Source organism: Kitasatospora sp. NPDC006697, from assembly GCF_042869935.1.
Classification (GTDB): Bacteria; Actinomycetota; Actinomycetes; order Streptomycetales; family Streptomycetaceae; genus Kitasatospora.
Map to the genome: position 1 here is coordinate 110,719 of NZ_JBIAGU010000012.1, position 109,428 is coordinate 220,146.

At 73.8% G+C, this 109,428-nt stretch carries 112 protein-coding genes and 1 tRNA gene (2 of these 113 cut by a window edge); 62 read left to right on the plus strand and 51 right to left on the minus strand.

The window, feature by feature from the left end; translation table 11 throughout:
* On the plus strand, positions 1-346 hold the 3' end of the coding sequence (locus tag ACFYNO_RS18695) for a diiron oxygenase (RefSeq protein WP_388012897.1). 587 nt of this gene lie to the left of the window's left edge; the window shows 346 of its 933 coding nt (coding positions 588-933); its start codon lies off the left edge, out of view; it ends in the stop codon at positions 344-346.
* Between the two features lie 18 nt (positions 347-364).
* Here ACFYNO_RS18695 and ACFYNO_RS18700 read toward each other — a convergent pair whose 3' ends face one another.
* Positions 365-2,212, minus strand: coding sequence for an NAD-binding protein (locus ACFYNO_RS18700; RefSeq protein WP_388012900.1), 1,848 nt, complete (start codon positions 2,210-2,212; stop codon positions 365-367).
* A 202-nt stretch (positions 2,213-2,414) separates the two neighbouring features.
* Here ACFYNO_RS18700 and ACFYNO_RS18705 point away from each other — a divergent pair, with 202 nt between their 5' ends.
* From ACFYNO_RS18705 to ACFYNO_RS18730, 6 genes are all read left to right on the plus strand, one after another.
* Positions 2,415-3,704: an ATP-binding protein gene (locus ACFYNO_RS18705; RefSeq protein WP_388012903.1), complete on the plus strand. Its 1,290-nt coding sequence runs from the start codon at positions 2,415-2,417 to the stop codon at positions 3,702-3,704.
* A gap of 64 nt (positions 3,705-3,768) precedes the next feature.
* Positions 3,769-4,197: a roadblock/LC7 domain-containing protein gene (locus ACFYNO_RS18710; RefSeq protein WP_388012906.1), complete on the plus strand. Its 429-nt coding sequence runs from the start codon at positions 3,769-3,771 to the stop codon at positions 4,195-4,197.
* Positions 4,194-4,550: a DUF742 domain-containing protein gene (locus ACFYNO_RS18715; RefSeq protein ID WP_388012908.1), complete on the plus strand. Its 357-nt coding sequence runs from the start codon at positions 4,194-4,196 to the stop codon at positions 4,548-4,550. The genes ACFYNO_RS18710 and ACFYNO_RS18715 overlap by 4 nt, the downstream gene beginning before the upstream one ends.
* Complete coding sequence (locus ACFYNO_RS18720; protein WP_388012910.1) at positions 4,528-5,130, plus strand: ATP/GTP-binding protein; 603 nt, start codon at positions 4,528-4,530, stop codon at positions 5,128-5,130. The genes ACFYNO_RS18715 and ACFYNO_RS18720 overlap by 23 nt, the downstream gene beginning before the upstream one ends.
* Entirely contained in the window at positions 5,127-6,575 is a 1,449-nt protein-coding gene (locus ACFYNO_RS18725) for a cytochrome P450 (protein ID WP_388012913.1), read from the plus strand. The genes ACFYNO_RS18720 and ACFYNO_RS18725 overlap by 4 nt, the downstream gene beginning before the upstream one ends.
* Positions 6,530-7,684 (plus strand): cytochrome P450, encoded by a 1,155-nt coding sequence (locus ACFYNO_RS18730; RefSeq protein WP_388012916.1) that lies wholly within the window; start codon positions 6,530-6,532, stop codon positions 7,682-7,684. The genes ACFYNO_RS18725 and ACFYNO_RS18730 overlap by 46 nt, the downstream gene beginning before the upstream one ends.
* A gap of 45 nt (positions 7,685-7,729) precedes the next feature.
* On the opposite strand, the gene ACFYNO_RS18735 is transcribed toward ACFYNO_RS18730, so the two are convergent.
* Together ACFYNO_RS18735 and ACFYNO_RS18740 are read right to left on the minus strand one after the other, a co-directional pair.
* On the minus strand, positions 7,730-8,446 hold the full coding sequence (locus ACFYNO_RS18735; RefSeq protein ID WP_388012919.1) for a polysaccharide deacetylase family protein: 717 nt from the start codon (positions 8,444-8,446) through the stop codon (positions 7,730-7,732).
* Positions 8,443-9,558, minus strand: coding sequence for a glycosyltransferase (locus ACFYNO_RS18740; RefSeq protein WP_388012922.1), 1,116 nt, complete (start codon positions 9,556-9,558; stop codon positions 8,443-8,445). Before ACFYNO_RS18740 ends, ACFYNO_RS18735 begins: the two co-directional genes overlap by 4 nt.
* A gap of 446 nt (positions 9,559-10,004) precedes the next feature.
* On the opposite strand from ACFYNO_RS18740, the gene ACFYNO_RS18745 reads away from it, so the two are divergent.
* From ACFYNO_RS18745 to ACFYNO_RS18755, 3 genes are all read left to right on the plus strand, one after another.
* Positions 10,005-10,682 (plus strand): response regulator transcription factor, encoded by a 678-nt coding sequence (locus ACFYNO_RS18745; RefSeq protein WP_388012925.1) that lies wholly within the window; start codon positions 10,005-10,007, stop codon positions 10,680-10,682.
* A gap of 58 nt (positions 10,683-10,740) precedes the next feature.
* Positions 10,741-12,099, plus strand: coding sequence for a sensor histidine kinase (locus tag ACFYNO_RS18750; RefSeq protein WP_388013331.1), 1,359 nt, complete (start codon positions 10,741-10,743; stop codon positions 12,097-12,099).
* Positions 12,100-12,244: 145 nt separating this feature from the next.
* A complete protein-coding gene (locus tag ACFYNO_RS18755; RefSeq protein ID WP_388012928.1) occupies positions 12,245-13,771 on the plus strand; it encodes a sigma-70 family RNA polymerase sigma factor in 1,527 nt (508 codons plus the stop codon).
* Positions 13,772-13,824: 53 nt separating this feature from the next.
* Here the strand turns inward: ACFYNO_RS18755 and ACFYNO_RS18760 are convergent, their stop codons facing one another.
* The gene (locus tag ACFYNO_RS18760) at positions 13,825-14,142 is read right to left on the minus strand and encodes a hypothetical protein (RefSeq protein ID WP_388012931.1); all 318 of its coding nucleotides are present in this window, start codon (positions 14,140-14,142) and stop codon (positions 13,825-13,827) included.
* A gap of 248 nt (positions 14,143-14,390) precedes the next feature.
* Between ACFYNO_RS18760 and ACFYNO_RS18765 the strand changes: the two genes are divergently transcribed.
* Positions 14,391-16,481 (plus strand): prolyl oligopeptidase family serine peptidase, encoded by a 2,091-nt coding sequence (locus ACFYNO_RS18765; RefSeq protein ID WP_388012934.1) that lies wholly within the window; start codon positions 14,391-14,393, stop codon positions 16,479-16,481.
* A 31-nt stretch (positions 16,482-16,512) separates the two neighbouring features.
* Here the strand turns inward: ACFYNO_RS18765 and ACFYNO_RS18770 are convergent, their stop codons facing one another.
* Complete coding sequence (locus tag ACFYNO_RS18770) at positions 16,513-16,863, minus strand: hypothetical protein (protein ID WP_388012937.1); 351 nt, start codon at positions 16,861-16,863, stop codon at positions 16,513-16,515.
* Positions 16,864-17,024: 161 nt separating this feature from the next.
* On the opposite strand from ACFYNO_RS18770, the gene ACFYNO_RS18775 reads away from it, so the two are divergent.
* Positions 17,025-17,213 carry a hypothetical protein gene (locus ACFYNO_RS18775; protein ID WP_388012940.1) on the plus strand — a complete coding sequence of 63 codons (189 nt, stop codon included), beginning with the start codon at positions 17,025-17,027 and terminating at the stop codon, positions 17,211-17,213.
* A 37-nt stretch (positions 17,214-17,250) separates the two neighbouring features.
* Here ACFYNO_RS18775 and ACFYNO_RS18780 read toward each other — a convergent pair whose 3' ends face one another.
* A complete protein-coding gene (locus ACFYNO_RS18780) occupies positions 17,251-17,883 on the minus strand; it encodes a DedA family protein (protein ID WP_388012943.1) in 633 nt (210 codons plus the stop codon).
* A gap of 108 nt (positions 17,884-17,991) precedes the next feature.
* Between ACFYNO_RS18780 and ACFYNO_RS18785 the strand changes: the two genes are divergently transcribed.
* Together ACFYNO_RS18785 and ACFYNO_RS18790 are read left to right on the plus strand one after the other, a co-directional pair.
* Positions 17,992-20,043: a transglycosylase domain-containing protein gene (locus ACFYNO_RS18785; protein WP_388012946.1), complete on the plus strand. Its 2,052-nt coding sequence runs from the start codon at positions 17,992-17,994 to the stop codon at positions 20,041-20,043.
* A 151-nt stretch (positions 20,044-20,194) separates the two neighbouring features.
* A complete protein-coding gene (locus ACFYNO_RS18790; RefSeq protein ID WP_388012949.1) occupies positions 20,195-20,587 on the plus strand; it encodes an SCO5389 family protein in 393 nt (130 codons plus the stop codon).
* Between the two features lie 106 nt (positions 20,588-20,693).
* Here the strand turns inward: ACFYNO_RS18790 and ACFYNO_RS18795 are convergent, their stop codons facing one another.
* Positions 20,694-22,460: a hypothetical protein gene (locus tag ACFYNO_RS18795; RefSeq protein WP_388012952.1), complete on the minus strand. Its 1,767-nt coding sequence runs from the start codon at positions 22,458-22,460 to the stop codon at positions 20,694-20,696.
* A gap of 402 nt (positions 22,461-22,862) precedes the next feature.
* Positions 22,863-23,540, minus strand: a complete 678-nt coding sequence (locus tag ACFYNO_RS18800; RefSeq protein ID WP_388012955.1) for a TetR/AcrR family transcriptional regulator — start codon at positions 23,538-23,540, stop codon at positions 22,863-22,865.
* Between the two features lie 248 nt (positions 23,541-23,788).
* Between ACFYNO_RS18800 and ACFYNO_RS18805 the strand changes: the two genes are divergently transcribed.
* Complete coding sequence (locus tag ACFYNO_RS18805) at positions 23,789-25,543, plus strand: S8 family serine peptidase (RefSeq protein WP_388012958.1); 1,755 nt, start codon at positions 23,789-23,791, stop codon at positions 25,541-25,543.
* 21 nt (positions 25,544-25,564) lie between these two features.
* Here the strand turns inward: ACFYNO_RS18805 and ACFYNO_RS18810 are convergent, their stop codons facing one another.
* A complete protein-coding gene (locus ACFYNO_RS18810; protein ID WP_388012961.1) occupies positions 25,565-26,347 on the minus strand; it encodes an SDR family NAD(P)-dependent oxidoreductase in 783 nt (260 codons plus the stop codon).
* Positions 26,348-26,467: 120 nt separating this feature from the next.
* Between ACFYNO_RS18810 and ACFYNO_RS18815 the strand changes: the two genes are divergently transcribed.
* Entirely contained in the window at positions 26,468-27,049 is a 582-nt protein-coding gene (locus ACFYNO_RS18815; RefSeq protein ID WP_388012964.1) for a TetR/AcrR family transcriptional regulator, read from the plus strand.
* 21 nt (positions 27,050-27,070) lie between these two features.
* Here the strand turns inward: ACFYNO_RS18815 and ACFYNO_RS18820 are convergent, their stop codons facing one another.
* Positions 27,071-27,337: a GlsB/YeaQ/YmgE family stress response membrane protein gene (locus ACFYNO_RS18820; RefSeq protein ID WP_388012967.1), complete on the minus strand. Its 267-nt coding sequence runs from the start codon at positions 27,335-27,337 to the stop codon at positions 27,071-27,073.
* A 165-nt stretch (positions 27,338-27,502) separates the two neighbouring features.
* On the opposite strand from ACFYNO_RS18820, the gene ACFYNO_RS18825 reads away from it, so the two are divergent.
* Positions 27,503-28,237, plus strand: a complete 735-nt coding sequence (locus ACFYNO_RS18825) for a VOC family protein (RefSeq protein ID WP_388012970.1) — start codon at positions 27,503-27,505, stop codon at positions 28,235-28,237.
* Between the two features lie 72 nt (positions 28,238-28,309).
* Positions 28,310-28,651: a hypothetical protein gene (locus ACFYNO_RS18830; RefSeq protein ID WP_388012973.1), complete on the plus strand. Its 342-nt coding sequence runs from the start codon at positions 28,310-28,312 to the stop codon at positions 28,649-28,651.
* On the opposite strand, the gene ACFYNO_RS18835 is transcribed toward ACFYNO_RS18830, so the two are convergent.
* Positions 28,645-29,568 carry a LysR family transcriptional regulator gene (locus ACFYNO_RS18835; RefSeq protein WP_388012976.1) on the minus strand — a complete coding sequence of 308 codons (924 nt, stop codon included), beginning with the start codon at positions 29,566-29,568 and terminating at the stop codon, positions 28,645-28,647. The two genes, ACFYNO_RS18830 and ACFYNO_RS18835, sit on opposite strands and share 7 nt — an antisense overlap.
* 97 nt (positions 29,569-29,665) lie before the next feature.
* On the opposite strand from ACFYNO_RS18835, the gene ACFYNO_RS18840 reads away from it, so the two are divergent.
* Genes ACFYNO_RS18840 through ACFYNO_RS18850 form a run of 3 tightly spaced genes read left to right on the plus strand, consistent with a single transcriptional unit; the run spans position 29,666 to position 33,077 of the window.
* A complete protein-coding gene (locus ACFYNO_RS18840) occupies positions 29,666-30,406 on the plus strand; it encodes a succinate dehydrogenase cytochrome b subunit (protein WP_388012979.1) in 741 nt (246 codons plus the stop codon).
* Positions 30,403-32,346 carry a fumarate reductase/succinate dehydrogenase flavoprotein subunit gene (locus ACFYNO_RS18845; protein WP_388012982.1) on the plus strand — a complete coding sequence of 648 codons (1,944 nt, stop codon included), beginning with the start codon at positions 30,403-30,405 and terminating at the stop codon, positions 32,344-32,346. The genes ACFYNO_RS18840 and ACFYNO_RS18845 overlap by 4 nt, the downstream gene beginning before the upstream one ends.
* Positions 32,343-33,077: a succinate dehydrogenase/fumarate reductase iron-sulfur subunit gene (locus ACFYNO_RS18850; RefSeq protein ID WP_388012985.1), complete on the plus strand. Its 735-nt coding sequence runs from the start codon at positions 32,343-32,345 to the stop codon at positions 33,075-33,077. Before ACFYNO_RS18845 ends, ACFYNO_RS18850 begins: the two co-directional genes overlap by 4 nt.
* A 28-nt stretch (positions 33,078-33,105) precedes the next feature.
* Here the strand turns inward: ACFYNO_RS18850 and lepB are convergent, their stop codons facing one another.
* The gene (lepB, locus tag ACFYNO_RS18855; RefSeq protein ID WP_388012988.1) at positions 33,106-33,933 is read right to left on the minus strand and encodes a signal peptidase I; all 828 of its coding nucleotides are present in this window, start codon (positions 33,931-33,933) and stop codon (positions 33,106-33,108) included.
* A 219-nt stretch (positions 33,934-34,152) separates the two neighbouring features.
* On the opposite strand from lepB, the gene ACFYNO_RS18860 reads away from it, so the two are divergent.
* Genes ACFYNO_RS18860 through ACFYNO_RS18880 form a run of 5 tightly spaced genes read left to right on the plus strand, consistent with a single transcriptional unit; the run spans position 34,153 to position 38,600 of the window.
* The gene (locus tag ACFYNO_RS18860; protein ID WP_388012991.1) at positions 34,153-35,088 is read left to right on the plus strand and encodes a DUF4129 domain-containing protein; all 936 of its coding nucleotides are present in this window, start codon (positions 34,153-34,155) and stop codon (positions 35,086-35,088) included.
* Positions 35,088-35,633 carry a hypothetical protein gene (locus ACFYNO_RS18865; protein ID WP_388012994.1) on the plus strand — a complete coding sequence of 182 codons (546 nt, stop codon included), beginning with the start codon at positions 35,088-35,090 and terminating at the stop codon, positions 35,631-35,633. The genes ACFYNO_RS18860 and ACFYNO_RS18865 overlap by 1 nt, the downstream gene beginning before the upstream one ends.
* 38 nt (positions 35,634-35,671) lie before the next feature.
* Positions 35,672-36,667, plus strand: a complete 996-nt coding sequence (locus ACFYNO_RS18870; RefSeq protein WP_388012997.1) for an AAA family ATPase — start codon at positions 35,672-35,674, stop codon at positions 36,665-36,667.
* A complete protein-coding gene (locus ACFYNO_RS18875) occupies positions 36,667-37,971 on the plus strand; it encodes a DUF58 domain-containing protein (RefSeq protein ID WP_388013000.1) in 1,305 nt (434 codons plus the stop codon). The genes ACFYNO_RS18870 and ACFYNO_RS18875 overlap by 1 nt, the downstream gene beginning before the upstream one ends.
* A 50-nt stretch (positions 37,972-38,021) precedes the next feature.
* On the plus strand, positions 38,022-38,600 hold the full coding sequence (locus ACFYNO_RS18880; protein ID WP_388013003.1) for a hypothetical protein: 579 nt from the start codon (positions 38,022-38,024) through the stop codon (positions 38,598-38,600).
* A gap of 25 nt (positions 38,601-38,625) precedes the next feature.
* On the opposite strand, the gene ACFYNO_RS18885 is transcribed toward ACFYNO_RS18880, so the two are convergent.
* The 5 genes from ACFYNO_RS18885 to ACFYNO_RS18905 form a co-directional block, all read right to left on the minus strand.
* Positions 38,626-39,507 carry an ABC transporter permease gene (locus ACFYNO_RS18885; RefSeq protein WP_388013006.1) on the minus strand — a complete coding sequence of 294 codons (882 nt, stop codon included), beginning with the start codon at positions 39,505-39,507 and terminating at the stop codon, positions 38,626-38,628.
* The gene (locus ACFYNO_RS18890) at positions 39,467-40,333 is read right to left on the minus strand and encodes an ATP-binding cassette domain-containing protein (protein WP_388013009.1); all 867 of its coding nucleotides are present in this window, start codon (positions 40,331-40,333) and stop codon (positions 39,467-39,469) included. Before ACFYNO_RS18890 ends, ACFYNO_RS18885 begins: the two co-directional genes overlap by 41 nt.
* Complete coding sequence (locus ACFYNO_RS18895) at positions 40,330-40,836, minus strand: MarR family winged helix-turn-helix transcriptional regulator (protein ID WP_388013012.1); 507 nt, start codon at positions 40,834-40,836, stop codon at positions 40,330-40,332. Before ACFYNO_RS18895 ends, ACFYNO_RS18890 begins: the two co-directional genes overlap by 4 nt.
* Positions 40,837-40,943: 107 nt before the next feature.
* A complete protein-coding gene (locus ACFYNO_RS18900) occupies positions 40,944-41,612 on the minus strand; it encodes a hypothetical protein (protein WP_388013015.1) in 669 nt (222 codons plus the stop codon).
* Positions 41,613-41,629: 17 nt separating this feature from the next.
* On the minus strand, positions 41,630-42,151 hold the full coding sequence (locus ACFYNO_RS18905; RefSeq protein ID WP_388013018.1) for a GNAT family N-acetyltransferase: 522 nt from the start codon (positions 42,149-42,151) through the stop codon (positions 41,630-41,632).
* Between the two features lie 231 nt (positions 42,152-42,382).
* Here ACFYNO_RS18905 and ACFYNO_RS18910 point away from each other — a divergent pair, with 231 nt between their 5' ends.
* Positions 42,383-43,372: a zinc-binding alcohol dehydrogenase family protein gene (locus ACFYNO_RS18910; protein ID WP_388013021.1), complete on the plus strand. Its 990-nt coding sequence runs from the start codon at positions 42,383-42,385 to the stop codon at positions 43,370-43,372.
* 4 nt (positions 43,373-43,376) lie between these two features.
* Here the strand turns inward: ACFYNO_RS18910 and ACFYNO_RS18915 are convergent, their stop codons facing one another.
* Positions 43,377-43,541: a hypothetical protein gene (locus tag ACFYNO_RS18915; RefSeq protein WP_388013024.1), complete on the minus strand. Its 165-nt coding sequence runs from the start codon at positions 43,539-43,541 to the stop codon at positions 43,377-43,379.
* 58 nt (positions 43,542-43,599) lie between these two features.
* Between ACFYNO_RS18915 and ACFYNO_RS18920 the strand changes: the two genes are divergently transcribed.
* Positions 43,600-46,374, plus strand: a complete 2,775-nt coding sequence (locus ACFYNO_RS18920) for an NACHT domain-containing protein (RefSeq protein ID WP_388013027.1) — start codon at positions 43,600-43,602, stop codon at positions 46,372-46,374.
* Here ACFYNO_RS18920 and ACFYNO_RS18925 read toward each other — a convergent pair.
* The 9 genes from ACFYNO_RS18925 to ACFYNO_RS18965 all read right to left on the minus strand — a co-directional run bounded on the left by ACFYNO_RS18925 (position 46,352) and on the right by ACFYNO_RS18965 (position 55,868).
* Entirely contained in the window at positions 46,352-47,383 is a 1,032-nt protein-coding gene (locus ACFYNO_RS18925) for a DUF4190 domain-containing protein (protein WP_388013030.1), read from the minus strand. The genes ACFYNO_RS18920 and ACFYNO_RS18925 overlap by 23 nt on opposite strands.
* 29 nt (positions 47,384-47,412) lie before the next feature.
* Entirely contained in the window at positions 47,413-48,642 is a 1,230-nt protein-coding gene (locus ACFYNO_RS18930; protein WP_388013033.1) for a styrene monooxygenase/indole monooxygenase family protein, read from the minus strand.
* 107 nt (positions 48,643-48,749) lie between these two features.
* Positions 48,750-49,322 carry an ATP/GTP-binding protein gene (locus ACFYNO_RS18935; protein WP_388013334.1) on the minus strand — a complete coding sequence of 191 codons (573 nt, stop codon included), beginning with the start codon at positions 49,320-49,322 and terminating at the stop codon, positions 48,750-48,752.
* Positions 49,323-49,350: 28 nt separating this feature from the next.
* The gene (locus ACFYNO_RS18940) at positions 49,351-49,809 is read right to left on the minus strand and encodes a DUF742 domain-containing protein (RefSeq protein WP_388013036.1); all 459 of its coding nucleotides are present in this window, start codon (positions 49,807-49,809) and stop codon (positions 49,351-49,353) included.
* A gap of 68 nt (positions 49,810-49,877) precedes the next feature.
* Positions 49,878-50,339 carry a roadblock/LC7 domain-containing protein gene (locus ACFYNO_RS18945; protein WP_388013039.1) on the minus strand — a complete coding sequence of 154 codons (462 nt, stop codon included), beginning with the start codon at positions 50,337-50,339 and terminating at the stop codon, positions 49,878-49,880.
* Entirely contained in the window at positions 50,336-52,303 is a 1,968-nt protein-coding gene (locus tag ACFYNO_RS18950; RefSeq protein WP_388013042.1) for an ATP-binding protein, read from the minus strand. Before ACFYNO_RS18950 ends, ACFYNO_RS18945 begins: the two co-directional genes overlap by 4 nt.
* A 431-nt stretch (positions 52,304-52,734) precedes the next feature.
* Positions 52,735-54,477, minus strand: a complete 1,743-nt coding sequence (locus ACFYNO_RS18955; RefSeq protein ID WP_388013045.1) for a peptide-N4-asparagine amidase — start codon at positions 54,475-54,477, stop codon at positions 52,735-52,737.
* A gap of 123 nt (positions 54,478-54,600) precedes the next feature.
* On the minus strand, positions 54,601-54,837 hold the full coding sequence (locus ACFYNO_RS18960) for a hypothetical protein (protein ID WP_388013048.1): 237 nt from the start codon (positions 54,835-54,837) through the stop codon (positions 54,601-54,603).
* Positions 54,838-54,920: 83 nt separating this feature from the next.
* Positions 54,921-55,868 (minus strand): EamA family transporter, encoded by a 948-nt coding sequence (locus ACFYNO_RS18965; RefSeq protein ID WP_388013051.1) that lies wholly within the window; start codon positions 55,866-55,868, stop codon positions 54,921-54,923.
* Positions 55,869-55,981: 113 nt separating this feature from the next.
* Between ACFYNO_RS18965 and ACFYNO_RS18970 the strand changes: the two genes are divergently transcribed.
* Positions 55,982-56,410 carry a gamma-glutamylcyclotransferase family protein gene (locus tag ACFYNO_RS18970; protein WP_388013054.1) on the plus strand — a complete coding sequence of 143 codons (429 nt, stop codon included), beginning with the start codon at positions 55,982-55,984 and terminating at the stop codon, positions 56,408-56,410.
* On the opposite strand, the gene ACFYNO_RS18975 is transcribed toward ACFYNO_RS18970, so the two are convergent.
* Positions 56,397-57,662 (minus strand): PQQ-binding-like beta-propeller repeat protein, encoded by a 1,266-nt coding sequence (locus ACFYNO_RS18975; protein WP_388013057.1) that lies wholly within the window; start codon positions 57,660-57,662, stop codon positions 56,397-56,399. The two genes, ACFYNO_RS18970 and ACFYNO_RS18975, sit on opposite strands and share 14 nt — an antisense overlap.
* A 169-nt stretch (positions 57,663-57,831) precedes the next feature.
* Between ACFYNO_RS18975 and ACFYNO_RS18980 the strand changes: the two genes are divergently transcribed.
* From ACFYNO_RS18980 to ACFYNO_RS18990, 3 genes are all read left to right on the plus strand, one after another.
* Complete coding sequence (locus ACFYNO_RS18980) at positions 57,832-58,884, plus strand: PP2C family protein-serine/threonine phosphatase (protein ID WP_388013060.1); 1,053 nt, start codon at positions 57,832-57,834, stop codon at positions 58,882-58,884.
* Positions 58,885-59,069: 185 nt separating this feature from the next.
* Positions 59,070-60,212, plus strand: a complete 1,143-nt coding sequence (locus tag ACFYNO_RS18985) for a M48 family metalloprotease (RefSeq protein ID WP_388013063.1) — start codon at positions 59,070-59,072, stop codon at positions 60,210-60,212.
* Between the two features lie 68 nt (positions 60,213-60,280).
* Entirely contained in the window at positions 60,281-61,090 is an 810-nt protein-coding gene (locus tag ACFYNO_RS18990; RefSeq protein ID WP_388013066.1) for a nucleotidyltransferase domain-containing protein, read from the plus strand.
* A 48-nt stretch (positions 61,091-61,138) separates the two neighbouring features.
* Here the strand turns inward: ACFYNO_RS18990 and ACFYNO_RS18995 are convergent, their stop codons facing one another.
* Both ACFYNO_RS18995 and ACFYNO_RS19000 read right to left on the minus strand, forming a co-directional pair.
* A complete protein-coding gene (locus tag ACFYNO_RS18995) occupies positions 61,139-62,866 on the minus strand; it encodes a chitinase (RefSeq protein WP_388013069.1) in 1,728 nt (575 codons plus the stop codon).
* A 173-nt stretch (positions 62,867-63,039) separates the two neighbouring features.
* Positions 63,040-63,603 carry a CGNR zinc finger domain-containing protein gene (locus ACFYNO_RS19000; RefSeq protein WP_388013072.1) on the minus strand — a complete coding sequence of 188 codons (564 nt, stop codon included), beginning with the start codon at positions 63,601-63,603 and terminating at the stop codon, positions 63,040-63,042.
* Between the two features lie 140 nt (positions 63,604-63,743).
* Between ACFYNO_RS19000 and ACFYNO_RS19005 the strand changes: the two genes are divergently transcribed.
* The 5 genes from ACFYNO_RS19005 (at position 63,744) to ACFYNO_RS19025 (ending at position 68,549) form a co-directional block, all read left to right on the plus strand.
* Complete coding sequence (locus ACFYNO_RS19005; RefSeq protein WP_388013075.1) at positions 63,744-64,199, plus strand: VOC family protein; 456 nt, start codon at positions 63,744-63,746, stop codon at positions 64,197-64,199.
* Positions 64,200-64,218: 19 nt separating this feature from the next.
* Positions 64,219-65,148, plus strand: a complete 930-nt coding sequence (locus tag ACFYNO_RS19010; protein WP_388013078.1) for a pyridoxamine 5'-phosphate oxidase family protein — start codon at positions 64,219-64,221, stop codon at positions 65,146-65,148.
* 212 nt (positions 65,149-65,360) lie between these two features.
* The gene (locus tag ACFYNO_RS19015; protein ID WP_388013081.1) at positions 65,361-66,455 is read left to right on the plus strand and encodes a methionine--tRNA ligase; all 1,095 of its coding nucleotides are present in this window, start codon (positions 65,361-65,363) and stop codon (positions 66,453-66,455) included.
* Positions 66,452-66,964, plus strand: a complete 513-nt coding sequence (locus ACFYNO_RS19020) for a GNAT family N-acetyltransferase (protein ID WP_388013084.1) — start codon at positions 66,452-66,454, stop codon at positions 66,962-66,964. Before ACFYNO_RS19015 ends, ACFYNO_RS19020 begins: the two co-directional genes overlap by 4 nt.
* Positions 66,965-67,049: 85 nt before the next feature.
* Entirely contained in the window at positions 67,050-68,549 is a 1,500-nt protein-coding gene (locus ACFYNO_RS19025) for a carboxyl transferase domain-containing protein (protein WP_388013087.1), read from the plus strand.
* Positions 68,550-68,630: 81 nt separating this feature from the next.
* Here the strand turns inward: ACFYNO_RS19025 and ACFYNO_RS19030 are convergent, their stop codons facing one another.
* Positions 68,631-70,577 carry an FUSC family protein gene (locus ACFYNO_RS19030; protein WP_388013090.1) on the minus strand — a complete coding sequence of 649 codons (1,947 nt, stop codon included), beginning with the start codon at positions 70,575-70,577 and terminating at the stop codon, positions 68,631-68,633.
* A gap of 110 nt (positions 70,578-70,687) precedes the next feature.
* Between ACFYNO_RS19030 and ACFYNO_RS19035 the strand changes: the two genes are divergently transcribed.
* The 3 genes from ACFYNO_RS19035 (at position 70,688) to ACFYNO_RS19045 (ending at position 72,739) form a co-directional block, all read left to right on the plus strand.
* Positions 70,688-71,122, plus strand: a complete 435-nt coding sequence (locus ACFYNO_RS19035) for a DNA-binding protein (protein WP_388013093.1) — start codon at positions 70,688-70,690, stop codon at positions 71,120-71,122.
* A 285-nt stretch (positions 71,123-71,407) separates the two neighbouring features.
* Positions 71,408-72,349 carry a hypothetical protein gene (locus tag ACFYNO_RS19040; protein ID WP_388013096.1) on the plus strand — a complete coding sequence of 314 codons (942 nt, stop codon included), beginning with the start codon at positions 71,408-71,410 and terminating at the stop codon, positions 72,347-72,349.
* A 75-nt stretch (positions 72,350-72,424) separates the two neighbouring features.
* A complete protein-coding gene (locus ACFYNO_RS19045) occupies positions 72,425-72,739 on the plus strand; it encodes a hypothetical protein (RefSeq protein ID WP_388013099.1) in 315 nt (104 codons plus the stop codon).
* An 88-nt stretch (positions 72,740-72,827) separates the two neighbouring features.
* On the opposite strand, the gene ACFYNO_RS19050 is transcribed toward ACFYNO_RS19045, so the two are convergent.
* The 4 genes from ACFYNO_RS19050 to ACFYNO_RS19065 all read right to left on the minus strand — a co-directional run bounded on the left by ACFYNO_RS19050 (position 72,828) and on the right by ACFYNO_RS19065 (position 74,195).
* The gene (locus ACFYNO_RS19050; protein WP_388013102.1) at positions 72,828-73,118 is read right to left on the minus strand and encodes a hypothetical protein; all 291 of its coding nucleotides are present in this window, start codon (positions 73,116-73,118) and stop codon (positions 72,828-72,830) included.
* Positions 73,119-73,266: 148 nt separating this feature from the next.
* On the minus strand, positions 73,267-73,764 hold the full coding sequence (locus ACFYNO_RS19055; RefSeq protein WP_388013105.1) for an NUDIX domain-containing protein: 498 nt from the start codon (positions 73,762-73,764) through the stop codon (positions 73,267-73,269).
* Between the two features lie 5 nt (positions 73,765-73,769).
* Positions 73,770-73,982 (minus strand): hypothetical protein, encoded by a 213-nt coding sequence (locus ACFYNO_RS19060; protein ID WP_388013108.1) that lies wholly within the window; start codon positions 73,980-73,982, stop codon positions 73,770-73,772.
* A gap of 24 nt (positions 73,983-74,006) precedes the next feature.
* Positions 74,007-74,195, minus strand: coding sequence for a hypothetical protein (locus ACFYNO_RS19065; RefSeq protein ID WP_388013110.1), 189 nt, complete (start codon positions 74,193-74,195; stop codon positions 74,007-74,009).
* A 275-nt stretch (positions 74,196-74,470) separates the two neighbouring features.
* On the opposite strand from ACFYNO_RS19065, the gene ACFYNO_RS19070 reads away from it, so the two are divergent.
* The 3 genes from ACFYNO_RS19070 (at position 74,471) to ACFYNO_RS19080 (ending at position 75,778) form a co-directional block, all read left to right on the plus strand.
* Positions 74,471-75,301, plus strand: a complete 831-nt coding sequence (locus tag ACFYNO_RS19070; protein ID WP_388013113.1) for a Scr1 family TA system antitoxin-like transcriptional regulator — start codon at positions 74,471-74,473, stop codon at positions 75,299-75,301.
* Positions 75,298-75,501 carry a DUF397 domain-containing protein gene (locus ACFYNO_RS19075; RefSeq protein WP_388013116.1) on the plus strand — a complete coding sequence of 68 codons (204 nt, stop codon included), beginning with the start codon at positions 75,298-75,300 and terminating at the stop codon, positions 75,499-75,501. Before ACFYNO_RS19070 ends, ACFYNO_RS19075 begins: the two co-directional genes overlap by 4 nt.
* Before the next feature lie 73 nt (positions 75,502-75,574).
* The gene (locus tag ACFYNO_RS19080) at positions 75,575-75,778 is read left to right on the plus strand and encodes a DUF397 domain-containing protein (protein ID WP_388013119.1); all 204 of its coding nucleotides are present in this window, start codon (positions 75,575-75,577) and stop codon (positions 75,776-75,778) included.
* A gap of 77 nt (positions 75,779-75,855) precedes the next feature.
* On the opposite strand, the gene ACFYNO_RS19085 is transcribed toward ACFYNO_RS19080, so the two are convergent.
* On the minus strand, positions 75,856-76,923 hold the full coding sequence (locus tag ACFYNO_RS19085) for a protein kinase family protein (RefSeq protein ID WP_388013122.1): 1,068 nt from the start codon (positions 76,921-76,923) through the stop codon (positions 75,856-75,858).
* Positions 76,924-77,041: 118 nt separating this feature from the next.
* Here ACFYNO_RS19085 and ACFYNO_RS19090 point away from each other — a divergent pair, with 118 nt between their 5' ends.
* Positions 77,042-77,635: a phosphohydrolase gene (locus tag ACFYNO_RS19090; protein ID WP_388013125.1), complete on the plus strand. Its 594-nt coding sequence runs from the start codon at positions 77,042-77,044 to the stop codon at positions 77,633-77,635.
* A gap of 162 nt (positions 77,636-77,797) precedes the next feature.
* Here ACFYNO_RS19090 and ACFYNO_RS19095 read toward each other — a convergent pair whose 3' ends face one another.
* Positions 77,798-79,228: an MFS transporter gene (locus tag ACFYNO_RS19095; protein WP_388013128.1), complete on the minus strand. Its 1,431-nt coding sequence runs from the start codon at positions 79,226-79,228 to the stop codon at positions 77,798-77,800.
* Between the two features lie 213 nt (positions 79,229-79,441).
* Here ACFYNO_RS19095 and ACFYNO_RS19100 point away from each other — a divergent pair, with 213 nt between their 5' ends.
* Positions 79,442-79,993 carry a winged helix-turn-helix transcriptional regulator gene (locus tag ACFYNO_RS19100; RefSeq protein ID WP_388013131.1) on the plus strand — a complete coding sequence of 184 codons (552 nt, stop codon included), beginning with the start codon at positions 79,442-79,444 and terminating at the stop codon, positions 79,991-79,993.
* A 228-nt stretch (positions 79,994-80,221) separates the two neighbouring features.
* Here the strand turns inward: ACFYNO_RS19100 and ACFYNO_RS19105 are convergent, their stop codons facing one another.
* Positions 80,222-80,668: an ATP-binding protein gene (locus ACFYNO_RS19105; protein ID WP_388013134.1), complete on the minus strand. Its 447-nt coding sequence runs from the start codon at positions 80,666-80,668 to the stop codon at positions 80,222-80,224.
* Between the two features lie 215 nt (positions 80,669-80,883).
* On the opposite strand from ACFYNO_RS19105, the gene ACFYNO_RS19110 reads away from it, so the two are divergent.
* The 6 genes from ACFYNO_RS19110 (at position 80,884) to ACFYNO_RS19135 (ending at position 87,801) form a co-directional block, all read left to right on the plus strand.
* On the plus strand, positions 80,884-82,275 hold the full coding sequence (locus tag ACFYNO_RS19110) for a hypothetical protein (protein ID WP_388013137.1): 1,392 nt from the start codon (positions 80,884-80,886) through the stop codon (positions 82,273-82,275).
* A 181-nt stretch (positions 82,276-82,456) separates the two neighbouring features.
* On the plus strand, positions 82,457-83,215 hold the full coding sequence (locus ACFYNO_RS19115; protein WP_388013139.1) for a hypothetical protein: 759 nt from the start codon (positions 82,457-82,459) through the stop codon (positions 83,213-83,215).
* A 91-nt stretch (positions 83,216-83,306) separates the two neighbouring features.
* Positions 83,307-83,744 carry a hypothetical protein gene (locus ACFYNO_RS19120; protein ID WP_388013142.1) on the plus strand — a complete coding sequence of 146 codons (438 nt, stop codon included), beginning with the start codon at positions 83,307-83,309 and terminating at the stop codon, positions 83,742-83,744.
* A gap of 109 nt (positions 83,745-83,853) precedes the next feature.
* Positions 83,854-84,786 (plus strand): hypothetical protein, encoded by a 933-nt coding sequence (locus ACFYNO_RS19125; RefSeq protein ID WP_388013145.1) that lies wholly within the window; start codon positions 83,854-83,856, stop codon positions 84,784-84,786.
* 75 nt (positions 84,787-84,861) lie between these two features.
* Complete coding sequence (locus ACFYNO_RS19130; RefSeq protein ID WP_388013148.1) at positions 84,862-86,049, plus strand: winged helix DNA-binding domain-containing protein; 1,188 nt, start codon at positions 84,862-84,864, stop codon at positions 86,047-86,049.
* A gap of 144 nt (positions 86,050-86,193) precedes the next feature.
* Complete coding sequence (locus ACFYNO_RS19135; protein WP_388013151.1) at positions 86,194-87,801, plus strand: glycoside hydrolase family 27 protein; 1,608 nt, start codon at positions 86,194-86,196, stop codon at positions 87,799-87,801.
* A gap of 78 nt (positions 87,802-87,879) precedes the next feature.
* Here the strand turns inward: ACFYNO_RS19135 and ACFYNO_RS19140 are convergent.
* A tRNA-Cys gene (locus ACFYNO_RS19140) sits at positions 87,880-87,950 on the minus strand.
* A gap of 103 nt (positions 87,951-88,053) precedes the next feature.
* Positions 88,054-88,971 carry a LysR family transcriptional regulator gene (locus ACFYNO_RS19145; RefSeq protein ID WP_388013154.1) on the minus strand — a complete coding sequence of 306 codons (918 nt, stop codon included), beginning with the start codon at positions 88,969-88,971 and terminating at the stop codon, positions 88,054-88,056.
* A 138-nt stretch (positions 88,972-89,109) separates the two neighbouring features.
* Between ACFYNO_RS19145 and ACFYNO_RS19150 the strand changes: the two genes are divergently transcribed.
* Together ACFYNO_RS19150 and ACFYNO_RS19155 are read left to right on the plus strand one after the other, a co-directional pair.
* Positions 89,110-89,964, plus strand: coding sequence for an oxidoreductase (locus ACFYNO_RS19150; protein ID WP_388013157.1), 855 nt, complete (start codon positions 89,110-89,112; stop codon positions 89,962-89,964).
* Positions 89,965-90,053: 89 nt separating this feature from the next.
* The gene (locus ACFYNO_RS19155) at positions 90,054-90,782 is read left to right on the plus strand and encodes an RraA family protein (RefSeq protein WP_388013160.1); all 729 of its coding nucleotides are present in this window, start codon (positions 90,054-90,056) and stop codon (positions 90,780-90,782) included.
* A gap of 26 nt (positions 90,783-90,808) precedes the next feature.
* Here ACFYNO_RS19155 and ACFYNO_RS19160 read toward each other — a convergent pair whose 3' ends face one another.
* The gene (locus ACFYNO_RS19160) at positions 90,809-91,714 is read right to left on the minus strand and encodes a LysR family transcriptional regulator (RefSeq protein WP_388013163.1); all 906 of its coding nucleotides are present in this window, start codon (positions 91,712-91,714) and stop codon (positions 90,809-90,811) included.
* A gap of 195 nt (positions 91,715-91,909) precedes the next feature.
* Between ACFYNO_RS19160 and ACFYNO_RS19165 the strand changes: the two genes are divergently transcribed.
* A complete protein-coding gene (locus ACFYNO_RS19165; RefSeq protein WP_388013166.1) occupies positions 91,910-92,470 on the plus strand; it encodes a DUF6817 domain-containing protein in 561 nt (186 codons plus the stop codon).
* Between the two features lie 11 nt (positions 92,471-92,481).
* Here ACFYNO_RS19165 and ACFYNO_RS19170 read toward each other — a convergent pair whose 3' ends face one another.
* The 3 genes from ACFYNO_RS19170 to ACFYNO_RS19180 all read right to left on the minus strand — a co-directional run bounded on the left by ACFYNO_RS19170 (position 92,482) and on the right by ACFYNO_RS19180 (position 94,798).
* Positions 92,482-93,057: a DinB family protein gene (locus ACFYNO_RS19170; protein WP_388013169.1), complete on the minus strand. Its 576-nt coding sequence runs from the start codon at positions 93,055-93,057 to the stop codon at positions 92,482-92,484.
* A gap of 294 nt (positions 93,058-93,351) precedes the next feature.
* Positions 93,352-93,990 carry a hypothetical protein gene (locus ACFYNO_RS19175; RefSeq protein WP_388013172.1) on the minus strand — a complete coding sequence of 213 codons (639 nt, stop codon included), beginning with the start codon at positions 93,988-93,990 and terminating at the stop codon, positions 93,352-93,354.
* Positions 93,991-94,042: 52 nt separating this feature from the next.
* A complete protein-coding gene (locus tag ACFYNO_RS19180; protein ID WP_388013175.1) occupies positions 94,043-94,798 on the minus strand; it encodes an SDR family oxidoreductase in 756 nt (251 codons plus the stop codon).
* A 374-nt stretch (positions 94,799-95,172) separates the two neighbouring features.
* On the opposite strand from ACFYNO_RS19180, the gene ACFYNO_RS19185 reads away from it, so the two are divergent.
* Positions 95,173-96,354, plus strand: coding sequence for an alpha/beta hydrolase family protein (locus ACFYNO_RS19185; RefSeq protein WP_388013178.1), 1,182 nt, complete (start codon positions 95,173-95,175; stop codon positions 96,352-96,354).
* An 18-nt stretch (positions 96,355-96,372) separates the two neighbouring features.
* Here the strand turns inward: ACFYNO_RS19185 and ACFYNO_RS19190 are convergent, their stop codons facing one another.
* Entirely contained in the window at positions 96,373-96,675 is a 303-nt protein-coding gene (locus ACFYNO_RS19190; protein WP_388013181.1) for an ArsR/SmtB family transcription factor, read from the minus strand.
* Between the two features lie 75 nt (positions 96,676-96,750).
* On the opposite strand from ACFYNO_RS19190, the gene ACFYNO_RS19195 reads away from it, so the two are divergent.
* Positions 96,751-97,110 carry a hypothetical protein gene (locus tag ACFYNO_RS19195; RefSeq protein ID WP_388013184.1) on the plus strand — a complete coding sequence of 120 codons (360 nt, stop codon included), beginning with the start codon at positions 96,751-96,753 and terminating at the stop codon, positions 97,108-97,110.
* Positions 97,111-97,114: 4 nt separating this feature from the next.
* Here ACFYNO_RS19195 and ACFYNO_RS19200 read toward each other — a convergent pair whose 3' ends face one another.
* Positions 97,115-97,867, minus strand: a complete 753-nt coding sequence (locus ACFYNO_RS19200; protein WP_388013187.1) for a ferritin-like domain-containing protein — start codon at positions 97,865-97,867, stop codon at positions 97,115-97,117.
* 168 nt (positions 97,868-98,035) lie between these two features.
* Complete coding sequence (locus ACFYNO_RS19205; protein ID WP_388013190.1) at positions 98,036-98,932, minus strand: MerR family transcriptional regulator; 897 nt, start codon at positions 98,930-98,932, stop codon at positions 98,036-98,038.
* A 110-nt stretch (positions 98,933-99,042) separates the two neighbouring features.
* Between ACFYNO_RS19205 and ACFYNO_RS19210 the strand changes: the two genes are divergently transcribed.
* Positions 99,043-99,801 (plus strand): N-acetyltransferase, encoded by a 759-nt coding sequence (locus ACFYNO_RS19210; protein WP_388013193.1) that lies wholly within the window; start codon positions 99,043-99,045, stop codon positions 99,799-99,801.
* 46 nt (positions 99,802-99,847) lie between these two features.
* On the opposite strand, the gene ACFYNO_RS19215 is transcribed toward ACFYNO_RS19210, so the two are convergent.
* The 4 genes from ACFYNO_RS19215 to ACFYNO_RS19230 all read right to left on the minus strand — a co-directional run bounded on the left by ACFYNO_RS19215 (position 99,848) and on the right by ACFYNO_RS19230 (position 103,378).
* Complete coding sequence (locus tag ACFYNO_RS19215) at positions 99,848-100,435, minus strand: AAA family ATPase (protein ID WP_388013196.1); 588 nt, start codon at positions 100,433-100,435, stop codon at positions 99,848-99,850.
* Positions 100,432-100,611, minus strand: coding sequence for a hypothetical protein (locus tag ACFYNO_RS19220; protein ID WP_388013199.1), 180 nt, complete (start codon positions 100,609-100,611; stop codon positions 100,432-100,434). Before ACFYNO_RS19220 ends, ACFYNO_RS19215 begins: the two co-directional genes overlap by 4 nt.
* A gap of 148 nt (positions 100,612-100,759) precedes the next feature.
* The gene (locus ACFYNO_RS19225; RefSeq protein WP_388013202.1) at positions 100,760-101,794 is read right to left on the minus strand and encodes a GNAT family N-acetyltransferase; all 1,035 of its coding nucleotides are present in this window, start codon (positions 101,792-101,794) and stop codon (positions 100,760-100,762) included.
* 327 nt (positions 101,795-102,121) lie between these two features.
* Entirely contained in the window at positions 102,122-103,378 is a 1,257-nt protein-coding gene (locus tag ACFYNO_RS19230; protein WP_388013205.1) for a peptidase S8, read from the minus strand.
* A 421-nt stretch (positions 103,379-103,799) separates the two neighbouring features.
* Here ACFYNO_RS19230 and ACFYNO_RS19235 point away from each other — a divergent pair, with 421 nt between their 5' ends.
* From ACFYNO_RS19235 to ACFYNO_RS19255, 5 genes are all read left to right on the plus strand, one after another.
* Entirely contained in the window at positions 103,800-105,173 is a 1,374-nt protein-coding gene (locus ACFYNO_RS19235) for a hypothetical protein (RefSeq protein ID WP_388013208.1), read from the plus strand.
* A 192-nt stretch (positions 105,174-105,365) separates the two neighbouring features.
* Complete coding sequence (locus tag ACFYNO_RS19240) at positions 105,366-106,718, plus strand: CHAP domain-containing protein (RefSeq protein ID WP_388013211.1); 1,353 nt, start codon at positions 105,366-105,368, stop codon at positions 106,716-106,718.
* Between the two features lie 163 nt (positions 106,719-106,881).
* On the plus strand, positions 106,882-108,693 hold the full coding sequence (locus ACFYNO_RS19245; RefSeq protein WP_388013214.1) for a BTAD domain-containing putative transcriptional regulator: 1,812 nt from the start codon (positions 106,882-106,884) through the stop codon (positions 108,691-108,693).
* Between the two features lie 10 nt (positions 108,694-108,703).
* The gene (locus ACFYNO_RS19250; protein WP_388013217.1) at positions 108,704-109,093 is read left to right on the plus strand and encodes an RNA-binding S4 domain-containing protein; all 390 of its coding nucleotides are present in this window, start codon (positions 108,704-108,706) and stop codon (positions 109,091-109,093) included.
* 86 nt (positions 109,094-109,179) lie between these two features.
* Positions 109,180-109,428 carry the beginning of a DUF2252 domain-containing protein gene (locus ACFYNO_RS19255; protein WP_388013220.1) on the plus strand. 1,086 nt of this gene lie beyond the right edge of the window, so 249 of the gene's 1,335 nt are visible here — the first part of the coding sequence; its start codon is at positions 109,180-109,182; its stop codon lies off the right edge, out of view.

The following is a 109,428-nucleotide window of genomic DNA, read 5'->3' on the forward strand; positions in this document are numbered from 1 at the left end:
CCGCTCGGTGGCCCGCATCCACGTGATCGAGGAGGCCCGGCACATCGGCTACGCCAAGCCCGAACTGGCCCGCCGCTGGGCCCGGATGAGCGCCCCGCGCAAGGCGCTGTTCCGCCGGGTGCTGGCGGTGCTGGCCGCCGAGGCGGTGCGCGAGTGCGTCAACCCGCGGGTGTACGGCCTGGTCGGGCTGGACCCGCAGCAGGCGCACCGGGCGGCCCAGGCCAATCCGCACTGGCAGGCGGCCAAGGCGGACTGGTCCCGCAAGGCGGTCGAGTTCTTCACCGAGCTCGGCATCATCGACCGCTCCACCGCCCCGCTCTGGCGCCGGGCCCACCTGATGCGCTGACCAGGGAGTAGGTGCTCCCTAAGGAGCCGGCTCCAGCGCCGGCGGCTCGGGGGCCGCGGTGTTCAGCCGGGCCAGGCCGGAGCGGGTGGCGACCACCACCACCCGGTCGCCCGGCACGAACCGGCGGCTGCGGTCGGCGAAGCCCCACTGGTAGGTGGTCGAGGACCGGCCCAGCCGGACCGCGATCACCCGCACCCCGCCGCCGGACTCGATGTCGTTGCGATTGGTCCCGACCAGCGGGCTGCCCTCCTCGGCCGTCAGCTCGGCGACCATCAGCACGTGCCGGAAGACCGAGAGGGTGCCCAGCACCTCACGGCCCATCAGCGCGGCCGCGAAGGCGGGCGCGGAGAGATAGGAGACCGAGCGGGAGGCCACGTTGCCGAGCGTGGCGTAGACGTGGTGGGCGAAGTCGTCGTCGAAGAGCCGTATCACGCTGCGGACGTCGGCCTGCTGCACCCGGGCCTCCAGCACCGCCTCCAGGTTGACCGCGTCGTCGTTGGTCACCGCGACCACCGCGCGGGCGTACTTGGCCCGGGCCGAGCGCAGCTGGTCGGCCAGCAGGCCCTCGCCGACCACCACCGGCACGCCCAGCGGCCGCATCGCCGCCACCCCTCGGGCCAGCGGGTCGCGCTCGATACCGGCCACCGGCACGCCCAGCTCCAGCAGCTGCTGGACCACCCGGGTGCCGATGTTGCCCAGGCCGACCACGATCACGTGCCCGCGCAGCCCGGCGCTCGGGCCGCGCGGCAGGCCGCGCCGCCCGGAGGCGAGCACGTCCACCACGATCGCGGTGAGCACCGGCAGCAGGGCGATCCCGCTGAAGGTGATCACCACCTGGGCGACCCGCTGCCAGAGCCCGCCGGTGCCCTGGTCCTTCGGCGTGTCCGGCTGCGCGGAGCCGGCCGCGTCCAGCGCCGCCGTGTAGGCGGTCCAGCCGACGCTGTGGTTGAAGTGCCAGAGCACCACGGCCGAGCCGAAGATCGCGCAGAAGGCGGTGATCAGCACCAGCCGGATCCGGGCGCTGGTGAAGAACCGCAGGGTGTCCAGGAACCGGTAGCGCAGCCGGGAGAGCAGCGGGACCTTGACCGGCGGCTCGGAGGGCAGGGTCTGCAGCACCGCGACGCCCTCGGGCTCCTCGGCCGGCGCCTCCTGCGCGGACGGCCCGCCCTGCCGCGGCACCACCAGTGGGCCGCCGTCGCCGAACTGGTAGGCCAGGTCGATGAACGGGCGGGCGGGCGACGGGGTGTCGGGCAGCAGCCGGATCCGGTCCAGGGCCAGCCGGTCGATCCGGTCGGCGGCCACCCCGAGGTTCCCGGCGTGCTGGTCGGGGTCGAGCGCCACGTAGATGTAGCGGTCGCCGACCCGCACCGAGTTGGGGCGGCTGAGCGCGCTGTTGGCGAAGGCCGGGGCGGCGGTGGCGGAGCCGGAGAGCGCCGCGCAGTTGCGCAGCAGTGACTGGATCTGGTCGCCGAGCCGCTGGTTGAACATCCGCAGCACGATCCGGATCTCGGGGTTCATCCCCTGCGCGGCCAGCGCGGCGTGGATGTTGGACTGGTCGTCGCCCTCGACCAGGGCGATGCCCCGGGCGGTCGCGGTGCCGGCCGCGGCCAGCGCCTCCTGGGTGACGCCCGGGAACTCCAGCACCGCGGCGACCTGCGCCAACTGCTCGATCCGCGGCGCGTGGTCCTTGGTCCGGTCCGGCACCAGGGCGACCACCGGCACGTCGTAGTGCTCGGTGAGCTCCAGGATCAGCCGGTGGGCCAGGGAGTTGGCACCGCAGACCACGTAGTGGTCGGCGAAGGCCGGCTCCCCGGGTCCGTCCTCCCCGGAGCCGGCGCGGGCGGGTCCCTGGGCGGCCTCTGTCATGGTCGGGATGGTAATGCCTTGGGCAAGCCCACGCCGAGCGCAAGGTTTCGGCCAGGCAAATGATGAACGGATCATCAGATCACAGAGTGAGATGGTTCTCTGACAACCCGTCGTCAATGTGGTTGGATGAGCGCGCCTGAAGCTCCTCGTGCCGGACCGGTTTCCACCGGTCGGCGAACCGAACGTCCGTGCAAGGAACTTGATGTCACAGATACCCCAGGCCGTGACCTGGTGCCTGGGCGGCGTGCTGCTGGTGGCCCTGGTGCTGCTGGCCCGGCAGTGGCGGACCACCCGGTCCCAGGCCGCCTCGCTGACCAGGTTGCGGGCCGCCGTCCGCGCCCGGGACGAAGAGGCGCACCGGCTGGCCGCGATCCGGCTGCCCTCGCTGAGCCCCGGCGCCGTCCGGGCCCAGCAGATCGGCGTGGACCCGCTGCTGGCCGGCAGCGACTACGCGCGCAGCCTGCAGTCGGTGGCCGAGCAGTTCGGCAGCGCGGTCGAGCAGGCCGAGGCGCGGGCCGACCAGAACGCCAAGGCCGCCCTGAAGAGCACCATGCGGGCGCTCCAGGGCCTGGCCAACGAACAGCAGGCCGCCATCTCGCAGATGCAGGAGCGGCACGACCAGCCGGCCGTGCTGCGCGACCTGCTGGAGATCGACCACACCAACTCGCAGTTCAACCGCCGGGCGCAGGCGATCGCCGTGCTCTGCGGCTCCTGGCCGGGCCGGCAGCGCTCGGCCTCCTCGCTGAGCGACGTGGTGCGCGGCGCCAAGGGCCGGATCCGCGACTACCGCCGCGTGGAGATCCGCACCCAGCTCGAGCTGGCGGTGATCAGCCGGGCGGTGGAGCCCGTGGTGCTCGCGGTCGCCGAGCTGATGGACAACGCGGCCCGGCACTCGCAGCCCAACACCACGGTCGAGGTGAACCTGCAGCCGGCCCACCACGGCGCCTGCGTGGTGATCGACGACGCCGGGGTCGGCATGGACCCGCGCGAGGTCGAGCTGGCCGGGCAACTGCTCACCGGGCAGCGCTCGGTGGACGTCACCCGGCTCGGCGACCCGCCGCAGTTCGGCTTCGCGGTGATCGGCGTGCTGGCCGCCCGCTACGGGTTCAGCGTCTCGGTGGACACCCGCTCGCCGTACGGCGGGGTGCGGGCCGTGGTCTTCCTGCCGACCGGCCTGCTCACCCAGGTGGCCGAGCCGGCGCCGCTGCCGGCCCAGCAGCCCGCTCCGGAGCCGGCCCAGCGCTCCGCCCCGGCCCCTGCGCCCGCCCCCGTCCACTCCCCCGAACCGCCCGCACCCGCCGCCCGCACCGCCGGCGGCCTGCCCAAGCGCCGCCGCCGCGAGCCCGCCGGCGAGCCGGCCGCCCACGCCGCCAGCGCCCCGGAGGAGTGGGCCAGGGACGCCGAGGCGACCGCCCGCCGGCTGGGCGCCTTCGCCCGCGGCACCCGGGCCGGCCGCGCCGCCGACCCCGACACCGACCACCACCAGGGCTGAGCCGCCCGCGCCCCGCCCTGATCCGACGGACCGTCAGCACGTCCCGCCGCTAGGAGAGAGCACCATGAACGGCCACCCGAACACCGACCTCGGCTGGATGCTCGATGACGTGCTGCTGGTGCCCGAGGCCCGGCACGCCATCCTGCTCTCCGCCGACGGACTGCTGCGCGCCCACTCGGCCGGGATCAGCCGGGACGAGGCCGACCGGCAGGCCGCCGCGCTGGCCGGGGTGCAGTCGATCAGCCGCAGCACCTCCGGCTTCCTCGGCGCCGAGCCCGGCCCGTGGCGGCAGACCCTGATCGAGTTCGCCGGCGGCTACGTCTTCCTGGTCGCCGCCGGGCCGGGCGCCTACCTGGCGGTCTCGGCCGGCGAGTCGGTGGACATGGAGGCGGTCAGCTACCGGATGCAGAAGCTGGTGGACCGGCTGGGCCGGGAGCTGAGCACACCGCGCCGGCAGACGCCGAGCGACCACGACGCGGGGGCCGTGCGGTGAGCCCGCGGCGCCCGGCGCAGGGGCTGGTCCGGCCGTACGTGGTGACCAACGGCCGCTCCGAACCCTCCCGCAACACCTTCGACCTGGTGACCCTGGTGATCGGTGTTCCGGACCGGCCGCTGCAGTGCCTGGGCCCGGAACACCGGCGGCTGGTGCTGCTGGTCCGCGCCGGCGCCCTCTCGGTGGCCGAGATCGCCGCCCACCTGCACCTGCCGGTGAGCATCTGCAAGGTGCTGCTCGGCGACCTGGTCGACAGCGGCCACCTGCTCACCCGGGCACCCGTGCCGCGTGCCCAACTCCCCACGTCCCAGCTGCTCCAGGAGGTACTGGATGGTCTCCGGGCCCGGCTCTGAGGTCAGTTACCTCGGCGCGGAGGTGCAGACCGCGGTCAAGCTGCTGGTCACCGGCCACTTCGCGGTCGGCAAGACCACCTTCGTCGGCACCCTCTCGGAGATCGAGCCGCTGCGCACCGAGGAGCCGATGACCGAGGCCGGCGCCCTGGTGGACGACCTGACCGGGGTGCCGGAGAAGCGGACCACCACGGTGGCCATGGACTTCGGCCGGCTCACCCTCAACCCCTCGCTGGTGCTCTACCTGTTCGGCGCGCCCGGCCAGCAGCGCTTCACCCCGCTCTGGCGGGACATGGCGCTCGGGGCACTCGGCGCCCTGGTGCTCGCCGACACCCGGCGCCTGGAGCACTCCTTCCCGGTGATGGACCTGCTGGAGGAGCACGGCCTCCCGTACGCGGTGGCCGTCAACCGGTTCGACGGCGCACCGGAGTTCGCCGAGGCGGAGCTGCGCGAGGCGCTGGACCTGCTGCCCACCACCCCGCTGGTCAGCTGCGACGCCCGCGATCCGGAGTCGGCCACCCGGGCGCTGATCTCGCTCGTCCAGTACCTGATCGGCCAAGAAGCCCCACTGGAGCACGTGTGAACCAGCCCGCCCCACCGCCCGGCTGCCCCGCCCACCACCGCGGATTCCCGCTGCACGGACCGGAGTTCGCCGCGGACCCGGCCGCGGTCTACGCCCGACTGCGGGCCGCCGAGGGGCCGGTGGCCCGGGTCGAGCTCTACCCGGGCGTGCCCGCCGCGCTGGTGATCGGCTACCACGCGGCCCTGGAGGTCCTGCGCTCCCCGGAGACCTTCGCCAAGGACCCGCGGCGCTGGCGGAGCCTGGCCGACGGCCGGGTGGCGGCGGACAACCCGGCCGCGCCGATGATGGGCTACCGCCCCAACTGCCTGCACACCGACGGCGAGCAGCACACCCGGCTGCGCGGCGCGGTGGCCGACTCGCTGGACCGGGTCGACCTCAACGCGCTGCGGGTGCACGTGGAGCGGACCTGCGACGGGCTGATCGACTCCTTCGCCGGGCTCGGCCAGGCCGACCTGGTCGGCGACTACGCCCGGCCGCTGCCGCTCCTGGTCTTCAACGAACTCTTCGGCTCCCCGGCCAGGTTCGGCGACCGGCTGGTGCGCGGCATGTCCGGCATCTTCGACGGCGTGGACGCCCAGCGGTCCAACCAGGAGCTGACCGACACGGTGCTGGAGCTGGTGGCGCTCAAGCGGGCCGAGCCGGCCGAGGACGTCACCAGCTGGCTGATGGGCCATCAGTCAGCTCTGACCGACGAGGAGATGCTGCACCAGGTGATCCTGCTGATGGGCGGCGGCACCGAGCCGCAGCACAACCTGATCAGCAACACCCTGCGGCTGCTGCTCTCCGACGACCGGTTCGCGGGCAGCCTGTCGGGCGGCAGCCTGCCGGTGGAGGACGCGCTGGACGAGGTGCTCTGGACCGATCCGCCGATGGCCAACTTCGCCGTCCACTTCCCGGTCCGCGACGTGGAGCTGGCCGGCGTGCGGCTGCCCGAGGGCGAGCCGGTGGTGGTCAGCTTCGCCGCCGCCAACACCGATCCGGCGCTGTCCGGCGCGCCGCGCACCCGCAACCGGGCCCACCTGGCCTGGAGCGCCGGACCGCACGCCTGCCCGGCCCAGGGGCCCGCCCGGCTGATCGCCTCGGTCGCCGTCGAGCGGCTGCTGGACCGCCTGCCGGAGGTCGAACTCGCCGTCGATCCGGCCCGGTTGTCCTGGCGGCCCGGCCCGTTCCACCGCTCGCTGGCGGCCCTGCCGGTGCGCTTCCCGCCGGCCACCGTGACCACCCCGATCGCCGTACTGCCGGCGGCCCGACCGGCCGGCTCCGGCCCGGGGCACCGTCCGGCCGCTACCGACCTACTCCCAGGAGGCCCCGCATGGAACCGGACCGCTGCCCCTACCGCCTCGACCCCAGTGGCACCGACATCCACGGTGAGGCCCGACGGGTCCACCAGGACGGGCCGGTGGCCAAGGTGGAGCTCCCCGGCGGCGTGGTTGCGTGGTCGGTAGGCAGCCAGCAGCTGGTCAAGCAGCTGCTCGCCGATCCCCATGTCTCCAAGAGCGCAAGGCAGCACTGGCCGGCCTTCTCCAACGGCGAGCTCCCCGCCGACTGGCCGCTGGCCATCTGGGTCAACGTGACCAGCATGTTCACCGCCTACGGCGCCGACCACCGCCGGCTGCGCCGCCTGGTCGCCGGGGCCTTCACCGCCCGCCGCACCGAGCTGCTGCGCCCGCGGGTCGAGGCGATCGTCGCCGGGCTGCTGGACGCGCTGGCCGCCGCCCCCGCCGGGCAGCCGGTGGACCTGCGGGAGGCCTACGCCTACCCGGTGCCGATCCAGGTGATCAGCGAGCTGTTCGGGGTGCCGGAGCACCTGGGCCAGGGCCTGCGCGAGTGCGTGGACGCGATCTTCGACACCAGCATCACCCCCGAGCAGGCGGTGGCCTCCGGCGAGCGGACCTACGCCATCCTCAGCGAGCTGGTGGCGATCAAGCGGGAGACCCCGGGCGACGACCTGGCCAGCCTGCTGATCGCGGCCCGGGACGAGTCGGAGGACGGCGACGGCAGCGCGCTGACCGAGGCGGAACTGGTCGACACCCTGCTGCTGGTGCTCGGCGCGGGCCACGAGACCACCGTCAACCTGCTGGACAACGCAATCCACCTGCTGCTCACCCACCCCGAGCAGCTGGCCCTGGTCCGCGAGGGCAAGGCGGGCTGGAACGACGTGATCGAGGAGGCGCTGCGGGTCGAGGCCCCGGTGGCCAACCTGCCGCTGCGCTACGCCGTGCAGGACGTGCAGGCGGGCGACGTGCTGATCCGCAAGGGCGAGCCGATCCTCGCCGCCTTCGCCGCGGCCGGCCGCGACCCGCAGGTGCACGGCGAGGACGCCGCCGCGTTCGACCTGCTGCGCGCCGACAAGGACCACCTGTCCTTCGGCCACGGCGCGCACTTCTGCCTGGGCGCCCCGCTGGCCCGGCTGGAGGCGCAGATCGCGCTGCCCGCGCTGTTCGAGCGGTTCCCGGACCTGTCGCTGGTCGAGGGCGCCGACCTGACGCCGGTGGAGTCCTTCATCTCCAACGGCCACCGGCAGCTGCCGGTCCTGCTCGGCCCGGCCGGCTGACGACCCGTCGCCGCCGAGGGGGCCGGGCCCCCTCGGCGGCGGGGTTCAGCGCAGCCCGTGCTCGCGCAGCGGACCGACCGTCAGCCCCTGCTCCGCGCAGCGCTCCAGCACCCGGGGCAGCGCGCCCAGGGTGGACTTCCAGGCCAGCGGCGCCGAGGTGCAGTCCGAGTCGTGCAGCAGCAGGGTGGCGCCGGCCAGCGAGCCCTTGGTGACGGTGCGCAGCACCGACTCGGGCGTGGCCTTGGCGGTCCAGTCCTGGCCCCAGTGGGTCCAGAGCACCGGGCGCAGGCCGTTGCGCCGGGCCGCGTAGAGCGCGGAGGCGTTCAGCACGCCGTACGGCGGGCGGTAGTAGCGCGGCTCCTGGCCGGTGACCGAGCCGATCAGGTCGGTGGCCCGGGTCACGTCCTCGATGGTGGCGCGCGGCCGGCGGATCAGCAGCGGGCGGTGGTGCCAGCCGTGCACGGCGACCTCGTGGCCGGCGTCCACCAGTTCGCGGCCCAGCCAGGGGGCCTTCTGCAGCATCCGGCCGAGCAGGAAGAAGGTGGCCTTGGTGCCGGTCTTCGCCAGCTCCTCGATGAAGAGCGGGGTGGAGGCCGGGTCCGGGCCGTCGTCGAAGGTCAGCGCCACGTGGCCGGGGTCGCCGGGGCCGCTCAGCCGGGGGGCCAGCAGCGGGCGGACGGGGGCCAGCGAGGTGAGCGCGGGGGCGCCGTAGCCGACGGCGAGGGCGCCGGCGGTCAGGGCCAGGGCACGGGTCGGCTTCACGAGGCCACCTCCAGGACGGGAGCGGCGAGCGCGTCGGCGCCGGCCAGCTCGGCTATCACCCGGTCGGCACCGGGCGCGGTGCGCCGCCAGCTGCGGGCCGGCTCGCTCATCGCCTCGGTGAGCTGGGCACCGAGCTTCTTCTCGTCGCGTATCCAGACCGCGAGCCCGGCCTCGTCCAGCGCAGCCGCGTTGGTCACGCCGTGGCCGGGCAGGCAGCGGTAGCTGACCACCGGCACGCCGCTGGCCATCGCCTCCAGCGAGGTGAGCCCGCCGGCGTTCTGCACCACCACGTCGCTGGCCCGGATCAGGGCCGGCATGTCCTCCACCCAGCCGAGCGCCACGCCGGTGCCGGCCGCGGTCAGCCGCTCCCGCAGCACCGCGTTGTGCCCGCAGACGGTGACCGGCACGGCCACGCCGGCGGCGGCTATCTCACGGGCCGTCTGCTCGACCTCGCCGACGCCCCAGGAGCCGGCGGTGATCAGCGCCACCGGCCGGTCGGCGGGCAGGCCGAAGCGCTCGCGCTCACGGGTCACCTCGGCGGCCGAGCGGGCCGGGCGGAAGGCCGGGCCGACCAGCGGCTGGCAGATCTCGATGTCCTTGGCGCCGTGCCGGGCCGCCTGGGCGGCGGCCACCGGGTCGAGCGCCAGGTGCAGGTCGACGCCCTCGGCGACCCAGAGCGGGTGCACCGACATGTCGGTGAGGAAGGTGCTGACCGGCACGTCCAGCTCGCCGCGGCGGCGCAGCCGGCCGAGCACCTGGCTGGCCAGCGGGTAGGTGGAGACCACCGCGTCCGTGCCGCTGCCGACCAGCTTGCGGGTGCGGCGGGCGGCGGCCTTCGCGAAGAGCGAGCCGACCATCCCGGAGGAGGACCGGTTCTTCTCCAGCCCGCCGAGCAGCCAGCCCCAGGCCCAGGGCGCGACCTTGAGCTCCAGCGCGTAGCTGGCGCGCAGCAGCCGGCCGCAGCCGGGCGGCAGCAGATCGAGGAAGTCGTGGGATTCGGCCTCGAAGCCGGCCGCCTTCAGGCGGCGCACCAGCTCCCGGGCGGCACCGTCGTGCCCCGCCCCCACGCTCGCGGACACGACGGTGATCCGGCGCGGCTGACTCGACCGCATCAGGCTCCTTCCAAGGCGGTCACGGCCATCCGCCGGCAGGCGGAGCCGCACCCGCGACTCGCTGCGTCGTACGGATGTACAGGGACCCCCTGGCCGGGCTTCCTGGCCGGACCGTCAGCCGAACAGGCCGGCCCCGAGATCCCTGTCGGGGCCGGCCCGGGTCGTCCGGGCCGGTCAGGCACGTGACGGTAGGGCGCCCAACGGGAGTCCGCGTGGATGGCAGCCGGACACCAGGTGTCCGCCCCCCGACAGCTCAGCCAACAAACGCGCGAAACGTCCCCGTTGCCCCACCTGCCGGTGCCGCTCCGAGCCCTCCGCCGGCGCTCGGACCAACCCCCTCCATCGAACTGTTGGGCCCAGCATGCTGGGCCCAAGCTGAAGCGGAGCTGAAGACAGCTGAAGGGGTCTTCAGCATTCCGGCGGGGGCGCCTGGAATCCTGGTTCGCATGCGGGTACTGGTGGTGGAGGACGAGCGGCGGCTGGCGGCGGCGCTGCAGCGCGGGCTGCAGGCCGAGGGAATGACGGTGGACCTGGCGCACGACGGTCCGCAGGGGCTGTGGCTGGCGGGCGAGCACGACTACGACGTGATCGTGCTGGACATCATGCTGCCCGGGGTCAACGGGTACCGGGTCTGCGCCCGGCTGCGGGCGGCCGGAAACGAGGCCGGCATCCTGATGCTCACCGCCAAGGACGGCGAGTACGACGAGGCCGAGGCACTGGACACCGGGGCCGACGACTTCCTCTCCAAGCCGTTCTCCTTCGTCGTGCTGGTCGCCCGGCTGCGCGCGCTGGCCCGCCGCACCGGCCGCCGCCGCCCGCAGAACCTGCAGTTCGGCGACCTGCTGCTGGACCCGGCCCGGCACACCTGCACCCGCGGCGGCACCCCGATCCGGCTGACCGCCCGGGAGTTCGCGGTGCTGGAGTACCTGGCCCGGCGGGCCGGCGAGGTGGTGCCCAAGCGGGAGATCCTGGAGCAGGTGTGGGACAGCGCCTTCGAGGGCGACCCCAATGTGGTGGAGGTGCACATCAGCGCCGTCCGCCGCAAGATCGACGCGCCGTTCGGGCGCAGCGCGCTGGAGACGGTGCGCGGGGCCGGCTACCGGCTGGCGGCCGACGGTGGCTGACCGGCCGCCGCGCGAGCTGGCGGGCGACGGCCGCTCGGCCCGGCGCGGCCTGGCCCGGCTGCGCCCGCTCACCGTGCGGGCCAGGGCCACCCTGGGCGCCAGCGCCGTGGTGGCGATCGCGCTGGCCGTCGCCTCGCTCTCGCTGCTCGGCCTGCTGGACGCCAACCTGCTGCACAACGCCGAGGCGGACGCCGACGCGCAGGCCGCCGCGGTGGCCCAGGCCGCGGTGGCGGGCAAGCTGGACCCGCTGCTGCCGCCGACCCACGGCGCCGACTTCATCCAGGTGGTGAGCGCCGGCGGCAAGGTGCTGACCTCCAGCCAGAACCTGACCGGCCGTCCGCCGATCGTCGCGCAGCGGCCCTCGGTACCCGGCACCATCCGCTCCACCTGGGACGTCGGGCCGCTCGGCGACGAGCACCGCCAGCGGGTCGTCCAGGTCACCACCGAGACCGAGAACGGCCTGGTCACGGTGTACGCGGGCACCTCGCTGCGGGACGCGGACGCGGCCGACAACACCACCTCGGCCGCGCTGCTGGTCGGCGTGCCGCTGCTGCTGCTGACCGTGGCCGGCGTCACCTGGTGGGTCACCGGGCGGGCGCTGCGGCCGGTGGAGGCGATCCGGGCCGAGGTGGCCGAGATCAGCGACCGGGACCTGCACCGCCGGGTGCCGGTGCCGGCCACCCATGACGAGATCGCCCGGCTCGCCGTCACCATGAACGCCACCCTGGACCGGCTGGAGTCCTCCGGCCGGCGCCAGCGGCAGTTCATCGCGGACGCCTCGCACGAGCTGCGCAGCCCGATCACCGTGCTGCGCACCCAGCTGGAGGTGGCCCTGGCGGTGCCCGACCCGACCGGGTGGCCGGAGCTGATCAGCGGCGCCCTGGAGGACACCGACCGGCTCCAGCAGCTGGCCGCCGACCTGCTGCTGCTGGCCCGGATCGACGCCGCCGAGCCGGTCTCCACCGAGCCGCTGGACCTGACCGAGCTGGTCCGCGAGGCGGTCGGCAAGCGGCGCGGCGACCGGGTGCCGGTCCGCGCCGAGCTGGCCCCCGGGGTCCGGGTCAGCGGCAGCAGCCTCTGGCTCACCCGGGTGGTGACCAACCTGCTGGACAACGCCCAGCGGTTCGCCGAGCACTCGGTGGCGGTCCGGCTGGCCGGTGCGGACGGCCAGGCGGTGCTGGCGGTGACGGACGACGGCCCGGGCATCCCGCCGGCCGACCGGGAACGGATCTTCGAGCGCTTCACCCGGCTGGATGACGCCCGCAGCCGCGACCACGGCGGCGCCGGCCTGGGCCTGGCCATCGCCCGCGATCTGGCCCTGCACCACCACGGCACGCTGACCGCCGAGGACTCCCCGCGCGGCGCCCGCCTGGTCCTGCGCCTGCCGCTCAGCCCGCCGCCGGAGGAGGAGGACTGAACAGCCGAACCGGTCCTGGCCGCTCGGCTAGGGTCGGGCGGGCGGTTGCGCCCGTCGGGTTCGGTTGTCCGGTTTCCGTTATCCGGAGGTCCGCCGCGGGTCTCCTGTGACGGACAGGGCGACCGGCTGGAGAAGGTGGGCACGGGTGGAGACGGACAGGTACCGCGAGCTGGCGGACCGGGCGCGGGCGGGCGACCCGACGGCCCGCCAGGAACTGCTGGGCGACCACCTGCCGCTGGTCTACAACATCGTCGGCCGCGCGCTGGACGGCCACCACGACACCGACGACGTGGTGCAGGAGACCATGCTGCGCGCGGTGGACGGCCTGCCGGCGCTGCGCGAGCCGGGCTCCTTCCGCAGCTGGCTGGTGGCGATCGCGATGAACCAGGTGCGCCGCCGCCACCAGCACCGCCAGGCCGGCCAGCCGGACGCCCTGGACGAGCTGGACCAGGTCGCCGACCCGGCGGGTGACTTCGCCGAGCTGACCATCGTCCGGCTCGGCCTCTCCGGCCAGCGCCGCGAGGTGGCCGAGGCCACCCGCTGGCTGGACGGTCCCGACCGGGAGGTGCTGGCGCTCTGGTGGCAGGAGGCCGCCGGCCGGCTGACCCGGGCCGAGCTGGCCGCCGCCCTGGAGCTGACGCCGCAGCATGCGGCCGTCCGGGTGCAGCGCGCCAAGGAGCGGCTGGAGGCGGCCCGCGCCGTGCACCGCGCGCTGGCCGCCCGGCCCGGCTGCCCGGAGCTGGCCGGGCTGACGGCCGGTTGGGACGGCGTGCCCGCCGCGCTCTGGCGCAAGCGGATCAGCCGGCACCTGCGGGACTGCGCCCGCTGCCAGGAGCCGGCCCGCGGGCTGGTGCCCGCCGAGGGGCTGCTGGCCGGGCTGGCGCTGCTGCCGCTGCCCCGCCACCTGGCGCTGCCGAACCTGCCCGGGATGCAGCCGGCCGCTGCCACCGTGGTCAGCCCCGCCCGGCACCGGGCCGGCGGCCACCGGGGCCGGCCCAAGATCCGCCCGCGGCGCTGGGCGGTGGCGGCCGTGGGCGTGCTGGTGGTGGCCACGGGCGCCGCACTGCTCCAGGAGGGGCACGGCCCGGGCCACCCGGCCGGGCTGGCCGACCCGCCGGCCGCCGACTCCCCGTCAGCCGCCGCCTCCTCGGCCGCGCCGTCCACCCCGCCGACCACCCAGGTCGACGCGGCCTCGCAGACCCCGCCCTCCCCCACCGCCGCCCCGTCGGCGGGTGCCTCGGCCACCGAGGCGTCGGCCTCCCGGCGCAGCGACGTCTCCGGCGCCCAGGCCGACTACGTGCGCCAGGTGCTCGAGCTGGTCAACGTCCAGCGCTCGCAGCACGGCTGCGGCCCGCTCACCGCCAACAGCAAGCTCCAGCTGGCCGCCCAGCGGCAGTCCGACGACATGGCCGCCCGCCAGTTCTTCGACCACACCAACCCGGACGGCCTCGGCCCGCGGCAGCGGATCGAGGCGGCCGGCTACCGCTGGAGCACCTGGGGCGAGAACATCGCCCGGGGCCAGGCCGACCCGGCCTCGGTGATGGACGGCTGGATGAACAGCCCTGGGCACCGGGCGAACATCCTCGACTGCGACTTCCGCGAGATGGGCGTGGGGGTGCACTTCGGCACCGGCGGCCCCTGGTGGACCGAGGACTTCGCCGCCCCGGCCTGACCGCACACCGCGGCCCCGCCCGCGCTGTCGCGGGGGCGGGGCCGTGACCGGGCTCAGTGCGCCGGCAGCTCGTCCGGCCGGGCGGCCGCCGGGTCCGCGTGCCGCTCCTCGTACTGCGCGGCCTCCGCACGGCCCAGCGCCAGGTGCGCCGCGCAGGCGACGACCACCCAGGCGAGGCCGCCGCTGTGGGTGTAGGCGTGGCCGGCGGTGTGCAGCTGCTGCTGGTCGGTGCCGCAGTAGAGGCAGGCGTTGGCGTGCAGCTGCTCGCCGCTGACCATGAGCTGGCGGGCGGGCCCCTCGATCGGGTGGTAGTCGATCGGGATCGGTGGCCGGCCGGCGGTGAGCTGGTGGGAAGTCAGGTCCGAGGTCATCGGGTCCTCTCCGGGGTGAGAACTCCAGGGTCTGGACGGACCCAAGCTCTGGTCACCCTGTGTGGCCGCTCGACTCCGCCCATGTGCCCAGGGTGGCCCCACCGGGCCGCGTGCGCACCCCGGAGGACCGGATTGGCCGTCGATTTTCGGCTGAATGCCCGTCACCTCCCCGTCACCCGCCCGCCGCCGACCGGGCCGGTGATCGCCCCGCCGCCGACCGGGAAGGCCCCGGATGGCATGGTGTCGGCATGCCGACGACCCTCACCCTTCCCGAGCAGTTGGTCCGCACCCGCCGCTTCACGGCGGGCCTGCCCGGTCGGTTCACCATCGCCCCCGACGGCGGCACCGTCCTCTACCTGCGCACCCGCACCGGCGCCGACCCGGTCGGCTGCCTCTGGGCGCTGGACGCCGGCACGGGCGCCGAGCGGCTGCTCTGCGACCCGGCGGAGCTGCTGGCCGGTCCCGAGCAGCTGTCCGAGGCGGAGCGGGTGCGCCGGGAGCGGGCCCGGCAGGGCGGCGCCGGCATCGTCTCCTACGCCACCGACCACGCCGCGGCGCTGGCCGCCTTCACCCTCTCCGGTGAGCTGTGGACGGTGGACACCGCGGGCGGCGCCGCCCGCCGGCTGCCCGCCGAGGCGCCGGTGGTGGACCCGCGGCCGGATCCGACCGGCCGCCGGATCGCCTACCTCAGCGGCGGCGCCCTGCGGGTGATCGAGGCCGACGGCACCGGCGACCGCCCGCTGGCCCTGCCGGACGGGCCCGAGGTCTCGTTCGGCCGCGCGGAGCACGTGGCGGCCGAGTCCACCCACCGCCAGCGCGGTTACTGGTGGGCGCCGGACGGCGAGCGGCTGCTGGTCGCCCGGGTCGACGAGTCCCGGGTGCAGCTCTGGTACCTGGCCGACCCGGCCGAGCCCGCCACTCCCCCGCGCGCGCTGCGCTACCCCTCGGTCGGCACCGCCAATGCCGAGGTCTCGCTCTGGCTCACCGCGCTGGACGGCACCCGCACCGAGCTGCGCTGGGACCGCACCGCCTTCGAGTACCTGATCGCGGCCGGCTGGGACGGGCACGGCCCGTTCGCCGAGGTGCAGAGCCGCGACCAGCGCACCGCCCGACTGCTGGCGGCCGACCCGGCCACCGGTGCGACCGAGCTGCTGCACGAGCGGACCGACCCGCACTGGGTGCAGCTGGTCCGCGGCCTGCCCGCCCGCACCGCCGGCGGCCTGCTGCTCGGCTCCGCCGACCTCGGCGACACCCGGCACCTGACCGTGGCGGGCGAGCCGGTCACCGCCGCGGGCGTGCAGCTGCGCGAGGTGCTCTCGGTGGACGGCGAGACGGTGCTCTTCGCCGCCTCCGAGGAGCCCACCGAGATCCAGCTGTGGAGCTGGGACCCGGAGCACGGCGCCCGCCGGCTCACCGAGGAGCCGGGCGTGCACCACGGCACCCGTCGCGGCGGCACCCTGGTCACCAGCTCCGGGGCGCTGCGGCGGGCGGGCCGCGGCTCGCTGGTCCGGCGGGCCGGCGCGGCGCCGGTGGAGATCGCCTCGGTGGCCGAGCCGGCCGTGCTGGAGCCGCGCGCCGAACTGCTCGCGGTCGGCCCGCGCGGGCTGCGCACCCTGCTGGTGCTGCCGTCCTGGCACCGCGCGGGCGACCCGCCGCTGCCGGTGCTGCTGGACCCGTACGCGGGCCCGGCGATGCAGAAGGTCGTCAATGACCGGAACTGGGCGGTGCTGGTCTCCCAGTGGTTCGCCGAGCAGGGCTTCGCGGTGCTGGTCGCCGACGGCGCCGGGGTGCCGGGCCGTGGCCCGCGCTGGGAGCGCGAGGTGTACGGCGACACCGTCGGCCCCGCCCTGGACGACCAGGTGGCCGCCCTGCACGGGACCGCCGAGCGCCGGCCCGGACTGCTGGACCTGGACCGGGTCGGCATCCGCGGCTGGTCGTTCAGCGGCACCCTGGCCGCCGCCGCGGTGCTGCGCCGCCCCGACGTCTTCCACGCCGCGGTGGCCGGCGCCGCGGTCACCGACCAGCGGCTCTACGACACCCACTGGCGCGAGCGCTTCCTCGGCCACCCGGACGAGCACCCCGAGCGCTACGAGGCCTCCTCACTGCTGCGGGACGCCCCGGCGCTGAGCCGGCCGCTGCTGCTGGTGCACGGGCTGGCGGACGACAACGTCTGGGCGGCCAACACGCTGCGGCTCTCCGCCGCGCTGCTGGCCGCCGGGCGGCCGCACGAGGTGCTGCCGCTCAGCGGCGTCACGCACGCGGCGGTCAGCGCGCCGCTGCTCGACCACCAGGCGGGGTTCCTCCGCCGCCACCTGGGCGTGGTGGAGCGTCCGCTCTAGGGGCGGTCCGACGACTCGCGTCGGACCGCCCCTATGGCTGGACGTCGCTGCGGGCGCAGACCCAGGCGAGCGCGTCGTGCACGCCGCGGGCGTACTCCCGCTGGTCCGGATCGACCCGCAGGTCGAGGTGGCGGACCTGGGCGGCCTGCTGCTCGGCGGCGAGCTGGGCCGGACAGGGGCCCTCGGGTCCGCTGGCCACGCTCGCCGTCACCGGGGCGAGCCGGCCGCGGCCGAGCGCCCAGCGGTAACCGTCGAGCGAGCCGTGGCGGGCGGGTGAGGGTTCGAAGGGGGTTTCGCCGATGTACTCCAGGCGCGCGAGCGCGCTCTCAACCTGCTCCCGGGATCGCGCCCCTACCCGGGACGTCACTTCGTGGCTGGTCATGACCGCAGACTAAGCAGCCGCGCCGGACGGGGCGCACCGGAGACCGCCAAGGGGGCGAACCACCCAGCGTGCCCGCTCCGGGGTGCGCGCGGCGGGCGTCCTGGCCCACACTCGTGAGTGCAAGGACCAACAGGCCGCGCCCCGACCCACGGAGGCTTCCCATGTCCGAGCCGATCGACGACGAGTCCCCCACCCCCGACCACCTGCTGCACACCGGAGCCGAGAATCCGGTCGACCCGGAGGACCTGGTGATGGCCACCGGGCGGGACGTCACCCCGGCGCTCATCGAGCGGGCCAGGCGGGACCTGGCGGAGCACGGAGCGGCCGCGGTGGAGCGGGTGCTTCCCTGACCGCTGCCGTTCGACGCGGCGCCGCAGCCGACCCCGGTCAGCTGCGGCGCCGTCGCCGTACCCAGGAGCGCAGCAGCAGCGCCAGCACGGCGGCGACCGCCACCAGCAGCAGCAGCAGTTGGTAGCGCAGCGCCTGGCGGTAGACCGTGCCGATGTTGCTGCCCGCCAGATAGCCGGCCGCGCTCCAGGCGCCGACCCAGAGCACGGCGCCCAGGACGTTCCAGAGCAGGAACCGGCGCCAGGCCATCTCGGTGGTGCCGGCGATGATGCCGAAGGTCTGGCGCAGCCCGTCGATGAACCGGGCGACCAGCACCACCCGGCCGCCGTTGCGGGTGAAGAAGTCCTCGGCCTTGTGCTGCCGGGCGGCGGTCAGGCCGAGGTAGCGGCCGTAGCGGTGCACCAGGGCGCGACCGCCGGAGCGGCCGAGCAGGTAGCCGAGGCAGCCGCCGATGACCGCGCCGGCCAGCGCGACCGCCACCACCCCGGGCAGCGAGAGCCGGTCCGCGCCCGCGTAGACCGCGGCCAGGATCAGCAGGGTCTGGCCGGGCACCGGCACCGCGCAGTTGTCCAGCAGCACCAGCAGCCCGACCGCCAGGTAGCCGTAGTGCTCCAGGAACGGGGCCAGTGCGGCCAGCGGTCCCGGCAGCTCGGGCGTGGCGGGGGCGGTCATCAGGGGACCTCCTCCGACTGTCCGTAGGCGCACATTGTCGCAGGCCTGTGACAGAGAACGCGTATGCATTGGTCCGTTTCCTCATCTTTTCTGCATAGAGTGCGAACCATGTCTTCGTCGAAAATGGGCTCGTTCGTCCGGAATGGCCGCCTGGCCGCCAAGTTCCTCGGGGCCAGCGCCGTGGCCGGTGTGCTGACGGCCGGGGTCGCGGTGCCGGCGGTCGGCGCCATCGGCCTGACCGCGAAGAGCGCCACCGACGACTTCCAGAACCTGCCGGACGACTTCACCACGCCGCCGCTCACCCAGTCCTCGACGATCTACGACGCCGCGGGCAACGTGATGGCCACCGTCTGGGACCGGGACCGCACCGTGGTGCCGAGCGACCAGATATCCCCGCTGGTGAAGTCCGCGCTGGTGGACATCGAGGACAACCGGTTCTACGAGCACGGGGCGGTCGACCCCAAGGGCGTGCTCCGGGCGATCGGCAACAACGCGGGCGGCGGCGGCACCCAGGGCGCCTCCACGCTGACCCAGCAGTACGTGAAGAACGTCTTCGTGGAGGAGGCGGGCGACGACCAGCAGGCGGTGCTGGCGGCGCAGGCGCAGACGGTGGGGCGCAAGCTCAAGGAGATGAAGTACGCGATCAAGGTCGAGGAGACCCTGAGCAAGGACCAGATCCTCACCAACTACCTGAACATCACCTTCTTCGGCGAGCAGGCCTACGGCGTGGAGGCGGCCGCCGAGCGCTACTTCAGCGTGCACGCCAAGGACCTAACGCTGCCGCAGGCCGCGCTGCTGGCCGGCCTGGTGCAGTCGCCCAGCGGCTACGACCCGGTGGCCAACCCCAAGGCGGCCAAGGAGCGCCGGGACACCGTGCTGAAGAAGATGGCCCAGTACGGCACGATCAGCCAGGCCGACGCGGACGCCGCGCTCAACACCCCGGTCCAGCTGAACGTCACCGCGCCGCAGCAGGGCTGCATCACCGCCCAGCAGGGCGAGGGCTTCTTCTGCGACTACGTGAAGGACCAGGTGCTCAACGACCCGGCCTTCGGCTCCAGCTCCGCCGCCCGGCAGGCGCTCTGGAAGCGCGGCGGGCTGCAGATCCACACCACCCTGGACCCGAAGGCGCAGGCCGCGCTGCAGTCCTCGGTGACCAGCCACGTCTACGCCACCGACCAGGCGGCCACCGCGATGAGCGTGGTGCAGCCCGGCACCGGCAAGATCGTGGCGATGGGCCAGAGCCGGCCGTACGGCGTGCACGCCAACCAGACCCAGATCAACTACAACGTCGAGAAGGCGATGGGCGGCGGCCAGGGCTTCTCCACCGGTTCGACCTTCAAGCCGATCGTCGCGGCGGCGGCGCTGGAGGCCGGCATCTCGCCGTCCCAGTCCTACGACTCGCCGTACAGCATGACCTGGCCGGACATGACGGACTGCACCGGCGGCAAGTGGCCGGGCAAGAAGACCGGGACGGTGCACAACGACGCCACCTCGCTGGTCGGCCCGTTCACCATGGGCCCGGCGATGGCGGCCTCGGTGAACACCTACTTCGCCTCGCTGGAGGGTGACGTGGGCCTGTGCTCGGTGGCCCAGATGGCCAACAAGCTGGGCATCACCCAGCAGGCCGGCGGCAACCCGCTGGCCGTCACCCCCGCGATGGCGCTCGGCTCCAACGCGCTGACGCCGCTGGAGATGGCCAACGTCTACGCGACCTTCGCGGCGCACGGCACCTACTGCAAGCCGACCGCGATCGACAGCGTGACCGGTCCGGACGGCAAGCCGATCGCGGTGCCGCAGAACCAGTGCGCCGCCGCGATGTCCACGCAGACGGCGGACCAGATCACCACCATGCTCAAGGGCGTGGTGCAGGACGGCACCGGCGCCCCCGCCGGCCTGACCGACCGGGACAGCGCGGGCAAGACCGGTACCACCAACGAGAGCAAGCAGGTCTGGTTCGTCGGCTACACCCCCGAGCTGGCGGGCGCGACCGTGGTGACCGACACCGACAGCCCGAAGCAGCTGGACGGGCAGAGCATCGGCGGCAAGGTGATCGGCCAGGCCTTCGGCGGCACGCTGGCCGGCCCGATCTGGCGGGACGCGATGTCGGGCGCGCTGAAGGGGACCGACCCGACGCCGCTGACCACGGTGCCGCTGCAGTAGCGCGGGCTCCGCTCCGCTTGGAGGCGCCTTCCGGGTTTCCCGGGGGGCGCCTCTTCGCCGTTGCGCGCGGGTCGCGTTGACAGCGGCGGGGCGGGTGACCCAGGATCACTTATTGGAAACGGCTTTCATTTCCAAAGAGAGGATCCAGCCCATGTCCCTGAGCGTCTCCCCCGACCTGCTCGCCCAGGCCGAGGCCGGCGAGGTCGCCGAGGCCGACTTCATCGCCACGGTGCGCGACTCGCTCCCCTACGCGTACTCGATGGTCGCCGGCCTCACCGGCCAACTCGCCGACAGTACCGCTCCGTTCGCCGACAACCAGGTCGAGCCCCCGTCCGACGCCGAACGCGGCCAGCTCCTGCGCGCCATGGCCAGCGACGCCATCCGCGGCAGCCTGGAACGCCACTTCGACGTCCGCCTGGCCTTCATGAACTGCCACCGCGTCGCGGTCTTCCCCGTCGGCGCCGAGCAGGGAGCGGCCTACCGCGAGTTCACCTCGATGCGGGCGCAGCTGCTCAACCAGACGCCCGAGCTGCGGAGTTGCTGACGGGGATGTGAGGGGCAGAGCCCGCCCCCTACGCCAACGCCGCGGGGCCTGGGTTCCGAGCTCAAAGCTCGGAACCCAGGCCCCGCGGCGTTGTACCGACGCTTGGTCAGCTCTCCTTGCCCCGCGCGGAGGCGACGGCCGCGGCCAGCGCCTCCTTGATGCGCGGGCCGAGGCGGGCGAAGCCCAGCTCCTTCATCGCAGCGCGCAGCAGTTCGTCGTCGCTGCGCGTGGTGTAGTCGCTGTCGATCCAGCGGACCAGGGAGAGCAGTTCCTCGGCGCTGTACGCGGTGATCGGGCGGCCGGGCGTCAGCTCGGGCCGCTTCGGGCGCCGGACACGACGGGCAGCAGGGGTCGCCTCGGGCTCCTCGGCAACGGCCTCCGCCTCGACCACGGGCTCGGCCTCGACCACGGGCTCCTCGACCACGGCCTCCTCGACCACGGCCTCGGCCCCGACGACCGCAGGGGCCTCGGGGGCCTCCTCTACGACGGTCTCCTCGGCGACCGGCTCCTCCACCACAGCCACCGGCTCAGACTCAGGCTCAGCTTCGGCCTCGGGCTCCGTCTCGGTCTCGGTCTCCGCAGCGACCTCCACTTCGGCAACCTCTACGACCGCCTCAACCTCGGCCTCGACCACGGCCTCGGCCACCACCTCAACGGCGACCTCAACCTCCGCCGCCGCCTCAATCTCCGGCTCCACCTCGGCCTCGACCTCGACCTCGACCTCGGCCTCCGGCTCCGGCTCGACCTCCACCGGCGTGATCATCTCCAGCGCCGGCTCCGGCGAGGGCGACGGGATCACGATCAGATCCACGTCCACCGCAACCTCGGTCCCGGCCTTCGCCGCAGCCTCCGCAGCCCCGTCCGCCATCACCCCGGCGTCCGGGTCCCCGGCCACCTCGAAGTCGGCGACCCGCTCCGACTCCAGCTCCCCGAACTCCTCCAGCTCCTCCTCCAGCGCCGGCGCATCCCCCTCGCCCCGGTGCGCCGCCCAGGCCGCCTTCGCCGCCGCGCGGTCCGCGCGCTGCTCGGTCAGCGACGCCAGCAGCTCGTCGATCCCGGCCGCGTCCAGGGCGGCGCGCAGGGTGCGCAGTTCGGGGAGGCGGTAGAGGGTGCCCTCGTCCGCGGCCAGGTCCTCGACCAGGGCCGCGAGCTCGTCGAACCCGAGTGCGGTCAGCTCACGCCCCGCCAGCAGGCGTGCCAGCTCGCGCAGTCCGCCCTCCAGGCTGTCCGCGCACTGGCTGGTGAGCTCGAGCAGTTCGGCGTCGACCGGGCGGGCGACGGCGCCGGCGGCCGGGGCGAGCGCCTGCCACTCCTCGCGCTCGCCGGCCGCGGCGACCAGGGCGGCGTGCAGGGCGTCGCGGCGCGGGCGGTCGGCGACCGCGAGGCGGCGGGCCTCGGCGCGCAGCTTGCGGCGGCGGCCCCAGGAGATCTTCACGCCGCGCTCCTTGCGCCATCCGCTGGTGGCGGTGGCGGCGGCGAGCGCGTCCAGGTCGGCCTGGTAGGCGTCCGCACAGAGCGTGCCGGCGGTCGCGCCGACCCTGCGCAGCAGGCCGACCAGCGTCACCACCTCGGCCACCGTGGCGGGTTCGCGCAGCGCGGCCTCGGCGGCGAGCCGGTCGGCGGCCTCGCGCAGCGCGTTGAGGTCGCCGCCGCGCACCTCGGCGAGCGCGGTGGAGGCCGCGCGGGCCTCCTCGGCGCCGGTGACGGTGGTGGCTGCGGCGTACCAGGCATGGGTGTCGGCGGTGAGCGTGAAGCCGCCGAGTTCGGCGTACCTGAGCAGGTTCTCGCCCAGGTCCGGTGCGGGGTCGGGCACCGACTCCGCGGAGCGGTCCTGCGGCGGTACGTCGGCGTTCTGCACGGGAAGCACTGTCATGGGGATCGTCCGGATTCGTGGCGGGGAGGCTGCTAGGTACGGGCGCCGGGGCGGTGGAGCGCGATCCGCTTCCGGTGTCCGTGCTGGTAGGTCAGGATACGGGTGGGCGTTCGACGCTTGCACGCACCCGGCCTTCGCTGCAGCCACTGTGCCGCGCCACTGCCGCCACCGGTGGTGTGACACGCGCCGAACCGGCTCCGCACACCCCGGGCGGACCCTTCGTCACACCCGTTCCGGGCCCTCGTTCGGAGATGACGGGGTACCCGAACCGCTGACGGGCGGTCAGCCGTTGGGAGCCGTGACCGCCGGGTCCGCCACAACGGGGGCCGGGCGGCGAGGCGTTCGACGGCCCGCTCGGCACGCCTCCGGCCGCTTCCCCCAGTTCGCCCTCCACACCTTCACTCACTCTTTCCCCTTCGGACGCCGCTCCTTCAGCTTCGGGAGGCGGTCGAGCAGCACGTCCAGCCCGGCCGACAGCTCCGCCACCCGGTCATAGTCGGCGGACAGCGGCACCGTCTCGCGCAGCCGGGGGTACTCGGCGGCCGGCAGCCGGTGCAGGCCGAGGCGCAGCAGCGGGTCGGGCTCGTCCGGGTTGTCCACCACCGGGCGCTTCTCCACCAGCAGGTAGCCGAGCACCCAGCCGACCAGCGAGCGGTAGATCCGCAGCGTGGTCCGGTCGTCGTAGCCGGCCGAGCTGATCAGGCCGAGCATCCGCTCGTTCAGCCGCAGCATCGGCGCCGGACGCCGGGAGACCGGCAGCGCCAGCGGCCGGGTCACCACCAGCGGGAAGACCGCCGGATGGGCGTCGGCGACCACGCAGAACACCTCGGCGATCCGGTGCACCTCGCGCCGCCAGCCGGCCCGCACCGGCCCGAGCCGGTCCGTCACCTCCGCGTAGAACGCCTCGACCATCCCGTCGAGCAGGGCCTCCTTGCCCGAGGCGTAGCGGTACAGCGCCATCGGCTCCACCCCGAGCTCGGCCGCCAGCCGCCGCATGGTCAGCGCGCCGAGCCCTTGACGGTCCGCCAGCTCGATCGCCGCCGCCAGCACCCGCGGCCGGGTGAGCCGTGCGCGCCCCATAGGCGCCCCCTGCTCCGCGCTCGCCACCATCTGGGGGCCTCCAGGTTCTCCGCCCCCTTGACTCCCCCGCTTCCGAGGACAAAGCTAAGTATACAAAGTACATGTCGCCCGTACGCGTACGCGGTCGGACAAATCGCCCGGTCTTCATCGGACTGTCACACCGCCGTACGCCCCTGCCCCTGCTGTCCCGGCCGGCCCCGCCGGCCCCCCAGACCCCGCACCGCCGGGGTCGGAAGCTGGTGACACCCATGTCGCGCAGCCACTACCTCGCCCTGCCCGACAGCGACCGCACGCCGCGCCGCGGCGCCGTCGCAGTCGGCCCGGTGAGCCCGTCCGAGAACCTGACCGTCACCGTCTACCTCCGCCGCTCGCCGAACGCACCCCCGCTGCCGAGCCCGACCGAGTACGCCCTGGTCCCGCCGACCCTGCGCCCGGCGCCCGACGACACCGCGCTCGCCGCCGCGGCCGCCGCCGACCCGGCCGACCTGGAGCTGGTCGAGCGCTTCGCCACCGAGCACCACCTACGGGTGGGCACCGTCAACCCGACCGCCCGCAGCCTGCGGCTGACCGGCACCGCGGCCGACCTCTCCGAGGCCTTCCAGGTCACCCTGGCCCGCTACCGCTACCAGGACAGCCGCCAGCGCTGGCGCAGCTACCGCGGCCGTGAGGGCGCGGTGCACGTGCCCGCCGAGCTGGCCGGCGTGGTCACCTCCGTGCTCGGCCTGGACGACCGCCCGCTGGGCGCCAACCTGCTGGCCCGTCAGAGCGCCCGCCTCCCGCTCGACCAACTCGCCTCGGCGAGCGGCGGCGGCCTGCCCGCCGGCACCTTCCTGCCCGGCTCGCTGGCCGCGCCGTACTCCTACCCGCAGGGTCTGGACGGCACCGGCCAGACCATCGCCGTGCTGGCCTTCAACGGCCAGACCCGGGCCGGCGTGCCGTCCGGCGGCTACCGCCTCGCCGCGCTGCAGACCTACTTCACCGAGGTGCTGCGGGTCCCCGTGCCGCAGATCACCGACGTGGTGGTGCACGGTCCGGGCAACGACCCGGGCCAGGACGACGGACAGGGCGATCCCGCCGACAGCACCGGCGAGATCATGCTCGACCTCCAGGTGGTCGGCGCGCTGGCGCCGGGCGCCCGGATCGTCGTCTACTTCACCGAGTTCACCGAGCAGGGCTGGGTGGACGTGCTGAACGCGATCGTCACCGACACGGCCAACAGGCCGGACATCATCTCCTGCAGCTACGGCAACCCGGAGGACGACCCGGGCTCGGCCTGGACCCGGATGGCGATCACCGCCGTGGACCAGGCCTTCGCCCAGGCCGCGCTGCACAACATCAGCATCTGCTGCGCCTCCGGCGACGACGGCTCCCGCGACCAGGGCAGCGACACCCGGGCGCACGCCGACTTCCCGGCCTCCAGCCCGCACGTGCTGGCCGTCGGCGGCACCCGGCTGGTGGCCGACGGCGCGACCGTGGTCAGCGAGACGGTCTGGGACGACGGGCCGGGCAGCGCCACCGGAGGCGGCGTCAGCCGCTGGTTCCCGGTGCCGCCGTGGCAGTCCGGCGTCCAGGTGCCGCCCTCCGCCAACCCGCCGCACCAGCGCGGGCGCGGCGTGCCGGACGTCGCCGCGCTGGCCGACCCGCAGACCGGTGTGATGATCATCAGCGTGGACGGCCAGCACATGGTGCAGATCGGCGGCACCAGCGCCGCCGCCCCGCAGTGGTCGGCCCTGCTGGCCCGGGTCAACCAGGGCCTGGGCGTCCCGGTCGGCTTCCTCAACCCGCTGCTCTACGCGCACCTCGGCACCGGCGTGCTGCGCGACATCACCCGCGGCAGCAACGGCGCGTACGCGGCCGGCCCAGGCTGGGACGCCTGCTCGGGCTTCGGCAGCCCGGGCGGCCAGGCCCTGCTGGACGGCCTGAAGCAGCTCGGCGGCACCGCGAGGGAGGTCCGCATCCCGAGCCCGCCGACCGCGGCCGAACCGACCGGGACGCCGGCCTGACGCCCGGTCGGCCCCGGTCCGTCAGGCCAGGTACCCGCCGTCGATGTTCAGCGTGGTGCCGGTGATGAAGGAGGCGGAGGGGCCGGCCAGGAAGGCGATCCCGGCGGCCACCTCCTCCGGCCGGCCGTACCGGCCCAGCGCGCTCAGCGCGCGCTGGGCGTCGGCGGTCGGCCCGTCCTCGGGGTTCATGTCGGTGGCCACCGAGCCGGACTGCACCACGTTCACGGTGATGCCGCGGTGCGCCAGGTCGAGCGCCGCGGCCTTGCTGTAGGCGACGATGGCGGCCTTGGTCGCCGCGTAGTCAGCCATCCCCGGGCGGGTGGGGCGGCTGGCCAGGTTGGAGCCGACGGTGATGATCCGGCCGTCCTCGCCGAGCACGGCCGAGGCGGCCCGGATCGCCGCCGTCACCCCGCCGAGGTTCACCGCCACCTGCTGCTGGAGCGCCGCGGTGTCCGTCTCCGGGTCGTCCACCCGGCCGCCGGCGAACACGCCCGCGTTGTTGACCAGGATGTCGAACCGGCCGAAGTCCTGCGCCACCGCCGCCACCAGCTCCGCGACCTGCGCGGCGTCCGCCTGGTCGGCCCGGTAGGCGGCGGCCCGGACCTGGTGGTCGCGGGTCAGCTCGGCCGCGACCTGCTCCGCCTTGCCGGCCGAGGCGACGTAGCTGATCGCCACGTCCGCGCCCGCCTCGGCGAGCGCCCGGGCGGTGGCCGCGCCGATGCCGCGCGAGCCGCCGGTGACCAGCGCGACCTTGCCGGCGAGGACACGGGTGGTGGTGGCGCCGAGCTGCTGGGTGATGGTCATGGGGTCCCCTCCGCGTACTTCTGTATCGATCGGTATACAAGCGAGAAGGTAGCATATCGATCGGTACAGAAGTCCAGGCCCACCGGCCGCATGTCATCCGATGGAGGGAGGCGCCCGCCCGTGACCGGACGTCCGCGCGAATTCGACCTGGAGGACCGGCTGGACCGCGCCATGCGCGTGTTCTGGCGGCACGGCTACGAGGGCACCTCGCTGGCCGACCTGACCAGCGCGATGGGGATCAACCGGCCCAGCCTCTACGCCGCCTACGGCAACAAGGAGTCGCTCTTCCGCCAGTGCCTGGACCGCTACGGCGAGGGCCCGGCGAGCCACGTCCGCGCCGCCATGGCCGAGCCCACCGCCCGCGCCACCGCCGAGCACCTGCTGCGCGGGGTGATAGCGGTGACCACCCGCGACGAGGGCCCGGGCTGCCTGCTGATCCAGAGCGCCCTCACCACCAGCGCCCAGTCCGAGCCGGTCCGCGCCGAGGTCCGCGCCCGCCGCCTCGCCTCCCAGGAGATGCTGCTGGCCCGCTTCGAACGGGCCCGCGAGGAGGGTGAGTTCGCACCGGAAGTCGACGTGCTCGACCTTGCGCGCTACATCAGCACGGTCTCCTACGGCCTTGCGGTCCAGGCTGCCAACGGCACGGACGCCGCGGCCCTGAACCGCACGGTCGACCTCGCCTTCCGCGCCTGGCCGGACTAGGCGGCGCCTCGGGACGTCGGGCTAGTGGACTTTTCGGCGGCTCCAGGCGGGCGCGACCAGGGCGACCAGTGCCACGGCGAAGCCGATCTGCAGCAGGTGCCGGATCCAGTCGATGCCCGAGGTGTGCCGGACTCCGATCCAGCCGGAGACCGCGTTGCCGAGCAGGGCGCCCCCGGCGCCGAGCAGCATGGTCAGCCAGAGCGGGATGGACTGGGGACCGCGCAGGATCAGGCGGGCGAGCAGCCCGAGCACGAGTCCGATGATGAGGATCCACACGATCTGGAACACGTCGCCTCCCGGGCATGCCGACGGATGGCCCTTTCCCCGAGGCTAGGCGCGTTCCGTGCTCCCCGCCCGTCGCGCCGCGGGGGCCGCCGGTACCCCGGTGACCCCCGCCCGCACCGGGGGATACCCTCGTGCCGGATCTGTTCGAACCGACCGAGGAGGCAGCGGGTGATCCGCTGGGTGTACGCGTTCGTGGACCGACCGCACGACGGATTCACCCGGGCCGCCGAGTTCTGGACGGCCGTCACGGGCACCGCGCTCTCCCCCCGGCGCGGGGCGGACGGCGAGTTCGCCACCTTCCTGCCCGAGGAGCCCGGCACCGACGCCTTCCTCAAGCTGCAGGGCGTCGGCGAGCCGGTCCGCGGCGCCCACCTCGACCTGTGCACCGACGACGTGCCGGGCCTGGCCGACCGCGCCACAGCGCTGGGCGCCACCGTCACGGCCGACTACGGCACCCTGGTGGTCTTCGCCTCCCCCGCCGGCCTGCCGTTCTGCGTGGTGGCCTGGCAGGGCGAGCACCGGCGCCCCGGGGTGTTCCGGGAGACCCGGGCGGACCAGCTCGCGATCGACGTCGCGGCCGACCTGTTCGAGGAGGAGACGCGGTTCTGGGCCGCGCTCACCGACTGGCCCCTGTACACCGGCTCCCAGCCGGAGTTCCGCGTCCTGCAGTCCCCGCCGGAGCTGCCGGTGCGGCTGCTGCTGCACCGGCTGGACGAGCCCCGCCCGGTCGGCGCCCACCTGGACCTGGCCTGCACGGACGTGGCGGCGACCCGCGCGGCGCACCGGGAGCTGGGCGCCCAGGTGCTGGCCGAGCACCCGCGCTGGACGGCGATGCGCGACCCGGCCGGCGGCACCTACTGCCTGACGGGCCGTGACCCGCGGACCGGGCGGGTGCCCGTCTGACGTCACCCGGGGCACGGTTGACACCGGTGGGAGAGTGGTCCCGGGGATGACGTCGGCGGGCAGGAGTGGGCGATGGCCGGTATCGAGCTACCCGAGGGTTCCTGGTGGGACTGGGACATCGTGTCCTGGGATCCGGCCCGGCTCCGCCTCGCGGCAGGGTATGACCTGACGTACCACCACAATCTGGAACTGGTCTTCAGCGACCCGCTGTTCGTCAGCTGCCCGAGCGTCTTCCACGACCCGGAGTTCCGCGATCCGACCACCGACGAGCTGGCCATGGTCGTCCGCCGCACCGGCGAGCGCCCCGCCGTGGTGGTGGCCTTCGAGGCGGACGCCGGCGGCGCGGAGCCCGCGCTCGGCCTGATCGCGGCCGAACAGGTCGAGGTGGTCGAGGGGTTGGTGCTGCGCTACTGAGCGAGCAGGCGGGTGCCGGGCGGCAGCTCGCCGGCCTGCCCGGCCTCCGCCAGGTACCGCAGCAGCACCTCGCGCATCGCCAGCGCGGCCCGGGTGAGCGGGAGTTCGGTGCCGTGCGCGAGCGCGATGGTGCGGCCGATGCCGGGGTCGGCGAAGGGCGTGACGGCCAGGCCGCTGCGGTCGGCCACCATGCCGGGCACCACCGCGGGGCCCAGGCCCGCCCGGACGAAGCCCAGCACCGCGTCCATCTCACCGCCCTCGACGGCGAATTCGGGCTCGAAGCCGGCCGCCCGGCAGGCCGCCAGGGTGGCCTCGCGCAGGTCATAGCCCTGCCGGAACATCACCAGGGGCCGGTGCCGGAGGTCCTGGATCCGGGCCCGGCGGCGGCTCGGCGGCCGGTCGGAGACCAGCACCAGGTCCTCGCGGAGCAACTCGGCCAGCTCCAGGCCCGGCGGGCGGTCCACGGTCGGCGGGGTGATCACCAGGGCCAGGTCCAGCTCGCCCGCCGCCAGCTTGCCCAGCAGGTCGCGCGAGCCGTCCTCCCGGACCAGCAGCTCGACGCCCGGGTAGGCGGTCCGGTAGGCGCGCAGCACATCGGGCACCAGGCTGCCGCAGAGGCTCGGCGGGGCGCCCAGCCGGATCCGGCCGCGGCGCAGCTGCACCGTCTCCTGCACGGCGCTGCGGGCGCTCTCCGCGTCCGCCAGGATCCGCCTGGCCAGCGGCAGCAGCGCCTCGCCGGCGTCGGTGAGCGCCGTGTCGCCGCGCCCGCGGCGGAACAGCTCGGCCCCCAACTCCCTTTCCAGTGCCCGGATCTGCTGGGAGAGCGAGGGCTGGGCGACATGCAGCCGCTCGGCCGCCCGGGTGAAGTGCCGGGTGTCCGCCACGGCGGTGAAGTACCGGAGTTGTTGGAGCTGCACACCCGCCATCATAGGCAGCTTCCATAGCCTGCACCTATCGTGGCGAGCCGAAAAGCGTCTTGGACGGATGGTCGCCCGGTTCCCTACCGTGCATCCCATGGCTCTGACAAGTGAGCGCGCTGGGCAGCGCACAGAAGACACCGCGACCCCGAACGGCCGGGAACCCTCCAGGGCGGCCCTGCTCTGGGGTTCCACCATCGGCAAGAAGGCGGCGATGGCGGTCAGCGGCGGCGTGCTGATCGGCTACCTGGTCCTGCACCTGATCGGCAACCTGAACGTGTTCGCCGGCCCGGCCGCGATGGACGGCTACGCGGCCTGGCTGCGCACCCTCGGCGAGCCGCTGCTGCGCCGCGAGTGGCTGCTCTGGATCGCCCGGGCGGTGCTGCTGGCCGCCGCGGTGGTGCACGGCACCGCGGCCTACCAGCTGAGCCGGCGCGACCTGCGGGCCCGCCCGGTCGGCTACCGGCACACCCGGGCCCGCAGCAGCTACGCGACCCGGACCATGCGCTGGGGCGGGGTGATCCTGGGCCTGTTCATCGTCTGGCACATCCTGGACCTGACCACGCTGACCGTGAACCCCCGCGGCGAGGCCGGGCACCCCTACGAGAACCTGGTCGCCACCTTCCGCACCTGGTACGGCGACCTGGTCTACATCGTGGCGATGCTGGCGCTCGGCCTGCACGTGCGGCACGGCTTCTGGAGCGCCGCGCAGACCCTCGGCCTGAGCAGCCGGCGCCGCGAGCGGGTGCTGAAGGCCACCGCGAACCTGCTGGCCCTCGCGCTGACGGCCGGCTTCGTCTCCATTCCGATCGCCGTGATGACGGGAGCCGTCAAGTGACCAGCCAGGAGCTCTACACCGTCGGCGAGCCGATCGCCGACACCAAGGCGCCGGACGGGCCGATCGAACAGCGCTGGGACCGGCGGCGGTTCGAGGCCAAGCTGGTCAACCCGGCGAACCGGCGCGGCCGCACGGTGATCGTGGTCGGCACCGGCCTGGCGGGCGGCGCGGCCGGCGCCACCCTGGCCGAACAGGGCTACCACGTGGTCCAGTTCTGCTTCCAGGACTCCCCCCGGCGGGCGCACTCGATCGCCGCCCAGGGCGGCATCAACGCGGCCAAGAACTACCGCAACGACGGCGACTCGATCCGCCGGCTCTTCTACGACACCGTCAAGGGCGGCGACTTCCGGGCCCGGGAGTCCAATGTGCACCGGCTGGCCCAGGTCTCGGTGGAGATCATCGACCAGTGCGTGGCGCAGGGCGTGCCGTTCGCCCGGGAGTACGGCGGGCTGCTGGACACCCGCTCGTTCGGCGGCGTACAGGTCTCCCGCACCTTCTACGCCCGCGGCCAGACCGGGCAGCAGCTGCTGCTCGGCGCCTACCAGGCGCTCTCCCGCCAGATCGCCGCCGGGAACGTGGAGTTGCACGCCCGCACCGAGATGCTGGACCTGATCGTGGCGGACGGCCGGGCCCGCGGCATCCTGGCCCGCGACCTGGTCACCGGCGAGCTGCGCAGCTACCTGGCGGACGCCGTGGTGCTGGCCACCGGCGGTTACGGCAACGTCTTCTACCTCTCCACCAACGCCAAGAACTCCAACGCCACCGCCGTCTGGCGGGCGCACCGGCGCGGCGCGCACTTCGCCAACCCGTGCTTCACCCAGATCCACCCGACCTGCATCCCGCGCTCCGGCGACCACCAGTCCAAGCTCACCCTGATGAGCGAGTCGCTGCGCAACGACGGCCGGATCTGGGTGCCGAAGGCCAAGGGCGACACCCGGCCGCCGGCCGGGATCCCGGAGCAGGAGCGCGACTACTACCTGGAGCGGATGTACCCGGCGTTCGGCAACCTGGTGCCGCGCGACATCGCCTCCCGGGCCGCCAAGGCGGTCTGCGACGAGGGGCGCGGGGTCGGGCCCGGCGGCGAGGGCGTCTACCTGGACTTCGCGGACGCGATCGCCCGGCTCGGCCGGGCCGCGGTGGAGGCCCGCTACGGCAACCTCTTCGAGATGTACCAGCGGATCACCGCCGAGGACCCGTACCGGGTGCCGATGCGGATCTACCCGGCGATCCACTACACCATGGGCGGCCTCTGGGTGGACTACGACCTGCAGACCACCGTGCCGGGCCTGTTCGCGATCGGCGAGGCCAACTTCTCCGACCACGGCGCCAACCGGCTCGGCGCCAGCGCCCTGATGCAGGGCCTGGCGGACGGCTACTTCGTGCTGCCGCCGGTGCTCAACGACTACCTGGCCCGCACCCCGGCCGACCGGCTCGCGCCCGACCACCCGGCGGTCACCGCCGTGCGGCAGGAGGCGGCTGACCGGCTGGCCGCACTGCTGGCGGTGGACGGCGACCGCACGCCCGACTCCTTCCACCGCGAGCTGGGCCAACTGCTCTGGGACGAGTGCGGGATGGCCCGCAGCGCCGAGGGCCTGAAGAACGCGCTGGCCCGGATCCCGGAGCTGCGCGCCGAGTTCTGGCGGCGGATCAAGGTGCCGGGCACCGGCGAGGAGCTCAACCAGTCGCTGGAGAAGGCCAACCGGCTGGTCGACTACTTCGACCTGGCCGAGCTGATGTGCCTGGACGCGCTGCACCGCGCGGAGTCCTGCGGCGGCCACTTCCGCCTGGAGAGCCAGACCCCGGATGGCGAAGCCGCCCGCCAGGACGAGGAGTTCAGCTACGCCGCGGCCTGGGAGTTCAACCCGGCCGGCCCGCCGGTGCTGCACCGCGAGCAGCTCGTCTTCGATCACGTCCACCCCACCCAGCGGAGCTACGCGTGAACCTCACCCTGCGGATCTGGCGGCAGGCCGGACCGGACGCCCCGGGCGCCATGACGACCTACCAGGTGACCGGCATCAGCGCGGACATGTCCTTCCTGGAGATGCTGGACACGCTCAACGAGGAGCTGATCCTGCGCGGCGAGCAGCCGGTCGCCTTCGACCACGACTGCCGCGAGGGCATCTGCGGCGCCTGCGGCGTGGTGATCAACGGGCAGCCGCACGGCCCGGAGCGGACCACCACCTGCCAGCTGCACATGCGGCACTTCTCCGACGGCGACACCATCGACGTGGAGCCCTGGCGCTCGGCCGCCTTCCCGGTGGTCAAGGACCTGGTGGTGGACCGCTCGGCCTTCGACCGGATCATCGGCTCCGGCGGCTACATCACCGCCCCGACCGGATCGGCCCCGGACGCGCACGCCCTGCCGGTGCCCAAGGAGGCCGCCGACCGGGCCTTCGAGCACGCCGAGTGCATCGGCTGCGGCGCCTGCGTGGCGGCCTGCCCGAACGGCTCGGCGATGCTCTTCACCTCCGCCAAGGTGGTGCACCTCAACCTGCTGCCGCAGGGCGCCCCGGAGCGCGGCTCCCGGGTGCGGTCGATGGTCGGCGCGATGGACCGCGAGGGCTTCGGCGGCTGCACCAACACCGGCGAGTGCGCCACCGCCTGCCCGAAGGGGATCGGCCTGGACGCGATCGGCACGCTGAACCGGGAGTTCCTGCTCAGGGGTCGGTGAGCGGGACTCCCGGCCGGCTGACGGGCCGTCAGTCCTGGTGCTGCCGGCGCCGGTACCAGAGCAGCACCGGGATGGCGGCCAGGGTGCCGAGCGCGTCGCCCTGCTGGGCCCGCTCCCGCTGGCCGCCGCCCTGCGCCAGCCCGTGCTGGTTGAAGGTGGACGGCACCGGCAGGGTGTTCCAGCGGGTCAGCGGCCAGGCCACCGCGAAGGCCCGGCCGACCACGTCCGACTCCGGCACGAAGCCGTCACCGGGTCCGTCCAGGTGGTGGTAGCGGGAGTCGGCGGAGTTGTCGCGGTTGTCGCCCATCACCCAGAGGTGGTCCTTGGGCACGGTGATCCGGCCGACCGGGAACTTGCCGCAGGGCGTGGTCTGGGAGTTGATGTACGGCTCGTCGAGCGCCACGCCGTTGACCGTGACCGGCTTGCCGGCCTCGCAGTCCACGGTGTCGCCGCCGACCGCGATCACCCGCTTGATCAGGTCCCGGTCGCCGGCCGCCGGCATCAGCCCGACGTACCCGAGCGCCTGCTGGAACACGTTCGACTTGGCGACCGGCTCGTCCGCCAGCCAGTTGTTCGGGTCCTTGAAGACCACCACGTCGCCGCGCTCCGGCTTGGCGCCGAACCACGGGGTGAGCTTGTCCACCAGCACCCGGTCGCCGGGCAGCAGGGTGTTCTCCATCGAGCCGGACGGGATGGAGAAGGCCTGGACGAAGAAGGTCTTGATCACCAGCGCCAGCACCAGGGCCAGTACCACCAGGATCGGCAGCTCCTGCCAGAACGGCCGCTGCTTGCGCTTCACCCGCTCCTCGCGCCGCGTCCGCAGCCGCCAGCGGCGCTCCGACCGTTCCCCGACCATGGGCCACTCCCTGTCCCCGACGGCGGCGCCCTGCGCACCCCCGGTAGCTGAACGATCGGAAGTTCCCGGCGGCCCGCGGACCCCGCAATGAACGGGCCCGCCGGTGTCCGGCGTGTATCTTGCGGGTGCTGACAATCCCGCCGCACCTGTGCCAAGCTTCCGCCGGGCCGCCGTCGCGTCGCTTCGCGGAGCGGACCCGCACGGGGGGAGTACCGAGACATGTCCAGACCAGATGACCCCGGGGAGCCGGCCACAGCACCGCCCGGCGACCGGGTGCTGCGCCCGGTCCTGGTGGTGGCGGGGCTGGCCTTCGCCGCGCTGGCGCTGCGCCCGTCCACCGGGCTGCTCGCGGTGGGCCACCACGCGCCGCTGCACGGCCTGCTCTGGGCGGTGCTGCTGCTCTGCGCCGCCTGGGTGGACGTGGCCTACACGCTGAACGCCCGCTACCGCGGCGCCGCCCGGTTCCGCACCGGCCTGCCGCCGCGCGCCGACCGGCTACGGGACCTGACGCTGCGGCTGCTGCCGGCCGCCATGCTGCTGCTGCCGCTGGCGCTGCTGGTCAGCTACTTCGCCGCACAGCCGAAGCCCGCCCTCACCCAGCAGCAGGCCCCGGCCGACCCGCCGCTGGGCCCCGCGCAGCCGCCCACCCCGCCGCCCCACCTAGACGAGGGGGGCGACGCCGTGGTCGAGACGGTCCTGACGGTGCTGCTGGCCCTGCTGGTGCTCGGCGCCGCGGTGCTGCTCTGGCGTCAGCTGCGGCACCGGCGGCCGGCCGCGCGCACCGCCCGCCCGGCCCCGCGGACCACCGAGCAGCAGTTCGCCGAGGCGGTCGACTCCGGCCGCCGGGCGCTGCTCGGCTCCGACGCCCGGGCCGCCGTGATCGCCTGCTACGCGGCGATGGAGGAGTCGCTGGCCGGCTCCGGGGTGGGCCGGCTGGCCGCCGACAGCCCGGCCGAGCTGCTCGAACGCGCGGTCGCGGCCGGCAGCGTGCCGGGCGCGGAGGGGGCGGCGCTGACCGAGCTGTTCCGGGAGGCCCGGTTCTCCCGGCACCCGATGGGCCAGGCCGAGCTGGACCGGGCGCGCGCCGCCCTGGACGTGATCGCCCGCCGGCTGGCGCAGGCCGCCGCGGACCGCCCGGTGGAGACGAGCAGCTGATGTTCCGTCGCAAGCGCTACACCCCCGAGCAGGCCCTTGAGGACGCGCAGGCCGAGGCGGCGAACGACCCCGGCTCGGTGCGGCACTCGCTCACCGTGCTGCTGCCGCTGGCCGCCTTCGCCGAACTGGCGCTCGGCTTGGTCGGCGGGGTGCCCGGGATCGGCCTCGGCGCCGTCGCGATCGGGGCCACCGCCCTGCTGTCCGCCCGCTACGTGGCCGGTGCCGCCTCCCAGGACAGCCGGCTGCGCCGCGACGCCCGGCTGATCACCCCCCGGGCACCCGGGCTCGGCGAGTGGTACTGGACGGTGCGCAACGGCCTGGACGAGGACGGCTACCTCGCCGCCCTCCGCCCCCAGCTGCAGCGCCTCTTCGCCGCCCGGCTCTCCGACCGCCACGGCGTCTCGCTCTACGCCGAGCCCGCCCGCGCCGCCGAGCTGATCGGCGCCGAGCACTGGCCCTGGCTCGACCCGGACCACTCGCCGCCCGCCGCGACCATCCCGGCCGACCGCCTCGGCGCCCTGATCCAGCGGCTCGACGCCCTCTAGCCCCTGCCCTTCCGCTCCGTTCCGTTGTGAGGACCCCTGTGACCACCGATGAACTGACGCCCCGGCAGGCCGGCGGGCTGGCCCGCGAGGTGCTGGCCGAGATCGAGCGGGCCGTGGTCGGCAAGCCCGAGGCGCTGCGCCTGGTGATGCTCGGCGTGCTGGCCGGCGGGCACGTGCTGATCGAGGACCTGCCCGGCCTCGGCAAGACCCTGCTGGCCCGCTCCTTCGCGACCACCCTCGGGCTGGACTTCCGGCGCCTGCAGTTCACCCCCGACCTGCTGCCCTCCGACGTCACCGGCGCGCCGTTCTATGACCAGCGCACCGGCGAGATGGTCTTCCGCCCCGGCCCGGTCTTCACCAACCTGCTGCTCGCGGACGAGATCAACCGCACCCCGCCGAAGACCCAGGCCGCGCTGCTGGAGGCGATGTCCGAGGCGCAGGTGTCGATCGACGGCACCACCCGCCGACTGCCCGACCCGTTCACGGTGATCTCCACCGCCAACCCGATCGAGTACGACGGCACCTACGCGCTGCCCGAGGCCCAGTTGGACCGCTTCCTGCTCCGGGTCCGGATGGGCTACCTGGAGCCGGAGCTGGAAGCCTCGATGCTCCGGGCCCGGATCGACCGGGCCGCGCCCGAGGCCGTGCTGCGCCCGCTCGCCTCGGCGGCGCAGGTGCTGGCCATGCGGGCGGCGGTGGAGCGGGTGGAGGTGGACGACGACCTGGTGGCCTATGTGATGGCGCTGGTCGGCGCGACCCGCCGGCACCCGCAGATCCAGGTCGGCTCCTCGCCGCGCGGCGGGCTGGCGCTGGTGCAGCTGGCCCGGGCCCGGGCGATGCTGGAGGACCGCGACTACCTGGTGCCGGAGGACGTCAAGGCGGTGGCGGTGCCGGCGCTGGCGCACCGGGTCTCGCTCAAGCCGGAGCTGTGGGTCCGCCAGGTCTCCGCGGACGACGTGCTGGAGCGCCTGGTCGCCGAGGTGCCGACGCCGGCCACCGTGCCGACCGTGCCCGCGGCCGTCGCGGCCTCGTGATGGCCGACTCCGCTCCGCCGGGGTCCAGGCCGGCCGAGCGGCTGAGCGCGCCGCCCGAGGGCTGGCGCACCGGCGAGCGCACCCTGCGGCTGCTCACCGTGGCCGTGGTCGCCGTGGTGGCCGCGCTGCTCACGGGGCAGGCCTGGCTCTTCGCCCTGGCGGCCGGCCCGGCGGTGCTGGTGGCGCTGGCCGCCCCCGGCCGCTCCCGGCCCACCCTGCTGGCGGCCACCGCCGCCGTGGAGCCGCGCCGGCTCTTCGAGGGCGAGCCGCTGGTCGCCCGGATCGACCTGGCGCACGACGGGGAGGTCGGCCTGCTCGACCCGGGGCTCATCGGCGGCCCCGGCCTGACCCTGGCCGGCCAGCGGGTCGGCCCGGACCACGTGGAGCTGGAGTTCACCGCCGTGCGCTGGGGCGCCTGGTCGCTGGGCCTGGTGGACCTGGACGTCTACGACAGCGGCGGCCTGTCCCGGCGCACCGTGCGGGTCGACCTGGGCGATGTCGAGGTCTTCCCGGTGCCGACGGCCGACCGGCTGACGCCCGTGCCGGTCCGACTGCCGGAGCGGCTGGGCGAGCACACCGCCCGCCGGCAGGGCGAGGGCGTCGAGGTGCTGGGCGTGCGGCCGCACGTCTGGGGCGAGCGGCAGCGCCGGATCCACTGGCCGTCCACCACCCGGCGGGGCGCGATCCAGCTGATCGAGTTCGGCGCCGAGCAGGCCGTGGACACCGTGATGCTGCTGGACGCCTTCGGCGACCTGGTCGACCCGCTCACCGGCGCGTCCACGCTGGACGAGACGCTGCGGGCGGCCTCCGGACTGACCCGGGCCTACCTGCGCACCCACGACCGGATCGGCGTGGTCTCGGTCGGCGGGCGGACCCGCTGGCTGCAGGCCGGCTCCGGCGAGCAGCACTTCTACCGGATGGTGCAGAGCGTGCTGGAGGTGCGCAAGGACCTCGGCTACCGCACGCCCGACCTCGACCGGCTGCCGCCCGCGGCGCTTCCGGCCGGCGCGCTGGTGTACGCGTTCACGCCGCTGGCCGACCAGCGGATCATCGACGTGCTGGGCGACCTGGCCGACCGGGGCAACCCGCTGGTGGTGGTGGAGATCCCCTTCGGGGAGCCGGCGGTGGACCCGCAGGACCAGGTGGAGGTCTGGGCCGGGCGGCTCTGGCGGGCCGACCGGGAGGCGATCCGGTTCGCGCTGCGCAACCGGGGTGTCCCGGTGGTGACCCACCAGCCGGGCGAGGTACTGGATTTGGCGATGGCGCAGCTGCAGCGGGGCCGGATCCGCGGGAGGCGGGAGTGAATGGGGTGTCGCGGGAGGCGGGAGTGAGTGAGGTGTCGCGGGAGCCGGGAATGAGTGCGGTGACGCGGGACGCGCAGCAGGCCCGGGCGGAGGACGACGGTTCGCAGAGCTGGCGCGACCTGGGGCGGCGGCTCCCGTCCCGGTTCCTGGGCGCGGTGCTGCTGCTCGCCGCGGTGAACCCGGCGGCGCCGGCGGGCGGCCTCGCCCGGCAGTTGCTGGCGCTGGTCGCGGCGGCGTTCGGCTGGTGGGCGGCGCCGCCGCTGAGCGCCCGGCCGGTGGCGCCGACGGCCCGGCTGGCGACGCGGCTGGTGCGGCACCGGAACACCGTGCTGGCCACCGCCACCGTGCTGCTGGCGGCGATCGGGCGGCCGCCGGTCTGGCTGGCGGCGGCCGTCACCGCGCTGCTGCTGGGCTACCTGCTGCACGTGGACGCGGGCAGCCACGCCTCGCTGCCGCCGACTCCGACGGCCCGGCTGGCGGCCTGCGCGGCGGCGGCCGTGGTGCTGGCCGCCGCCTTGGTGCCCCAGCACCAGGCGGACGCGGCACGGCCCTTGGCGGTGCTGGGGATCGCCGTGACGGCGGTCTCGATCGGGCTGACGCTGTACCAGCGGAGGGCGGAGCAGGAGTAGCGGGAGCCCGGTGGGCTCCCGCTGCTCAGCGGGCCAGCCGGCCCATCAGCGAGGAGGCGGCGGCGATGCCGAGCACGGTGGCCAGCGCCAGCACCCCGAAGTCCAGCGGCAGATGGGCCTTGGTGCCGATCAACAGGCCGCGCAGCGCGTCCACCTGGTAGCTCAGCGGGTTGGCCTTGCTGATCACCTGCAGCCAGCCCGGCATCAGGCTCACCGGGTAGAGGGCGTTGGAGCCGAAGAAGAGCGGCATGGTGATCGCCTGGCCGATGCCCATCAGCCGGTCGCGGGTGAGCACCACCCCGGCGATGGTCATCGAGAGGCAGGAGAAGAACGCCGACCCGAGCAGTACCACCACGGCAACGCCCAGCAGCCGCAGCGGGTTCCAGGTCATCGCCACCCCGAGCACCGCGGCGATCAGCACCACGACCACCGCCTGGATCACCGCCTTCACCCCGGCCGCGAACGCCTTTCCGGTGACCAGCGCGGCCCGCGGGGTCGGTGTGACCAGCAGCTTGGTGAGCACCCCGGAGTCCCGCTCCCAGATGATCATGATGCCGTAGAAGATCGCGATGAACATCGCCGACTGCGCGATGATGCCCGGCGCGAGGTAGTCCAGGTACGGGATGCCGTTCGTCGGGATGGCCTTCAGCCGGGTGAAGGTCTCGCCGAAGATCAGCAGCCAGAGCGCGGGCTGGATGGCGCGGGTGTAGAGCTCGGTGCGGTCGTGGCGCAGCTTCTGCAGCTCGACCGCGCACATCGCGAACACCCGGGCGGGCACCAGCCGCCAGCCGGTCCTGGCCCGCGGGGCGACCAGCAGCAGTCCGAGGTCGGGGCGGTCGGTCGCGGCGGGCTCGGCGCCCGCGGCCTCAGCCGACGCGGGAAGCGGTGCGGCGGGTACGGCGGACATCGCTGAACTCTCCTTCCGGGGCCTGGCCGCGCGCGAGGTCGCGTCCGGCGAAGTGGCGGAACACGTCGTCGAGCGTGGGTGCGGTGTGCTGCGGGTCCTGCTCGCGGACCCGCTCCTTCAGCTCCTCCGGGGTGCCGAGGGCGCGGATCCTCCCGCGGTCCATCAGGCCGATCCGGTCGCAGTACTGGTCGGCCTCGTCCATGTAGTGGGTGGTGACCAGGACGGTCATGCCGGTCGCCTGCCGCACCGCGTCGATGCACTCCCAGACGCTGGTCCGGGCGATCGGGTCCAGGCCGATGGTCGGCTCGTCCAGCACCAGCAGGCGCGGCGCGCTGACCAGCGCCTGGGCCAGTTCGAGCCGGCGGACCATGCCGCCGGAGTAGGTGCCGGCCATCCGGTCGGCGGCCTCGGTGAGGTCGACGGCGGCCAGCGCCTGGGCGACCCGCTCGGCCCGCTCGGCGCGCGGCACGTCGAAGACCCGGGCGAACAGGGCGACGTTCTCCCGCCCGGTCAGCCCCGACTCGGCCGACAGCTGCTGCGGCACGTAGCCGAGCATCCGGCGGACCTCCATCTTGCGGCGGGCGGTGTCGTTGCCGAAGACCCGCACCATGCCGCTGGGCACCGGCAGCAGGGTGGTGATCGCCCGGATGGTGGTGGTCTTGCCGGCGCCGTTCGGGCCGAGCAGCCCGAACACCTCGCCGGTGTGGACGGTGAGGTCCACGCCGTCCACGGCCTTGGTGCTCCTGCCGCGGCCGCGGTGGAACGAGTACTCCAGGTCCTTGCAGGCCACGGCCTCGGCGGCGGACTCGCTCGCCTCGGTGGTCATCGCTCTTCCTCCCCCAGTTGGGCGCGCAGCCCGGCCGCCACGCCGCGCAGTGCGGGCAGTGCGGCGGTCAGGGCCGCCCGGTCCTCGGCCGGCAGTCCGGCCACCAGTTCCTCGACGAGGGCGGTGCGCCGGGCCCGCCACTCGGTGATCCGTTCCACGGCCTCCTCGGTGGCGTACAGCAGGGCGGCCCGGCGGTCCGCCGGGTCCACCTCGCGGCGCAGCAGCCCCTGGTTGACCAGCTGGTTGACCAGCGTGGACACCGAGTTGCCGGCCAGGCACAGCTCCTTGGCGGCGTCGGAGACCCGCAGCCCGGGGCTGTGCACGACCAGCCGCAGCAGTTCGACGTGCGCGCCGCGCAGCCGCGGCTCGGTCAGGCCCTGGCGCAGGGTGCGCCGGAGCAGCCGCTGGATGCCGACGAGCAGCGCGGAGAACTCGTCGGCGGACAGCACCTCGGCGGGTGCGAGACCGGGTGGCGCCGCGGCGGCTATCGGAGGTTCGCTCATACGGTCATTTTATCTCTCAGTAAGAGCTAAAAGTCGAGGGCTGTCCGGCACGAATCGGTCGCAGGGCGAGGCGGTGGCGGGAGCCGTGGCCGGAGTCCTGGCGGCAGTCAGTCGGCGAGCGGGGCGCTGTGCCACCGCTCGAAGACCCGCCGGCCCGGCTCGCCCGGCAGTTCGGCGCGGCCGGTCGCCCAGCGCAGCGCCGTCCACGGGTCCGCGCCCACCCGCACCTCCGGGAAGAGCCGGGCGAGAGCACGGGCACACGGCTCGGCGGGCGGGGCCCAGTCCAGCCCGAGGCCGCGCGCCGCGTCGTCCCCGTGCACCAGCGTCTCGACCACGCCCATCGCGGCGAACCCGGCCGGATCGGAAACGCCGTAGGAGTGGAAGGCGCGCGTCGACGGCGAGGCCGTGGCCACCACCGCGGCCAGCACCGCGCCCGCCGCCTCCAGTGCCTCCAGCAGCGCCGCCGGGCCGGCCGCCCGATCGATGCGGATCGCGGAGGCCGGGGCGCCGGGGCGGTCGCGCCGCCAGGCCAGGTGCACGTAGTCGTCCATCGGGGGGCGGGCGGGTCCGAGCTGCAACGCGTAGGCCAGCAAGCCGTCGGCCGCGTGCTCGACGGTCTCCCAGCAGTCCCACTCCAGCCCGTCGGCCGGCACCGTCCAGTCCGCCGCCAGCGCCGGGGTCAGCGCCGCGACGGCCGCGGCGACGGCGAGCCGGAGGTCCTGCGCCGCCGCACGGAGTCCCTGGTCAGCTATCCGGAGTCCTTGATCATCAGTCATGCCGGGGAGGCTACCGGCTACCGCTCGCACCCCTCCAGTGCGTAGCAGTGCACCTCCACCAGCTGGCCGTCCGGCCACTGCTGATCGATCGTCACCAGCCACTCCCAGCCCTGCCGTTCGTAGAGCTCGACGGCGGCGGTGTTGGTGGTCACCACGTCCAGCACCGGGCACAGGCCCTCCTGGCGGGCGAACTCGGCGACGGTGTCCAGCAGTCCGGCGCCCAGCCCGCGCCCGCGCGCCGACGGGGCGACGTAGAGCCGGGTGACGGCCGCCGTCTCCTCCGGGCGGCGTCCGGTGCGCGTGGCCCAGACCCGGGCGGCGGAGGAGCCGAGGCCCGCGACCAGCGCCACATGGGCCACCACCTGGCCGTCCGGGGCCGTGGCCACCCAGCCGGCCAGCTGGTCCGGGTCGACCAGCCAGGCCGTCGGACGGCTCGGCCAGACCTGCGGATAGCCGTCGGCCTCGTGCACCTCGGCGAGCGCCCGCACACATCCCGGCAGGTCCGCCGACCAGCGGCGGCGTATCCGGTAATCGGCCATTCCCCGAACCTCCGTATCACCGGCGCGGTGCGTCCGTGGACGCACCGCTCGACAGGACCGGCAGAGCCTAGCATCGCGAAGTGGTCGCCGAGAGTGGCCTTTCCGGCCCCGCGACCAAGATCCCCCTTGCCGAGTGTTCGCTCTCGATCGTACACTCGGGGTGTTCACTTTCCGTTGAACACAGGGGGCGGTGGCGCAGGACGGCGCCGCTGCTACGAGGGGATGAAGAGCATGCGCGCGATCGTGGTGGAGCAGTTCGGGGGACCTGAGGTGCTGCAGCTGACCGAGCTGCCGGTGCCCGAGCCGGGCCCGGGCGAGGTGAGCATCGACGTCGCGTACGCGGGCGTCAACTTCGCCGAGCTGAAGTCGCGCAGCGTCGGCTACCGGGTCGAGTCGCTGCCGTTCCAGCCGGGCCTGGAGGTCGCCGGCCGGATCCGCGCGGTGGGCGCGGGCGTTGCGGAGAGCCACGGGCTGCGCCCGGGCGACCGGGTGGCCGCACTGACCCGGTTCGGCGGCTACGCGGAGGTCGCGGTGGCCGATGCGGACACCGTCTTCGCCCTCCCCGACGGCGTCCCGCTGAGCACCGGCGCCGCCCTGCCCACCGTGCTGCCGACGGCCCACGCACTGCTGCACGAGATCGGCCGCCTGCGGGCGGGCGACACCGTGCTGGTGCACGGCGCGGCCGGCGGAGTCGGCGGCGTGGTGGGCCAGTTGGCCAAGCTTGGCGGGGCCGGACTGGTGCTCGGCGTGGTCTCCGGCGAGGCCAAGGCGGAGTACGCCCGCAAGACCGGCTACGACGAGGTCTTCATCGGCCCGGAGTTCGCCGCCGAGGCCCTGCGCGTCACCGGCGGGCGGGGAGTCGACCTGCTGCTCGACCCGGTGGGCGGCGAGACCCTGCGCACCGGGCTCACCCTGCTCACCCCGTTCGGCCGCCTGGTCTCCTACGGCAACGCCAACGGCGAGGCCGCCTGGCAGGCGGGCGCCGCCGACCTCAACCCGGGGCGCTCGGTGGGTGCGATGTCCATCCTGGAGCTCTCCCAGAGCCACCCGCAGGCACTGCGCGAGCTGGCGGAGCGGGCGTTCGGGCTGGTGGCGGGCGGGCAGGTGGATCCGCTGGTGAGCGCCGAACTGCCGCTGGAGGAGGTGGCGGAGGTGCACCGGCTGATCGAGTCGCGGACCACGACGGGCAAGTTCCTGCTGCGGGTGGGCGGGGAGGCGTAGGAGATCAGTTGCGGTGCCTGGTCCGGCGCGCCAGCAGCATGCGGAGCACTTCGCGAGCCGCGGCGCGCCGGGCCGGACGGCGGGACCAGACGGCGGGGAGGACGACGCCGAGGAGGAGGGTGAGCGGGAGGAGGAGCGGCACGAGGAGCGGGGCGACGTAGGTGGGCATGGCATCAATCTGCCGGAATGCGTGTTCGGCGGCGTTCGGCTGAACGAAGATGAACAGCGTGACAGAACTGGCGGATGCGCTGCGACGGCTGTTGGTGCAGCGTGGATTGACGGTTTATCAGCTGACCTTGCGGAGTGGCCTCGGTCGGACCACAGTGAGCCAGGCACTGAACGGCGGGAAGCTGCCATCCGAGCGCACGGTGATAGCGCTGGCGAGTGCGCTCGGGGCGCATCCAGGGCCCCTATTGGAGCTGCGGCGCACCAAGAGCGGTCCCACCTCCCCAAACTTCGAGCAGCAGTACCGCGACTACCTCGTCGCACGGCACAGCCACCTCGACATCATCGGCCTGGACCTCAGCCGCCCGGATCGCGCCCACTGGCCACTCGACACTGCTTATCTGAGCCTGGAGTTGGCCGACTCGACACCGCAGCCGTTCGGCGAAGACAGGGTCCACCGGGTGCAGCGCGCCGAGCAGGCGCTCGCAGGCAAGCAGCGGATCCTGGTGCGCGGGCAGGCGGGGAGCGGGAAGACGACGCTGCTGCAGTGGTTGGCGGTGGCGACGGCCCAGGGGACGTTGCCCGAGGAACTCGACCACCTGCGCGGGGGGATGCCGTTCCTGTTGCCGTTGCGGCGCCTGGTGCGCTCGGAGTTGCCGGGACCGGAGCGCTTCTTGGAGGGTCCACTGGCGGCCGGGCAACCGAAGGGATGGGTACACCAAATCCTCTCGGCGGGGAGCGGGCTGGTGCTGGTGGATGGACTGGACGAGGTGCGCCAGCGCGATCGAGCTGAGGCACTGGATTGGTTGCGGGCGTTGATTGCCGCGTATCCCGAGTCGTTCTTTGCCGCTACCACGCGTCCGGGTGCGGTGGCGGAGGGGATTCTGACGGGGCAACAGTTCGCGGAGTTGACGGTCAGGCCTATGAGTCCGGCAGATGTGTCGGTTTTCGTCACTCGATGGCACGATGCCGCTCGGGTCGAGGCCTCGCCCGAAGAGCACGCAAGACTGGACGAGTTGGAGGTCCAACTGCTCGACAGCGTGCGGGCGCAGCGTGATCTCGCACAGCTGACCACTACTCCCCTGCTCTGCGCACTGGTATGTGCGTTGCACCGCGATCGTCGGGGCCAGATGCCACACGGGCGGAAGGCCCTGTACGAAGCTGCACTGTCGATGCTGATGATCCGGCGTGACCGGGAGCGGAACATCGGAGCACCGGAGGGAGTGGAGCTGGACGAGTACCAGGCAACTGAGCTGTTGCAGCGGTTGGCCTATTGGATGATCAACAATGGGCTGGTGGAGGCAGACTTCGAAGATGCCGCTGCCAAGATCGAGAGCGCGCTTCCGGCGATGCCCGAAGTGGCCGAGCAGGGCAATGCCCGCCAAGTTCTCACGCACCTGATCAGCCGGAGTGGACTTCTGCGCCAGCCGACGGCGGAGACTGTTGACTTCATCCACCGGACATTTCAGGACTTCCTTGGCGCGAAGGCTGCCGTGGCCAGCCTCGACTTCCGTTCCTTGGTAAGCCACGCGGTGGACGATCAGTGGGAAGACGTAGTGCGCATGGCCGTCGCCTTGGCCCGCCCCGGGGAAGCAGCCTCGATGCTGCGGCAATTGGTTGATGGAGGAGACAAGTCCACTACTCATGAGACCCGCCTCCATCTTCTGGCAGCAGCCTGCATGGAGCAGGTCACAGTCCTCGATCCGGCGGTCCGAGCAGCAGTCGAAAGGCGCCTGAAATCCCTACTCCCGCCACAGTGGTATGGCGCAATGGAACGGATCGCAGCTTGTGGGCCCATGGTTCTCGATCTCCTTCCAGGACCAGAAGAACTCAACGAAATCGAGCGCGGATTGGTGGTCGAAACAGCCGTTAAAGTCGGCGGCGCAGCCGCCTTGCCACTCCTGAAGAATTTTCGATCATTCCAAGGAAGGAATTTATGGTCCACGCTGGGGAGAGTCTGGGAAGATCCTCGGATATCAACAGATGAGTACGTACACGAGGTTCTTTCTCATCACCCAGGCGAAGGAAGCATCGCCATCACAACGATCGAGCAACTGCACGCGATGTCAGAAGTCCCCGCCGTAACTGGGATTGAATTCAATGGACCGTTCACAGACGATGACATAGCGGGCGTCAAGCATCTTGGAACTTGCCAATCCCTCATGCTAAGGGGAATCCAACTGCGGAGTCTCGAATTCCTACTTGAGCATCCTGGGATCACCTACCTCTACTTGACGGACTGCCAGATAGAGGAGGGCCTGACTTCAATCGAGAATATGGCGCTGCAAGGGCTCCAAGTTTTCGGCACTCCTCATCATGATTTGACTGTGGTGAGCCGGCTCAACAACCTTCACGATCTCTCGATCGGACAACCGCTGGGTTGTGCCAGCCTTCGCTCCTTCCAAGCCCCTCGAGGGCTGACCTGGCTCAGCCTCGTCAACGACGCGCTGAGCGCGACATCGCTCGATGGAATCAGTCTGTTCAGCGAACTTGAAGGACTGGTAGTGGAACCTCAAAATCATCAAGGCCTCTCCGAGATCACCGAATTGCCGAAGCTTAGGACCCTCTCACTGATAAGTGACAGCCTCCGGGAGCTACCCACGCTTGCGGATCTTCAGGTCCTCTACATCACCGGCGCCATCGGCTCGCTTTCGAAGGTCCCTCAGGCTTTTCCGAGCCTCCAAGAATTCAGCATCACCTGCGGTTCTCAGGTATCGCTACTGGATCTGGCGCCGCTTCATGACCTCCCCCAGCTGAAGCAGGTAACCATCACCGGTTCCGCCCACCTGGAGAACATCGACCTTCCGGCCTCTGTCACCCTCCGCCTTCACCGCTAGCCGGCCGCACCGCCAACCCCAACGCCCTCCGCGCCGCAGTCTCCTGCGCCACCGCATCGTGCCCCGCCAGCCGCGCGTACAGCACGTCCTCGGAGGTCACCCCGTCCCCCGCCGCCGCCTGCCACAGCGGTGCGTCGACTCCCAGCTCCTTCACCAGCGCATCGATCTGCCCCTGCACACCGCCCGACCACACTCCGGCCAGGGCCGCCTTCGCCGATGCCATGTCCTTCGCGGTCGCGTCCAACCTGGTCCGGTCCTGCCTCGACGCCGCATCCCGGTCGAGCGGCTCGATGGCCTGGAGGAAGGCGAGTTGCTCCTTCGTCAGGTTCGACGCATCCCGCCGCACCGGGTGCGGTGCCGCCTCCGGGTCCCGGTCCACCAGGTAGCAGATGCTCATGTGACCGCCGCGGTTCCAGTCGCCCGCGGTCTGCGGCGCCCACTGGTGCTGGCTCAGCCAGGGCGACTGTGTCCAGCGGTCCATCACGTACGCGTCCTTGCTGCCGGCGCAGAGCTTCGCCGTCTCACCCTCCACCACCCCGCTGCCGGGGAAGGTTGCCCCGGAGAGACGTACCGCGCCCGAGACCTCGCCGTCGTGGAGTTCCGTGCACGGCACCTTCGTCGCCATCGCACCGGTCAGGCTAGGGGTGGTCTTGAAGCAGTCGCCCGGGCGCAGCGTGAAGGCCGAGACCATGGGCTTCGCGTGCCGGACCAGCTCGAACGCCGCGCCGGCGCTCAGCAGGCCGCCGAGCACGCCCAGCACCAGCCCGGCGATCGCCAGTCCGCGGCCCGCCTGGTGGCGCTTCTTCAGCTGGACCAGCGAGGCGATGCCGAAGCCGATCGCGGCCGGCCAGAAGCAGCAGATGATGCCGGTGACCAGCGAGGTGACCGCCAGCCCGTTGGTACTCGGGCGGACCGGCGGGGGGTAGGCCGGGAAGGGCGGGAACGCCTGCGGCCTGGTGGCCGGTTCTCGTACCGTCCAGACGCCGGTGCCCTCGGGCTCGTCTGCCATTGCCTGCCCCCCCGTGCCCCGAGATCCGCTCAGCCCAGCGAGGCCAGGTAGGCCGCGGCCTTGTCGGGCTCGTAGAACCAGTTCTCGAAGTCCGCCGGGTCGTCGAAGCCGTTGGCGAACCGGTGGGCGACGGGCGGCAGTTGGCCGGCGGCGCCGATCAGGTTGAGGACGTGCTCCGGCGGCGGGGCCAGCATCGCGTTGGTCCACTTGGTGACCGGGGCGGCGGCGGCCCAGTAGCGGTCGAAGGCGGACTGCATGAAGTCGCGGTCGAACGGCTTGTCGCCGTGCGCCAGGATCGCGTCCAGGTAGACGCCGGCGCAGCGGGCGGCGTTGTTGGAACCCTGGCCGGTGATCGGGTCGTTGGCGACGACCACGTCGGCCACGCCCAGCACCAGGCCACCGCTGGGGAGTTCGCCGATCGGGTTGCGGACCACGGGGGCGTAGCGGCCGGCCAGGGTGGCACCGCCGTCGGTCAGTTCGACGCCGCCGAGGGTGCGCTCGTACTCCCAGGGCGTGAAGGTCTTCATCAGCTCCAGCGTGAGCCGCAGGTGCTCGGCCGGGTCCTTGACGTCGCCGAAGGCGTCCAGCGGGCCGCCGGGGATGCCCTCCCAGAAGAGGATGTCGCAGGCGCCGCTGTTGGTCAGCGCCGGGATCACGAAGAGTTCGCCGACGCCGGGCACCAGGTTGCAGCGCACGGCCTTGAACTCGTGCTCCGGGCGCGGGCCGAGGCCGTGCACGTAGGCGACGGCGAGCGCGCGCTGCGGGGTGCTGTACGGCGAGCGGGACTCGTCGCGGCCGAACATCGAGACCAGCTCGCCCTTGCCGGCGGCGACCAGCACCAGGTCATGGGTGCGGGCGAAGTAGTCCAGGTCGGAGACGGCGACGCCGTGCACCACGACCTTGCCGCCGCGCTGGGCGAAGGTCTCCAGCCAGCCGGACATCTTGATCCGCTGGTCCACCGACTGGGCGTAGCCGTCCAGCCGGCCGACCCAGTCGATCACCCTCTGCGACTCGGGGCCGGCCACCGAGACGCCGATGCCCTCGACCCGGGGAGCGGCCTCCTCCCAGAAGTTCAGGCCGAGTTGGCGCTCGAGGTCCAGCGAGGTGGCGAACATGCACTGGGTGGACATCACCCGGCCGTCCCGGACCTCGTCGGCGGTGCGGTTGGTCATCACCGTGACGTCGTAGCCGTTGGCCTGGAGGCCCAGCGCCAGCTGGAGCCCGGCCTGCCCGGCTCCGACGATCAGTATCTTGCGCAAAGCTGCCTGCCTTCTTGCGAGTTGTACTGAGGGGAGGAGTTGATCGACCGTCGGCCGACCCTACGGGGCCGCACCGCCGAGCGCAATGATCTTGCGCCGGCGGACCGTCAGCGGACCGGAGCGGGCTCCTCCGCGAGAGCGTGCAGCACCAGGCGGGTGAGCACGTCGATGGTGGAGGTGCGCTCCCGGGCGTCGCAGAGCAGCACCGGCACGTGGTCCGGCATGGCGAGCGAGTCGCGCACCGCCTCCGCCGAGTAGACCGGCGCGCCGTCGAACTGGTTGACGGCGACCACGAACGGCAGCCCGCTGCCCTCGAAGTAGTCCAGCGCCGGGAAGGAGTCGGCGAGCCGGCGGGTGTCGGCGAGGACCACGGCCCCGACGGCGCCGCGCACCAGGTCGTCCCACATGAACCAGAACCGGCCCTGTCCGGGGGTGCCGAACAGGTAGAGCACCAGGTCGGATTCCAGGGTGATCCGGCCGAAGTCCATCGCCACGGTGGTGGTGGTCTTGCCGGGGACGGCCGAGCTGTCGTCCACCGAGGCGGCGGCCTCGGTCATCACCGCCTCGGTGGTGAGCGGCGCGATCTCGGAGACCGAGCGGACGAAGGTGGTCTTGCCGACGCCGAAACCGCCCGCCACCACGATCTTGGTGGAGGTGGCGCCCCCGGCGACCAGCGGCACCCCGGGGGTCGGAGCGCCCGCCGACGGGTCAGAGCTTGCGAAGTCCACCCAGCACCCTCTCCAGCAGGTCGCGCTTGCCCGGCAGCACGCCCTCGTCGTCCAGCGGGCCGGTGACCGTGTCGTCGCCGTGCACCCGCACCCGGCCCTGCTCGGCCAGGTCGCTCACCAGCACCTTCACCACGCCCAGCGGCATCTGCAGCAATGCCGAGATCTCGGCGATGGACCGCATCTGACCACGCGTCAGCTCGCAGATCGCGGCCAGTTCGGGCAGGCTGCGGTCGCCCGGGTCGGCGGGGCGGTTGAGTGCCGAGACCAGGGTCTCCACCAGCAGCACCCGGCCGAACCTGGTCCGGCCCCGGGTGATCGCGTACGGCCGCACCCGGGACGAACGCCCCTGGCCGGGGCGGGCGGTGTCGATCCGCCTGCCGTGCCCGGCGCCTGGGCCGACAGTACTCGCAGTGGTACCGCTGTGGGCGGTGCCGGACATGCTTCCCACCTCCTGGGGGTCCTGCTGGGGGTCGTCGGGGCCGTTCCCGGCGGCGCCGGTCGGCACGGTCACCGCAGGGCCATCGAGCGGTGCAGTTCGCTGCGCACCTGGGGTGTCAGGGCATGGCCGGCCCGCTCGACCAGGAGCGACATCTGGTAGGCCAGCACGCCCAGGTCGCAGCCGAGTCCGGCGTGCACGCCGAGGCAGGACCCGTCGCTGATCGCCATCACCACCAGGTGGCCCTCATCCATGGTGACCATGGTCTGCTTCACCCCGCCGAACTCGATCGCCCGCGCCAGGCCGCCGGCCAGGCTGGTCAACGCCGAGACGATGGCGGAGAGTTGTTCGGCCTGCCGGCCCTGCTCGGAGTCGGCCAACAGCAGCCCGTCGGCGGAGACCACCACGGCCTCGACCACCCCGGGCACCTGGCCGACCAGGTCGCCGAGCAGCCACCGGACGTTCGTCGCGGCCTGGCTGGCCGGAGGCTGGACGGTCCCCGCGGGCGCCAGCTGGTAGTCGGCTTCGCTCATCGGTCCTGCTCCTCGGCACCCTCGGCGGCGCCCGCGGTCTCGCGGGCCGCCCGGCGCAGCCCGCTCTGGAAGCCGCCGAGTCGGCGGCGCAGTTCTTCGGCGGAGGTCCGCGGCCGCTCCACCGCGCCCTGCCCGGCGGCCGGTTCGGCCGCGGGCTCGCCCGGCGTCCGCTCGTAGGGCGAGCTGGCGGCCGGGGCGACCCGGCGCAGCCCGGAGGTCGGCGCCTCTCCGGTGCCCGGCAGCCCGTTGCCGCGCGGCACCCGGCGGGGCAGGCCGTGCGAGGTCGTCTGCCCGAGGTCGGCGCGCAGCTGACGGACCGTCAGCTGGGTGGTCGGCTGGTCCAAGTCCGGTGCCTCGTGGGCGGCGGCGGGCTCGGCGGGCTCGGCGGGCTCCGCGATCGGCGGCTCCACGACCTCGGGCGCGACCTCGGGCACGGCCTCCGGCGCCGCCGCGGCATGCGCCGGCCGCCGTCGCGGCAGCGCGGGCAGCTCGCCCTCCGCCACCGCGGACGCCGCGGGCACCGGCGGCGAGGCCACCGGCCCGCTCACCGCCTCCGGCGCCACGGGCGCGGCAGCAACAGCGGCGGCAGGAGCAGGAGCCGGAGCAGCCGCGACAGCCGCCGCCCGCACCTTCGCCGCGTCCGCCGCCACCGAGCGCTCCGCCCGCCGCTGGTCGTCCAGGTCCTCGCTGCTGAACCCGTCCTGGTGCAGCGCCTCCCGCGGCAGCACCAGCATCGCGCTGATCCCGCCGCCCTGCCCGTTCTCCCGCAGCTGCACCCGCAGCCCGTGCCGGGCGGCCAGCCGGGCCACCACGAAGAGCCCCATGCTGCGCCCGGTGAGCGCCCCGGCGAGCAGCGCGTCGCGCCGCTCGGAGCGGTCCGCGGGGGTCGGCTCGGCCAGCTGCTCGTTGATCGCCCGCAGCCGGTCCGGCGGCAGGCCGATGCCCCGGTCGGTGACCGAGATCATCACCTCGCCGTTGTCCAGCAGCCAGCCGCCGATCTCGACCTGCTCCTGTGGCGGCGAGAACGCGGTGGCGTTCTCCAGCAGTTCGGCGAGCAGGTGGCTGGTGTCGTCGGCGACCGCGCCGGTCAGCCGGACGGCGGCCAGGAAGCCGAGCTTGACCCGCTCGTACCGCTCGATCTCGGAGACCGCCGCCCGCACCACGTCCAGCAGGCTGACGGTCTTGCGGCTGCGCTGGCTGTTCTCCAGGCCGGCCAGCAGCAGCATGTTCTCGCTGTTGCGGCGCATCCGGGTGGCCAGGTGGTCGAGCCGGAACAGGCTCTCCAGCTGGCCGGCGTCCGCCTCCCGGCCCTCCAGCGCCTCGATCAGCACCAGCTGCCGCTCGACCAGGGTCAGGGTGCGCATCGCCAGGTTGACGAAGGTGGCGTCCACGCTGCCCTGCAGCTCGTCGCGCTCCTTGGCCAGGCCGTCCCGCTCGGCGAGCAGCAGCTCGTGCTCCTGGTCCAGCTCCGCCAGCCGCTCGACGGCGCCGCCGTGCGCGGCGGTGAGCTCGGCCCACTGGTCGGCGAGCTCGCGCTGCCGGCGCTGCAGCTCCTCGTACTGGCGCTGCAGCTCATCGTGCTCGTGCGCCTGCCGCCGGCCTTCGCCGAGCTGGCTGTGCAGCCGGGCCTGCTGGGCGTCGCGTTCGGCGAGCAGCCGGCCGCGCTCCTCCAGCAGGCCGGCCCGCTCGTCGAGCAGTTGGGAGAGGTTGCGGGCGGCGAGGTCGCGGGCCCGTTCCAGCGGCCGGGCGGTGACCCGGCGGACCACCACGGCGGTGGCGCCGAGCAGCACCACGGCGGCCGCGCCGCCGACCACGGCCACCTCGCCGGTGGAGCCGCCGCCCTGCGCGGAGCAGCCGGCCAGTGTGGTGAGTCCGGGCAGCACGAGCAGGGTCCTGCGGAGGCGACGCGAGAGCATCCGGCCGGGCTGACCGGTCAGCGGGGGCTTCCGACTCTCGATCGTCATACGCAACGGTGCTCTCTGTCTCGCCGAACGTCGAGCCGGCAGGCCGCTAGCGGCCATGACGGCGCCTCGGGTCAGTCGGCCGCACCCCGTTCCGCCGCTGACACCCGCACGAGTGAAGCGCAGAACACACCCGAGAACAAGATCAACTCAAAGCTCGAATTCAGCTGATCATCCAGCCCGAAGCCGACCGAGCGGACATTCCCGCTGGTCACATACGGATTACGGTGCGTCAGACATTGACGGGCGCCACATCGGCATGTGACGGATATCTCACCCCCTCCGAAAACGTGTTCAGTTTCGAACTGATGGCGCGCCAAAGGGCTGGTCAGAGCCGTCTTGACGCGGCACCGACCAGCCCTTGACGCCGTCCCGACAGCGGAACGGCGCCCTCAGGCCACCGGAACGACTGGACAATCGCCCCTGGTATTCCCTCAGCCGCAACCGTCCGGGCGGGTCGAGTCCGCCGTCCGGTCCAGGGTCAGGTAGCCGTGGTCGGCGGCCAGTTCGTGCAGGTAGCAACCGCCGCCCGCCGAACTGCCGAGGTAGCGTTCGTGCGAACTGCCGTCGGCCTGCACCACCGTGCCGGACTGCCGGGCCAGCACGCCCCGGGCCTGCAGCCGGTCGTCGACGGAGTCCTGCTGGTGCCAGGCGCCCTGGCTGTGCCGGGTCTGGTCGGTCAGCTCCCGGGCCACCGACACCTGGCCGGTGGCGGTGAAGCTGTCGGCGCCGCTGCCGGGCTGGTAGCCGCTGGTCACGTCCAGCGGGTAGGACCAGGTGCTGCGCCGCTGCTCCGGCTGTCCGTGCCCGTCCCGGTCGGTGGCCACCACCGTCCAGCCGCTGTCGCGCTGACTGGTGGTCTGCTGCTGGCCCTGGTCGGCGAGGGTGTCGGTGTTGCGGTACTCGCCGTGGTGGTCGATCCGGGTGCCGATCCGCCCCTGCGAGGTGTCCACGTACCCCGCCACCGTCCAGTCCCGGCCCGCCGTCACGGTGACCAGCTCGCTGCCGTCCGGCTGCGCGGCCTCGGTGGTGCTCAGCTGCGGCGCGGCGGCGATGGTGTCGGTGGTGACGGCGCCGCCGGTCTGCGCCCGCAGCGGGTCGGTGGTGAGGAAGAGGCTGCCGTCCAGCGTCCAGGAGTCGCTGATCCCGGCCGGCGGCACCAGCGTGACGGTGTGCGGGCGGCCGTCGGTCAGGGTGCCGGCGAACGGCGTCAGGTCGACGTCGTAGGGCTGGGTGCGGAAGGCGTCGATGCTGGGCACCGGACGCCACATCAGCGGGCTGATCCCGCCGGTGTAGATCACCGGGAACGGCTGGACGGTGCCCGCGATCCGCCCGTCCACCAGCACCTGCACCTCGCGGTAGGTCCCGCCGCCGCACATGCCCCAGTCGGGGTGCGCGGCCGCCACGTCGTCCGGCACGTTGGAGTACCAGAACTCCTCGCAGCCCCCGCCCCGGGCGTAGAGCTGCAGCCGGGCGCCGGTCAGGTTCCGCGGGAAGGTGAGCGAGGCGGTGGCGCTCTGGCCCTTGCCGAGCGTCCACCAGCCCGGCGCCGTCGCCGACTGGGAGACCGGCAGCACCTGGTCGGCCGTCGCGGCGGCCGGGTGGGCCCGGTCCGCCTGGTAGTAGGTGACCGTCATCCGCATGTGGTAGACGCCGGTGTAGGTGGAGTTGACGATGTTTCCGAGATCCACCACCACCGGCTGCGCGGTGCGCAGCAGCGGCGTGAACGAGGTGAGGTCCTGGTCCACGTGCCAGCTGATGCCGGCCGGGTCGGGCTCCGGCGTGCTGGTCCGCAGCACCTCGGCGCCGCCGATCCAGACCCCGGCCAGCCGGTCGTACTGGCGGCCGGCGACGCTGCCCGACCAGTCCAGCACCACCTTGGACCAGGGCCCGGGGCAGTCGGCGGGCGGGGTGAGGGTGCCGGTGAAGGGCTGCCCGTAGCTGTTGCCGAAGTCGTGCTGCATCGCGGTGACCGTGCAGTGCGGGGTGTCCGGACGGCTGATCGGCGGCAGCGCGGTGACCGGGTCGGCGTAGTTGGTCTCGATCCGGGACGGGCCCGGCGTGCTGTCGGCCGTGGCGGTGGCGGGCGCGGTCAGCACGGCGGCCGCGGCGAGGGCGAGCGCGGCCAGGGTGCGGCGGGCGCGGCCGGAGCGGCGGAGGGGGAGGGGTATTCGCACGGTTGGCATGTACTCACGGGCTGCTGAGCACTGTCAAGATCCCTGCAGTGGGCGGTGATTGGGGGGGTACGACGGAGCGCCGGCGCCCCTGGGGCGGGGCACCGGCGCTCGGGGCGGCCGGGTTCAGAGCCGGTCGTGCAGTTGGGCCGCCCGTTCCCGGCACCACTGCGCCAGCTCCGTCCGGCCCTCCTCCGCACCGCCGAGCAGCGCGCTCACCTGCTCGTCGCTCAGCCGGTTCGGCCCTTGCACGGCCAGCAGGTGGCCGAGTTCGTCGAGCAGCAGCGCCATCCGCTCGGCGTCGGCGTGCTCGACCATCGCCGGGTTCTCCAGGTGGTGGCCGATGGTGACGGATCCAGGCATCTCGGGCTCCCTTCGCTCACCCCCGGTCCACCGTACGACCGGCCTCGGGCGGGCGCACCCGCCGGTGCGGCGGAGGCGCCCGGTCAGTGCCGGTCGGCCCGGACCCGCCGTTCCGTGCTCACCACCACGCAGACCGCCGCCACCACGATCAGGCCGCCGACCAGCTCGGACGCCCCCACCTGCTCGGCCAGCACCAGCCAGCCCAGGAAGACCGCCACCACCGGGTTGATGTAGGCGTAGGTGGCGACCAGCCCGATCGGCGCGTTCTGCAGCAGCCAGGAGTAGGCGGTGTAGCCGACCAGCGACCCGACGAAGACCAGGTAGGCGAGCGCCAGCCAGGACCGGGTGGTGACCTGCGACAGCTGGAAGTGCTGCTGCTCGCCCCGGGCCAGGGCGACCACCAGACAGCCGAGGCCGCCGATCAGCATCTGGTAGGCGCTGGCCACCAGGGCGTTCTCGGTCCGGGTCATCTTGGTGCCGCCGAACGAACCGACCGCCCAGCTGAACGCGCCGATCATCACCAGCACCACCCCGCCGATGCCCACGCTGCCCCGGATGCCGGGCAGCGAGAGCACGGCCAGGCCGACCAGCCCGAGCAGCACGCCGGCGATCCGGGCCCAGCCCTGCCGCTCCCCCGTGACCGCGCGCAGCAGCACCACCCAGAGCGGCACCACCGCGACCAGCAGCGCGGCCAGCCCGGACGGCACCGTCCCCTCGGCGATCACCAGCAGGCCGTTGCCGGTGGTCAGCAGCAGCACCCCGACGGTGCCGCTGGTGAACAGCTGACGCCGGTTCACCCGCACGGCCGCCGGCCCCGAGCGCACCGCCACCCAGCCCAGCAGCAGCGCGCCCGCGAGCAGGAACCGGATCGCGGCGGAGAGCAGCGCCGGCATGCTCTCCACCACGACCCGGATGGCGAGGTAGGTGGAGCCCCAGACCACATACACCAGAAGGAGGGCGATCCAGACCGCCCCGGAGATCCGGGTGGCTGGTGCGAGTGGCGTCGTCTGTCCGACACCGACCGATGTCATGGGTATCTCCTTGGTTGGCTGCTGTCCGGCCGGAGTCATGAGAGCGCATCGGGAACCCCCGGCGCCAGTGGGTATCGCTGTCTGGAAGCCGAATTCCGAAGGAGGCACCCGCCGTGTCCATCCCCCTGCCGCTCTTCGTGTACGGCACGCTCCGCCCCGGCCAGCGCAACCACGCCCGCCACCTGGCCGGGCGCTGCGCCCTGGTCCGGGCGGCCGTGCTCGATGCGGCGGCGCTGCACGACGGGCCCGGCTACCCGTTCGTGCTGCCCGATCCGGGGCAGCGGGTGGTGGGCGAGCTGATCACGGTCCGTCCGGCGCACTACCCGCAGGTGCTGGCCACCCTCGACGCGCTGGAGGACTGCCGCCCCGACGGCCGCGGCCTCTACGTGCGCGAGTGCCTGCCGGTCACGGTGACCGCCACCGGTGCCGCCGAGTCCGCCTGGGTCTACCTGGCCGGCCCCGCGGCGGCCGCCCGGCTGCGCGCCCGACCGGCGCTGATCCCCTCGGGCGACTGGACGGCGCCGCGTCTCAGCTCGGATTGACGGCGTGCAGCACGGCGTCGTGCCCGAGGTAGGCGCGGCCGTCCAGCACGGTCACCGACCAGACGTCCACACCCGGCTCGCCGTCCCGGAAGGTCCAGCGCACGGTGCCCCGGTCCGCCGTCAGCGCCACCACCCCGCTGCTCGCCGGGCCGGGCACCAGCAGCAGGCCGCCCGCCAGCGCCGGGGCGCTGCGGGTGTCCAGGCGGAACGGCAGCTGGGTCGTCCAGAGCTGGCCGCCGTCGGCGCGGCGGACCGCCGTCACCAGGCCGTCGTCGCGGAACAGGTGGACCTGCGGGCCGGCGGGCAGCGGGCGCAGGTAGCGCCAGGAGTCCTGCTCGCCGGGCAGCAGCCGCCACCGCTCGGTGCCGTCGGACAGGGAGCGGACCCACAGGCCCGAGCCGTCGGGCTCGTAGCTCAGCTGGTCGTCCACCGTCCACCAGCCGGTGTGCTGGCCGCTCTGGCGCACCGACCAGAGCGGGTGGCCGTCGCGGTCGTCGACGGCGGCCAGCGCGCCCCCGTAACCCACCAGCAGCCGGCCGCCGCCGATCGGGGCGACCTGCCCGACCCAGTCCTCCCCGGTGGTCGGCCGCTGCCAGCGCGGCTGCCGGGTGGCCAGGTCCACGGCGTAGAGGGTGCTGGAGCTGGCCGCCGCGCCGCCGAAGGAGTCGGCGCGGCAGTAGAGGGTGCGGCCGTCGGTGGCCAGCGCCGCCAACAGGCTCGTCCGGGCGGTGCCGGGCTGGTCGATCAGCAGTTGCCAGTCGCTCGCGCCGGTGCCCAGGTCGTAGCCCGTGATCCGGTCGCCGGGGGTGCCCGTGGCCGCCGCCTCGGGCGTGTTGCCCGCCAGCAGCAGCCCGCCCGCGGCCAGCAGCTCCGCGTCCTTCGCCAGCTCGAACCGCTGCCGCGGCCGGCCGGTCGCCGGGTCGAGCACCACCAGATCCGGCCCGGCGAGGAAGACCGGGTGCTGCGGCGTGCCGGTGATCCGCGCGGCCTCCAGCCGGCCCGGGCCACGGTAGGTCCAGAGCGGCTTCGGCCCGCCGAGGTCGGGCTGCCGGCTCCTCCCCCGGCCGGCCACCGCCCAGGCGACGGCGCCCGCGGCGGCGAGCGCGCCCGCGCCGAGCAGCAGGCGTCGGCGGCTCGGACTCCTGCTGCCGGCCGGTTCCCGGGCCGAGCCGGGGTCCACCAACTCGTCGCCGAGCGGCGCCGGCGCCCCCGCCGTTCCCTCCGGTTCGTCGAACTCCCACCCCGTGCCCATGGCCGCCCCCGTCGCCCTCGGTCCGTGTGGTGACGATACCTCCGGGACCAGGCCGCGGGGCCGGGTTGCTCGCGCTGCGCGGCACGCTGGCGGGGTGTAGAGAGGAAGCGTGCCCGCCCGCCAGCGATCCCTCCCCCTCGACCGGCCACGGCGAGCCGGCCCTGCCTTGGTGGCCCTGCCACTCGGGCTGATCGTGGTGATCACGGTGGTGGACATCCTCTCCCCGCCGAACATCCACCTCGGCCCGCTGCTGGTGGTCGCCCCCGCGATCACCGCCTCCTTCGCGGGCACCCGGCTCACCGCGCTGGTCGGCGTGCTGGCGGTGGCGGCGCTCACGGTGATCGGCGTCATGCGGGACGGGCTGACCACCTCCAACCACGAGAGCCAGATCGCCTCGCTGATCGTGGTCTCGGCCCTGGTGGTAGCCTTCCGGGCGCTGCGCGAGCGGCACGCGCGCGAGCTGGTGCAGGTGCGCTCGGTCTCCGAGGCGGCGCAGCAGGTGCTGCTGCGGCCGCTGCCGGACCGGATCGGCTCGCTGCGGATCGCCTCCGTCTACCTGGCGGCCGAGGCGGAGGCGCAGATCGGCGGCGACCTCTACGCCGCCTCCCGGACCCGCGACGGCACCCGGCTGATCGTCGGCGACGTCCGCGGCAAGGGCCTCACCTCGCTCGGCGAGGCGGCCCTGCTGCTCGGCGCGTTCCGGGCCGCCGCCCACCTCCAGGCCTCGCTGCCGGAGCTGGCCGCCTACCTGGACGGCAGCGTCAGCTGGGACCTGGCCGCGGCGGCCGACGCGGACGCCGCCGAGTCCTTCATCACGGCGGTGATCCTGGACATCCCGGACGACGGCACCCGCATCCAGGTGATCAACTGCGGCCACCCGCCCCCGCTGCTGCTGCACGCCGGCCAGGTGCTCACCCTGGAGGCCAGCCGCCCGGCGCCGCCGCTGGGGCTGGGCGGGCTGATGGAACCGCAGTACTGGCCGGACTTCTTCTCGTTCCGTCCCGAGGACCGGCTGCTGCTCTACACGGACGGCGTGATCGAGGCCCGCGACACGGCGCGGGCGTTCTACCCGCTCACCGACCGCATCCGCGCCTGGTCCGCCGAACGCCCGGCCACCCTCCTCCACCACCTCCGCCGCGACCTGCTCACCCACGCGGGCGGACGGCTGGGGGACGACGCGGCGATGGTGGCGGTGGAGCGGTTGCCCGACGAAGGGCCGTGAGGGGCAGCGCCGCAGCGGACGCGCTGCCCGCCACGGCGTCCCGGGGAAGCTCGCCGCCGCCCTCGGGCCCGCAGGCCCCGAGCCCCGCGCCCGCGGCCGGGGCGCCGCATCACCCGCGCCTGTGCTCCCCCGCCCCGCCGCCATGCCCTACCGTGGCCAGCGGCGCGACGGACGGGAGGCAGGGCATGGTGGACGGCGACGGGGACTTCACCGCCGAGGAGCTGGCCCGGGGGCGGGCGCTGCGGCGGGCGCAGGTGCCGTGGGCGATCGGGGGGCGGGTGGCCGGGCTGGCACTGTCGCTGGTGCTCGGGTTCACGCCCGCCGGGGCGGCCGCCGTGCGGTGGGCCGGCGAGCTGTTCGGCGGCTCCTGGGCGGCGCAGGTGCTGGCCGGGACGGTGCTGCTGGTGCTGCTCGGGCAGGTGCTGGCGCTCCCGTTCACCGCGCGGGTGCGGCGGATCCGCACCCGGTTCGGCCTGGTCACCCAGGGGTGGGCCGGCTGGCTGGTCGACCTGCTGCGCGGGCTGCTGCTCACCCTCGCGCTCGCGCTGCCCGCCGCGCTCGGCGTCTACGCGCTGACGGGCTGGTCGCGGCAGTGGTGGTGGCTCCCGGCGGCCGCCGCGGCCGCGGCCCTCACCGTCGCGTTCTCCTTCCTCTTCCCCCTCCTCGTCGAGCCGCTGTTCAACCGCTTCACCCCGATGCCCGAGGGCGAGCTGCGGAGCGCCCTGCTCGCGCTCGCCGAGCGGGACGCCGTGCGGGTCCGCGACGTGCTGGTGGCCGACGCCTCCCGCCGCACCACCGCGCTCAACGCCTACGTCTCCGGCTTCGGCGCCACCCGCCGGATCGTCGCCTACGACACCCTGCTGACCACCGCCGCGCCCCGTGAGGTCGAACTGGTGGTGGCGCACGAGCTGGGCCACGTGAAGCACCGCGACGTGCCCCGCGGCACCGCGCTCGCCGCCGTCGGTGCGGCGGCCGTCGTGGCCGTGCTGGGGCTGCTCCTCTCGCTGCGTCCGCTGCTGGACGCCGCCGGCGTGCCCGATGTCGCCGATCCGCGTTCGCTGCCGCTGCTGGCCGCCTGCGCCGCGCTGCTGGGTGCGCTCGGCGGGCCGCCGCAGGCGGCCGTGAGCCGGCGGATCGAGGCCCGGGCGGACCGGCACGCGCTGGACCTGACCCGCGACCCGGAGCAGTTCATCGCGATGCAGCGCCGCCTCGCGCTGACCAACGTCGCCGATGTCGACCCGCCCCGCCTGCTGGAGCTGCTCTTCGCCAGCCACCCCAGCACCGCCCGCCGGATCGCCGCCGCCCGCGCCTGGGCGCAGCCCGGATAAACGCCTTTGACCTGCGCGGACGCCCTCGGCCAAGCTGAGCGGCACCGATCGCACGCAGGAGGGCCGCCATGAGGCACGGAGCCGGACTCGACCAGGACGGGCTGATGCTCCGTGAGGGCTCGCTCGACCGGGTCACTCCCGAGTACGCACCCGTGGTCGCCGCCGTGCGCGCCGGCGTCCGGCGGTCCTTCGGCGGCGGCTCCCTGCACAGCGCCTACCTCTACGGCAGCATCCCGCGCGGCACCGCCGTCCCGGGCCGCTCCGACCTGGACCTGCTGCTCGCGCTGAACCGCCCGCCCACCCCCGCCGACCGCAGCGCCGCCGACGCGCTGCTGGCCGCGCTGGAGCACGAGTTCCCGCAGCTCAAGGGCGGCGGGGTGCTGCTCTTCGGGGTCGAGCGGCTGCTCAGCGAGGCGGAGCGGTACGACCTCGGCTGGTTCCTCGCCTGCCTCTGCACCCCGCTGCTCGGGCCGGACCTGGCCGACCGCCTCCCCCGCTACCGGCTGGACTCCACGCTCGCCCGGGAGACCAACGGCGACCTCGCCGAGCTGCTGCCGGGCTGGCGGGCCAGGGCCGAACGGGCCACCAGCGAGGCGGAGTTGCGCACCCTGACCCGGGGCGCGGCCCGCAAGGTGGTGCGCACCGGGTTCACCCTGGTGATGCCCCGCTGGCAGGGCTGGACCAGCGATCTGGCCGAGTCCGCCGCCGTGTTCGGCCACTACTACCCGGAGCGTGCCGAACAGATGCGCACCGTCGCCGAGTTCGCGCCCGCCGGCTCGGCCGACCCGGCGGCGGTGCGGCTGCTGCTGGCGGAGCTGGGGCCGTGGCTGGCCGCCGAGTACACGGCCCGCCACGGCGTCAGGTCGCCGCGCGGCTAGCCGGACGGGGCGGCACCGTCACGGCTGCCGCCCCCGACCCGGCTCCCGTCAGCCGAAGTAGCTGTGGAAGTTGTTCGAGAACTCGTTCTTGTTGTAGTTGTCCCAGTTGACCGACCAGGTCATCAGCCCGCGCAGGTCGGGGTGCGCACCGGAGTGCAGCGTGTAGCCGCCGCAGTTGGTGTTCTTGGTGAGGCAGTCGAGCGCCTGGTCCACCCCGGCGGGGGCCACGTAGCCGTTGCCCGCGTAGGTGTTGGCCGGCATGCCGATCGCCACCTGGGAGGGCTTGAGCGCCGGGAACATGTTGTTGGTGTTGCCCGCGACCGGGAAGCCGGAGAGCAGCATGTCGGTCATCGCGATGTGGAAGTCCGCGCCGCCCATCGAGTGGTACTGGTTGTCCAGGCCCATGATGGAGCCGGAGTTGTAGTCCTGGACGTGCAGCAGGGTGAGGTCGTTGCGCAGGGCGTAGATCACCGGCAGGAAGGCGCCGGCCCTCGGGTCCTGGCCGTTGTACGGGCCGGAGCCGTAGTACTGGTAGCCGAGCTGCACGAAGAAGGTCTCCGGCGCCATGGTCAGCACGAAGTTGGCGCCGTACTTGGCCTTCAGCTGCTGCAGCGCGGAGATGGTGTTGACGATCACCGGGGTGGTCGGGTTCTTGAAGTCGGTGTCGCCGGAGTTCAGCGAGAGCGACTGGTTCTCGAAGTCGACGTCCAGGCCGTCCAGGCCCCACTTGTTGATGATCGAGGAGACCGAGCTGACGAAGGCGTCGCGGGCCGCGGTGGTGGTCAGCTGCACCTCGCCGTTGGCGCCGCCGATCGAGAGCACCACCTTCTTGCCCTTGGCCTGCTTGGCCTTGATCGCGGCCATGAAGTCGGCGTCCGACTCGATGCCGGGGCAGTCGGTGGTGGAGCAGCGGTTGAAGTGGATGGTGCCGGAGGTGACCGAGTCGGGCTCGCCGAACGAGAGGTCGATGATGTCCCAGGAGTCCGGCACGTCGGCCATCTTCATGTAGCCGGCGCCGTTGGCGAAGCTCTCGTGCAGGTAGCCGACCAGGGCGTGGGTGGGCAGGCCGCCGCCCGAGGTGGGGGTGCTGGTGGCGGTCGCGGTCGCGGTCGCGGTCGCCGTGGCGGTGGCGGTCGGCGTGCCGGTCGCCGTCGGGGTGCCGGTGGCGGTGGGAGTGCTGGTGGCGGTCGGGGTGCTGCTGGCGCTCTGGCTGGCCGAGGGGCTGCCGGTCGGGTTGCCGGGGCCGCCGAGCGAGACGTCGTCCGCGTAGTAGGTGCCCTGGCCGTACCAGCCGTGCACGAAGACGGTGGCGGTGGTCTGGGTGGCGGTGGTGGTGAAGCTGGTGGTCAGCTGCTGGTAGGCGCCGCCGGTGCCCGGGGTCCAGGTGCTGCTGCCGCCGTTGACGCCCAGGTAGACGTAGGCGCCGTTGACCCACGCGCTCAGCGTGTAGGTGGTGTTGGGCGCGACGGTGACGGTCTGGGTGCACTGGGCGTTGTCGGAGGCGCTGGCCGCGCCGGCCAGGGCGTAACTGCCGCTGTGCGCGTGGCCGGTGACGACGCTGCCGGTGGACCCGGAACAGGTCCACGGGGACAGGCTGCCGCTCTCGAAGCCGCCGTTGGTGAGGAACTCGCCGGCCGAGGCGCTGGGCGCCAGGCCGACGGTGGCGCCGACGATCGCGCCGGCGGCGACCGTCCAGGCACTCACGGCGGCGATCAGCCGACGCGAACTCCTGGGCGGCTGGGGACGGTTGGGAACAGCTCTGGTGAGACTGCGCATGTGGGGATGCTCCTGCCTCGAACGCCTCTGGTGTGGGGGAGTCCGCCGGGGCAGGCAGCGCGGGGAGCGACCCCGCCGGCGCACCCCTTTTGGACTAGACCACTGAACCGGTCTGGACCAGTCCGTGTCAATGCTCCGCGGGGCGCGGATTGGCAGTCCGTACTGAGCCGGCGTCAGGCCTTGCTGCGCGCGTAGTGCCGGGAGGCCTTGGCCCGGTTGCCGCAGCTGGCCATCGCGTGCCAGCGGCGGGTGCCGTTCTTCGAGGTGTCGTAGAAGTGCAGCACGCAGTCGGGGTGGGCGCAGATCCGGATCCGGTCCGGCGCCTCGCCGAGCAGGCGCAGGTAGTCGGCGGCGGCGGACCAGGCGGCCAGCCAGGCCGGGTCGTCCACCTGGACCTGCTCGACCGGTCCGTCGGCGGTCAGCGTGCGGTGCAGCGCGCCGTGGGCCAGCACGGCGTTCAGTGCGGCGCGGCCGGCCTCGGCATCCTCTCCGCCCTTGCCGCCCACCAGTTCGGCGAGCGCGGCCCGGGTGGCGACCAGCGCCTCCTGGGCCGCCCGGTCGGCCGGCACCCGGTCGGCGAAGCCGTTCAGCGCCAGCCACTGCCCCAGGCCGTCGAGCGAGTCGAGCAGGTCGCACGGCCCCTCGGCCCCGTTCCAGCGGGTGTTGAGCAGGTCGAGGGAGAGCGGCTCACCGGGCAGCGGCCGGGGGTCCACGGGCGGCACTTCCTGCTGGCTCATCTCGGATCGCTCTTCTCACGCTGCGCTGGCTCTCGCCGTCGATTCTAACCGCTGACCGTGCAGACATCGGTTGACGGCACTCTCCACTAACCTCCATACTCGAAATGAAAGGTTAGGCACTGCCCGAGGAGAGGACCCCCATGCCCACCGCACCCACGATCAGCACCGGCCACATCGGTCTCAACGTCACCGATCTGGACCGCTCCCGCGCCTTCTACCAGCGGGTTCTCGGCCTGGAGCCGGTGCGGGAGGACCCGGAGGGCCGGTTCGCCTTCCTCGGCCGGGAGGGCCGCCCGGTGCTCACCCTCTGGCGCCAGAGCGCGGGCCGGTTCGCCACCGCCACCCCCGGGCTGCACCACCTCTCCTTCGAGGTCGGCAGCGTCGAGGAGGTGCGCGCGGTGGAGCGGGTACTGGGCGAGCTCGGCGCGGAGTTCGCCCACGAGGGCGTGGTCCCGCACGGCGAGGGCGCGGACTCCGGCGGCGTCTTCTTCGCCGACCCGGACGGCATCCGGCTGGAGGTGTTCACCGCCTCCGGCGTGGCCGCCGAGGGCGTGCACGCGCCCCACGCGGCGGCTCCCACCTGCGGGTTCTTCTGACCGCACCGACCCTGGAGAGGTGACGGCACCCATGACCGCCCCGCACGCACCACTGACCGGCGAGCAACTGGTCCGCCGCCGGGCCGGGTTCGACCGCCCGGGCTTCTCCGGCCCGACCCGGCAGCGCCGCGTCCCACCGGTGGCCGCCGAATTCCTCAGCCGGCAGCCGATGGTCGTGCTCGGTGCGGCCGACCCGGCCGGACGGCTCTGGGCCGGGCTGCTCACCGGCCGTCCCGGCTTCCTGCAAGCCGAGTCCGACCCCGCCGGCGAGGTGGACGCGATCGCCATCGCCGCCCGCCCCGCCGACGGCGATCCGCTGGCCGCCGTCCTGGCGGCGCCCGCCCGGGTCGGCGGAATCGCCCTGGAGCCCGCCACCCGCCGCCGCGCCCGCCTCAACGGGCCCTGTACGCCTGTTGGTTCGGGCGGGCTGCGGATCGAACTGGAGCAGTTCTTCGGCAACTGCCCCAAGTACATCCAGTCCCGCGAGCTACTGCCGGCACCGGATCGTCCGTCACTCCGGCCAGCTTCCACCAGCAGCCATCTGACGGATCATCACCAGGAGCTCATCAGCACTGCCGACACCTTCTTCCTCACCACCGCCGACGGTTCGGGCAGTCCGGACACCTCGCACCGGGGCGGCAACCCGGGGTTCGTCGAGGTCCTGGGACCGAACCGGCTCCGCTGGCCGGACTATTCGGGCAACGCGATGTTCGCCACCCTCGGAAACCTGGCGGAGAACCCGGCCGCCGGGCTGCTCTTCCTGGACTGGCGGGACGGCTCCGTGCTCCAGCTCACCGGCACCGCCCGCACCGACTGGGACCCCGAGCACGCCGCCCGGGTGCCGGGCGCGCAGCGGCTGGTGGAGTTCGAACTGACCGAGGCGGTAGGGCGGTCGGCGGCCGTACCGCTGCGCTGGGGCGAGCCGGCGTACTCGCCGTTCAACCCCTGAGCCCCGCCCCACCGTTAATGCTTTGCCCTCGCCCGCCGGGCCCGCCTAGCCTGGCCGCATGACCTCGCTCCGTGCTTGCCACCGACTGATGCCCCGCCCCGCGGGGTAGCAGCTGACGGATGCCCAGAGCCGTCCGAGGCCCCGCCACCACGGGGCCTCGTCGCGTTTTCGCGTTCCGCTCGCGGCCCCGGTTCTCCCCGGGAGCGTTCCTGATGACCGACCGCCGCAGCTACCTCACCACCACCCTCCCCTACGTCAACGCCCGCCCGCACCTGGGCTTCGCGCTGGAGCTCGTCCAGGCCGACGTGCTGGCCCGCCACCGCCGCTCGCGCGGCGAGCAGGTGCGGCTGCTCGGCGGCACGGACGAGAACTCGCTGAAGAACGTGCTCGCCGCCGCTGCCGCCGGGGTGCCGGTGGCCGACCTGGTCGCGCGCAACGCGGCCGCCTTCGAGGCCCTGGCCCTGCCCCTGGAAGTCGACCTGGACGACTTCCTGCGCACCAGCCGCGACCCGCGCCACGCCCCGGGCGTCGCGGAGCTCTGGCGCCGCTGCGCCGCGGCCGGCGACCTCTACCCGCGGGACTACCGCGGCCGCTACTGCGTGGGCTGCGAGCAGTTCTACCAGCCGGCCGAACTGCCCGACGGCCGCTGCCCGGAACACGGCACCGAGCCGGAGACGGTGGCCGAGCGCAACTGGTTCTTCCGGCTCTCCCGGCACACCGAACGGCTGCGCGCCGAGATCACCGAGGGCCGGCTGCGGATCGACCCGCCGGCCCGGCGCAACGAAGTGCTCGCGCTGCTGGACGTCGGCCTACCCGACTTCTCGGTCTCGCGCTCCCGGGAGCGGGCCCGCGGCTGGGGCATCCCGGTGCCCGGCGACGACTCCCAGGTGGTCTACGTCTGGTGGGACGGTCTGGCCGGCTACCTCACCGCCCTCGGCCTGGACTCCCCCGGCTTCGAGCGCTGGTGGCGCGGCAGCGACCGGCGCACCCAGTTCTGCGGAAAGGGGGTGCTGCGGTTCCACGCCGTCTACTGGCCGGCCATCCTGCTCTCGGCCGGGCTGCCGCTGCCCACCGAGGTGGTGGTGCACGACTACCTGACGGTGGAGGGGCGGAAGATCAGCAAGTCGGCCGGCGCCCCCACCCACCTCGCCGTCCTGTTGCACGCCTGCCGAACCCTCGCCGGGGAGTTGGCGCCGTTCCTCCCTGGTGCGGCTGGCCGGGTGCGCACCCAGTGCACCCCGGGTCCCGATGGGCGGGTGCCCGTGCCCGGTACGCTCTTCCCCCGGCTCTACGATCAGGCCGCATGAGGATCGAATCGATGCGGCCCGAGCACAGCAAGCAGGTGCTCGCGATCTACCGCCTCGGAATCGCCGGGGGAAACGCCACCTTCGAGACGGCGGCACCGACTTGGGCCAAGTTCAACGCCAGCCGGCTGCCCGGGCACCGGCTCGTCGCGCTGGGGTCGGAGGGCGGGGAGACGGACGGGAGGACCGATCAGGTGCTCGGCTGGGCCGCCGTCTCCCGGGTCTCCGACCGTGCGGCCTATGCGGGCGTGGTGGAGCACTCCGTCTACGTGCACCCCGACGCCCAGGGCCACGGCGTCGGGTTCGCGCTGCTCACCGCGCTGCTGGAGTCGACGGAGGCGGGGGGCATCTGGACCGTGCAGTCCGGCATCTTCCCCGAGAACACCGCGAGCCTGGCCCTGCACCAGCGGGCCGGGTTCCGGGTGATCGGTACCCGGGAGCGGATCGGCCGGCTCAACGGCGAGTGGCGCAACGTGGTGCTGGTGGAGCGGCGCAGCCCGGTGGTCATCTGAGGTCCGCTCGAGGCGCCGGCCGATGTGACCGATGTGACCGAGTCGATGTTGTGGGCGCGCGGCACGGCTGAGGACACTTGACGGTGTGAACGATCACCGACCGTACGCAGCCGCCACTCCCGCCCGCCCCGCCGCGCTCGCCTTCGCCGAGGCGCTGCTCGACCCGGGCAGCTTCCGCAGCTGGGACACCCCGGTGACCGACCCGGACCCCGGCCCCGACTACGCCGCCGACCTCGCCCGCGCCCGGGCCCGCAGCGGCGCCGACGAGGCGGCGCTCACCGGGGAGGGCCGGCTCGACGGCCACCGGGTGGCGCTGCTGCTGAGCGAGTTCGCCTTCCTCGGCGGGTCGATCGGCACGGCGACGGCCGCCCGCCTGCTCGCCGCCGTGGAACGGGCGACGGCTGAGCGTCTGCCGTTGCTCGCCTTCCCCGCCTCGGGCGGCACCCGGATGCAGGAGGGCACGCCCGCGTTCGTCCGGATGATCGCCATCGCCAACGCGGTCACCGCCCACAAGGCCGCCGGCCTGCCGTACCTGGTGCACCTGCGCCACCCGACGACGGGCGGGGTGTTCGCGTCCTGGGGTTCGCTGGGCCAGCTCACGACTGCCGAGCCGGAGGCGCTGATCGGCTTCCTGGGGCCGCGGGTGTACGAGGCGCTGTACGGGAAGCCGTTCCCGGAGGGCGTGCAGCGGGCGGAGCACCTGGAGCAGTTCGGCACGGTGGACGCGGTGCTGCGGGGTGCGGAACTGCGCGAGCGGTGGGCGGCGGCACTGGGGATCCTGGCGATGCCGGATGCGCACGAGACGTCGAGCCCGCCGACTTCCGATGCGCCCTCAGCCACCACCGTCGACACCGCCGACGTCTGGGACTCCGTCCGGATCACCCGCGAGCCCACCCGCCCCGGGCTCGCCGAGCTGCTGGCCCGCGCCGAGCAGGCCGTCCCGCTCTCCGGCAGCGGCGCCGGCGAGCGGGACGAGGCACTGCGGCTCGCCCTCGCCCGGTTCCACGGCGTCTCCTGCGTGGTGATCGGCCACGACCGCGCCGCCGCCGCGCTGCACGGCCCCGTCGGCCCCGGCGGCCTGCGCACCGCCCGCCGCGGCATGCGGCTGGCGGCGGAGCTGCGGCTTCCCGTGCTCACCGTCATCGACACCCACGGCGCGGAGCTGAGTCCCGCCGCCGAGGAGGGCGCGCTGGCCGGTGAGATCGCCCGCTGCGTCGCCGAGCTGAGCACCCTTCCGGTCCCGGTGGTGAGCCTGCTCCTCGGCGAGGGCGCGGGCGGCGCGGCGCTCGCCCTGCTCCCGGCCGACCGCGCCCTCGCCACCCAGCACGCCTGGCTCTCGCCCCTCCCCCCGGAGGGCGCCTCGGTGATCCTGCACCGCACCCCGGACCACGCCCCGCGGCTCGCCGCCCAGCAGCGGATCGGCGCACCGGAGCTGCTGCGGGAGGGCGTGGTCGACCGGATCGTGGCGGAGACGCCGGACCTCCTCGGGCCCGTCCTGGCCGCCGTGGCCGCGGAACTCACCCACGCGGCCGCCCTCACACCCCCGACGCCGCGGATCGTGCGCTTCCACGGGTTGGGGGGCTGAGGGAGGCGGGCGGCGAGGCCCCGGCGGCGGGGAGGCGCAGGGACGCCGGGAACGGGCGCCGGGGCCCTCAGCCTGGCCCCCTCAGCCCGGCCCCCTCAGCGCGTGCCAGGCCGCCCCCGTCTCCCGCCGCACCGGGGCGAGCGGCCCCACCGCATCCCCGTCCACCCATCCCTCGGCCACTACCACCGCACCCCCGTGCCGCAGCGCCCCCGCCAGTGCCCGCAACCCCGACGCCGCCTCCGCCACCTCGCCCGGCGTCGGCGGAGTCCCCCCGTGGTGCGTCTGCACCACCGCCGCCGTCACCGCGTCGATCGCCCGCTCGACCGCGACCAGCAGCGGCCACCACGCCGCGGCCCGCGCGCCCATCGGCGGCGGCTCCCCCAACGCACGCTGGAACTCCACGCGCATCCCGGCCAGGTCGCGGTAGAGGCGGCGGCGCAGGCGCGCCCGGGCCGCCGCCGAGACCTCGCCCGAGGTCCCGAAGGCGCACTCCAGGTACCGTGCCGCGTCGTCCACCGCGTCCGCGAGGCGGGCGCCGACCCGGGAGTGCCAGCTCTCCGGCCAGAGCGCGTAGCCCACCACCAGCACGATCGCGCAGCCGATCAGGCTGTCCACCAGCCGCGGCACCAGCAGGTGCACGCCCTGGTGGCTGAGCAGGTCGGAGAACATCAGGATCAGCGGCGTGATCACCGCCGTCTGCAACCCGTAGCTGCGCCGCGAGACCACGACCAGCAGCGCCGCGAGCACCGCCACCACCGGCACCTCCCACCAGCCGCGCGGCACCGCCTGCAGGATCAGCGCCGCGAAGACCAGCCCGACCGCCGTGCCCAGTGCGCGCAGCACCGCCCGTGAGAAGACGGAGCCGAAGTCGGGCTTCAGCACGAAGGTCACCGTCAGCGGCACCCAGTACGACCGCGGCACGCTGACCGTCGACACCAGCGCCTGCGCCACCCCCAGGCAGAGCGCAAGCCGCAGCCCGTAGCGCCAGGAGTCCGAGCAGAACAGCAGCTCCCTCGTCGCCGAGCGGAACCGGCTGCGCAGCGAGGTGGGCGCGCCGACCCGGTCGGGCACCTGGTACTCCCCCGCCAGCACCTCCCGGACGTGCACCAGCGCGCCCCGCACCGCCCGCTCGGCGGGGGCACCGCCCTCCCCCTCCGCGAGGTCGACCCCGGCCTCCCACACCCCGCCCCGCCCCACCAACACCGCGACCGACCGCACTCGCACGCTGAGTTGACGATCCGTCAGCCCGCCCGCCGCATGCACCGCGGGCGCGGCCTCGACCAGCGAGGTCAGCGCGTTGAGCAGCGCGATCAGCCTCGCCATCCCATGGCTGCGGCCGGGGACCAGGGCGCGCCGCGAGAGCAGCAGGTCGTAGGCGTGGTCAAGGGTGGCGGTGACCCGGACCCGGGCGGCGGCCCACTGCTCCGGGCCGCTGCCCGCCGCGTCGAGCAGGTCGGCGGTGGCGAGGTAGGCGCTCTGGACGGCGGCGCGCTCGGGGACCCGGGAGCGGGCCGGCCAGGCGATCAGCGCGAGCAGCAGGATCAGGCCGGCGCCGAGCAGCACCAGCGCCGGGCCGCGCCACCAGGGCGCGGGCATCGGCAGGCCGGCGCCGATCACGGCCATCAGCAGCAGGTTGAGCCCGGCGGCGGAGGAGACGGCGCCGATGCTGCTCATCATGCCCGCCGCCATGGCGAGTCCGGTGAGGACGGCGACGGCGGTCCAGCCCCGGCCGTGCACCTGCTCGCCGAGGACCAGGCCGAGGGCGGTGAAGAGCTGCGGGATCGCGATCTGGAAGACCCGCAGGCGGTAGGCGTCGGCGGTGTCGCCGAGCACCGCGCCGAGCGCGCCCATCGCGACCAGCGCCCCGCTCGCGCTCTGCCCGGTGGCGGTGCCGACGGCGATCGGCAGCGCCATGCCCACGGCGGCCCGGGCAGCGGCGGCCCTGGGCACGGGCGTGGGCTGGGTGCGCAGGGTGCTCAGCAGCCAGGCGGGCGGCGCCAGGCGCGACGGGCGGTTCGCGGTACTCATCCGCTGATCCTCGCCCGGCCTCGCGCCGGCCTCCGGCAGCACACGCGATTGAACGATCCATTCAAAATATTTCGTTGACAACAAGCTGACGCGCAGTCAGTCTGGTGGCCATGCCTACCGAGACCGAGAACCCCTTCGCCGCCCCCGACCCCGAGCGGGAGCGGGTCCGCCGGGCGCCCGCCGCCCTCTTCCGGATCGCCGAGCGGCACGCCGCCACCGACTCCCAGCGCGCCCGCCAGGTCAACCCCGTGCTGCCCGCACCGCACGAGGCGGTGCGGCTGGTCGGCTTCCTGCTCAGCGGCGCGGCGCTGCCGGAGGACGGCGAGGCGCCGGTCGACCGTGACGACGTGCTGGCCGCCCTCACCCTGCTCCCCCTGGTCCGCGCCGAGCTGGACGAGTTGGAGAGCAGCCTGCTGCAGATGGCCCGCGGGCGCGGCCTGACCTGGCAGGACATCGCCTTCGGCCTCGGCCTCGGCACCCCGCAGGCCGCCCGCCAGCGCGCGGAGCGGCTGGCGGAGCGGGTCGCGACGGGCGACGGGGACTGAGTCACAGGGCCGGGGGCCCGGATTCGGGCCCCCGGCCGGCTCACCGTGTGCCCGGTCGCCGACGATCCGGTCGGGCTGGGGGCGGCGGGGGTCAGCCTCCCCTCCCGCAGCAGCCGCGGGACGGCGAACTCGTACGCCCCGATCTCCGTGGGCAGCGTGCCGAGCGCGACGGCGTCGCAGATCACGGTGTGCCGAGTGACGGCTCCCGCGTGCCGGACGCCGTCGGAGCACCCCAGCGGCGGCCGCCGGCGGCGTGCCCAGAGGTGAACGGGGTAATCGCTAGGCATGAGAGCTTTTCGAAAGCCCGGCCGCCCCGCTCCCGGCGCCTCGCGGGCCGGACCGCTCGACCCCGGGCTCCCGCAGCCTGGTCCCGGCCTCCCGACCCCGACGGGCCGGGCCGCAGAAGAAGACCTGGCCGCGCCGGAAGGCCTGGCCGAGGAGCTCGCCGAGCTGGTCGAAGGCGCCGAGCAACCGGCCCCCGACCGGGGCGGTACCGAGCGCCGTGGCGACCGCGGGCGCGGCCGGCGACTGGTGATCCAGGGCGCACGCCGCCTCGGCAACGGCGGGCGGGCCGCCACCCGGGGCGCGGCGCTCGGCGGCAAGGCCCTCACCGAACGCCTGGTCCGGACGGCCCCGCGGATCCCGGTGCGCGACCTCGCGACCCTGCGCAGCCAGCACCCCGGGGCCGCCGACCCCGAGCAGCTGGCCGACCTCCTGGCCGCCGGTGCCGTCCGGGCCTCCGGCGCGCTGGGTGCGGGAATCGGAGCGGCGGCGATGCTGCCGGTGCCGCCCGCGATGCCGTTCGAGATCGCGGCCGAGACACTCGCCGTGGCCGCCGTGGAGATCAAGCTGATCGCCGAACTGCACGAGGTCTACGGCGTCCCGGCGCAGGGCAACCGCTCCCGGCGGGCCGGGGCCTACCTGGGCGCCTGGGCCCACCGGCGCGGGATCGACGCCGCCATGTTGACCAGTCCGCCCGGCTTCGCGACCTTCGCGCTGAGCGCCGAGGTTCGCCGGAAGGTCCGCCGCCGCCTCACCCACAGCTGGATCCGCCGGCTGCCCTCGCTGACCCCGCTGCTGCTGGGTGCGGGCATCGGCGCGACGCTGAACCGGCGCGACACCCGCCGCCTGGCCGGCCAGGTCCGCGCCGACCTGCGCTCGCGACGGCCGGCGCACCCCGCCTACTGGACCGCCGCCCGCACCGGCGCCACCAGCCCGGGAGACTGACCACCGACGGGCCCGGCCCACACCGAATCCCGGATCGGAGGTTTCCGGAGCCGCGCCGGGGTCACACGCGAGGACATGGGAAGCTATGTCATCACCGTTCCGGGAACCGTCCGCCAGCCGCTCGATGAGACCGCCCGCCGCGCCCTGCTGCGCGTGGTGCACGGTGCCGATCCGGAGGAGGCCGGCAGTGAGGTGCCCGACCTCGACGTCCTGACCCTGGACGAACCGGAGGGGACGTTCGTGCTGCGCCTGGAGGTCGAGGCCCGGGACCGGACCGAGGCCGGCGAGGCAGCCGTCGGCCTGGCAGGGCGGGCCTTCGCCGCGGCCGGGTACGGAGCAGAGGCGGTGAGCATCGGCACGCCGGCTGTCACCGGCATCGACGTCGGCTGAGGCTGACGCCGAGCCGCCCCCGCCGCGAGCGTCGGCTCGCGGCGGGGGCGGCTGCGTGTCCGGTGCCTCCCGGTTCGCAGGAAGGCGGTCAGTCCGCGCGCCGCAGCCAGCCGGCTACGGCGTGGCCGACCGCTAGGTAGACGACGGCCGGGATGCCGTAGTTGAGCAGGGTGCGGAGCCAGCCCTGCGAGGGAGTGAAGAGGTCGCGCGCCCACGTGGACAGCCAATCGGCCGCCTGGCGCACCGCGTGGGCGAAGTCGTTGGATGGGTTGGCGTCCAGCAGGTAGAGGACGATCCAGAGCCCCAGGACGCCCGCGAGGACGTCGGCGACGAGCATGACTGTGCGGGCCGCGCCCGCTCCTCGGTATCTGCCACTCATGACGGCCGTGTAGCCGGGATCGGCGACGGCAAACCGACCGATCGCCAACCACCGGTCTTCCCGGGCGGCTTGACGGCGCCGGGGCGATCCATCGGCGTTCGTGCCGACAACTTGGCGACGGTGTCGACAGCCCGTCCTGATGTGCGTACTAGGCGGCGACGCCGCGCACCACGAACTGCGCGATGCAGGAGCCGGATTCGGCGACGGCGACGGCGCGGGTGATGCGGAGGACGTGGTAGGGGAGGCAGCAGTCGCCGATGGCGGCGACCCGGATCCAGCGGAGTCCCAGCAGGTCCGGGCCGGCGAGTTCCTGGGGCTGCGCGAGGGCGGCGTGCTCGGTGGTCAGGCGGTGGGCGAAGACGAAGGTGTAGCCCTCGCTCGCCTCCGGGTGCATGCGGGCCGGGGAGTAGTCGACCAGCGCCAGGTCGGTGCCGTCGATCGGGACGGTGATGCCGAGTTGCAGGCGGACGATCCGGCGGACGGCCTCCAGAGCCGGTTCGTTGGGAGCACAGTGGCCGCCGGGGAGCCAACCGCAGGGACGGTGCAGCATGTTGAGGAGGAGGACCCGGTCGTCCTCGGGGTGCAGGAGCACGGCTTGGGCGCCGATCCGGCGCTTGGGCGGGTTGGTGTAGGGCGAACGGTCCATGGTGGTCACGTCCGTTCGGCGGGGTCGGTGGTGGGGGTGGCGGCAGCGGGCGAGGTTGTGGCGGCGTCGGGCTGCCAGCCGTCCGCCTCCTCCGCCGCGACGAGGCGGGCGGCCACCCGGCCGGCGACCCCGGACCACCGGGTGCGGCGCCCGTCCATGCCGGCGAGGACGCGGGAGGCGTTGCCGTTGGGGACCCTGGGGGACTTGGAACTGGACATGGTTCTCCCTTGTCGGGGTGGGGTTCAGCCGGTGGCGAGTCGGCTAGCGAGGCAGCGGAGACAGCGGCAGTCGGGCCACTCGGGGACGGTGATGCGGAGGTCGAAGGTGGAGCACTGGATGGTGAGGGAGCTGAGGAGGTCGCGGCCGCCGTTGGCGGTGGGGCGGTAGATGGTGAGGGTCATCAGGCTCGGGCGGGAGCGGCGGGGGGACACGGGGGCGTCACCTCCCGGCGCAGATGGGGCAGCTGGGCCAGCCGAGCGGACAGGGGAGCTGGCCGGAAGGCTGGCCGCGGATCTTGAATCGGATTCCCAACAGACCTCATCCCCAATGGAAGTAGGCGTTTGGCAGACAAACCACGGCAAGTAGGCCGAAAATGAGACCATCGGCTGCGTTCGGTAGCGAGGACGCTACGTTCAGGAACTACGATCGCCATCAGGTCGAGCTCATGCAACTTTCGGCAAGGGCTTAGGTGAGTTGAGGAACCGCCATGAATCTCAAGACACTCAACCCGACGGTGAGTGCGGCCGCCGCCTTCGGTGACCAACTCCGCAAGTCACGGATCGAGATGGGGCTGCCCCAGGAGCAGTTGGGCGCTCTGCTGGGCTGCACCGGGTCCCACATCTCGGGCCTGGAAACGGCCGTCAAGTCACCTGGACGGGAGTTCGCAGAGAAGCTGGATCGCTTGTTCGGTACGGGACTTATGTTCCAAATCCTCCGCCGTGCCATCTCGGAGGGCGTCTTCATGGACGGCTTCGCGGCGCTGTGCGCGGAGGAGTCGAATGCCCGTCAGATCCGCCAGTTCGACGTCGGTGTGATTCCAGGCTTGTTCCAGACCCTCCGCTACGCACAAACGCTCGCTATGACACACGTGCAGGCCGGGACAATCACAGAGGCTCAAGCCCGGGAGCGCGTCAGCTTCCTCGAAGCCCGTCAACGTCGGCTGATCCACAACTCCTCCAGCCCCATGCACTACGCGGTTCTAGAGGAAAGCTGCCTCCGCCGAGTTGTCGGTGGCGCCGAGGTGATGTTGGAACAGTTGGACCACTTGGAGAAGCTGAGCGCCCGTCCCAGGATCACGCTCCAGGCCGTGACCTTCGCCATGGGCGATCTTCGACCCTTCAACGGCCCGATCGTGCTGGTGACCATGAAGGACAGGAGCCTGGTCGGCTACGCCGAATCGGCGGCTCGTGGGTACCTGGAGCGTGATTCCGACCTTCTGGCTTCCTGGGAACTGGCATACGATCAGTTGCAGGCGGGCGCACTGAGCCCGGCTCAGATGCTGGACCTGATCAAGGCCATTCGAAAGGATCTCCAATGACCAACCTGGCCGCCGCTGCGTGGGTCAAGTCGAGCTACAGCGACCACGGCGGGAACTGCGTCGAGGTCGCCCCTGGCTACCCGAGCCTGCTGCCCGTCCGAGACTCCAAGAACCCTGAGGGCCCGGTCCTCGTCTTCACAGCGGAGTCGTTCTCGACCTTCCTGGCCTCCGTCAAAGTCGGTTCCTTCAACGCTCTCTGAGGGAACAACAATAGCCAGGCCCCAGTCGGAAATCGATCCGCTGGGGCTTCGTGGTCCGAAGGGAACCAGAGCCGTGAACTCCTCGTCCCACACCCACTGGCGCAAGAGCAGCTACAGCCAGAACGGCGGCAACTGCATCGAGGTCGCCACCCCCTCCCCCGCCGCCACCATCCCCCTCCGCGACTCCAAGGACCCCACCGGCCCGACCCTCCTCCTCCCCGCCTCCTCCTTCTCCACCTTCATCGCCTCCCTCAAGACCGGCCACGACCTCCGCTGATCGACCGCTCTCCGCACGCCGGCCGCGCACGCTCCGACGGGCCGGGTCCCCGGGTCCCGGGGTTCCTGGGCAGAGGGTCAGCCCGATGCCTCACCAGCGTCCGCGAGGCGGTTGAGCTCGGCGCCCGGGAACGGCGTCCGCTTGCTCTCCGACAGCAGCCGGCGGTGGAAGTCGTCCAGGAGGATGCCGACCCGGGCGTGCCGATCGACGATCGCAGCGATCGCCGGCGGAACGGACTCGGGCCCGCGGCCTGCGATCCACTCCTGAAGGAACACGTTCGCTTCCATACCGCCACGGACGCCCTCGACGAGGTGGCGGATCAGCCGGTTCGCGGTGTAGGCGCGGTCGTACCCGAGATGGTCCGAGAAGAACTGCCGCTCGGCTGCCGAGAGTTCGAAGCCCGAGCTCAGGGCCAGGCCGAAGTCCGAGAAGTAGATCAGCCGGCCGTCGGTCAGCAGGTTGTCGAAGTGGGCGTCGAAGTGCACGAGTCCGTGAGAACTCATGAACGCCGCGCCCCGCATCAGAGCATCCTCCGCCCACGCGGGCCAGCCGTCGCCGGTGGCCCCTGCGGTCTCCCCGTGCTCGTGCAACCACGCGCGGAGCGTCTGCGGCAGGTGTTCCAGGAACAACACCAGGCTGCGGGAGGACCGGCCGATGGCCTCCAGGCGCTCGCGTACGGCCTGCGAGCCCTCCCAGCGGGCGACCGCTCCGTCGATGCCCCCGAACTCGTCCGCGAAGCCCTCGGGAGGGGAGTCGGGCAGGACGCGCCAGTGGTACATCAGCGGAAAGCCCTCGTACTCCCTCCCGAGGACCCAGTTGGTGGTCATGATGTGGACGGCCAGCTCCCGCCAGGCACCGAACCCGGCCGAGCCCGCTCCGTACTGGTAGAACACCGGCAGACCGAAGAGGTTCGCCGTGGACCGGATGTTCTCCGGCCGGGTCTCGACGTCCGTCAACGGCACCCTCTTGACGAAGACCCGCCTCCCGCCGACGTCCAGCTCCGCCGACCTGCCGCCGATACCGGCTCCGACCGGAGGAGCGGAGGCCACGATCTCGCCGAGACGCCGGTCGCTCAGCAGGGACAGGCGGGTGGCAACGGACCCGTAGGCGGCAAGGCGTGCGTGGTGCTGGGATTCGTGGCGCATCGACGGCTCCTCTGTGCCCCCGGACCGGCTCGCCGGTGATCGCTCGAACGTAACCGACTCCCGCCGCCAAGGCCCGCGGACCACAGAACCGCTCGGCAGCTACGGCTACCCTGTCGCGATGACGACCTCGCGCGTACTGTCGATCGCCCTCCAGGACACCGATCAGCCCCCGCTGCGTCCACTGCCGATCGAAGCAGCCCGGCTGCTTCACGAAGTTGATGCTCCGCCCCGTCTGGTCGCGCATCTGCGGGCCGTCCACGACGTTGCCGGGCAGCTCCTCGACTGGATCGCTTCACGCGACCTCGACCTGGGCATCAGCTCGGAGGCCGTGCTCTTCGGAGCCGCCACGCACGACATCGGCAAGGCGCTGTACCCCGCCGAGTTGTCCGCTCCTGGTGCGCAGCACGAAGAAGCGGGCCGCGAGCTGCTGATCACCCGAGGCATCGACTCCACCATGGCACGCTTCGCCGGGACACACGCCGCCTGGACCACCGAGGAGGCCGGGATGGAAGACCTCCTGGTCAGCCTGTCCGACAAGATATGGAAGAACAAGCGGGTCCCCGAACTGGAGGACCTTGTCGTGGCTCGGCTCGCAGCGGCCAGCGGACGGTCGGCCTGGGAGGAGTTCCTCGATCTGGACAGTGTGCTCACTCGTATCGGCGACCGCGCCGATGAGCGGCTCGCCTTCCAGATGTCCTACCCCACCGGGTGAGCGGCCATCGGCTGCCTGATTTCCCAACCGCACTCACGACATGGTTCGTCGAGAACGAAGCAGTTCTCCGTGCCCGTGGGACCACCGGCGAACTTCGGCAGCCACTCGGCGAGGTGTGAGCGAATCCCGGAGCCGGGCCGGCATCGGCATCGGCCCTGCCTCTCACTCCTCCGCCCGGCGGGCCCACAGGGCCACTGCGGCGCCCAGCACGCACATCACGACGGCCACCACGATCGCGCGGTTGGCGCCCGTCGCGGTTGCCGCCGCCGGGTGGGTCGGGGAGTGGACGGAGGTGATCAGGGCCAGGCTGATCGCGATGCCCAGGGAGGAACCCAGGTAGCGGGCGGTGTTGTTGACGCCCGAGCCCATGGCGGCGCGGTGGGCCGGGACGCTGCTGACGGCGAGGCGGGCCAGGCCGGCGTTGAGGATGCCGCTGCCGATGCCCGCGATCAGCAGGCCGGGGGCCAGGCGGAGCCAGGGGGTGTCCGCGCGGATGCCGTAGAGGGCGGCCTCGCCGGCGGCGCAGGCGAGGAGGCCGGCGGCCAGTTGGGTGGCGGGGGCGAGGCGGGTGGCGAGGCGGCGGGCCTGCAGGGCGGCGAGGACGGAGGGGCCGGACCAGAGGGCGAGGACCAGGCTCGCCGTCAGGGCGGAGGTGTGCAGGGCGCGTTCGAGGACCAGGGGGACGCAGCTCATCAGGCCGACCAGGGAGAGGCCGGTGAAGAGGGCACCCGCGCCGGCGGCGATGAAGCCGGGGGTGCGGAACAGGGCGAGGTCGAGCATGGGTTCCGCGACCCGGGACTCCACCAGGGCGAAGCCGGCCAGCCCGAGCAGTCCGAGGGCGAGCAACAGCCAGACCGACGGGTGGTCCCAGCCGCTGCGGCCCTGGGCGAGGCCGATGTTGAGCAGGGCGACGGCGGTGGCGAGGGTGAGTGCGCCGTAGGTGTCGAGGCGGCGCGGGTGCGGGCTGCGGGACTCGTCCAGGCAGCGGGCGGCGAGGGCGAGCAGCAGCAGGGAGAGGGCGGCGAGCAGCCAGTAGACGGCGCGCCAGCCGGCGTGGTCGGCGAGCAGGGCGGCGTAGACCGGGCCGACGGCGATGCCGAGGCCGACCGAGGCGCCCCAGCTGCCGAGGGCGCGCACCCGGGCCGGGCCCGGTGGGAACGCCTCGCTGATCAGGCCCAGGCTGGGGGCGAGCACGGCGGCGGAGGCGGCGCCCTGGAGCACCCGGGCGATCACGAAGACGGTGCCGTCCGGTGCGGTGGCGGCCAGGACGGACCCGAGCGCCAGCACCAGGGCGCCAGCACCGAAGACCCGGCGACGGCCGTGGTCGTCGGCCACCCCGCCCATGATCAGCAGCAGCGCGGTGAGGCCGACGGAGGTGGCGGTGAGGATCCAGGTCTGCTCGGCGGCGCCCGCGTGCAGGGTCGCGGCAGTGGGCGCGAGCGTGGTGGTGGTGACGGTGTAGGAGAGCAGCACCAGGAAGGTGCCGAAGCACGCGGTGAGCAGCACCGAGCGGGCGCGGGCGCCCGGGGCGGCGGGTTCCCCTGCCCGGTCGGCTGAGGCCGTGGATACCGCCAACGCCTGCCTGGAGGCCATCGAACTTCCCCTTGCTCCGAGAGTCTCTTGCCCGAGAGTTTCTTGTCCGAGAGTCTGCTGACCGAACTTGAAGGTTCATTCATCGAACCTAGAAGTTCAATGGGCAGACCAATGAGTCTGGTCAATGAACTTACGAGTTCGTTGAACGAACTCACTATCTGACACGCTACCCCATGAGTCTGTTCACCGAACCAACGGCGCTAGACTTCCCCCATGGCGCTCGGAACCGACTATGCCCAGCAGGACTGCTCGATCGCCCGCGCGCTGGAGGTGGTGGGCGAGCGCTGGAGCATGCTGATCGTGCGCGACGCCTTCTACGGGGTGAGCCGGTTCAACGACTTCCTGGTCCACCTGGACATCCCGCGGGCCGTGCTCACCGCGCGTTTGCGGGCGCTGGTCGAGGCGGGGGTGCTGCGCAAGGAGCAGTACCAGTACTCCCCCGCGCGCTACGGCTACCACCTCACCGAGGCGGGCCTGGAGCTCTGGCTGCCGATCCACGCGCTGTCGCGCTGGGGCGAGAAGCACGCCTCGGACCTCGGCCCGCGCACCATCTTCACCCACGACACCTGCGGCACCCGGCTGAGCCCGGACAGCCACTGCGTGCCCTGTGGCGTCCGGGTGACGCCGGAGCAGGTGATCATGCGTCAGGCGCCGGGCGCCCGGCCCAATCCGCGGACCGACCCGGTCGCGGTGGCGCTCAGCCGCCCGCACCGCCTGCTGACGCCGGTGACCGACCCGGGCCCGGAGCCGGCCGCGCACCACTGATCAACGGCTACGCACTGACTCAATGGCGCACCGAATCAACGGCGTACCGAGCAACAGCGCACCGAGCACCGCCCGATCACCCGCACCGCCGGGACGCCCGAACGCCGCACCACCCCCTCGGCGGGGCCCCAGCCCTGACGGGGCCCCGCCGGCAGAACGCCGCCGCCACCTCGACGATGGCGGTTCACCGCGGTCCACGACCGTGCCCGACGGTTCAGTGATGACGATTTATCGACCTTGTGCGACCGCCACCGGCCCCCGCCGCCCCACCGGGTCCGCCCCCACCGGGAACGCGAACTGCACGACCTTGCCCCCCGGCTGCGGCCGCCAATGCCATCCCCCGGCCAGCGCGTCGACCAGCACCAGCCCGCGCCCCGACGGCAGTTCGTCCCCCGCCGCGAGCATCAACGGCGCCCGCCGCGACCGGTCCGCCACCTCCACCCGCAGCACACCGTCCCCCCAGACGACCGCCACCCGGCACTCCCCGCCGGCATGCTCGAGCGCGTTGGCGACCAGCTCGCTGGTGCAGAGCCTGAGGTCGCCCACCGCCTCGGGCGACAGCGGCACACCCCAGCGCTCGGTGATGTCCACCACCCACTCACGCGCCCTCCGCACGGCGCCCGGTGCAGCGGTGACGTGGAAGTCGTCCCGCAGGGGACGGTACTGGCGCTCCATGACGGCATCTCCTCGACGCTCCGGAGAACGGCCGAGCAGCGCGCCGGCGCGCCCAGCCGTCCCCCACGACTGATACACAGTCAATCGGGTTACGTGATGGATGAGAACGGGCCATGCTTGACTGAGTCGTGAATGACGTGAATCACGACCGGACCCTTGTCGCGGGGGCGCATCAGGGGGTCCGATAAACGGGGGCGCAAGGGAACGGGGGAATCATGACCCGCACACCGAACAGACAGTTGGCCGCGCTGATGAGCGAGGCCCGCTGGGGCAACGACCAGCTCGCCCGGGCGGTCAACCGCACCGGTCGGGACGCTGGACTGGAACTCACCTACGACCACTCGTCGATCTCGCACTGGCTCCGCGGGGTACGGCCCAGACCGGCCGTCCGCCCGGTCATCGCGGAGGCCTTCGCCCGGCGGCTCGGCCGCCCGGTGACCTCGCAGGAAGCCGGGTTCGGCCGCACGGCGGCCGGGGTCCGGAGCAGCCGGACGGACGACTCCGCCGGCCCGGACCGACCGGGCGGCCTGACCAACCGCCTGGGCGGCCTGGTCGACCTGGTGCGGGACGACATGGATCCGTCCCGGCGCACCATGCTGGCCGCCGGGCTCTACTCCGCCGCCATGCTGGTGCCGGGGTACACCGAGCTCGCACACCGCCTGGAGAGCGCGCAGCAGGAGGTGCGCGCCGGGCGCACGGTGCGCATCGGGGAGAGCGAGGTCGAGACCGTACGCGCCATGACCGAGCGGATCGCCGGCATCCTCGACGAGCTCGGCGGCGGCCACGCCCGCCCGATGAGCGCGGCCTTCCTGGCCAACACGGTGATGCCCTGGCTCTCCGCCGACGGCTCGCCGGCGACCAAGAAATCGATGCTCGCCGCCGCCTCCGACCTGGTCTACCTGACCGGTTGGATGGCGATGTACGAACGGGCGCACGGCCTCGGCCAGCAGTACTTCGGCGAGGCGCTGGCCCTGGCCCAGGACGGCCAGGACCACGTCACCTACTGCCGCACCCTGCGCGGCATGGCGCTGCAGGCGGCCAACCTCGGCTACGGCCCGCGCGCACTCGAGTACGCCGACGCCGCCGCCGAGTGCGCGCCGGCCGCCGGGCCGCGGCTGACCGCCTTCCTGCGCGGCCAGCAGGCGCACGGCGCCGCCCTGGTGAAGGACCAGCGGCTCGCCTTCACCCGGTTGAACGAGACCGAGGCGGCGCTCAGCAAGGCCGACGGCCGCAACGACGCGGTCGGCGGCTACGACTGGGCCGCCTACCACTTCCACGTCTCCAGCGTGCTCTACGCCCTCGGCGACCTGCCGGGGTCGATCCAGGCGATGCGCCAGTCCAACCGGGTCCGCCCGGCGAACGAGCGCCAGGGCCGGCTGCACGCCAACGGCGTGCTCGCCGCCCGCCAGTGGGAGCTGGGCCACATCGAGGCCGCCGCCAGCACCTGGGGCGAGTTCCTGGACGACTACACCGCCCTCTCCACCGCCCGCGGGGACGAGCACTTCGACGTCCTGCGCAGCAGTCTGCCCAGCCAGCCCGGCAACCGCCAGGTCCGCCGGCTCGGCGAACGGGTGCGCGAGGTGGCCCGGCAGAAGGCCGCCGCCTGACCGGCGGCACCACCGGTCAACGGGGTCGGCCGCGGGCCGGCCCCGTTGTTCGCGTTCCCACCACACGTCCACCCCGCCACACATCCACCCCATCACACGTCCACCCGGCGCCCGATCCGTTGCGCTACATACCCCCTGGGGGTATATTGACGATCATCGACCGCGCACCGAGGAGGACGCCATGAACCACGCCTACGCACTTACCCTGGCCAACCCGACACTGCCCGCCGGCGAGCCCGCCGAGCTCCGCTTCACCGTGCTCGGCCCGGATGGCGCCCCGGTCACCGCGTTCACCCCGAGCCACGAGAAGGACCTGCACCTGATCGTGGTCCGCACCGACCTGACGGGCTACCAGCACGTCCACCCCACCCGGGACGAGACGGGCGGCTGGCGGATCACCCTGACCTTCCCCGAGCCGGGCGACTACCGGGTCTTCGCCGACACCAATCCGGCGCAGCTCGACCACGCCGTCACCCTGACCGCCGACCTCACCGTGCCGGGCGCCCACGCCACGGCCCCGCTCCCGCCGGCCGAGCGCAGCACGACGGTGGACGGCTACACCGTGACGCTGGACGGCGAGCCGGTCGCCGGCGAGCACAGCCGGCTGACCCTGACGGTGCACCGGGACGGCCGCCCGGTTACCGACCTGCAGCCCTACCTCGCCGCCTACGGCCACCTGGTCGCACTGCGCGCCGGCGACCTCGCCTACCTGCACGTCCACCCGGACGGCGCGCCGGGCGACGGCCACACCGCCGCCGGTCCGGACATCACCTTCCACGCCGGCTTCCAAACCGAGGACGCCTACCGGCTCTACCTCGACTTCAAGCACGCCGGCACCGTGCACACCGCCGAGTTCACGGTCCACGCCAAGGCCGGCGGCGGCGAGGCCCACGGGCACGGCCACGACCACCAGCACGCCCACACACACGCCCACCACTGAGCTATATCCCCCCAGGGGGTATGCTCGCCGGGCCGGAGCCGACCGGCGCACCGACCGAGGCCGCACCCGACGCCGCAGAGGAGGCAGCACCGTGCCCGCGACCAGCAGCCCAGCGACCCGCCGGCGCACCGCCGCCCGGCTGCTGCTGCTCGCCGCCGTGCTGCTCGGCCTCTTCCTGATGCACGGCGCCCCGACCGCCGACGCGGCCGACTGCCACTCCGTCACCACGGCCATGCCGACGCCGGCCCAGGCGCCCACACCGGCACCGACGGCCATGGCACACCCGGAGCGTCCCGAGCGCCCTCAAGCAGCGCCCGCCGCACACCCGCACCCCGGCGGCGCTCCCGGCTCGTGCCTCGCACTGCCGGCGCGCGCGGCCAGCGCGCACGCCGTCGCACCGGCTCTCTTCACACCGGTCACCCGCACCTTCACGCCCCTTCACCGAGCCGCCCACCCCCTCCCGCACCGGCGGGGCCCGCCCACCGGCGGACGGGACGTGCTCCTCCAGGTCTGCGTCGCGCGGAACTGAGCCGACCCTCCCGGACCTCCGGCCCCCGGAGCGTCCGGCACGGTGTCCTGCTCACTCCCGCCGCGCCGCCGCCATCCGGCTGCCGCGCGCCACCCGGAAAGACCGACCCATGACGCACCCGCGCCGCACCTTCGCGCTCACCGCCTCCGCCGCCGCGCTCGCCCTCACCCTCGCCGCCTGCGGCTCCTCGGGAATGGCCGGAATGGACATGCCCAGGACCAGCGGCAGCCCGGCCGCGCCGGGAACGGCGATGCCCGGGATGGACATGTCCGCCCCCGAGACCGACGGCCTCTCCGACACCCTGGACGGCTACCGCCTGACCGGCCTCCCCGCCACCCTCCCGGCCGACCGCGACAGCGCCGTCAGCTTCCGGATCACGGCCCCGGACGGCAACCCCGTCACCGGCTACACCCCGGAGCAGACCGAACCGCTGCACTTCTACGCCGTCCGCAGCGACCTGACCGGCTTCCAGCACCTGCACCCCACCCTGGCCGCGGACGGCACCTGGACCGCTCCGCTGACGGCCCCTCAGCCGGGCACCTGGCGGTTCTTCACCACCTTCACCCCGAGCAGCGGCCCCGGCCAGGGCAAGGGCTACGTCCTGAGCAGCACGGTGACCGTCCCGGGCACAGCCCCCGCATCCCCCACAGCACCCACAGCACCCACCGCCCCCGCACCCGCGTCCCCCGCCCTGACGGCGACCACCCCCGACGGCTACACCGTGACCGCGGCCACCCCGGGCGGCGGCGAGCTGATGGCGGGCATGCCCCACCAGCTCACCATCACCGTCAGCAAGGACGGCAAGCCCGTCACCGACCTCCAGCCCTACCTGGAGACCTACGCCCACCTCACCGCCTTCCGCGCCCAGGACCTCGCCTTCGCCCACCTGCACCCGCAGACCCAGGTGACGGGTGATCACGGCGGCCCGGAGCTGACCTTCCAGGCCGAGCTGCCCAAGCCGGGCGCCTGGCGCCTCTTCCTCCAGTTCCGGACCGACGACACCCTGCACACCGCCGCCCTCACCCTCGACGCCAAGGGCTGAACCACCCCGGGCGGTACCGATGACGCCACCACCGATGACACCGCCGTTGTCGGTACCGCCCGCTACGCTCCCGCCATGGCCGCCTCCTCCGCCCACGCCGCCCCGTTCACCGACGAGCAGCGCCGAGCCCGGCTCGCCCGGCGCCACCTGCTGCTGCCCTCCGCCCGCGCCCAGCGGGTCGAGCAGGTGGCGGACGCCCTGGTCGGCCTGCACGCGACCGACGCGGCCACGGTCTACCTCTCCGCCGGTGCCCGGCTGGCCGAGCCCTCGGTGGCCGAGGTCGAGCGGGCGCTGTACGAGGACGTCTCGCTGGTGAAGCTGCTCTCGATGCGGCGCACCATCTTCGCCGTCACCGCCGAGCTGGCGCCGCAGGTGAGCGCGGCGGCGGCCAGGGCGATCGCGGTCAAGGAGCGGGCCACACTGGTCAAGCACCTGCGCGAGGGCGCCGAGGGCTGGGACGAGCCGCGGCTGGCCGACACCCAGCGGGAGGTACTGGCGGCGCTGGCCGAGCGCGGCGAGGCGACCACCGCCGAGCTCTCCGAGGACGTGCCGGCGCTGCGCGAGACGATCCTGATGGCGCCCGGCAAGCCCTACGAGGCGCGCCAGAGCGTGGGCAGCCGCCTGCTGCGGCTGCTCGCCTCGGACGGGCACATCCGGCGCTGCAAGCCGCGCGGGTCCTGGTTGAGCAGCAGCTACCCGTGGGCGCTGGTCCCGGCCTGGCCCGAGGTGCCGGTCCGGGAGGCGAAGGCCGAGGTGATCCGCCGCTGGCTGACCGGCTACGGACCGGGCACCGAGGAGGACGTCAAGTGGTGGACGGGCTGGACGCTGCGCGAGGTCCGCACGGCCCTGGCCGACCTGGGCGCCGTTCAGGTGCTGCTGGCTGACGGCGCGACGGGTTTCGTGCTCCCGGGGGACGCCGACGAGAGCGGGCAGGCCGAGGAGCCCTGGGCCGCGCTGCTGCCCGCCCTGGACCCGACGGTGCTGGGCTGGCGCGGCCGGGACTGGTACTTCGACCCGGAGCTGGTGCCCGCGCTCTACGACCGGACGGGCAACAACGGCCCGACGGTGTGGTGGGACGGCCGGGTGGTCGGCGGCTGGGCGCAGCGGGCCGACGGCGAGCTGGTGTGGCGGCTGCTGGCCGACATCGGCAAGGCCGGCGAGGCGGCCGTGGCGGCGGAGGCCGAGCGGCTGGCGGCCTGGCTGGACGGCGTCCGGGTGACCCCGCGGTTCCGCACCCCGCTGGAGCGCGAGCTGACGAGCTGACGAGCTGACGGCCGAGCATTCCGCCATCTCGCATATTTCAACACAAAAACTCGATACGGCACGGTGTTTGACGCAGCGTCAGCTCAGGAGTTCTTCTGATTCCACCAATCTGGCTCAGATGTTCTCTCCCTCACGGAGCCGTCCATGCACCTCCGCCGACCGACCGGCGCCCTCCCCCTGCTCCTCGCCCTGCTGCTGCCGCTGGCCCCGGCCCCACTGCTCGGCACTGCCGCGGCGGCGGAGTCCGCCCCCGCCGGATCCGCCCCCGCCGACCTGGCGGCGACCCCGCCCCTGGGCTTCAACGACTGGAACGCCTACGGCTGCAACGTCTCCGAGTCCCTGATCAAGTCGACCGCCGACGCCATGCACGGCAACGGCATGCAGGCCGCCGGCTACCAGTACGTCAACATCGACGACTGCTGGATGACCTCCACCCGCGACGGCAGCGGCAACCTGGTGCCGGACCCGGTCAAGTTCCCGGACGGCATCGCGGGCACCGCCGTCTACGTCCACCGCCTGGGCCTGAAGCTCGGCATCTACGAGGACGGCGGCATGACCACCTGCGCCGGCTACCCGGGCAGCCTGGGCCACGAGGCGCAGGACGCCGCCGCGTTCGCCTCCTGGGGCGTGGACTACCTGAAGTACGACAACTGCGCCAACCAGGGGATCAGCGCCACCTCCCGCTACACCGCGATGCGGGACGCGCTGCACGCCACCGGGCGGCCGATCGTCTTCGGGCTCTGCAACTGGGGCGAGGAGTCGGTCTGGACCTGGGGCGCCTCGCTCGGCAACTCCTGGCGCACCACCGGCGACATCGCGCCGACCTACGACAGCATGCTGGGCATCTTCCACGCCACCGCGGGCCTGGGCGGGTTCGCCGGTCCGGGCCACTGGAACGACCCGGACATGCTGGAGGTGGGCAACGGCATGTCCGCCACCGAGGACCGCACCGAGTTCAGCCTCTGGGCCGAGCTGGCCGCGCCGCTGATCGCCGGCACCGACCTCACCTCGGCCTCCGCCGACACCCTGGCGCTGCTGACCAACCGCCGGGTGCTGGCGGTGGACCAGGATCCGCTGGGCCGCCCGGGGCAGCTGGTCGCGGCGGGCGGCGGGCTGGACGTGCTGGCCAGGCCGCTGGCGGGCGGGGACGTCGCGGTGCTGCTCTTCGACGAGAACGCCACCGCGGCGACCATCACCACCAGCACGGCGGCCGTCGGCAAGACCGGCGCCGCGAGTTACACGCTGACCGATCTGTGGAGCGGGGCGCAGCGCAGCACCGCCGGTCCGATCAGCGCCACGGTGCCCGGGCACGGGACGGTGCTCTACCGGGTGTCGGGCGGCGGTTCGCCCGCCGTGCCGTCCGGCGTGCTCTCGGCCGTGGGCTCGGGCAGGTGCCTGGACGTGCCGTGGGCCGCCGCCACCCCCGGCACCCAGCTGGAGATCTGGGACTGCAACGGCGGCGGCAACCAGGTCTGGACCCGGACCGCGGACGGTCGGCTCACCGTCTACACCGGCTCGGCGACCCGCTGCCTGGACGCCGCGGGCAACGCCACCGCGCCCGGCACCCGGGTGCAGATCTGGAGCTGCAACGGCGGGGCCAACCAGCAGTGGCGGTTCAACCCGGACGGCACGGTGACGGGTGTTCAGTCCGGGCTCTGCCTGGACGTCACCGGCGGGAGCACGGCCAACGGCGCGCTCGCCCGGCTGTCGACCTGCTCCGGGGACCGCAGCCAGCGGTGGCGCCTGAGCTGAGCCGAAGCGGGCTGAAACGAGCCGAAGCGAGCTGAAACGGTTCGAGGGGCCCACGACGTGGGCCCCTCGTCCGACCTGAGGTGGAGAAAGGATTCGAACCCCTGTACACGGCTTTGCGAGCCGTTGCCTCACCACTCGGCCACTCCACCAGCAGCGGCGCCCGGTTGCCGCGCCGACGAGAGAGATCATGTCCGAGCCGCAGGGCGGCCGACCAGCGGGCGCGCGCTCGTTTCACCCGCTCGGCCGCACCGCTCACTCCTCCGGCCGCAACCCGTCGGGCCGGCCGCCGGAGCGGCCCAGCACCGCCCCGGCCCTGGTCAGCATCGCCCGGCCGGCCGGACTGACCGGCCCCTCGGCACGCCAGGCGAGCACCAGCCGTCCGCGCATCGCGGGCGGGTCGATGGTGATGGAGTGCAGCCGGTCGGCCCGGGCGGCGGCGAAGCCGGCCGGGAGCAGGGCGGCGCCCAGCCCGTGCGCGGCGAGGTCGGCGAGGGTGTCGGGGTCGCTGGCCTCGAAGGCGATCCGCGGGGTGACACCGACCTGGGCGCAGGCCTCGGCGAGCAGGGCGCGCAGTCCGGTGCCCTCGGGCAGGCTGATCAGCGGCTGCTCGGCCAGCGCGGCCAGCGGCAAGGCGGTCACTCCGGCCAGTGGGTGGTCGTGGCTGACGGCGGCGACCACCTGCTGCTCGTCGATCACCCGCACCGCCAGGCCGTCCGGGGTCCGGTGCCCGGTGCTGGCGATCACCAGATCGAAGCGCCCGGTGCGCAGCCCGTCGAGCAGTTCGGCCGAGTCGTCCTCGCCGAGGGTGATCTCCACCGCCGGGTGGTCGCGGTGGAAGTCGGCGAGCAGCCGGGGCAGGTCGACGTGGTGCGAGGTCACGGTGCCGATCGAGACCCGGCCGCGGAGCAGTCCGGTGAGCTCGTCCACGGCGTGCCGGGCCCCGGCCACGGCGGCCAGCGCCGCCCGGGCGTAGGGCAGCACGGCCTCGCCGGCCTCGGTCAGCCGCACCGAGCGGCCCGAGCGGTCCAGCAGCTCCTGGCCCAACTCGCGCTCCAGCCGCCGGATCTGCGCGCTCACCCCGGGTTGTGCCACGTGCACCAGGGCGGCCGCCCTGGTGAAGTTGCGCTCCTCGGCCACGGCCACGAAGTACTGAAGCTGGCGCAGTTCCATGATCGGGGAGTATAGGGAGCGGGTCCGACGGTCCGGACGGTCTTGGGTGGTGGCCTCGGGTAACGGCCTCGGGTGACGGCTTGGGCAACGGCCTTGGGTAGGGTCGGGAGCACACTGACGATACGAGGGGGTTATCGCATGACGAACGATCAGATTGCCGACACCGCACGCCGTTGGCTGATCACGGGCGCGAACAGCGGCTTCGGCGCGGCCTTCGTCCGGGCGGCGCTGGCGGCGGGCGACGTGGTGGTCGCGGGGGTGCGCCGGCCGGAGACGATGGCCGGGCTGGTCGCCGAGTTCCCGGGCCGGGTGACGGCGGTACGGCTGGACGTGACCGATCCGGAGCAGTGCGAGGAGGCGGTGAAGAGCGCCGTCGCCGCCCACGGCCGGATCGACGTGCTGGTCAACAACGCGGGCTTCGGCCTGATCGGCGCGGTGGAGGAGACCGGTGAGGACGAGCTGCGCAACGCCATGGAGGTGATGTTCTTCGGCGCGATCCGCCTCACCCGCCTGGTGCTGCCGCACCTGCGGGCGCAGGGCAGCGGCGCCGTGGTGCAGGTCAGCAGCATGGGCGGGGCGCTCGCCTTCCCGGGCGTCGGCGCCTACTGCGCGGCCAAGGGCGCGCTGGAGCTGGCCTCGGAGGCGCTGGCGGGCGAGGTCGCGCCGCTCGGCATCAAGGTGCTGATCGTCGAACCGGGCGCCTTCCGCACCGAGTTCGCCGGCCCCTCGCTGCAGAGCGCCACGGTGATCGAGGACTACCAGCAGACCGTGGGCGCGGTCCGCAGCGGCCTCTCCGGCAGCCACGGCCTGCAGCCCGGCGACCCGCGGAAGGCGGCCGACGCCGTGCTCGCCGCCCTCGCCCTGCCCGAGCCGCCGCTGCGCCTCGCCCTCGGCGCGGACGCGGTCGAGGCGATCCGCGGCAAGCTGGCGGCCGTCGCCGCCGACCTGGACAACACCTCCGAGCTGAGCCTGAGCACCGCCTTCGAGAGCTGACGGCACGTCAGCCATCGGCCCCGCGCCGGGCGGTCCCTCACCGCCCGGCGCCTGCTCACCCGCCCGGGGCGGCCTCTAGCATCGTGCCCATGAGCGAAGGAGTCGGCATGGACCAGCAGAAGGTGCGGGAGCGGTTCGCCTCACTGAGCACGGCGCACCTGGCGGACGCGTGCATCAGGGCCGGGGTCGCGGTGCGGTGTGCGCCGGCCGGGGTGCAGGCGCGGGTGGGCGCGGTCAAGGTGGCCGGACGGGTGGCGCCGGCGCGGCACGTGGGGAGCGTCGACCTGTTCCTGGAGGTGCTGGAGCGGCACGCCGGGCCGGGCGACGTGCTGGTGGTGGACAACGGCGGGCGGCTGGACGAGGCCTGCGTGGGCGACCTGGTGGCGCTGGAGGTGGCCGCCGCCGGGCTGGCCGGCGTGGTGATCTGGGGCCTGCACCGCGACACCGCCGACCTGCGGGCGATCGGCCTGCCGGTGTTCAGCCTGGGTTCGCTCCCCACCGGCCCGCAGCGGCTGGACCCCCGGCCCGCCGAGGCGCCGGCCTCCGCCCGGTTCGGCGAGTGGCTGGTCGGGCCGGACGACCTGGTGTTCGGCGACGAGGACGGGGTGCTGTTCCTCCCCGCCGACCGGGTCGAGGAGCTGCTGGCGCTGGCCGAGTCGATCCGCGACACCGAGCGCCGGCAGGCCGAGCGGATCCGCACCGGCACCTCGCTGCGCGCCCAACTCGCCTTCGCCGACTACCTGGCCCGGCGCGACGAGGACCCGGAACTGACCTTCCGCGACCACCTGCGCGGCATCGGCGGCGCCATCGAGGAGTAACCGCCGCCCTCGAGGAGCAGCCGCCGTCAGGCCGTTCCGCGCTGCTGCGCCACCACCGCCTGGGCGAACTCCCGGGCCGCCCGGCTCAGCGCCTCCCACTGCCGGGCCGCCCAGCCGACCGCCAGCGGCGGCAGCTCCGGGATGGGCACCAGCCGCAGTTCGGGGTGGTCGGCGGCGCGCCGGCCGGGCAGGTCCGGCAGGTCGGGCACCACGGCGGTGCCCAGGTCCAGCCCGGCCAGCAGCATGGCGGTGTCCCAGTCCGCCACACTGGTCGTCGCGTTGGCCTCGTCCACGGCGGCGGCGGCGAGCTGGCCGTCCAGGTGGGCGCGGCCGGCCGAGTTCTCCGGCAGCCGGATCGGCCGCAGCCCGTTCAGCTCCTCCGGGGCGACCGACTCCCGCCCGGCCAGCGGGTGGCCCGCGTGCACGGCGAGCACCCAGGGCAGCGAGAGCACCGGCCGCTGCTCGATCCCGCGCACCGGCGCACCGATGGTGATCCACGCCAGGTCGGCCTCGCCGGCCGCCAGCGCGTCGAAGCAGCCCCGGGTGGAGGTCTCGGTGCGGAACTCCAGGTGCACGTCCGGGTGTCCGCGCCGGAACTCCACCACGGCCGCCGCCATGAAGTGCCGCACGGTGGTGGAGCCGGTGGCGATCCGCACGGTGCCGCTCTCGCCCTCCCGCAGGTCGCGCAGCCGGCGCAGCGCCAGGTCCAGTTGGGCGATGCCCTGGGCGGCGGCGGCGTGCAGGATGCTGCCCGCCTGGGTGGGCGCCACCCCGCGCGGGCGCCGTTCCAGCAGGGTCAGGCCCAACTCGGTCTCCAGCCGCCGGACGTGCTGGCTGATCGCCGACTGGGTGCGCGAGAGGTCGCGGGCCACGGCGCTGAGGTTGCCCGCCTCGCAGGCGGCGACGAAGACTCGCAGGTCGTCCAGGGTCATGCCCCCAAGGTATCCATGGGGGCAATGGAAGGAAACCCGAGGATTGACTTGGGTGTACCGATTGCTGAAGCATCGTCAGCGGCCCGGGGCGGCATCCTGTCCGGGGAAGGCGGCGGCGATCCGGACCCGGACGACGACCAGCGGACGCCCGGACAGGTGCCGACCTCGGGCAAGCCCCGACCCGGAGGAGTCCCGATGTCCGAGCACCCCGGCGTGTCCGACGCCGGCGCCGATGCCGATGCCGACGCCCTGCTGCGCTCGCTCGGCGCGGCCGAGATCGCCCACCCCGGCGGCACGCTCCTCGCCCACCTGCACCGGGTCGCCGGGCTGCTGGCCGGCTGGGGCGCCCGCCCGGAGCTCCGGTCGGCCGGCCTCTGCCACGCCTGCTACGGGACGGACGGGTTCGCCGTCCCGCTGCTGCCGCTGGACCGGCGGGCGGAGCTGGCGGCGGTGATCGGCCAGGCGGCGGAGGACATCGTCTTCACCTACGCCGGGTGCGAGCGCGCCGCCACCTACCGCGCGCTGACCGCCGACCCGCCCGCCTTCCACGACCGCTTCACCGGCCGCTCGTTCCGCCCCACCCCGGCCCAGCAGCGGGACTTCGCCGAGCTGACGGCGGCCAACGAACTGGACCTGGTCCGCCAGGACCCGGTCTTCCGGGAACGCCACGGCCCCGGCCTGCTGGCGCTGTTCACCCGCTGGGGGCCGCTGCTCAGCGGACCGGCCCGGCGGACCGTCACGGAGCTCCTCGGCTAGCGGGCGGCCCGTCAGATCAGCGCCTGCTCGGCCCCCGTGACGTCGTACAGGTGGTGCAGCGGGTCGTGGATGAAGTACTGGGCGAAGGTGGTGACGGTGAACCGCGCGCCGTCCGAGCGCAGGCCGGTGCGGTCCCACTGGGCGCCCTCGACCCGCTCGAAGGCGGCGGCGATCACCTCGGCCGCCTCCGCCAGTTCGGCCGAGACCACCGCCGGGTCCTGCTCACCGTAGCGCTCGGCGAGCGCGGTCTCGTCCTGGTCCCAGTTCGGGAAGAGCGGGCCGTCCTGGGTGAGCATCAGGTCCAGCCGGTAGGCGAAGAGGCGGAAGACGTCGCGGACGTGGCAGGCGTACTCCAGGGCCGACCAGGTCGCCGGGTCGGGCCGCCGGCGCAGTTCCGCCGGGTCGCCGTCGAGCAGCACGGTCCAGCCGGCCGCGTTGGCGCGGACCAGGACGGGGACGGTGGCGGTGTCCACCGAAGCGGTGTCGAGGCCGCAGTCGGGGCAGGCGCGCTCCAGCACCCAGGTCCAGTCCTTGGTGTCGGGCACGATGGTGTCGCCCGCGGCGGCGGTGTTGTCTGCGCTGGTCATGGGCCCAGCTTGCCCGCGGCCCGGGCGGCCCGGCCAGCGGCAGGAATGCCATCCGCCATCAAGATCCCGCCAGTGCCGAGTGCCCGCCGACCTGCGCGCTGCCGCCGGCGGGAGCCCACACTCCCGGCGGCGGCAACCGCAGGTAACGCCCGGACGCCAGCACGCGCGGGCGGTGGAGAACGACGGAACGCCCGTCCGCCGAGACCATCTCGGTTGACAGGACGACTCCCTGACTTCATATCAGCTGACCGGCGCTCGGCGGAAGGTCCCTCGCAGAACCCGCCACTGTCCCCCTCACCGCGGGTTCGGCCGGTCCAGGTTCCAGTGCCGGACCACCTGGCAGATCCAGCCGTCCTCGGTCCCGTGCGCCGGGAAGAGCGAGAACTGGCTGATCACCCGCTGCCCGCCCTCCGCATCGCCGTAGAGCAGGTCGAAGTCCACCCGCTCGCGCAGCTTCATCGCCTCGCAGAGCGGCTGGTGGTCCGGGTCCGCCGGGTCGCGGATCGCCGCCTGCCAGAAGCTGGTGCCGCCGGGTGCCGCGTAGAGGTCCCTGGCCTGCTCGCGGAAGTCGGCGGGGTCGGGCTGCTCGCGGCGCTCCGCCACCGGGTGGCCGACCACCCGCCAGCCGTGGATCACACCCAGCCCCGGCCCGACGTTGCGCAGCGAGACGGCCAGGTAGACCTGGTCGCCGACCAGCCGCAGGTAGCCCGCGCCGCCCGCGAGCTTGGCGCCGTGCCCGTCCTGCCAGATCACCTTCTGGTCCGGCTCGCCCAGGTGGGAGGCGACCAGCAGCGGGCGCAGCGAGGCGAGCAGCGCCCGCTCGGCCGAGAGCGCCGCGCGGTCGGCCGAGCGGATCGAGGCGAAGGAGGCCCCGGCCAGTACCAGCGTGCCGCCGGCCGTGGCCAGCGCCGAGATGGTGCCCCAGTCGGCCACGGTCCCGTCCCCCTTCGTCCGCTGTCTTCGTCCTGCTCGGTGACCGGTGCGGTCAGAACATCGCGCCGTTGGCGCGCACCGTCTGGCCGGAGACCCAGCCGGCCTCCTCGCCGACCAGCCAGCCCACCACCGGGGCGATGTCGCCCGGCTGCCCGAGCCGGCCGCGCGGGCTGTGCTGGGAGGCGGCCGCCATCGACTCGGGGGTCTCGGCGGCGCGGTAGAAGGAGGTGTCGACCGGGCCGGGCGCCACGGCGTTGACGGTGATGCCGCGCGGGCCGAGTTCCTTGGCCGCCGCCAGCACCATGCGCTCCACCGCCGCCTTGCTGCCGGAGTAGAGGCCGTACGGGCCGGTCATCACGGAGGTGAGGGTGGTGGAGAGGATCACGTACCGCCCGTTGTCGCCGAGCGTGCGCGCGGCGGCCCGCAGGGTGTGGAAGGCGCTGCGGGTGTTCATGTCGATCATGCGGTCGAACTCTTCGTCGGTCACCTCGGCCAGCGGCTTCTTCAGCACCATGCCCGGGGTGTGCACCACGATGTCCACCCGGCCGTGCCGGGCCACCACTCCCTCAAACAGCGCGGTGACGTCGGCCGAGACCGCAGCGTCGGAGTGCACCGCCTCGGCCGTCACCCCGTGCTCGCGCAGCGCGGCCAGCGTCTCCTCGGCCGCCGCCGCGTTGTTGGCGTAGCTGATCACCACGGTCGCCCCGCGCGCCGCCAGCACCTCGGCGCAGGCCGCACCCTGGTTGCGGCTGCCGCCGACCACGATGGCGACCTTGCCCGCCAGGTCCCGCGCCCCCGTCTGCGTCATGATTCGCGTCTCCTCAGACACTCTGATCACTCGACCAAATGACATGCCATCAAGTCACACTGACGGTTGATCATATGGCGTACGGGTTATCGCTTCACTCGGGGTGCAAGGTTTCGCAAAATCCCAGCTCAGCGCCGTGCGCCCGGCCCTGGCAGGATCGGGGGCCGGGCCCTGCCGGCGGAGTTGGCGGAGCACTGCCGGCACTGCCGGTTCCTCCCGCTCTCCACCGGAGCAGATGGCCGGCTCCGGCCTGCCCCGCAGCCGGGCTGAGCCCCCGGCAGCCGCATCCGCCCACCGGCTGATGCCCCGTCATCCCGTGGGCGGAGGCCTGCGGGCGGACGCCCGCGGCGGCGCGAATTCCTAGCGTTGAGCCCATGATCACACCTCGTCGGGTGGCCGCCGCGGCCGCCCTGCTGACCCTCGTCCTGCCCGTCTCGGTCTCCGCCGCCGCGGCCCCGCCCTCCGCTGCCGCGCCCATCTCGGAGCCCGGCTCCCCCGCGGTCGCCGACGGCTTCGCCCTGCCGCGCCCCACCGGCCCGCTGACCGTCGGGACCACGGCCCTGGAGCTGGTCGACCACCAGCGCACCGACCCGTGGGTACCCAGCGCCGGGCCGCGCCGGCTGATGGTCTCGCTCTTCTACCCCGCCCGCCCCGGCACCGGCACCGGGCCCGCGCCCTACATGACCCAGCAGGAGGCCCACCTGCTGCTCGCGGGCAAGGCCCCGGCCGGCACGCCGATCCCGCCAGGCCCGCTCCCGCTGCCCGCCACCTGGGCGAACCAGGGCGCCGTACCGGCACCGGGCAAGTACCCGCTGGTCGTGCTCTCGCCCGGTTTCAGCTTTCCCCGCTCCTCGCTCACCGGCCTCGCCGAGGACCTCGCCTCGCGCGGCTACGTGGTCGCCACCGTGGACCACACCTACGAGAACTTCGGCACCACCTTCCCCGACGGGCAGACCCTGACCTGCCTGATCTGCGACAACCCGCCGCCCAACGGGTTCACGGACATCGAGCACAGCCGGGCGAAGGACCTCTCCTTCGTCATCGACCAGCTGACCGGCCCGCACCCGGCCTGGCGCTACGCCCACCTGATCGACCGCCACCGGATCGGCCTGGCGGGCCACTCGATCGGCGGCTCCTCGGCCGCCCTCACGATGGCCCAGGACCCCCGGATCCGGGCCGGTGCCGACCTGGACGGCAGCTTCCACGAGGAGCAGCCGGCTGCCGGGGTCGGCGACCGTCCCTTCCTGCTCTTCGGCGCCCCGGACGAACTCACGGGGCCCGCGTTCGAGAACTGGTCCGCGGCCTGGCAGCAGCTGTCCGGCTGGAAGCGCTGGGTGACCGTCGACGGGTTCACCCACTCCAGCTTCACCGACCTGCCGCTGCTCGCGGCCGGGCTCGGCGTGCCGGTGCAGGGCGAGACGGTGCCGCCGGCGCGTGAGGAGCGGATCACCCAGGCCTATGTGGCGGCCTTCTTCGACCTCCAGCTCAAGGGCATCGCGCAGCCGCTGCTCGACGGGCCGTCAGGTGCGTTCCCCGAGGTGTCCTTCCAGCACTGAGCGCGGCGGCGGTACGGGTCAGGGCCCGCCGAGCACGGCGGCGAGCAGGCCGGGGAAGCGGGCGTCCAGCTCCGCGCGGCGCAGCGCCATGATCCGGTTCTTGCCCTCCTGCCGGGTGGTGGTCAGCCCCGCCTCCCGGAGGATCCGCCAGTGGTTGGAGAGCGTCGAGCGCGGCACCACCAGGCCGTCCGGGCTGCAGGCGCTCTCCCCCAGCTCGGCCATCCGCCGGACCAGCGCAAGCCGCACCGGGTCGCCGAGCGCGTGCAGCACCGCCGCCAGTTCGAGATCCAGCTCCGGTGCCCGTTCCCGTCCCTCCGTCATGGCAGCTAGTATGCCGATCGTTTCAACGTTTCGGGAAAGTCGAAACGATCAAGCCGGCACTCCGGAGGCCCCGCCATGCCCGCGCTCGCCACCCTGGCCCGCATCTACGTGGACGACCTGGACACCGCCCTACCCACCTTCACCGCGCTCGCCGGCGAGCAGCCGCGGCTGCGGTTCGACTACCGCGGCCTGGAGCTGGCGAGCGTCGGCGGTTTCCTGCTGATCGCGGGCACGCCGGAGGCGCTGGCCCCCTACCGGGCCACCCAGGCGACCGTGCTGGTGGACGACCTGGACGCCGTGCTGCCCACCGGCACCGTGCTGGACGGCCCCAACCCGGTGCCGACCGGCCGCAACGCGACCCTGCGGCACCCGGGCGGGGCGGTCATCGAGTACGTGCAGTTCGGCCGCCCGGAGGACGGCGCGGTGACTGGCTGACCGATCACTCGCCGGCCGGCTCGGGCGCGGTCACGGGCGCGGTCGCCCGGTCGCCCTTGCCGGACAGCTCCGCCGCGACGGCCGAGGCCCGGCGCAGCACCGCGAGCACGAAGCCGACCCGGGAGGCCCGGACGGCGTGCAGCGCCGGGCCGTGGTCCACCGCCACGAAGACCGCCGCGACCGGCACCAGCAGCCGCCACACCAGCACCGCGAACAGTTGGAACGGCGCCGCGCGCCCGGCCGGCGACTGGCGCAACCGCAGGACGTGGAACGGGATGTGCCGCCGTTCGTCGCGCAGGATCCGCGCCGCGACGTCCCGGGCCAGCGGGTCGGCGACGCCGTCGCGCACCTTCCCGTAGTACTCGACGGCGACCAGCTCGGCGACCATCAGCACCATCAACTCGGTGCGCAGGCCCAGCAGCCTGCGGGCCCGGACGAACAGCGCGTCGGTCCAGTGGCCGTCCAGCAGCGGGACGCCGGCCGCGCCCAGCAGTTCCGCCAGCAGGCGGGCGTGGTTGCGCTCCTCGTCGACGAAGAGCCGCACGGCCGCCGAGTAGCCGGGGTCGCCGGCCCGGTCGGCCTTGGCGATCAGGTTGGCGCCGTCGCCGTCCTCGCCGACCTGGAACTTCTGCAGGCTGCGGCAGAGCGCGGCGGGCAGGTCGGCTCCCCGGCCCCACTCCGGCTCCGGCGTCGCCGCCCGGCCCGCCTTCTCCCCCTCGAACTCCGCCACCCATCCGGCGAAACCGTGCACGCCCATTCCCGCGTCCCCCCATCAGATGCACCAGCTGCCCCGCTTTCCGGACAGACCCGCGCAGAACGCCGTATACCGGCGCTACTGATGGCAACCGTACCGCAAGCTTGAACGTGTTCAAATTCACGCCTCGCCGGGCTGGGAGGGATGGGCAGCATGGGCGGGATGGGCGGCCTAGGCGGGATGGGCGCGCAGCACGGCTGCCGCCCAGGCGAGCGCCGGGCGGGGGTCCACCGGGGCGGGCCACTCGTTGACCACCGCGAGCAGGCTCAAGTACCGGGCCAGGCGCGGGTCGTAGGCGCTCTCCAAGGCCTCGGGACTGCTCGCGCCCGCCGCCCGCAGCGCCTCGGCGGTCGGCCCCGCGGCCGCCGCACCGGGGTCCAGCCCCGTGCCCGCCTCCGCGATCCGCCGCACGGCCGCCACCAGATCGGGCCGCGGCCGCCCGTCGCCCGCCCCTCTCGCCGTGCTCTCCCTCGCGTGCCGCTCGACCATCGCACGCAGCGCGGCCCGGAACCCCGGTTCCCGGCTCAGCTCCGCCAGCTCCACCCAGGCCCGCAGTTGCGCCTCCGTGCACCCCTCGGGCAGCTCCGGGGTGAGCGACCGGGCGACACCCCGGTACTCCGGCCGCTCGGCCAGCCCGCCCAGTGCCTCGTCCAGGAACTCCTCGATCAGCTGCCGCCGTTCCTCGGCGGCCAGCCGGGCCAGCTTGTTCATCGTCCCCAACTCCTCCAGGCTCGAAGCTCGTTCGGCCGCCATCACCAGCACGGCCTGGCGCAGCCGCAGCACCCGCAGCTGCACCTCCAGCGCGGCGGCGTGCTCGGCCGCCACCCGGGCCGGCGACAGCTCGCGCTCCAGCACCCGCCGCACGGTGGCCAGGTCCAGCCCCAAATCGCGCAGCGTCCGCACCAGTTCCAGCCGGTCCAGGTCCTCCGCCCGGTACCGGCGGTGCCCGGCCGGGTTGCGCCCGGCGGGTGCCAGGAGGCCCCGGTCCGAGTAGAACCGCACCGTCTTCACCGTCACCCCGGCCAGCCGGGCCAGATCACCGATCGAGTACCACGTATCGCCGTCCACCCGACCCAGCCTGCCGCCTCCCCTCGGGGGAGCTGCAAGCGGACCGGGCGGATTTCCGCTCGCCGGATTTCCGCTGGCAGGACCCGCCATCTCGGCCCTAGCCTGCGGGGATGCACCTCTCCGAGCTCACCGTGACCACCCTCGCCGAGCGGCCCGAGTACGCCGACCGCCTCTGGGGCATGCCCGACAGCTGGGCCGCCTTCATGCTCCACGACACGGCCGCCAACGCCTGCTTCGGCCTGGTCCCGGAACTCTTCCCGGAGTACGTGCTGATCGCCACCGACCGCGACGGCGAACTGGTCGCCCGCGGCCTCAGCGCCCCGTTCGCACTGACTTCCCCGAAGCGCGGCGGCCTGCTGCCCGACCGCGGCTGGGACGCGGTGCTGCTCTGGGCCGTCGCCGACCATCGCCGCGGCGACACGCCCGACACCGTGACCGCGCTGGAGATCGCCATCCGCCCCGACGCCCAGGGCACCGGCCTCTCCACCACCCTCCTCACCGCCATGCGCCGCAACGCCGCCGCCCGCGGCTTCACCGACCTGGTCGCCCCCGTCCGCCCCAGCGCCAAGCACCAGGAGCCGGACACCCCGATGTCCGACTACGCCTTCCGCAGCCGCCCCGCCGACGGCCTCCCCCACGACCCCTGGCTCCGCGTCCACGTCCGCGCCGGCGCCACGATCGAGAAGGTCGCCCCCGCCTCCATGACCATCCCCGGTTCCCTCCCCGAATGGCGCACCTGGACCGGCCTCCCCTTCGACACCCCCGGCCCGGTCCTGGTCCCCGGCGCCCTGGTCCCCGTGCACTGCGACGTGACGGCGGGGGTGGCGGTCTACGTCGAGCCGAACGTGTGGGTGCGGCACCGGCTCTGAGCCGGCTCGCCGCTCGGCCGGCCTGGTGACAGGTGCTGCAGCGATCTCATGGGCCAGTAGGAGTCGTCAGCGGATCGTCAGAGGCTGGCCCTGCGACGTGTGCGGCGAATTCGACGATTCGTGTCAGGGCTGCCCGCCCGCCCTGCGTGGTGTCCACGAGCAGACAGGGGACGTCGAGCGCGATCGGGACCCACGACTCGATCGGCCGCTCCCCTGCCGCGATCCTGTGCAGCAGCTCGGCGTCCGCATGAACGGCGCGCGAGGGATCCTCGGCGGCGCGCTGGGCGATGCGGATGCGGGCGACTTCGGGATCGACGGTGCAGCGCACGATGCGGATGTCGGCCAGATCCGCGAGCGGTTCCAGGCCCGGACGCCAGAGTCGGTCCTGGAAGGCCGCCTCTGCCACCAGGCTCTCCCCCGAGGCCAGGAGGTCGCCGAGAGTGCGGAAGAACACCTCCAGCGTCTTCAGGTTCGAGTGATCGGCGGGGTCCGCACCGGTGGCGGCCAGGCGTTCCTTGATCTCGTCACGGCAGACCGTCGGCCAGCCCAGAACCTCGGCCAGGGCATGCGCCAGGGTCGTCTTGCCCGCCCCGGGCGGGCCGCTGACGACGAGCAGTGTCGGGCGGCGCGTCATGCCGCGGCCTCGCGCTCGACCAGGACGCCGCTTTCGAAGTGCGCGCCGGCCCGGGCCTCTTCACGGTCGTCGGTGATCCTTGCGGCGGCCTTCGGGAATTCGGGGCCCTCGCGCACGATCTCGTCGATCAGGGAGCCGGACCGGGTGGAGCCATCATCGGCGACCGCGCTGAGCACGGGCGTGCCTTCCCGGCCCGCGGTGGTACGCAGGCCTGTTCGGAGACCATCAGAGGATCATCCCGGCATGTCCTGGAGGCCATGGTCGACCTCGCTCGGAGCGCGCGGGCCCGCGATCAGCGGTTGCACTGCTGGGTGGCGGTCCGACTCAGGGGTGCGACCCGCCCAGTCGCTCGCGCAGCCGGTCGACCAGGCGCGACGTCGGGGTCTCGATCCAGTCCAGGGTCCGGGCCGTCGCGTAGCCGAGCACCTGGTTGATGCCGATCATGTGGGTGTTGGTGACCGCCGTGGTGGTGAAGACGAGCTCCAGGTCGGGCCGCCGCTCCAGCGCCCGACGCATCAGGGCCGCCTTGATCGCCCGGCCCAGGCCGTGGCCGCGGTGGGCGGAGAGTACGGCGGTGTCCTGGACGTAGCCGTAGGTCGGGCGGTGCGGGTAGTTGTGGACGGAGTGCATGCCGGCCACCTGCCCGGTGGTCTCGTCGACGGCGACCGCCACCCAGGGTTCGGTACCGGCCGCGGCCAGCTCGCGGTCCTCGGACCGGATCTGGTCGGCGGTCCAGCGCGGCGTCCGGAAGCTGGTCCGGCCCCACGGTGCGTCGCTGACGGCCTGTCGGGCCAGCGCGTACGACTCGATCAGCGGCTCGGGGGTCGCGCCGGTCCACTGTTCCAGCCGGTAGCCGGCCGGTATCGGGACGTCCCAGAGGTGCGCCGGGGTCTCGGTGACCCGCAGGAGCTGCATCACCATGCTGTGGGTCACCTCGAACCCGAGGCCGGCCGCCCACGGCGCGGCGGCGGATTCGGGCTTCACCGGTGTGCCGTGCACGGTGCCGCGGCCGGACTCCAGCACGTCGGGCAGCACTGACCGCAGCAGCGCGGTGCCGAGCCCGCGCCGCCGCAGTTCGGGGTGGACGAACACCTCGACGTTGGCGATCCCGTCGTTCGGGGCGTCGGGCAGCGCCAGCCGGACCGTGCCGATCAGCCGCCCGTCCAGGTAGCCCGCCCAGACTCGGCCCGGACCCTCGTGCGCGGGCGGGGTGCGGAGCCGGCCGATCGCGCCCTCCCTGGTCAGCGGCGGGTCCTCGGGGAAGTCGACGGCCCAGGCCGCGGCCCGCATCACGTGGTAGCCGTCGAGGGTCTCTTCGGTGGCGTGGCGCGGGTCGAGCGGTTGGATGTCGAGGGTCACCGGGTCTCCCATGTCTGTGGACTGACAACCCATCATGCCTCCTGATCCGGGGGCGGCGGGCGGGAGTCCATGGGCGGGGGCGACGGGTGGGGCGACGGGCGAGGGCGGGGTCCGTTGGACGGTCCTCGGAGGTGATGCCGTGAGTACCTGTGCACGGCGGGCCGCACCCGCGGCCCACCCGGGCGGCCCAGCGCGGAAGTCGGCTCCGCCGACCTCCGGCGCACATCCCCGGGCCTCGGGTCACCGCCCCTCCCCCGCCAAACGCCGGGACCCGGGACGCCCCACCTCCGTTGGGCGTCCCGGGTCCCGTTGGACCTCGACCGGGCGTCAGCCCGTGAACGCCGCCAGGCCGTTCGGGGTGCCGAGGCCCGTCGGGCCGTCGTAGCCGGCGCCCGCGGTGCAGAGGTAGGACGGGCTGCACGAGGTGGTGGCGCCCGCGGTGACGTCGTTCAGCGCGGACGGGTGGGCGTAGGCGTCGGCCGCCGGGACGGCGGCGGTCGGGGCGCCCGCATCCGCGTAGACGGCCGCGATCAGCGGGGCGGCGACGCTGGTGCCGCCGTAGACGGACCAGCCGGAGGCGCCGTACGTCTGGTAGACGGCGACGCCGGTGGCCGGGTCGGCGACCGCGGAGACGTCGGCCACCGTGCGGTGCGAGCAGCCGGTGTCCGTCTGCCAGGTCGGCTTGGCCTCGTAGCCGGAGCAGCCGGAGCCGGCGCCCTCGGTGCTGCTGGTGGACCAGACCGACTCGCTCCAGCCGCGGCTGTTGGTGGCGCGGGTGAGCGCGGTGCCGCCGACCGCCGTGACGTACTTGGACGCCGCCGGGTACTCCACCCCGTAGCCCGAGTCGCCCGAGGAGGCGGTGATCGCGACGCCCGGGTGGTTGAAGTAGCTGCTGTCGTACGAGGAGTCGGCCGAGGACTCGCCGCCGCCGTAGCTGTTGGAGACGAACTTGGCGCCGAGTTTGACGCCCTCGTTCACCGCCGTGCCCAGGTTGCTCATGCTCGCCGTGGTCGCCTCGACCAGGATGATGTGCGCGTTGGGCGCGATCGCCGAGACCATGTCCAGGTCGAGCGATATCTCGCCGGCCCAGCCGGAGTTGCCGGCCGGCAGCTTGCTGGTGCTGCCGGTCTGGCTGACCTTCTTGAAGCAGCCGTTGGCCGTGGTGCAGGCCGGCAGGCCGTACTGGGCGCGGTAGACGGCCAGGTCGGACTCGGCGTTGGGGTCGTTGTAGGCGTCGACGATGGCGACGGTCTGGCCCGCACCGCCGTTCGCCGGCAGGTTGTAGGCGCTCAGCAGGTCAGCCGGCCCGAAGCCCGACGGCGTGGCGTTGGGGGTCACGCCCAGGGGGCTGATGTGCTGGACCGCGCTGGTGACCTTGAGCGCGTTGCAGGCCATGGTGTCACCGGCGGCCAGCGTGGCACAGGAGCGGATCCAGGACGTGCCGCCCTTGGTGTGGACGGCGGCACCGCTCGCCGCATCGGCCGGTCCAGCGGCGACGGCCAGGCTGGAGACGGCGAGTGCAGCGGTTCCGGTGAGCGCGAGGGCGGTCTTCCGGATCCGGGCGGTGGTGGGGGAGCTGAACAACTGACTGCCTCCTGTGGCTGTGGGACCGAGGGGCACTGCGCGGACGGGTCGGCCCGTGGACCGGGGTACGGTCCGCGGGCAGGTGGGGGTGTACGGCCTACCGAATCTCCGTTCGGCTGGTTGACCCGCGATGAGGCTAGCCAGACATGATCAGGTCAACAAGAGTTCCGGCGGGATTCAACAACCCGTTCACCTGCACCCTGCTGGATGTGATCGCCCGTTACCTGAGCGCCTATCGGCCGAAACATGACAACGCTTCCGGCCGAGCCGCCCCACTCGGTCGCCGGGCCGATTGAGCAGCGAGTACGATCGCTGGCGCCAGACTGACCAGCCCTCAGGTACCACCAACAGGAACGCGCGTTCGGACGACAGCCCCGGCCGTCTCGTAGCAGCGGCGGTCGGGCAGAGCCCAGGAGACTCGTTGGCCCGCAAACCACGTCCCATCGACCCGACCGAAGGGCCGCTGCAGGCCTTCGCGCACGACTTGCGGCTCGTGCGCGAACGGGCGGGCAACCCGACCTACCGAGCCCTCGCCACCACAGCGGGGTTCGGCGCCACCACCTTGAGCGATGCCGCCGGCGGGGTGCGGGCGCCCAGCATGGAGGTGACCTTGGCCTACGTGGGCGCCTGCGGTGGCGACACCGCGGAGTGGGAGGCCCGCTGGCGGGAGCTCAACCGCGTGCTGACCGAGCAGCGGGGCACCGCCGACGCCCAGCCGGACCCCGAGCCGGAGCCGGAGCCAGAACCGACGACGGCCACGGCCACGGCCACGGAACAAGCGACGGAACCAGAACCGGAGCCGGCGCCCACCCCGGCCCCGACTCCGCCGCCCGCCGCCTCCATACCCTCCGCCATACCCCCCGCCCCGCCCCGCCGCCAGTGGCGCAGCCGGACGATCCTCGCCGTGGCCGCCGCCTTCGCGCTGATCGCCACCCTGATCGTCACCCGCCTCGGTGTGCTGGACCGGGCCCAGGCCGACACCAGCGCCTGCGGCCCGACACCCCCGGCCGCCACCGCGACCGCGACCGGCAGCGGCACCGCCGGCGCCCAGAGCTCCGACTTCGTCGGCCTGACCTACGGCAACGGCGCCCACGTGCGGACCGGCGCCAGCCTCAACTCGCCCACCCTGCGCACCGTCCCGCCCGGCTGCCGGCTGCACTTCACCGGCTTCTGCGTCGGCGACGTGGTCTTCGACCAGACCGGCCACTCGGTGGACGTCCGCTGGTTCGAGGTCTACGGCGGCGGGTTGGTGGCCTCGGCGATCATCCACGGCAACCCGCCCGCCTCGATGACACCGACCTCCTGCCCGGACGGCACCCCGCTGCCCAGCGCGATCACGCTCAACCTGGGCCGCTCCTCGGCCAGTTCGGACACCATCCAACTCCAGGCCACCGGCGCCCACCTGGGCATCGTCGGGTTCGCCGCCCGGTACGCCAACACCCCGCCCAGCCCGGCCGGTACGCCCACCGCACCGCCGGAGAAGCCGACCTGGCACCAGCTGAACCTGAACAGCAGCCTGGACCACGACTTCAGCTACTCCTGGCGGCTCGGCGCACTCGCCGCGAACAACGACCCGGGCCAGGAGCAGGGCCAGGCCCAGGGCGAACAGCAGCCCGTCACCGTGGTCGCCGTGGCCTGCCTCGGCGGCGACGGCCCGACCGGGGTGATCGACGCCCGCACGGTTCCGGCGGCCGGCGACTCCCAGCCCGCCCAGCCGGCCCAGCCTGCCCAGTTGACCGCCGAGGAGCAGACCACGGCCGAACAGGCCGCCTGCCGCTACCCGAACGCGGGCTGACAGCCGGCCAAACAGCTCCCCACCGACTGACGATACGTCAGTTCCGCGATACGGCGCCGATACGTCCACCGTCGAGACTGCACCGCGCCGCGCCTCTTCTGCCCGCCCGGCCCCGGCATCCCCCCTTCCGCCGGGGGCCGGGCGGCGCTGGGGTGCGGACGTCCGCAACTCCGCTTCCCCAAAAGGAAAACGGTGAACGTCATACGACTCCTGCGCCGGACCGCCGGCGCCGCGTCGGCGGTGCTACTGCTGGGCCTGGTCTCCCTCCTGCCCGCAACGGCCGCCTCCGCCACCACTCCGACCGGCAGCGGCGCCGCCGCGCTGGCCGCCGCCAACATCGGCAAGACCGCGGGTACCTGCGCCAACACCCCCACCTACAACAGCCTGGGCGGCTCGCAGTTCGAGCACAGCTGCGCGGGCGGCTACTCCGGCGGGCCGGAGTACTGGTGCGCCGACTTCGCCATGTGGGTCTGGGCGAACGAGGGCTTCTACACCGGCGGCCTGGACGCCGGTGCCGCCAGCTTCCAGACCTACGGCCTGAACAACGGCACCCAGCACACCTCCACCGGCTACCGGCCGCAGCCGGGCGACGCGGTGGAGTACGGCTCGATCTACAACTCCGAGATCCACCACGTGGCGATCGTCACCTCCGTGAACAGCGACGGCTCGGTGACCACCGCCAACGGCGACTGGAACGGCACCACCGGCACCGGCACCATGGCCGGTTTCGCGGTGAGTTCGAGCGTGGTCCGGATCACCATCCCGGCCGGGCAGGTCGCGGTGGGCAGCGAGCCGAGCACCGTGGACACCGGTGACGGCTACTACATCGTCGGCTACACCTCGCCGGTGGCCAGCGGCACCGGCGGGGGCACCGGCGCCAACCCGTACTCGCCCACCCAGGTCTGCGGCAGCGGCTACGGCGTGATCGACTCGCACGACCTGGGCGGCGCCGTCGTCTACCTGCTGTACGACGGGTCCACCGGCTACAACTGCGTCACCACGCTCGCCAAGATCCCGGCCGGCGCGGTCTCGATGAACGCCACCCTGGCCGTGCAGGGCGGCAGTTCGACCAACAACCCGGGCAACTTCACCTACTACGCCGGACCGGTGAGCGCCTACGCCCCCAACTCCTGCGTGCAGTGGGGCGGCTCGTACGCCGGAAGCTCCTGGACGAGCAGCTGGGACCACTGCGGCACCGGCTCGCCGACCCCCTCCCCCGCCACCGGCAACCCGTACACGGCCAGCCAGGTGTGCGGCAGCGGCTACTCGGTGATCGACAGCCACGGCCTCGGCAACGCGACCGTCTACCTGCTCTACGACGCGGCCAACGGTGACAACTGCGTGGTCACGCTGGCCGCCAACCCCTCGGGCAAGGTCTCGATGAACGCCACCCTGGCCGTGCAGGGCGGCAGTTCGGGCAGCAACCCGGGCAGCTTCACCTACTACGCCGGACCGGTCCACGAGTACGCTCCGGCCACCTGCGTGCGCTGGGGCGGCTCCTACGGCAGCGCCTCCTGGACCAGCGGCTGGAGCCACTGCGGCTGATCCGCGGCCCCTCGGGGCTCCCGCCGGCCGGCCCGCCCGGGGTTTCCGGGCGGGCCGGCCCGTGGTTGTCCGGAATTGATTGACCGGCACCCGCCCCGCTCCCCGAACCGGCCGCCCCCGGGCTAGACATGCCCTCGTCACACGAACCGAGGGGGCCACTCAGGTGGAGTTCGGGATTCTGGGGCCACTGCTGGTACGGGACGCGGCGGGCGCGCACCCGGTTCCCGCGCCCAAACAGCGCATCCTGCTGGCCGCTCTGCTGATGCGGCGGGGGCAGCCGGTGCCGACCGACCGGCTGGCCGACCTGGTCTGGGACGGGCGCCCGCCGCGCAGCGCCGGCACCACCCTGCGCAACTACGTGATGCGGCTGCGCCAGGTGCTCGGCCCGGCGGGCGAGCGGATCGAGACCCGGGCCGGCGGCTACCTGCTGCGCGCCGCGCCGTCCGAGCTCGACCTGCACCGCTTCACCGACCTGCGCGACCGGGGACTGGCGGCGCTGCGCGCGGACGCCGTGCCGCACGCCGCCGACCTGCTGCGCGACGCCCTCGCGCTCTGGCGCGGCCCGGCGCTGATGGACGTGCCCTCGGACGCGCTGCACCGCGAGGAGGCCGACTGGCTGGCCGAAACCCGGCTCGACGCCCTGGAGTTGCGGATGGCGGCCGAGCTGCGGATGGGCCGCCAGACCGACGCGCTGACCGAGCTGCGCGAGCTGACCACCGCGCACCCCGAGCGGGAGCGGTTCTGGGCGCAGCTGATGACCGCGCTGGACCGGGACGGGCGGCCGCACGAGGCACTGGAGGCCTTCCGGCGGGCCCAGCGGGTGCTGGACCGGGAGTTGGGCACGCCGCCGGGGCCGGAGCTGCGGGAGACGCACCGTCGGGTGCTGAGCGCCACGCTGCTGACCTCCCATCAGCTGCCGCCCCAGCTTGCCGACTTCACCGGACGGGAGCGGGAGGTCGCACTCCTGACCAGCCAGCTGACGCTCTGTCATCCGTCCGGTGCGCCGCAGGTGGCGGTGGTGACGGGCGGGGCCGGGGTCGGCAAGAGCGCGGTGGCGCTGCGGGCGGCGCACCTGGTGCGGGCGGCGTTCCCGGACGGCGCGCTCTACGCCGAGCTGGGCGGCGTGCCGGGGCGGGCGGCGGAGCGGACCGGGCAGGTGCTCTGGACGCTGCTCGCCTCGCTGGGTGTGCCGGCTCCCTCGATCCCCGCCGGGACGGCGCCCCGCACGGCGCTGTACCGGTCGGTGCTCGCGGACCGCCGGGTGCTGGTGGTGCTCGACGGCGCCCATGGCGCGGACCAGCTGCGCCCGCTGCTGCCCACCGGCCCGGGCAGCGCGGCGCTGGTGACCTCCCGGGACCGCCTCGCCGACCTGCCGGGCGCCCGGCCGCTGCTGCTGGAACCGCTCGCCCCGGCGGAGGGCCGCCGGCTGCTGGAGGGCCTGCTCGGCCCGTCCCGCGCCGCCGCCGAACCCGAGGCGGCCGCCGCCCTGGTCGACCTCTGCGACGGCCTGCCGCTGGCCCTGCGCGTCTGCGCGGCCCGCCTGGGCACCCGGCCCACCTGGTCGCTGGCCCACCTGGCGGCCCGGCTGGCGGACCCCGAGCGGGTGCTGGACGAACTGCGCGTCGGCACCCTGGACGTCCGCCGCGCCCTGGCGGAGAGCTACGCCTCCCTGGACCCGCGGTCGGCGGCGGCCTTCCGCGCGCTGGGCACCGAGCAGCCCGGCGGGGACGGCGCGGTGCCGCTGCGGGAGGTCGACGGCGCGGCCCTGGAGCACCTGGTCGACGCCCACCTCCTCCTCGCCCCCGCCCCCGCCCGCTACCTCCTCCCGCCCCTCTCCCGGGCCCTGGCCAGGTGGGTCCGGCGGGAGGAGGGCCGCGGGGAGGGCCTGTCCTTCGGGTCACGCCGGACAGCGGGCGGCGTCGGGGTGCGGGCGTCGGCGGCGCCCGCCCGACGTGATCCGAGAGACAGGCCCTAAGGTCGGAAGCATGGCTGAAGAGGTGGGTTCCGTCCGAGTCGACGCCTGGGTCTGGGCGGTGCGGCTGGCCAAGACGCGCTCCGCCGCCGCCGGGCTCTGCCGGGCCGGGCACGTGCGGGTGAACGGGGAGCGGGCCAAACCGGCGCAGGCGCTCAAGGTGGGGGACGAGGTGCGGGTCCGCCAGGAGGAGTGGGACCGGGTGGTGATCGTCGCCAGGCTGCTCAGCAAGCGGGTCGGCGCCTCGGTCGCCGTCGACTGCTACGTGGACAACAGCCCGCCGCGCCCCTCCTCCGACCCGTTCAACCTCAACGCCCCGGTGGCCACCCGGGAGCGCGGGGCCGGGCGGCCGACCAAGCGGGAGCGGCGCTCGCTGGACCAGCTCTTCGGCCGCGGCCACTGAGGCAGGCGCCCCGGATGCGGCCCGAGCGCCTTCCCCTGACGATGGGTCTGGGCGGCCCGGGCGGGCCGCGGCTCAGGAGGGCGAGAGTGGTCACGGCGGCGGAGCGGGCCAAGCGGGGGCGGGCGGCCCGGCAGCGGGTGGGGCGGCGCGAGCACGGCAACTGGATTCCGGCGACCGACCGCCCCGATCCGGTCAGGGTGCTGCTGGACCAGGGCGCGGACCGGGTGCCCGAACTGCTGCCGATCCGTCACGGACGGATGGCCGGGTCGCCGTTCGCCTTCCTGCGCGGCGCCGCGGCCGTGCTGGCGGCCGATCTGGCGGCGCTGCCGAACACC

Bases quoted from the DNA above. Each gene is read 5' to 3' on its own strand.
- ACFYNO_RS19155 (WP_388013160.1), top strand. From the start codon at position 90,054: ATGAGCGAAGGAGTCGGCATGGACCAGCAGAAGGTGCGGGAGCGGTTC.
- ACFYNO_RS19135 (WP_388013151.1), top strand. From the start codon at position 86,194: ATGCACCTCCGCCGACCGACCGGCGCCCTCCCCCTGCTCCTCGCCCTG.
- ACFYNO_RS18945 (WP_388013039.1), bottom strand. From the start codon at position 50,339: ATGAGCGAAGCCGACTACCAGCTGGCGCCCGCGGGGACCGTCCAGCCT.
- ACFYNO_RS18895 (WP_388013012.1), bottom strand. From the start codon at position 40,836: ATGAGCGAACCTCCGATAGCCGCCGCGGCGCCACCCGGTCTCGCACCC.
- ACFYNO_RS19045 (WP_388013099.1), top strand. From the start codon at position 72,425: ATGGGAAGCTATGTCATCACCGTTCCGGGAACCGTCCGCCAGCCGCTC.
- ACFYNO_RS19160 (WP_388013163.1), bottom strand. From the start codon at position 91,714: ATGACCCTGGACGACCTGCGAGTCTTCGTCGCCGCCTGCGAGGCGGGC.
- ACFYNO_RS19090 (WP_388013125.1), top strand. From the start codon at position 77,042: ATGACGACCTCGCGCGTACTGTCGATCGCCCTCCAGGACACCGATCAG.
- ACFYNO_RS18975 (WP_388013057.1), bottom strand. From the start codon at position 57,662: ATGGGCACGGGGTGGGAGTTCGACGAACCGGAGGGAACGGCGGGGGCG.
- ACFYNO_RS19075 (WP_388013116.1), top strand. From the start codon at position 75,298: ATGACCAACCTGGCCGCCGCTGCGTGGGTCAAGTCGAGCTACAGCGAC.
- ACFYNO_RS19165 (WP_388013166.1), top strand. From the start codon at position 91,910: ATGTCCGAGCACCCCGGCGTGTCCGACGCCGGCGCCGATGCCGATGCC.
- ACFYNO_RS19145 (WP_388013154.1), bottom strand. From the start codon at position 88,971: ATGGAACTGCGCCAGCTTCAGTACTTCGTGGCCGTGGCCGAGGAGCGC.
- ACFYNO_RS19020 (WP_388013084.1), top strand. From the start codon at position 66,452: ATGAGGATCGAATCGATGCGGCCCGAGCACAGCAAGCAGGTGCTCGCG.
- ACFYNO_RS18985 (WP_388013063.1), top strand. From the start codon at position 59,070: ATGGTGGACGGCGACGGGGACTTCACCGCCGAGGAGCTGGCCCGGGGG.
- ACFYNO_RS19215 (WP_388013196.1), bottom strand. From the start codon at position 100,435: ATGACGCGCCGCCCGACACTGCTCGTCGTCAGCGGCCCGCCCGGGGCG.
- ACFYNO_RS18925 (WP_388013030.1), bottom strand. From the start codon at position 47,383: ATGGCAGACGAGCCCGAGGGCACCGGCGTCTGGACGGTACGAGAACCG.
- ACFYNO_RS18800 (WP_388012955.1), bottom strand. From the start codon at position 23,540: ATGGGGCGCGCACGGCTCACCCGGCCGCGGGTGCTGGCGGCGGCGATC.
- ACFYNO_RS18770 (WP_388012937.1), bottom strand. From the start codon at position 16,863: ATGACCAGCCACGAAGTGACGTCCCGGGTAGGGGCGCGATCCCGGGAG.
- ACFYNO_RS18760 (WP_388012931.1), bottom strand. From the start codon at position 14,142: ATGACCTCGGACCTGACTTCCCACCAGCTCACCGCCGGCCGGCCACCG.
- ACFYNO_RS19040 (WP_388013096.1), top strand. From the start codon at position 71,408: ATGAGAGCTTTTCGAAAGCCCGGCCGCCCCGCTCCCGGCGCCTCGCGG.
- ACFYNO_RS18865 (WP_388012994.1), top strand. From the start codon at position 35,088: ATGTTCCGTCGCAAGCGCTACACCCCCGAGCAGGCCCTTGAGGACGCG.
- ACFYNO_RS19100 (WP_388013131.1), top strand. From the start codon at position 79,442: ATGGCGCTCGGAACCGACTATGCCCAGCAGGACTGCTCGATCGCCCGC.
- ACFYNO_RS18995 (WP_388013069.1), bottom strand. From the start codon at position 62,866: ATGCGCAGTCTCACCAGAGCTGTTCCCAACCGTCCCCAGCCGCCCAGG.
- ACFYNO_RS18740 (WP_388012922.1), bottom strand. From the start codon at position 9,558: ATGCGGTCGAGTCAGCCGCGCCGGATCACCGTCGTGTCCGCGAGCGTG.
- ACFYNO_RS19125 (WP_388013145.1), top strand. From the start codon at position 83,854: ATGACGCACCCGCGCCGCACCTTCGCGCTCACCGCCTCCGCCGCCGCG.
- ACFYNO_RS19070 (WP_388013113.1), top strand. From the start codon at position 74,471: ATGAATCTCAAGACACTCAACCCGACGGTGAGTGCGGCCGCCGCCTTC.
- ACFYNO_RS19085 (WP_388013122.1), bottom strand. From the start codon at position 76,923: ATGCGCCACGAATCCCAGCACCACGCACGCCTTGCCGCCTACGGGTCC.
- ACFYNO_RS18880 (WP_388013003.1), top strand. From the start codon at position 38,022: ATGAGTGCGGTGACGCGGGACGCGCAGCAGGCCCGGGCGGAGGACGAC.
- ACFYNO_RS18795 (WP_388012952.1), bottom strand. From the start codon at position 22,460: ATGACAGTGCTTCCCGTGCAGAACGCCGACGTACCGCCGCAGGACCGC.
- ACFYNO_RS18745 (WP_388012925.1), top strand. From the start codon at position 10,005: ATGCGGGTACTGGTGGTGGAGGACGAGCGGCGGCTGGCGGCGGCGCTG.
- ACFYNO_RS18990 (WP_388013066.1), top strand. From the start codon at position 60,281: ATGAGGCACGGAGCCGGACTCGACCAGGACGGGCTGATGCTCCGTGAG.
- ACFYNO_RS18710 (WP_388012906.1), top strand. From the start codon at position 3,769: ATGAACGGCCACCCGAACACCGACCTCGGCTGGATGCTCGATGACGTG.
- ACFYNO_RS19060 (WP_388013108.1), bottom strand. From the start codon at position 73,982: ATGTCCAGTTCCAAGTCCCCCAGGGTCCCCAACGGCAACGCCTCCCGC.
- ACFYNO_RS18875 (WP_388013000.1), top strand. From the start codon at position 36,667: ATGGCCGACTCCGCTCCGCCGGGGTCCAGGCCGGCCGAGCGGCTGAGC.
- ACFYNO_RS18810 (WP_388012961.1), bottom strand. From the start codon at position 26,347: ATGACCATCACCCAGCAGCTCGGCGCCACCACCACCCGTGTCCTCGCC.
- ACFYNO_RS18775 (WP_388012940.1), top strand. From the start codon at position 17,025: ATGTCCGAGCCGATCGACGACGAGTCCCCCACCCCCGACCACCTGCTG.
- ACFYNO_RS19055 (WP_388013105.1), bottom strand. From the start codon at position 73,764: ATGGACCGTTCGCCCTACACCAACCCGCCCAAGCGCCGGATCGGCGCC.
- ACFYNO_RS18860 (WP_388012991.1), top strand. From the start codon at position 34,153: ATGTCCAGACCAGATGACCCCGGGGAGCCGGCCACAGCACCGCCCGGC.
- ACFYNO_RS18840 (WP_388012979.1), top strand. From the start codon at position 29,666: ATGGCTCTGACAAGTGAGCGCGCTGGGCAGCGCACAGAAGACACCGCG.
- ACFYNO_RS19185 (WP_388013178.1), top strand. From the start codon at position 95,173: ATGATCACACCTCGTCGGGTGGCCGCCGCGGCCGCCCTGCTGACCCTC.
- ACFYNO_RS19050 (WP_388013102.1), bottom strand. From the start codon at position 73,118: ATGAGTGGCAGATACCGAGGAGCGGGCGCGGCCCGCACAGTCATGCTC.
- ACFYNO_RS18890 (WP_388013009.1), bottom strand. From the start codon at position 40,333: ATGACCACCGAGGCGAGCGAGTCCGCCGCCGAGGCCGTGGCCTGCAAG.
- ACFYNO_RS18720 (WP_388012910.1), top strand. From the start codon at position 4,528: ATGGTCTCCGGGCCCGGCTCTGAGGTCAGTTACCTCGGCGCGGAGGTG.
- ACFYNO_RS19130 (WP_388013148.1), top strand. From the start codon at position 84,862: ATGGCCGCCTCCTCCGCCCACGCCGCCCCGTTCACCGACGAGCAGCGC.
- ACFYNO_RS18965 (WP_388013051.1), bottom strand. From the start codon at position 55,868: ATGACATCGGTCGGTGTCGGACAGACGACGCCACTCGCACCAGCCACC.
- ACFYNO_RS18960 (WP_388013048.1), bottom strand. From the start codon at position 54,837: ATGCCTGGATCCGTCACCATCGGCCACCACCTGGAGAACCCGGCGATG.
- ACFYNO_RS18915 (WP_388013024.1), bottom strand. From the start codon at position 43,541: ATGCCCACCTACGTCGCCCCGCTCCTCGTGCCGCTCCTCCTCCCGCTC.
- ACFYNO_RS19095 (WP_388013128.1), bottom strand. From the start codon at position 79,228: ATGGCCTCCAGGCAGGCGTTGGCGGTATCCACGGCCTCAGCCGACCGG.
- ACFYNO_RS18830 (WP_388012973.1), top strand. From the start codon at position 28,310: ATGGCCGGTATCGAGCTACCCGAGGGTTCCTGGTGGGACTGGGACATC.
- ACFYNO_RS19200 (WP_388013187.1), bottom strand. From the start codon at position 97,867: ATGGGCGTGCACGGTTTCGCCGGATGGGTGGCGGAGTTCGAGGGGGAG.
- ACFYNO_RS19250 (WP_388013217.1), top strand. From the start codon at position 108,704: ATGGCTGAAGAGGTGGGTTCCGTCCGAGTCGACGCCTGGGTCTGGGCG.
- ACFYNO_RS19210 (WP_388013193.1), top strand. From the start codon at position 99,043: ATGCACCTCTCCGAGCTCACCGTGACCACCCTCGCCGAGCGGCCCGAG.
- ACFYNO_RS18790 (WP_388012949.1), top strand. From the start codon at position 20,195: ATGTCCCTGAGCGTCTCCCCCGACCTGCTCGCCCAGGCCGAGGCCGGC.
- ACFYNO_RS19110 (WP_388013137.1), top strand. From the start codon at position 80,884: ATGACCCGCACACCGAACAGACAGTTGGCCGCGCTGATGAGCGAGGCC.
- ACFYNO_RS18785 (WP_388012946.1), top strand. From the start codon at position 17,992: ATGTCTTCGTCGAAAATGGGCTCGTTCGTCCGGAATGGCCGCCTGGCC.
- ACFYNO_RS18950 (WP_388013042.1), bottom strand. From the start codon at position 52,303: ATGACGATCGAGAGTCGGAAGCCCCCGCTGACCGGTCAGCCCGGCCGG.
- ACFYNO_RS18805 (WP_388012958.1), top strand. From the start codon at position 23,789: ATGTCGCGCAGCCACTACCTCGCCCTGCCCGACAGCGACCGCACGCCG.
- lepB (WP_388012988.1), bottom strand. From the start codon at position 33,933: ATGGTCGGGGAACGGTCGGAGCGCCGCTGGCGGCTGCGGACGCGGCGC.
- ACFYNO_RS19195 (WP_388013184.1), top strand. From the start codon at position 96,751: ATGCCCGCGCTCGCCACCCTGGCCCGCATCTACGTGGACGACCTGGAC.
- ACFYNO_RS19015 (WP_388013081.1), top strand. From the start codon at position 65,361: ATGACCGACCGCCGCAGCTACCTCACCACCACCCTCCCCTACGTCAAC.
- ACFYNO_RS19035 (WP_388013093.1), top strand. From the start codon at position 70,688: ATGCCTACCGAGACCGAGAACCCCTTCGCCGCCCCCGACCCCGAGCGG.
- ACFYNO_RS19005 (WP_388013075.1), top strand. From the start codon at position 63,744: ATGCCCACCGCACCCACGATCAGCACCGGCCACATCGGTCTCAACGTC.
- ACFYNO_RS18700 (WP_388012900.1), bottom strand. From the start codon at position 2,212: ATGACAGAGGCCGCCCAGGGACCCGCCCGCGCCGGCTCCGGGGAGGAC.
- ACFYNO_RS19115 (WP_388013139.1), top strand. From the start codon at position 82,457: ATGAACCACGCCTACGCACTTACCCTGGCCAACCCGACACTGCCCGCC.
- ACFYNO_RS18885 (WP_388013006.1), bottom strand. From the start codon at position 39,507: ATGTCCGCCGTACCCGCCGCACCGCTTCCCGCGTCGGCTGAGGCCGCG.
- ACFYNO_RS18900 (WP_388013015.1), bottom strand. From the start codon at position 41,612: ATGACTGATGATCAAGGACTCCGGATAGCTGACCAGGGACTCCGTGCG.
- ACFYNO_RS18705 (WP_388012903.1), top strand. From the start codon at position 2,415: ATGTCACAGATACCCCAGGCCGTGACCTGGTGCCTGGGCGGCGTGCTG.
- ACFYNO_RS19150 (WP_388013157.1), top strand. From the start codon at position 89,110: ATGACGAACGATCAGATTGCCGACACCGCACGCCGTTGGCTGATCACG.
- ACFYNO_RS18940 (WP_388013036.1), bottom strand. From the start codon at position 49,809: ATGTCCGGCACCGCCCACAGCGGTACCACTGCGAGTACTGTCGGCCCA.
- ACFYNO_RS18765 (WP_388012934.1), top strand. From the start codon at position 14,391: ATGCCGACGACCCTCACCCTTCCCGAGCAGTTGGTCCGCACCCGCCGC.
- ACFYNO_RS19105 (WP_388013134.1), bottom strand. From the start codon at position 80,668: ATGGAGCGCCAGTACCGTCCCCTGCGGGACGACTTCCACGTCACCGCT.
- ACFYNO_RS19180 (WP_388013175.1), bottom strand. From the start codon at position 94,798: ATGACGCAGACGGGGGCGCGGGACCTGGCGGGCAAGGTCGCCATCGTG.
- ACFYNO_RS18910 (WP_388013021.1), top strand. From the start codon at position 42,383: ATGCGCGCGATCGTGGTGGAGCAGTTCGGGGGACCTGAGGTGCTGCAG.
- ACFYNO_RS19190 (WP_388013181.1), bottom strand. From the start codon at position 96,675: ATGACGGAGGGACGGGAACGGGCACCGGAGCTGGATCTCGAACTGGCG.
- ACFYNO_RS18780 (WP_388012943.1), bottom strand. From the start codon at position 17,883: ATGACCGCCCCCGCCACGCCCGAGCTGCCGGGACCGCTGGCCGCACTG.
- ACFYNO_RS18905 (WP_388013018.1), bottom strand. From the start codon at position 42,151: ATGGCCGATTACCGGATACGCCGCCGCTGGTCGGCGGACCTGCCGGGA.
- ACFYNO_RS19170 (WP_388013169.1), bottom strand. From the start codon at position 93,057: ATGACCAGCGCAGACAACACCGCCGCCGCGGGCGACACCATCGTGCCC.
- ACFYNO_RS19000 (WP_388013072.1), bottom strand. From the start codon at position 63,603: ATGAGCCAGCAGGAAGTGCCGCCCGTGGACCCCCGGCCGCTGCCCGGT.
- ACFYNO_RS19030 (WP_388013090.1), bottom strand. From the start codon at position 70,577: ATGAGTACCGCGAACCGCCCGTCGCGCCTGGCGCCGCCCGCCTGGCTG.